The 109,486-nt window shown below is 69.7% G+C and carries 117 protein-coding genes and 2 tRNA genes (2 of these 119 only partly in view); 84 read left to right on the top strand and 35 right to left on the bottom strand.

Going from position 1 to position 109,486, the window contains the following annotated elements; translation table 11 throughout:
• The 7 genes from fmt to I8E28_RS01375 all read left to right on the top strand — a co-directional run.
• Window positions 1-517, top strand: the 3' portion of a protein-coding gene (gene fmt, locus I8E28_RS01405) for a methionyl-tRNA formyltransferase (protein WP_200786066.1). Its footprint begins 443 nt before the window's first position; 517 of the gene's 960 nt are visible here — the last part of the coding sequence; its start codon lies beyond the left edge, outside the window; it ends in the stop codon at window positions 515-517.
• Window positions 517-1,251, top strand: a complete 735-nt coding sequence (locus I8E28_RS01400; RefSeq protein ID WP_200786065.1) for an AzlC family ABC transporter permease — start codon at window positions 517-519, stop codon at window positions 1,249-1,251. Before fmt ends, I8E28_RS01400 begins: the two co-directional genes overlap by 1 nt.
• The gene (locus I8E28_RS01395) at window positions 1,248-1,586 is read left to right on the top strand and encodes an AzlD domain-containing protein (RefSeq protein WP_200786064.1); all 339 of its coding nucleotides are present in this window, start codon (window positions 1,248-1,250) and stop codon (window positions 1,584-1,586) included. Before I8E28_RS01400 ends, I8E28_RS01395 begins: the two co-directional genes overlap by 4 nt.
• Before the next feature lie 76 nt (window positions 1,587-1,662).
• On the top strand, window positions 1,663-2,856 hold the full coding sequence (locus tag I8E28_RS01390; RefSeq protein ID WP_200786063.1) for a phosphoglycerate kinase: 1,194 nt from the start codon (window positions 1,663-1,665) through the stop codon (window positions 2,854-2,856).
• Between the two features lie 63 nt (window positions 2,857-2,919).
• A complete protein-coding gene (gene pyk, locus I8E28_RS01385; RefSeq protein ID WP_200786062.1) occupies window positions 2,920-4,353 on the top strand; it encodes a pyruvate kinase in 1,434 nt (477 codons plus the stop codon).
• Window positions 4,354-4,489: 136 nt separating this feature from the next.
• Window positions 4,490-5,554 (top strand): class II fructose-bisphosphate aldolase, encoded by a 1,065-nt coding sequence (gene fba / locus I8E28_RS01380; protein ID WP_200786061.1) that lies wholly within the window; start codon window positions 4,490-4,492, stop codon window positions 5,552-5,554.
• A gap of 70 nt (window positions 5,555-5,624) precedes the next feature.
• Complete coding sequence (locus I8E28_RS01375) at window positions 5,625-6,533, top strand: phosphoribosylaminoimidazolesuccinocarboxamide synthase (RefSeq protein WP_200786060.1); 909 nt, start codon at window positions 5,625-5,627, stop codon at window positions 6,531-6,533.
• Between the two features lie 50 nt (window positions 6,534-6,583).
• Here I8E28_RS01375 and trxA read toward each other — a convergent pair whose 3' ends face one another.
• A complete protein-coding gene (gene trxA / locus I8E28_RS01370; protein WP_200786059.1) occupies window positions 6,584-7,477 on the bottom strand; it encodes a thioredoxin in 894 nt (297 codons plus the stop codon).
• A gap of 46 nt (window positions 7,478-7,523) precedes the next feature.
• Here trxA and purE point away from each other — a divergent pair, with 46 nt between their 5' ends.
• From purE to I8E28_RS01350, 4 genes are all read left to right on the top strand, one after another.
• Window positions 7,524-8,018 carry a 5-(carboxyamino)imidazole ribonucleotide mutase gene (purE, locus tag I8E28_RS01365; protein ID WP_200786058.1) on the top strand — a complete coding sequence of 165 codons (495 nt, stop codon included), beginning with the start codon at window positions 7,524-7,526 and terminating at the stop codon, window positions 8,016-8,018.
• Window positions 8,015-9,172, top strand: coding sequence for a 5-(carboxyamino)imidazole ribonucleotide synthase (locus I8E28_RS01360; protein WP_200786057.1), 1,158 nt, complete (start codon window positions 8,015-8,017; stop codon window positions 9,170-9,172). The genes purE and I8E28_RS01360 overlap by 4 nt, the downstream gene beginning before the upstream one ends.
• A gap of 4 nt (window positions 9,173-9,176) precedes the next feature.
• The gene (locus tag I8E28_RS01355; RefSeq protein WP_200786056.1) at window positions 9,177-10,175 is read left to right on the top strand and encodes an L-threonylcarbamoyladenylate synthase; all 999 of its coding nucleotides are present in this window, start codon (window positions 9,177-9,179) and stop codon (window positions 10,173-10,175) included.
• A 66-nt stretch (window positions 10,176-10,241) separates the two neighbouring features.
• Window positions 10,242-11,195: an SGNH/GDSL hydrolase family protein gene (locus I8E28_RS01350; protein WP_239027161.1), complete on the top strand. Its 954-nt coding sequence runs from the start codon at window positions 10,242-10,244 to the stop codon at window positions 11,193-11,195.
• A gap of 51 nt (window positions 11,196-11,246) precedes the next feature.
• Here the strand turns inward: I8E28_RS01350 and I8E28_RS01345 are convergent, their stop codons facing one another.
• A complete protein-coding gene (locus tag I8E28_RS01345; RefSeq protein ID WP_200786055.1) occupies window positions 11,247-11,510 on the bottom strand; it encodes a SemiSWEET transporter in 264 nt (87 codons plus the stop codon).
• Window positions 11,507-12,889: a D-alanyl-D-alanine carboxypeptidase/D-alanyl-D-alanine endopeptidase gene (dacB, locus tag I8E28_RS01340; protein WP_200786054.1), complete on the bottom strand. Its 1,383-nt coding sequence runs from the start codon at window positions 12,887-12,889 to the stop codon at window positions 11,507-11,509. The genes I8E28_RS01345 and dacB overlap by 4 nt, the downstream gene beginning before the upstream one ends.
• Before the next feature lie 49 nt (window positions 12,890-12,938).
• Between dacB and tsaB the strand changes: the two genes are divergently transcribed.
• The 3 genes from tsaB to I8E28_RS01325 are packed head-to-tail and all read left to right on the top strand — an operon-like array spanning window position 12,939 to window position 14,877.
• A complete protein-coding gene (gene tsaB, locus I8E28_RS01335) occupies window positions 12,939-13,643 on the top strand; it encodes a tRNA (adenosine(37)-N6)-threonylcarbamoyltransferase complex dimerization subunit type 1 TsaB (protein ID WP_200786053.1) in 705 nt (234 codons plus the stop codon).
• A complete protein-coding gene (gene rimI, locus I8E28_RS01330; RefSeq protein WP_200786052.1) occupies window positions 13,640-14,107 on the top strand; it encodes a ribosomal protein S18-alanine N-acetyltransferase in 468 nt (155 codons plus the stop codon). Before tsaB ends, rimI begins: the two co-directional genes overlap by 4 nt.
• Window positions 14,020-14,877 (top strand): uracil-DNA glycosylase, encoded by an 858-nt coding sequence (locus I8E28_RS01325; RefSeq protein ID WP_420850231.1) that lies wholly within the window; start codon window positions 14,020-14,022, stop codon window positions 14,875-14,877. The genes rimI and I8E28_RS01325 overlap by 88 nt, the downstream gene beginning before the upstream one ends.
• On the opposite strand, the gene I8E28_RS01320 is transcribed toward I8E28_RS01325, so the two are convergent.
• A complete protein-coding gene (locus I8E28_RS01320; RefSeq protein WP_200786051.1) occupies window positions 14,853-15,806 on the bottom strand; it encodes a GlcNAc-transferase family protein in 954 nt (317 codons plus the stop codon). The two genes, I8E28_RS01325 and I8E28_RS01320, sit on opposite strands and share 25 nt — an antisense overlap.
• A 249-nt stretch (window positions 15,807-16,055) precedes the next feature.
• Here I8E28_RS01320 and I8E28_RS01315 point away from each other — a divergent pair, with 249 nt between their 5' ends.
• Complete coding sequence (locus I8E28_RS01315; protein ID WP_200786050.1) at window positions 16,056-21,284, top strand: two-partner secretion domain-containing protein; 5,229 nt, start codon at window positions 16,056-16,058, stop codon at window positions 21,282-21,284.
• A 63-nt stretch (window positions 21,285-21,347) separates the two neighbouring features.
• Here I8E28_RS01315 and I8E28_RS01310 read toward each other — a convergent pair whose 3' ends face one another.
• From I8E28_RS01310 to purU, 3 genes are all read right to left on the bottom strand, one after another.
• Window positions 21,348-22,841, bottom strand: coding sequence for an FAD-linked oxidase C-terminal domain-containing protein (locus tag I8E28_RS01310; RefSeq protein WP_200786049.1), 1,494 nt, complete (start codon window positions 22,839-22,841; stop codon window positions 21,348-21,350).
• A gap of 66 nt (window positions 22,842-22,907) precedes the next feature.
• Window positions 22,908-23,774 carry a LysR substrate-binding domain-containing protein gene (locus tag I8E28_RS01305; RefSeq protein ID WP_200786048.1) on the bottom strand — a complete coding sequence of 289 codons (867 nt, stop codon included), beginning with the start codon at window positions 23,772-23,774 and terminating at the stop codon, window positions 22,908-22,910.
• Window positions 23,775-23,786: 12 nt separating this feature from the next.
• Entirely contained in the window at window positions 23,787-24,641 is an 855-nt protein-coding gene (gene purU, locus I8E28_RS01300; RefSeq protein ID WP_200786047.1) for a formyltetrahydrofolate deformylase, read from the bottom strand.
• 89 nt (window positions 24,642-24,730) lie between these two features.
• Between purU and I8E28_RS01295 the strand changes: the two genes are divergently transcribed.
• The 3 genes from I8E28_RS01295 to I8E28_RS01285 all read left to right on the top strand — a co-directional run bounded on the left by I8E28_RS01295 (window position 24,731) and on the right by I8E28_RS01285 (window position 27,885).
• Window positions 24,731-25,429 carry a DUF4197 domain-containing protein gene (locus I8E28_RS01295; RefSeq protein ID WP_200786046.1) on the top strand — a complete coding sequence of 233 codons (699 nt, stop codon included), beginning with the start codon at window positions 24,731-24,733 and terminating at the stop codon, window positions 25,427-25,429.
• Window positions 25,430-25,498: 69 nt separating this feature from the next.
• Window positions 25,499-26,833, top strand: coding sequence for an omega-aminotransferase AptA (gene aptA / locus I8E28_RS01290; RefSeq protein ID WP_200786045.1), 1,335 nt, complete (start codon window positions 25,499-25,501; stop codon window positions 26,831-26,833).
• Window positions 26,830-27,885 (top strand): AbrB family transcriptional regulator, encoded by a 1,056-nt coding sequence (locus I8E28_RS01285; RefSeq protein WP_200790174.1) that lies wholly within the window; start codon window positions 26,830-26,832, stop codon window positions 27,883-27,885. Before aptA ends, I8E28_RS01285 begins: the two co-directional genes overlap by 4 nt.
• 19 nt (window positions 27,886-27,904) lie before the next feature.
• Here I8E28_RS01285 and I8E28_RS01280 read toward each other — a convergent pair whose 3' ends face one another.
• The 3 genes from I8E28_RS01280 to I8E28_RS01270 all read right to left on the bottom strand — a co-directional run bounded on the left by I8E28_RS01280 (window position 27,905) and on the right by I8E28_RS01270 (window position 29,973).
• Window positions 27,905-28,177 carry a BTH_I0359 family protein gene (locus tag I8E28_RS01280; protein WP_200786044.1) on the bottom strand — a complete coding sequence of 91 codons (273 nt, stop codon included), beginning with the start codon at window positions 28,175-28,177 and terminating at the stop codon, window positions 27,905-27,907.
• A 102-nt stretch (window positions 28,178-28,279) separates the two neighbouring features.
• Window positions 28,280-29,200, bottom strand: a complete 921-nt coding sequence (locus I8E28_RS01275) for a DUF3108 domain-containing protein (RefSeq protein ID WP_200786043.1) — start codon at window positions 29,198-29,200, stop codon at window positions 28,280-28,282.
• Window positions 29,197-29,973, bottom strand: coding sequence for an IclR family transcriptional regulator (locus I8E28_RS01270; protein ID WP_200786042.1), 777 nt, complete (start codon window positions 29,971-29,973; stop codon window positions 29,197-29,199). The genes I8E28_RS01275 and I8E28_RS01270 overlap by 4 nt, the downstream gene beginning before the upstream one ends.
• 97 nt (window positions 29,974-30,070) lie before the next feature.
• Between I8E28_RS01270 and I8E28_RS01265 the strand changes: the two genes are divergently transcribed.
• Both I8E28_RS01265 and I8E28_RS01260 read left to right on the top strand, forming a co-directional pair.
• Window positions 30,071-31,084, top strand: a complete 1,014-nt coding sequence (locus tag I8E28_RS01265) for a fumarylacetoacetate hydrolase family protein (RefSeq protein WP_200786041.1) — start codon at window positions 30,071-30,073, stop codon at window positions 31,082-31,084.
• A gap of 58 nt (window positions 31,085-31,142) precedes the next feature.
• Window positions 31,143-31,418 (top strand): hypothetical protein, encoded by a 276-nt coding sequence (locus tag I8E28_RS01260; protein WP_200786040.1) that lies wholly within the window; start codon window positions 31,143-31,145, stop codon window positions 31,416-31,418.
• Window positions 31,419-31,431: 13 nt separating this feature from the next.
• Here the strand turns inward: I8E28_RS01260 and otsA are convergent, their stop codons facing one another.
• Genes otsA through otsB form a run of 3 tightly spaced genes read right to left on the bottom strand, consistent with a single transcriptional unit; the run spans window position 31,432 to window position 35,394 of the window.
• Window positions 31,432-32,841, bottom strand: coding sequence for an alpha,alpha-trehalose-phosphate synthase (UDP-forming) (gene otsA, locus I8E28_RS01255; RefSeq protein ID WP_200786039.1), 1,410 nt, complete (start codon window positions 32,839-32,841; stop codon window positions 31,432-31,434).
• Between the two features lie 10 nt (window positions 32,842-32,851).
• The gene (locus tag I8E28_RS01250) at window positions 32,852-34,648 is read right to left on the bottom strand and encodes a glycoside hydrolase family 15 protein (protein WP_200786038.1); all 1,797 of its coding nucleotides are present in this window, start codon (window positions 34,646-34,648) and stop codon (window positions 32,852-32,854) included.
• Window positions 34,645-35,394, bottom strand: coding sequence for a trehalose-phosphatase (otsB, locus tag I8E28_RS01245; protein WP_200786037.1), 750 nt, complete (start codon window positions 35,392-35,394; stop codon window positions 34,645-34,647). The genes I8E28_RS01250 and otsB overlap by 4 nt, the downstream gene beginning before the upstream one ends.
• Window positions 35,395-35,521: 127 nt before the next feature.
• On the opposite strand from otsB, the gene I8E28_RS01240 reads away from it, so the two are divergent.
• From I8E28_RS01240 to I8E28_RS01225, 4 genes are read left to right on the top strand one after another with little or no spacing between them, the layout of a single operon-like run.
• Window positions 35,522-36,349 (top strand): enoyl-CoA hydratase/isomerase family protein, encoded by an 828-nt coding sequence (locus I8E28_RS01240; RefSeq protein ID WP_200786036.1) that lies wholly within the window; start codon window positions 35,522-35,524, stop codon window positions 36,347-36,349.
• A gap of 34 nt (window positions 36,350-36,383) precedes the next feature.
• Window positions 36,384-36,878, top strand: coding sequence for a copper chaperone PCu(A)C (locus I8E28_RS01235; RefSeq protein ID WP_200786035.1), 495 nt, complete (start codon window positions 36,384-36,386; stop codon window positions 36,876-36,878).
• Window positions 36,879-36,934: 56 nt separating this feature from the next.
• The gene (locus I8E28_RS01230) at window positions 36,935-37,600 is read left to right on the top strand and encodes a PhaM family polyhydroxyalkanoate granule multifunctional regulatory protein (protein WP_200786034.1); all 666 of its coding nucleotides are present in this window, start codon (window positions 36,935-36,937) and stop codon (window positions 37,598-37,600) included.
• 10 nt (window positions 37,601-37,610) lie between these two features.
• Window positions 37,611-38,894: an FIST N-terminal domain-containing protein gene (locus tag I8E28_RS01225; protein ID WP_200786033.1), complete on the top strand. Its 1,284-nt coding sequence runs from the start codon at window positions 37,611-37,613 to the stop codon at window positions 38,892-38,894.
• On the opposite strand, the gene I8E28_RS01220 is transcribed toward I8E28_RS01225, so the two are convergent.
• Window positions 38,857-39,606, bottom strand: a complete 750-nt coding sequence (locus tag I8E28_RS01220) for a helix-turn-helix domain-containing protein (RefSeq protein WP_200786032.1) — start codon at window positions 39,604-39,606, stop codon at window positions 38,857-38,859. The two genes, I8E28_RS01225 and I8E28_RS01220, sit on opposite strands and share 38 nt — an antisense overlap.
• 112 nt (window positions 39,607-39,718) lie before the next feature.
• On the opposite strand from I8E28_RS01220, the gene I8E28_RS01215 reads away from it, so the two are divergent.
• The 5 genes from I8E28_RS01215 to I8E28_RS01195 all read left to right on the top strand — a co-directional run bounded on the left by I8E28_RS01215 (window position 39,719) and on the right by I8E28_RS01195 (window position 44,927).
• A complete protein-coding gene (locus I8E28_RS01215) occupies window positions 39,719-40,501 on the top strand; it encodes a hypothetical protein (protein WP_239027160.1) in 783 nt (260 codons plus the stop codon).
• A 13-nt stretch (window positions 40,502-40,514) separates the two neighbouring features.
• Window positions 40,515-42,449, top strand: coding sequence for an MFS transporter (locus tag I8E28_RS01210; protein ID WP_200786031.1), 1,935 nt, complete (start codon window positions 40,515-40,517; stop codon window positions 42,447-42,449).
• 128 nt (window positions 42,450-42,577) lie between these two features.
• Complete coding sequence (locus tag I8E28_RS01205) at window positions 42,578-43,024, top strand: hypothetical protein (protein WP_200786030.1); 447 nt, start codon at window positions 42,578-42,580, stop codon at window positions 43,022-43,024.
• Window position 43,025: 1 nt separating this feature from the next.
• Window positions 43,026-43,838 (top strand): DUF2145 domain-containing protein, encoded by an 813-nt coding sequence (locus tag I8E28_RS01200; protein ID WP_420850197.1) that lies wholly within the window; start codon window positions 43,026-43,028, stop codon window positions 43,836-43,838.
• 18 nt (window positions 43,839-43,856) lie between these two features.
• Entirely contained in the window at window positions 43,857-44,927 is a 1,071-nt protein-coding gene (locus tag I8E28_RS01195; protein WP_200786029.1) for a serine endopeptidase, read from the top strand.
• On the opposite strand, the gene I8E28_RS01190 is transcribed toward I8E28_RS01195, so the two are convergent.
• The 3 genes from I8E28_RS01190 to queA are packed head-to-tail and all read right to left on the bottom strand — an operon-like array spanning window position 44,928 to window position 47,638.
• Window positions 44,928-45,422: a hypothetical protein gene (locus tag I8E28_RS01190; RefSeq protein ID WP_200786028.1), complete on the bottom strand. Its 495-nt coding sequence runs from the start codon at window positions 45,420-45,422 to the stop codon at window positions 44,928-44,930.
• A 25-nt stretch (window positions 45,423-45,447) separates the two neighbouring features.
• The gene (gene tgt, locus I8E28_RS01185; protein ID WP_200786027.1) at window positions 45,448-46,608 is read right to left on the bottom strand and encodes a tRNA guanosine(34) transglycosylase Tgt; all 1,161 of its coding nucleotides are present in this window, start codon (window positions 46,606-46,608) and stop codon (window positions 45,448-45,450) included.
• A gap of 1 nt (window position 46,609) precedes the next feature.
• Window positions 46,610-47,638, bottom strand: coding sequence for a tRNA preQ1(34) S-adenosylmethionine ribosyltransferase-isomerase QueA (gene queA / locus I8E28_RS01180; protein ID WP_200786026.1), 1,029 nt, complete (start codon window positions 47,636-47,638; stop codon window positions 46,610-46,612).
• 56 nt (window positions 47,639-47,694) lie between these two features.
• Here queA and recG point away from each other — a divergent pair, with 56 nt between their 5' ends.
• From recG to ubiA, 4 genes are read left to right on the top strand one after another with little or no spacing between them, the layout of a single operon-like run.
• The gene (gene recG / locus I8E28_RS01175) at window positions 47,695-49,848 is read left to right on the top strand and encodes an ATP-dependent DNA helicase RecG (protein ID WP_200786025.1); all 2,154 of its coding nucleotides are present in this window, start codon (window positions 47,695-47,697) and stop codon (window positions 49,846-49,848) included.
• Between the two features lie 6 nt (window positions 49,849-49,854).
• Window positions 49,855-50,808 carry a LysR substrate-binding domain-containing protein gene (locus I8E28_RS01170; protein ID WP_200786024.1) on the top strand — a complete coding sequence of 318 codons (954 nt, stop codon included), beginning with the start codon at window positions 49,855-49,857 and terminating at the stop codon, window positions 50,806-50,808.
• A gap of 34 nt (window positions 50,809-50,842) precedes the next feature.
• Entirely contained in the window at window positions 50,843-51,766 is a 924-nt protein-coding gene (locus I8E28_RS01165) for a Dyp-type peroxidase (protein WP_200786023.1), read from the top strand.
• A 3-nt stretch (window positions 51,767-51,769) separates the two neighbouring features.
• Complete coding sequence (gene ubiA / locus I8E28_RS01160; protein ID WP_200786022.1) at window positions 51,770-52,627, top strand: 4-hydroxybenzoate octaprenyltransferase; 858 nt, start codon at window positions 51,770-51,772, stop codon at window positions 52,625-52,627.
• Here the strand turns inward: ubiA and proC are convergent.
• Entirely contained in the window at window positions 52,620-53,450 is an 831-nt protein-coding gene (gene proC / locus I8E28_RS01155; RefSeq protein WP_200786021.1) for a pyrroline-5-carboxylate reductase, read from the bottom strand. The two genes, ubiA and proC, sit on opposite strands and share 8 nt — an antisense overlap.
• A gap of 34 nt (window positions 53,451-53,484) precedes the next feature.
• The gene (locus tag I8E28_RS01150; protein ID WP_200786020.1) at window positions 53,485-54,522 is read right to left on the bottom strand and encodes a LacI family DNA-binding transcriptional regulator; all 1,038 of its coding nucleotides are present in this window, start codon (window positions 54,520-54,522) and stop codon (window positions 53,485-53,487) included.
• 194 nt (window positions 54,523-54,716) lie between these two features.
• Between I8E28_RS01150 and I8E28_RS01145 the strand changes: the two genes are divergently transcribed.
• From I8E28_RS01145 to I8E28_RS01025, 25 genes are all read left to right on the top strand, one after another.
• A complete protein-coding gene (locus I8E28_RS01145) occupies window positions 54,717-56,132 on the top strand; it encodes an ABC transporter substrate-binding protein (RefSeq protein ID WP_200786019.1) in 1,416 nt (471 codons plus the stop codon).
• A gap of 7 nt (window positions 56,133-56,139) precedes the next feature.
• Window positions 56,140-57,036 carry a carbohydrate ABC transporter permease gene (locus tag I8E28_RS01140; RefSeq protein ID WP_200786018.1) on the top strand — a complete coding sequence of 299 codons (897 nt, stop codon included), beginning with the start codon at window positions 56,140-56,142 and terminating at the stop codon, window positions 57,034-57,036.
• A complete protein-coding gene (locus I8E28_RS01135; protein ID WP_200786017.1) occupies window positions 57,033-57,872 on the top strand; it encodes a carbohydrate ABC transporter permease in 840 nt (279 codons plus the stop codon). Before I8E28_RS01140 ends, I8E28_RS01135 begins: the two co-directional genes overlap by 4 nt.
• Window positions 57,869-58,924: an ABC transporter ATP-binding protein gene (locus I8E28_RS01130; protein ID WP_239027159.1), complete on the top strand. Its 1,056-nt coding sequence runs from the start codon at window positions 57,869-57,871 to the stop codon at window positions 58,922-58,924. Before I8E28_RS01135 ends, I8E28_RS01130 begins: the two co-directional genes overlap by 4 nt.
• A 29-nt stretch (window positions 58,925-58,953) precedes the next feature.
• A complete protein-coding gene (locus tag I8E28_RS01125; protein WP_200786016.1) occupies window positions 58,954-60,570 on the top strand; it encodes an arylsulfatase in 1,617 nt (538 codons plus the stop codon).
• A complete protein-coding gene (locus tag I8E28_RS01120; RefSeq protein WP_200786015.1) occupies window positions 60,567-61,535 on the top strand; it encodes an SUMF1/EgtB/PvdO family nonheme iron enzyme in 969 nt (322 codons plus the stop codon). Before I8E28_RS01125 ends, I8E28_RS01120 begins: the two co-directional genes overlap by 4 nt.
• Window positions 61,532-63,103, top strand: coding sequence for a glycerol-3-phosphate dehydrogenase/oxidase (locus tag I8E28_RS01115; protein ID WP_200786014.1), 1,572 nt, complete (start codon window positions 61,532-61,534; stop codon window positions 63,101-63,103). Before I8E28_RS01120 ends, I8E28_RS01115 begins: the two co-directional genes overlap by 4 nt.
• Before the next feature lie 203 nt (window positions 63,104-63,306).
• A complete protein-coding gene (gene rplN, locus I8E28_RS01110) occupies window positions 63,307-63,675 on the top strand; it encodes a 50S ribosomal protein L14 (protein ID WP_013902964.1) in 369 nt (122 codons plus the stop codon).
• 10 nt (window positions 63,676-63,685) lie between these two features.
• A complete protein-coding gene (rplX, locus tag I8E28_RS01105; RefSeq protein ID WP_200786013.1) occupies window positions 63,686-64,003 on the top strand; it encodes a 50S ribosomal protein L24 in 318 nt (105 codons plus the stop codon).
• Between the two features lie 2 nt (window positions 64,004-64,005).
• Window positions 64,006-64,551: a 50S ribosomal protein L5 gene (rplE, locus tag I8E28_RS01100; protein ID WP_200786012.1), complete on the top strand. Its 546-nt coding sequence runs from the start codon at window positions 64,006-64,008 to the stop codon at window positions 64,549-64,551.
• A 9-nt stretch (window positions 64,552-64,560) separates the two neighbouring features.
• The gene (gene rpsN / locus I8E28_RS01095) at window positions 64,561-64,866 is read left to right on the top strand and encodes a 30S ribosomal protein S14 (RefSeq protein ID WP_200786011.1); all 306 of its coding nucleotides are present in this window, start codon (window positions 64,561-64,563) and stop codon (window positions 64,864-64,866) included.
• 18 nt (window positions 64,867-64,884) lie between these two features.
• Window positions 64,885-65,280 carry a 30S ribosomal protein S8 gene (rpsH, locus tag I8E28_RS01090; protein ID WP_200786010.1) on the top strand — a complete coding sequence of 132 codons (396 nt, stop codon included), beginning with the start codon at window positions 64,885-64,887 and terminating at the stop codon, window positions 65,278-65,280.
• 17 nt (window positions 65,281-65,297) lie between these two features.
• Window positions 65,298-65,831 carry a 50S ribosomal protein L6 gene (gene rplF / locus I8E28_RS01085; protein ID WP_200786009.1) on the top strand — a complete coding sequence of 178 codons (534 nt, stop codon included), beginning with the start codon at window positions 65,298-65,300 and terminating at the stop codon, window positions 65,829-65,831.
• A gap of 10 nt (window positions 65,832-65,841) precedes the next feature.
• Window positions 65,842-66,207: a 50S ribosomal protein L18 gene (gene rplR / locus I8E28_RS01080; protein WP_200786008.1), complete on the top strand. Its 366-nt coding sequence runs from the start codon at window positions 65,842-65,844 to the stop codon at window positions 66,205-66,207.
• Between the two features lie 12 nt (window positions 66,208-66,219).
• Window positions 66,220-66,741 carry a 30S ribosomal protein S5 gene (rpsE, locus tag I8E28_RS01075; protein ID WP_200786007.1) on the top strand — a complete coding sequence of 174 codons (522 nt, stop codon included), beginning with the start codon at window positions 66,220-66,222 and terminating at the stop codon, window positions 66,739-66,741.
• Between the two features lie 13 nt (window positions 66,742-66,754).
• Window positions 66,755-66,943 carry a 50S ribosomal protein L30 gene (gene rpmD / locus I8E28_RS01070; protein WP_200786006.1) on the top strand — a complete coding sequence of 63 codons (189 nt, stop codon included), beginning with the start codon at window positions 66,755-66,757 and terminating at the stop codon, window positions 66,941-66,943.
• On the top strand, window positions 66,944-67,375 hold the full coding sequence (gene rplO, locus I8E28_RS01065) for a 50S ribosomal protein L15 (protein ID WP_200786005.1): 432 nt from the start codon (window positions 66,944-66,946) through the stop codon (window positions 67,373-67,375).
• A 27-nt stretch (window positions 67,376-67,402) separates the two neighbouring features.
• Window positions 67,403-68,722 (top strand): preprotein translocase subunit SecY, encoded by a 1,320-nt coding sequence (gene secY, locus I8E28_RS01060; RefSeq protein ID WP_200786004.1) that lies wholly within the window; start codon window positions 67,403-67,405, stop codon window positions 68,720-68,722.
• 25 nt (window positions 68,723-68,747) lie between these two features.
• Complete coding sequence (gene rpmJ / locus I8E28_RS01055; protein WP_027101758.1) at window positions 68,748-68,861, top strand: 50S ribosomal protein L36; 114 nt, start codon at window positions 68,748-68,750, stop codon at window positions 68,859-68,861.
• 22 nt (window positions 68,862-68,883) lie between these two features.
• A complete protein-coding gene (rpsM, locus tag I8E28_RS01050) occupies window positions 68,884-69,249 on the top strand; it encodes a 30S ribosomal protein S13 (protein ID WP_200786003.1) in 366 nt (121 codons plus the stop codon).
• A 19-nt stretch (window positions 69,250-69,268) separates the two neighbouring features.
• Complete coding sequence (gene rpsK, locus I8E28_RS01045; RefSeq protein WP_200786002.1) at window positions 69,269-69,673, top strand: 30S ribosomal protein S11; 405 nt, start codon at window positions 69,269-69,271, stop codon at window positions 69,671-69,673.
• 122 nt (window positions 69,674-69,795) lie between these two features.
• Window positions 69,796-70,419 (top strand): 30S ribosomal protein S4, encoded by a 624-nt coding sequence (gene rpsD / locus I8E28_RS01040; protein ID WP_200786001.1) that lies wholly within the window; start codon window positions 69,796-69,798, stop codon window positions 70,417-70,419.
• 126 nt (window positions 70,420-70,545) lie between these two features.
• Window positions 70,546-71,535: a DNA-directed RNA polymerase subunit alpha gene (locus I8E28_RS01035; protein WP_135250188.1), complete on the top strand. Its 990-nt coding sequence runs from the start codon at window positions 70,546-70,548 to the stop codon at window positions 71,533-71,535.
• A gap of 83 nt (window positions 71,536-71,618) precedes the next feature.
• A complete protein-coding gene (rplQ, locus tag I8E28_RS01030) occupies window positions 71,619-72,020 on the top strand; it encodes a 50S ribosomal protein L17 (protein ID WP_200786000.1) in 402 nt (133 codons plus the stop codon).
• 21 nt (window positions 72,021-72,041) lie between these two features.
• Window positions 72,042-72,118, top strand: a tRNA-Met gene (locus I8E28_RS01025).
• A 49-nt stretch (window positions 72,119-72,167) separates the two neighbouring features.
• Here I8E28_RS01025 and I8E28_RS01020 read toward each other — a convergent pair.
• Entirely contained in the window at window positions 72,168-72,578 is a 411-nt protein-coding gene (locus I8E28_RS01020) for a DUF3110 domain-containing protein (protein ID WP_200785999.1), read from the bottom strand.
• A gap of 255 nt (window positions 72,579-72,833) precedes the next feature.
• Between I8E28_RS01020 and I8E28_RS01015 the strand changes: the two genes are divergently transcribed.
• Genes I8E28_RS01015 through I8E28_RS00995 form a run of 5 tightly spaced genes read left to right on the top strand, consistent with a single transcriptional unit; the run spans window position 72,834 to window position 77,848 of the window.
• Window positions 72,834-74,186, top strand: coding sequence for a c-type cytochrome (locus I8E28_RS01015; RefSeq protein WP_200785998.1), 1,353 nt, complete (start codon window positions 72,834-72,836; stop codon window positions 74,184-74,186).
• Between the two features lie 15 nt (window positions 74,187-74,201).
• Window positions 74,202-76,013, top strand: coding sequence for a cytochrome c oxidase subunit I (locus I8E28_RS01010; RefSeq protein ID WP_200785997.1), 1,812 nt, complete (start codon window positions 74,202-74,204; stop codon window positions 76,011-76,013).
• A complete protein-coding gene (locus I8E28_RS01005; protein ID WP_338050701.1) occupies window positions 76,010-76,711 on the top strand; it encodes a cytochrome c oxidase subunit 3 in 702 nt (233 codons plus the stop codon). The genes I8E28_RS01010 and I8E28_RS01005 overlap by 4 nt, the downstream gene beginning before the upstream one ends.
• Window positions 76,712-76,722: 11 nt before the next feature.
• On the top strand, window positions 76,723-77,442 hold the full coding sequence (locus I8E28_RS01000) for a heme-copper oxidase subunit III family protein (RefSeq protein ID WP_200785996.1): 720 nt from the start codon (window positions 76,723-76,725) through the stop codon (window positions 77,440-77,442).
• 13 nt (window positions 77,443-77,455) lie between these two features.
• Window positions 77,456-77,848 carry a cytochrome C oxidase subunit IV family protein gene (locus I8E28_RS00995; RefSeq protein WP_200785995.1) on the top strand — a complete coding sequence of 131 codons (393 nt, stop codon included), beginning with the start codon at window positions 77,456-77,458 and terminating at the stop codon, window positions 77,846-77,848.
• 5 nt (window positions 77,849-77,853) lie between these two features.
• Here I8E28_RS00995 and I8E28_RS00990 read toward each other — a convergent pair whose 3' ends face one another.
• From I8E28_RS00990 to I8E28_RS00965, 6 genes are all read right to left on the bottom strand, one after another.
• Window positions 77,854-79,062: a serine hydrolase domain-containing protein gene (locus tag I8E28_RS00990; RefSeq protein ID WP_200785994.1), complete on the bottom strand. Its 1,209-nt coding sequence runs from the start codon at window positions 79,060-79,062 to the stop codon at window positions 77,854-77,856.
• Window positions 79,063-79,106: 44 nt separating this feature from the next.
• Window positions 79,107-79,616 carry a hypothetical protein gene (locus I8E28_RS00985; RefSeq protein WP_200785993.1) on the bottom strand — a complete coding sequence of 170 codons (510 nt, stop codon included), beginning with the start codon at window positions 79,614-79,616 and terminating at the stop codon, window positions 79,107-79,109.
• A gap of 4 nt (window positions 79,617-79,620) precedes the next feature.
• The gene (locus I8E28_RS00980; RefSeq protein WP_200785992.1) at window positions 79,621-80,208 is read right to left on the bottom strand and encodes a HupE/UreJ family protein; all 588 of its coding nucleotides are present in this window, start codon (window positions 80,206-80,208) and stop codon (window positions 79,621-79,623) included.
• Window positions 80,205-81,020 carry a DUF4198 domain-containing protein gene (locus tag I8E28_RS00975; RefSeq protein ID WP_200785991.1) on the bottom strand — a complete coding sequence of 272 codons (816 nt, stop codon included), beginning with the start codon at window positions 81,018-81,020 and terminating at the stop codon, window positions 80,205-80,207. Before I8E28_RS00975 ends, I8E28_RS00980 begins: the two co-directional genes overlap by 4 nt.
• 31 nt (window positions 81,021-81,051) lie before the next feature.
• Window positions 81,052-83,142: a TonB-dependent receptor gene (locus I8E28_RS00970; protein ID WP_200785990.1), complete on the bottom strand. Its 2,091-nt coding sequence runs from the start codon at window positions 83,140-83,142 to the stop codon at window positions 81,052-81,054.
• A gap of 41 nt (window positions 83,143-83,183) precedes the next feature.
• A tRNA-Arg gene (locus I8E28_RS00965) sits at window positions 83,184-83,259 on the bottom strand.
• 120 nt (window positions 83,260-83,379) lie between these two features.
• Here I8E28_RS00965 and I8E28_RS00960 point away from each other — a divergent pair.
• Complete coding sequence (locus tag I8E28_RS00960) at window positions 83,380-84,300, top strand: c-type cytochrome (RefSeq protein WP_200785989.1); 921 nt, start codon at window positions 83,380-83,382, stop codon at window positions 84,298-84,300.
• Between the two features lie 31 nt (window positions 84,301-84,331).
• Here the strand turns inward: I8E28_RS00960 and I8E28_RS00955 are convergent, their stop codons facing one another.
• Complete coding sequence (locus tag I8E28_RS00955) at window positions 84,332-84,862, bottom strand: DUF2946 family protein (RefSeq protein ID WP_200785988.1); 531 nt, start codon at window positions 84,860-84,862, stop codon at window positions 84,332-84,334.
• A gap of 29 nt (window positions 84,863-84,891) precedes the next feature.
• Window positions 84,892-85,650, bottom strand: a complete 759-nt coding sequence (locus tag I8E28_RS00950) for a sulfite exporter TauE/SafE family protein (protein ID WP_200785987.1) — start codon at window positions 85,648-85,650, stop codon at window positions 84,892-84,894.
• Window positions 85,651-85,979: 329 nt separating this feature from the next.
• Here I8E28_RS00950 and I8E28_RS00945 point away from each other — a divergent pair, with 329 nt between their 5' ends.
• Together I8E28_RS00945 and I8E28_RS00940 are read left to right on the top strand one after the other, a co-directional pair.
• Entirely contained in the window at window positions 85,980-87,032 is a 1,053-nt protein-coding gene (locus tag I8E28_RS00945; protein WP_200785986.1) for a hypothetical protein, read from the top strand.
• Window positions 87,032-87,814 (top strand): hypothetical protein, encoded by a 783-nt coding sequence (locus I8E28_RS00940; RefSeq protein ID WP_200785985.1) that lies wholly within the window; start codon window positions 87,032-87,034, stop codon window positions 87,812-87,814. Before I8E28_RS00945 ends, I8E28_RS00940 begins: the two co-directional genes overlap by 1 nt.
• Here the strand turns inward: I8E28_RS00940 and I8E28_RS00935 are convergent.
• Window positions 87,798-89,438 carry a GMC family oxidoreductase N-terminal domain-containing protein gene (locus tag I8E28_RS00935; RefSeq protein WP_200785984.1) on the bottom strand — a complete coding sequence of 547 codons (1,641 nt, stop codon included), beginning with the start codon at window positions 89,436-89,438 and terminating at the stop codon, window positions 87,798-87,800. The two genes, I8E28_RS00940 and I8E28_RS00935, sit on opposite strands and share 17 nt — an antisense overlap.
• 142 nt (window positions 89,439-89,580) lie before the next feature.
• Here I8E28_RS00935 and I8E28_RS00930 point away from each other — a divergent pair, with 142 nt between their 5' ends.
• The 5 genes from I8E28_RS00930 to I8E28_RS00910 are packed head-to-tail and all read left to right on the top strand — an operon-like array spanning window position 89,581 to window position 93,768.
• Complete coding sequence (locus I8E28_RS00930) at window positions 89,581-90,705, top strand: MlaE family ABC transporter permease (protein ID WP_200785983.1); 1,125 nt, start codon at window positions 89,581-89,583, stop codon at window positions 90,703-90,705.
• Window positions 90,705-91,529 carry an ABC transporter ATP-binding protein gene (locus I8E28_RS00925; RefSeq protein ID WP_200785982.1) on the top strand — a complete coding sequence of 275 codons (825 nt, stop codon included), beginning with the start codon at window positions 90,705-90,707 and terminating at the stop codon, window positions 91,527-91,529. Before I8E28_RS00930 ends, I8E28_RS00925 begins: the two co-directional genes overlap by 1 nt.
• A gap of 12 nt (window positions 91,530-91,541) precedes the next feature.
• Window positions 91,542-92,519: an MlaD family protein gene (locus I8E28_RS00920; RefSeq protein WP_200785981.1), complete on the top strand. Its 978-nt coding sequence runs from the start codon at window positions 91,542-91,544 to the stop codon at window positions 92,517-92,519.
• Window positions 92,516-93,160 (top strand): ABC-type transport auxiliary lipoprotein family protein, encoded by a 645-nt coding sequence (locus I8E28_RS00915; protein ID WP_200785980.1) that lies wholly within the window; start codon window positions 92,516-92,518, stop codon window positions 93,158-93,160. Before I8E28_RS00920 ends, I8E28_RS00915 begins: the two co-directional genes overlap by 4 nt.
• The gene (locus I8E28_RS00910) at window positions 93,157-93,768 is read left to right on the top strand and encodes a cyclic nucleotide-binding domain-containing protein (RefSeq protein WP_338050699.1); all 612 of its coding nucleotides are present in this window, start codon (window positions 93,157-93,159) and stop codon (window positions 93,766-93,768) included. The genes I8E28_RS00915 and I8E28_RS00910 overlap by 4 nt, the downstream gene beginning before the upstream one ends.
• 3 nt (window positions 93,769-93,771) lie before the next feature.
• Here I8E28_RS00910 and I8E28_RS00905 read toward each other — a convergent pair whose 3' ends face one another.
• Both I8E28_RS00905 and I8E28_RS00900 read right to left on the bottom strand, forming a co-directional pair.
• Window positions 93,772-94,227, bottom strand: a complete 456-nt coding sequence (locus tag I8E28_RS00905; protein WP_200785979.1) for a MaoC family dehydratase — start codon at window positions 94,225-94,227, stop codon at window positions 93,772-93,774.
• Window positions 94,227-94,970 (bottom strand): SDR family oxidoreductase, encoded by a 744-nt coding sequence (locus I8E28_RS00900; RefSeq protein ID WP_200785978.1) that lies wholly within the window; start codon window positions 94,968-94,970, stop codon window positions 94,227-94,229. The genes I8E28_RS00905 and I8E28_RS00900 overlap by 1 nt, the downstream gene beginning before the upstream one ends.
• Window positions 94,971-95,031: 61 nt before the next feature.
• On the opposite strand from I8E28_RS00900, the gene I8E28_RS00895 reads away from it, so the two are divergent.
• Genes I8E28_RS00895 through I8E28_RS00885 form a run of 3 tightly spaced genes read left to right on the top strand, consistent with a single transcriptional unit; the run spans window position 95,032 to window position 97,258 of the window.
• Window positions 95,032-95,718, top strand: coding sequence for a dienelactone hydrolase family protein (locus tag I8E28_RS00895; RefSeq protein WP_200785977.1), 687 nt, complete (start codon window positions 95,032-95,034; stop codon window positions 95,716-95,718).
• Window positions 95,718-96,611 carry an amidohydrolase family protein gene (locus tag I8E28_RS00890; protein WP_200785976.1) on the top strand — a complete coding sequence of 298 codons (894 nt, stop codon included), beginning with the start codon at window positions 95,718-95,720 and terminating at the stop codon, window positions 96,609-96,611. Before I8E28_RS00895 ends, I8E28_RS00890 begins: the two co-directional genes overlap by 1 nt.
• Window positions 96,608-97,258 (top strand): glutathione S-transferase family protein, encoded by a 651-nt coding sequence (locus I8E28_RS00885; protein WP_200785975.1) that lies wholly within the window; start codon window positions 96,608-96,610, stop codon window positions 97,256-97,258. The genes I8E28_RS00890 and I8E28_RS00885 overlap by 4 nt, the downstream gene beginning before the upstream one ends.
• Here the strand turns inward: I8E28_RS00885 and I8E28_RS00880 are convergent.
• Genes I8E28_RS00880 through hemB form a run of 3 tightly spaced genes read right to left on the bottom strand, consistent with a single transcriptional unit; the run spans window position 97,240 to window position 100,100 of the window.
• Window positions 97,240-97,944, bottom strand: a complete 705-nt coding sequence (locus I8E28_RS00880) for a DUF72 domain-containing protein (RefSeq protein ID WP_207793993.1) — start codon at window positions 97,942-97,944, stop codon at window positions 97,240-97,242. The two genes, I8E28_RS00885 and I8E28_RS00880, sit on opposite strands and share 19 nt — an antisense overlap.
• 43 nt (window positions 97,945-97,987) lie before the next feature.
• The gene (locus I8E28_RS00875; protein WP_200785973.1) at window positions 97,988-99,091 is read right to left on the bottom strand and encodes a magnesium transporter CorA family protein; all 1,104 of its coding nucleotides are present in this window, start codon (window positions 99,089-99,091) and stop codon (window positions 97,988-97,990) included.
• Between the two features lie 7 nt (window positions 99,092-99,098).
• The gene (gene hemB / locus I8E28_RS00870) at window positions 99,099-100,100 is read right to left on the bottom strand and encodes a porphobilinogen synthase (protein WP_200785972.1); all 1,002 of its coding nucleotides are present in this window, start codon (window positions 100,098-100,100) and stop codon (window positions 99,099-99,101) included.
• Between the two features lie 240 nt (window positions 100,101-100,340).
• Between hemB and I8E28_RS00865 the strand changes: the two genes are divergently transcribed.
• The 10 genes from I8E28_RS00865 to rpsJ all read left to right on the top strand — a co-directional run bounded on the left by I8E28_RS00865 (window position 100,341) and on the right by rpsJ (window position 109,056).
• Window positions 100,341-100,763 (top strand): CopD family protein, encoded by a 423-nt coding sequence (locus I8E28_RS00865; RefSeq protein WP_200785971.1) that lies wholly within the window; start codon window positions 100,341-100,343, stop codon window positions 100,761-100,763.
• Window positions 100,764-100,766: 3 nt separating this feature from the next.
• Entirely contained in the window at window positions 100,767-101,897 is a 1,131-nt protein-coding gene (locus I8E28_RS00860) for a VanZ family protein (protein WP_200785970.1), read from the top strand.
• Complete coding sequence (locus tag I8E28_RS00855) at window positions 101,894-102,238, top strand: (2Fe-2S) ferredoxin domain-containing protein (RefSeq protein WP_200785969.1); 345 nt, start codon at window positions 101,894-101,896, stop codon at window positions 102,236-102,238. The genes I8E28_RS00860 and I8E28_RS00855 overlap by 4 nt, the downstream gene beginning before the upstream one ends.
• A gap of 5 nt (window positions 102,239-102,243) precedes the next feature.
• Entirely contained in the window at window positions 102,244-102,867 is a 624-nt protein-coding gene (locus I8E28_RS00850; RefSeq protein WP_200785968.1) for an alpha/beta hydrolase, read from the top strand.
• Window positions 102,868-102,881: 14 nt separating this feature from the next.
• Window positions 102,882-104,039, top strand: coding sequence for a D-alanyl-D-alanine carboxypeptidase family protein (locus I8E28_RS00845; protein WP_200785967.1), 1,158 nt, complete (start codon window positions 102,882-102,884; stop codon window positions 104,037-104,039).
• 198 nt (window positions 104,040-104,237) lie between these two features.
• Window positions 104,238-104,615: a 30S ribosomal protein S12 gene (rpsL, locus tag I8E28_RS00840; protein WP_145895503.1), complete on the top strand. Its 378-nt coding sequence runs from the start codon at window positions 104,238-104,240 to the stop codon at window positions 104,613-104,615.
• Between the two features lie 141 nt (window positions 104,616-104,756).
• Window positions 104,757-105,230: a 30S ribosomal protein S7 gene (gene rpsG / locus I8E28_RS00835; RefSeq protein ID WP_200785966.1), complete on the top strand. Its 474-nt coding sequence runs from the start codon at window positions 104,757-104,759 to the stop codon at window positions 105,228-105,230.
• A 68-nt stretch (window positions 105,231-105,298) separates the two neighbouring features.
• Window positions 105,299-107,401 carry an elongation factor G gene (fusA, locus tag I8E28_RS00830; RefSeq protein ID WP_200785965.1) on the top strand — a complete coding sequence of 701 codons (2,103 nt, stop codon included), beginning with the start codon at window positions 105,299-105,301 and terminating at the stop codon, window positions 107,399-107,401.
• Window positions 107,402-107,548: 147 nt separating this feature from the next.
• Window positions 107,549-108,739, top strand: a complete 1,191-nt coding sequence (gene tuf / locus I8E28_RS00825; protein WP_200785964.1) for an elongation factor Tu — start codon at window positions 107,549-107,551, stop codon at window positions 108,737-108,739.
• A 5-nt stretch (window positions 108,740-108,744) separates the two neighbouring features.
• Window positions 108,745-109,056: a 30S ribosomal protein S10 gene (gene rpsJ / locus I8E28_RS00820; protein WP_145895499.1), complete on the top strand. Its 312-nt coding sequence runs from the start codon at window positions 108,745-108,747 to the stop codon at window positions 109,054-109,056.
• Window positions 109,057-109,121: 65 nt separating this feature from the next.
• Here rpsJ and I8E28_RS00815 read toward each other — a convergent pair whose 3' ends face one another.
• Window positions 109,122-109,486, bottom strand: the final stretch of a protein-coding gene (locus I8E28_RS00815; RefSeq protein WP_200785963.1) for a M3 family metallopeptidase. It continues 1,675 nt past the right edge of the window; only the last 365 of its 2,040 coding nucleotides appear in the window; its start codon lies beyond the right edge, outside the window; its stop codon occupies window positions 109,122-109,124.

Raw genomic sequence — 109,486 nt, 5'->3', positions numbered from 1 at the left:
CGGCCTGGACACCGGCGACATGCTGCTCGTCGAGCCGATGGCGATCCGCGACGACGACACGACGGCGTCGCTGCACGACCGGCTCGCCGACCTCGGCGGACGCCTGGTCGTCGAAGCGCTGGAGATGGCCGCATGCGGTGGCCTCACGCGCACGCCCCAACCGGCCGACGGCATCACGTACGCACACAAGATCGAGAAAGCGGAAGCCGCCATCGACTGGTCGAAGCCGGCGCGCGTGATCGAGCGACGCGTGCGCGCCTTCGATCCCTTCCCCGGTGCGTCCACCGCCCTGGGCGGCGACACCGTCAAGCTGTGGCGCGCGCAGGTCCTGCCCGCGTTGGCCGGCGCGGCGCCCGGAACCTTGCTCGCTGTCGGACCGGACGGCATCGACGTGGCGACCGGCGACGGCGTGCTGCGCGTGCTGGACGTGCAGCGCCCGGGCGGCAAGCGGCTGGCCGTTGCCGACGCGCTGCGCGGCTGGCCGCTGCAGGCCGGCCAGCGCTTCGGCGCCGCCTGATGTTCGTCCTCGCCTCCGTCCGCCGGCTGCCCGAGTTCCGCGAGGGACTGCGCAGCAGCGCGCCGATCGCGCCCGGCATCGCCGCGTGGGGCTTGATGACCGGCGTCGCGATGGTCAAGTCAGGCATGAGCGTCATCGAAGCGGTCGCGATGACGCTGTTCGTCTACGCCGGCAGTTCGCAACTGGCGGCAATCCCCCTGATCGTCGCCGGCGCGCCGGCGTGGGTGGTGTGGGCGACCGGCTTCTGCGTCAACCTGCGCTTCGTCGTCTTCAGCCTGCACCTGCGCGAGTACCTGATCCACATGCCGCGCTGGCGGCGCCTCACCAACGGCTACCTCACCGCCGACATGAGCTATGCGCTGTTCACCGCGCGGTACGCGCACCCCGCCACCGACGCTGCCGGCCGCGCGGCGCAGGAATCGTTCCTCGCCGGCAATTACTGCATGACGTGGTGCGCGTGGATGGGTGCCAGCCTGCTCGGCATCGCGGTGGGCAATGCGATTCCGGAAGGCTGGGGACTGGGCTTCGCCGGCGTGCTGTGTCTCGTGGGCATCGTGTGCTCGCTGGCGGCGACCCGCTTGCGCGTGGTCGCGGCGGTGGTCGCTGGCCTGGTTGCCGTGGCGGCACACGCGATGCCGCTGAAGTTGAACGTGGTGCTGGCCATCGGCGTCGCGGTGCTCGCCTGCCTGTGGCTCGAGCGCGGCGGACCGGCCGGCAAGGAGCAGGCGGCATGAGCGGCGCCACCGACTGGTGGACGCTGGGCGTGATCGCCGGGCTGGCGGGCGTCACCGTGCTCACGCGCTGCTTCTTCTTCATCCTCGACCGGCCGTGGGCCTTGCCGGCCTGGGCCTCGCGCGCACTGCAGTACGCCCCCGTGGCGGCGCTGGCGGGCGTCGTCATTCCCGAAGTCGTGCTCACGCAGGGCGCGCTCACGGTGCCGTGGACCGACGCGCGCTGCTACGGCGCGCTGGTTGGGGCGCTGCTGTACTTCCTGCGCCGCTCGGTGCTGCTGACGATGGCCGGCGGCATGGCGGTCTACCTGCCCCTGCACCTCCTCCTCGGCTGGTAGCGCTGTCGGGCCAGCAGGTCCTGTCGCGTTGGTCGCGCTGCCTACAATCGCGGTCCTCTTTCGAGCTGACACCGCCATGAACGTCCTGCGCTTTTCCGACCTGTGCGACCAGGGCCGCGCCCGCGGCCAACGCGTGTTCATCCGTGCCGACCTGAACGTGCCGCAGGACGACCAGGGCCGCATCACCGAGGACACCCGCATCCGCGCCTCCGTGCCCTGCATCCGCATGGCGCTGGACGCCGGCGCGGCCGTGATGGTGACGTCGCACCTGGGCCGGCCCACCGAGGGCGAGTTCAAGCCCGAGGACTCGCTCGCGCCGGTGGCGCAGCGGCTGTCCGAACTGCTCGGCCGCGAGGTGCCGCTGAAGTCGAACTGGGTCGACGGCGTCGACGTGCAGCCCGGCCAGGTCGTGCTGCTGGAGAACTGCCGCCTGAACAAGGGCGAGAAGAAGAACGACCCCGAGCTCGCGAAGAAGATGGCCGCGCTGTGCGACATCTTCGTGCACGACGCGTTCGGCACCGCGCACCGTGCCGAAGCTTCCACCTACGGCATCGCGCAGTACGCCAAGGTCGCTTGCGCCGGCCCGCTGCTGGCCGCCGAAATCGATGCCATCACCAAGGCGCTGGCGCACCCCAAGCGCCCGCTGGTGGCGATCGTCGCCGGCTCCAAGGTGTCGACCAAGCTCACGATCCTGCAATCGCTGGCGAAGAACGTCGACCAGCTGATCGTCGGCGGCGGCATCGCCAACACGTTCATGCTGGCGGCCGGCCTGAAGATCGGCAAGTCGCTGGCCGAGGCCGACCTGGTTGGCGAAGCGCGCGCGGTGATCGAGGCGATGAAGGCGCGCGGCGCCGATGTGCCGATCCCGACCGACGTGGTGACGGCCAAGACCTTCGCGGCCGATGCGCCGGCCACCGTCAAGCGCGCCGACGACGTCGCCGAGGACGACCTGATCCTGGACATCGGTCCGGATACAGCGCAACGCCTGGCCACCCAGCTCAAGGCTGCCGGCACCATCGTCTGGAACGGCCCGGTCGGCGTGTTCGAGTTCGACGCGTTCGCCAAGGGCACCGAAACCATCGCGCGTGCCATCGCCGACTCGTCCGCCTTCAGCATCGCCGGCGGCGGCGACACGCTGGCGGCCATCGCCAAGTACGGCATCGAGAAGGACGTCGGCTACATCTCCACCGGCGGCGGTGCCTTCCTCGAAGTGCTCGAAGGCAAGACCCTGCCCGCGTTCGAGATCCTGCAGCAACGCGCCAAGGCCTGAGAGCCCCGACGCGCTGCGCGGCATGTGAGAATGCCAGCGCATCCACGAGACAGGACTTTGCCCATGGCCCGCCGCGCCACCAAGATCGTTGCCACGCTCGGCCCCGCGTCGAGCGACCCGAAGACGCTGGAACAGATGATCCGCGCCGGCGTGAACGTCGTGCGCCTGAACTTCAGCCACGGCACCGCGCAGGACCACATCGACCGCGCGCGGCTCGTGCGCGAAACCGCGCAGGCCGCCGGCCGCGAGGTGGCCATCATGGCCGACCTGCAAGGCCCCAAGATCCGCGTCGGCAAGTTCGCCGAAGGCAAGGTGCAGCTCGATCCCGGTGCGAAGTTCGTGCTCGATGCATCGCGCGCCGAACCGGGCGACGTGCATGGCGTGGGCCTGGATTACAAGGAGTTGCCGCGCGACGTGCGCCCGGGCGACGTCCTGCTGCTCAACGACGGCCTGATCGTGCTGACCGTCGACGAAGTGCGCGGTGAGCAGGTCCACACCACCGTCAAGCTGGGTGGCGTGCTGTCCAACAACAAGGGCATCAACAAGCAGGGCGGCGGCCTCACGGCGCCCGCGCTGACCGCCAAGGACATGGAGGACATCCGCACGGCGATGGCCTTCAAGGCCGACTACGTGGCGGTGAGCTTCCCGAAGACGGCCACCGACATGGAGATGGCGCGCCAGCTGTGCAACGTGGCGGGGGCCGACTACCGCCACAAGCCGGGGCTGATCGCCAAGATCGAACGCGCCGAGGCGATCCCGAACCTCGAGGCCATCCTGCGCGCCAGCGACGGCATCATGGTCGCGCGCGGCGACCTGGCGGTGGAAGTCGGCAACGCCGCGGTGCCGGCGCTGCAGAAGAAGATGATCCGGCTCGCGCGCGAGTGCGACAAGGTGGTGATCACGGCCACCCAGATGATGGAGTCGATGATCACCAACCCGGTGCCCACGCGCGCCGAGGTCAGCGACGTCGCCAACGCCGTGCTCGACGGCACCGACGCCGTGATGACCAGCGCCGAGACGGCCGCCGGCAAGTACCCGGTCGAGACCGTGATCGAGATGGCCAACATCTGCGCCGAGGCGGAGATGGCCGAGGACGTCGCGCTCGACGCCGACTTCAAGGGCATGAACTTCCAGCGCATCGACCAGTCGATCGCGATGGGCGCGCTGTTCACGGCCTACCACCTCGGCTGCAAGGCGATCGTGGCGCTGACAGATTCCGGCTCGACCGCGCTGTGGATGAGCCGCCACCGCATCCACATCCCGATCTATGCGTTGACGCCGCGCGTGGAGACGCAGCGCAAGATGGCCCTGTACCGCAACGTGCGCCCGCTGCTGATGGACCAGAGCGCGGACCGCGACACGGCGCTCAGCGACGCTGAGGCGCACCTCAAGCGCCGCGGCATCGTGACGTCGGGCGACATCTACGCCATCACCTGCGGCGAACCGATGGGCGCGCCGGGCGGCACCAACATGCTCAAGATCTGCCGGGTGGCCTGAACGGGCCAACCCGACCGCGCGCCCACGGCCGCGCTACGCCCCACGGGCGTGGACCCCACCGCTAGAATTCCTGCAAAGCGCCGCGCCGCCCGACGGGCCGCGGCGCACCGCTTTCCAACCATTGCAGGACTGCACCATGCCCATTGTTTCCATGCGCGAACTGCTGGACCACGCCGCCGCCAACGGCTACGGGATCCCGGCCTTCAACGTCAACAACCTCGAGCAGGTGCAGGCCGTGATGGAAGCGGCCAAGGAGACCGGTTCGCCGGTGATCCTGCAGGCCAGCGCCGGCGCACGCAAGTACGCGGGCGAGCCCTTCGTCAAGCACCTGATCCAGGCCGCGCTCGAGGCCTATCCCTCCATCCCGCTGGTGATGCACCAGGACCATGGCCAGAGCCCCGACGTGTGTGCCGGCGCCATCAAGCTGGGCTTCTCGTCGGTGATGATGGACGGCTCGCTGGAAGCCGATGGCAAGACCATCGCCAGCTACGACTACAACGTCGACGTCACGCGCAAGGTCGTCGACATGGCGCACCAGCTGGGCGTCACCGTCGAAGGCGAGCTGGGCTGCCTCGGGTCGCTGGAGACCATGCGTGGCGACAAGGAAGACGGCCACGGCACCGACTCCACGATGACGCGCGAGCAGCTGCTGACCGATCCCGAGCAGGCCGCCGACTTCGTCAAGAAGACGCAGCTGGACGCGCTGGCCATCGCCATCGGCACCAGCCACGGCGCGTACAAGTTCTCGCGCAAGCCCACCGGCGACATCCTGGCGATCGACCGCATCAAGGAAATCCACCGCCGCATCCCGAACACGCACCTGGTGATGCACGGCTCCTCGTCGGTACCGCAGGACCTGCTGGCCATCATCAACCAGTACGGCGGCAAGATGAAGGAAACCTACGGCGTGCCCGTCGAGGAGATCCAGGAAGCGATCAAGCACGGCGTGCGGAAGATCAACATCGACACCGACATCCGCCTGGCGATGACGGGCGCGGTGCGCAAGTTCCTCGCCGAGAACCCGGACAAGTTCGACATGCGCGAGTGGATGAAGCCGGCGCGCGAAGCCGCCAAGCAGGTCTGCAAGCAGCGCTACATCGAGTTCGGCTGCGAAGGCCAGGCCGGCAAGATCAAGGGCGACACGCTGCAGGTCGTGGCGCAGAAGTACGCCAAGGGCGAGCTGGCCCAGACCGTCAACTGACGCCACCACCCCGATTGCGATAATCAACGGCCCGCACGTCGCGGGCCGTTTTCTTTTCGAGGCGCCGCCCATGACCTCCGCCCTGCACACCTCGTCGATCACTTCGCTGCCGCTGCTGGCGCGCGGCAAGGTGCGTGACAACTACGCCGTCGGCAACGACCGCATCCTGATGGTCGCCAGCGACCGCCTCTCGGCGTTCGACGTGATCATGGGCGAGCCCATTCCGGGCAAGGGCGAGCTGCTCACGCAGATGGCGCTGTTCTGGTTCGGCAAGCTGGGCCACCTGTGCCCCAACCACCTGACCGGCGAAGTGCCCGAGAGCGTCGTCGACTCGGCCGAGGTGCAGCAGGTGGTCGGCCGCTCGATGCTCGTGCAGCGGCTCAAGCCGCTGCCGATCGAGGCCGTCGTGCGCGGCTACCTCGCGGGCAGCGGCTGGAAGGAGTACCAGGACACGCAGTCCGTGTGCGGCGTGCCGCTGCCTGCGGGGCTGAAGAACGCCAGCCGCCTGCCGCAGCCGATCTACACGCCCGCGGCCAAGGCCGAGATGGGCGAGCACGACGAGAACATCACCTACGAGAAGACGGTGGAGATGGTCGGCCCGGACCTCGCCGCGAAGATCCGCGACACCAGCATCGCGATCTACGCCGAGGCCGCGAAGATCGCGCTGGCCAAGGGCATGATCATCGCGGACACCAAGTTCGAGTTCGGCCTCGACCCGCAGGGGCGACTGGTGTTGATGGACGAGGTGCTGACGCCCGATTCGTCGCGCTACTGGCCCGTCGAAGGCTACGACGCGGCTTTCGCGCGCGGCGACAACCCGCCCAGCTACGACAAGCAGTTCGTGCGCGACTGGCTGGAGCAGGTGCGCATCGACGGCAAGCCCTGGGACAAGAAGCCGCCGGCGCCGAAGCTGCCGCAGGACGTCATCGAGAAAACCGCGGGCAAGTACCGCGAGGCGCTGGAACGGTTGACGACCTGAGGTCTGGATCCCGGCGTTCGCCGGGACGACCTGCTTCTTGCGTCCGCAGGTCAGCTCAGCACGACGCTGGACAACCGCCGGCGGTACGTCGCCACGGTCGGGTCATCCGGCGGGATCTGGCCATCGGCCACCTTCGGCTTGGCCGGCTCGATGACTTCGAGGATGGCGATGTAGGCCTTGCGCGCGGCGTCCTCGTTCCAGGACTTGTCGCGCATCAGGATCTCCAGCAGTTCGTCCATCGCGTCGGTCCAGCGGCGCTGCGCTGCGAGCACGCGCGCGCGACCGAAGCGGGCTTCGAAGTCCCGCTTGTTCGCGCCGATCTTCGAATCGAAGCCGGCGATCACCTGCGCCGCGGGGCCTTGCGACGCCGCGAAGTCGTTGGCCTCGATCACGCGCTGCAACGCGTCCAGCTTGCGCGAAACGCCGGCCTTGGACGCCACCGGCGCGAACGCCGTCTTCGCATCGTCGGCCCGGCCCGCCAGCAGCAGCGCCTTGACGTACTCGAAGCGCGCGTCGTCGTCCGAGGGGTCCGTGGCCACCGCGTGCTGCAGTTTTTCCAGCTGCGCGCCCGCGTCCTGCGGCTCCTCCTCGACCGGCAGTTCCTCTTCTTCGAGAGCTGCTTCTGGCAGGTGCTTGTCGAGGAACTGGCGGATCTGGCCTTCCGGCAGCGCGCCCATGAAGCCGTCCACCGGCTGGCCGTTCACCAGCAGGATGACCGTGGGGATGCTGCGGATGCCGAACGCGGCGGCCAGCTGCTGCTCCTGGTCCGAATCGATCTTCACCAGCTTGAAGCGCCCGGCGTAGTCGGCCTCGAGCTTCTCCAGGATCGGGCCGATCACCTTGCAGGGGCCGCACCACGTGGCCCAGAAATCCACCAGCACGGGCTGGGTCATGGAAGCGGCGATGACTTCGGCTTCGAAGTTCTCCAGCGTGACGTCGATCATGGGTGTGGGGCTCGTAACCTTAAAATTCGTTCTTTAGGAGCAGCGCATGCCCCCGGTCCAGGTCGGCGTGGTGATGGGATCCAGCAGCGACTGGACCACCATGCAGCACGCAGTGCAGATTCTCCAGGAATTCGGCATCCCGCATGAGGCGCGGGTCGTGTCGGCGCACCGCATGCCGGACGAGATGTTCGCCTACGCGCAGGAGGCCGCGGGCCGCGGCCTGCAGGCCATCATTGCCGGCGCGGGCGGGGCTGCACACCTGCCGGGCATGCTTGCCGCCAAGACCACCGTCCCGGTGCTGGGCGTGCCGGTGCCCAGCCGCCACCTGATGGGTGTCGACTCCCTGCACAGCATCGTGCAGATGCCCAAGGGCATCCCGGTCGCGACGTTCGCCATCGGCGAAGCAGGCGCCGCGAATGCCGCGTTGTTCGCGGTCGCGATGCTGGCCGGCGCCAGCCCCGAGTTGCGCGCCAGGCTCGACGCCTTCCGCGCCCGCCAGACTGACGCGGCGCGCACGATGACCGTGCCGCCCAGCGCATGAGCGGCCCCCTGCTTCCCGGCGCGACGCTGGGCGTGATGGGCGGTGGCCAGCTCGGCCGCATGTTCGTGCATGCCGCACAGGCGCTCGGCTATTCGACGGCTGTTCTAGACGCGGATGCGGACAGCCCGGCCGGCCGCGTCAGCCACCACCACGTGCGCACCGGCTACCTCGACGAGACCGGCTTGCGCGACCTCGCGCAAGCGGCGCAAGCGATCACCACCGAGTTCGAGAACGTGCCCGCGCAGGCGTTGCGCACGCTCGCCGCGCAACGCCCCGTGCATCCGTCCGCCGACGCGGTGGCGGTGGCGCAGGACCGCACGCAGGAGAAAGCGCACTTCACGCGCTGCGGCGTGCCCGTCGCGCCGCATGCGGTCATCGAAACGCCCGAGCAACTCGCCGCGGTCCGCGCCGACCTGCTGCCCGGCATCCTGAAGACCGCGCGGCTCGGCTACGACGGCAAGGGCCAGGCCCGCGTCGACTCGCCGCAGGCGCTCGCCGCCGCCTGGGATCGCATGCAGCGCGTGCCCTGCGTGCTCGAGAAGTTGCTGCCGCTGGCGTTCGAATGCTCGGTGGTTGTCGCGCGCGGCGTCGACGGAGCAATGGTCAACCTGCCGGTGCAGCGCAACCTGCACCGCGACGGCATCCTGGCCGTCACCGAAGTCGGCGCCGGCGTGGTCCCCGACGACGTCGCCCAACGCGCGGTCGAAGCGACGCGTGCGGTGGCGCAGGGCATCGGCTACGTCGGCGTGCTCTGCGTCGAATTCTTCGTGCTGCACGACGGCGCGCTGGTGGTCAACGAGATGGCCCCGCGCCCGCACAACAGCGGGCACTGGAGCATCGACGGCGCCGACGTGTCGCAATTCGAGCTGCAGGTGCGCACGCTCGCGGGGCTGCCGCTGGTGCAGCCGCGCCAGCACAGCGCCGCTGTGATGCTGAACCTGCTGGGCGACCTGTGGTTCACGCATGGCAGCGAACGCGAGCCCGCCTGGGCCGACGTGCTCGCGCTGCCGGGCGCCCACCTGCACCTGTACGGCAAGGCCGAAGCGCGCCCCGGCCGCAAGATGGGCCACCTCACCTGCACCGCCGCGCACCTGGCCGATGCGCGCGCGACCGCCCGTCGCGCGTGCGAGGTGCTGGGCCTCGAAGGGTTCTGAGTCCGTGCTGCGCGATGCCCGTGATCCCGCCGCGATCGAAGCCGCCGTGCAGGCGCTGCAGGCCGGCGAGCTGGTCGCGTTCCCGACCGAAACGGTGTACGGCCTGGGCGCCGACGCGGGCAACGGCGATGCGGTGGCCGGCATCTTCCGCGCCAAGGGCCGGCCGGCGGACCATCCGCTGATCGTGCACGTGGCCGATGCGGCCGCGGCCGGCGTGTTCGCCAGCAGCATTCCCGATTTCGCGCGGCGGCTGATCGACGCTTTCTGGCCCGGCCCGCTGACGCTGATCCTGCCGCGCCGCGGCGGCATCGCGGACGTCGCGGCCGGCGGGCAGGACACCATCGGCGTGCGTTGCCCTGCGCATCCCGCGGCGCAGGCCCTGCTGCGCGCGTGCGCCACGGCGCAACCGCCCGTGCACGGCATCGCCGGGCCGAGCGCGAACAAGTTCGGCCGCGTCAGCCCGACCACCGCGGCCCACGTGCAGTCCGAATTCGGCCCCGGGCTGCTGGTGCTCGATGGCGGGCCGTGCCAGGTCGGCATCGAATCGGCCATCGTCGACTGCACGCGCGGCCGCCCGGTCCTGCTGCGTCCCGGCATGCTGGACGTTGCCCGCATCGAAGCCGCGGCCGGCCAGGCGCTCGCGCGGCCCGAGGACGTCGACCGCGCCGCGCCGCGTGCGTCGGGCACGCTGGAGGCGCACTACGCGCCGCGCGCGCGGCTGCGGCTGATGGAAGCCGGCGCGCTGCAGACCGCGCTCGACGTGCTCGGGGCCGAAGCCCGAAACATCGCGGTGTGGTCGCGCGCCATCCTTCGCACGCCGGCCGCGGGCGTCGTGCGCCGCCGCATGCCGGACGACGCCGCCGAAGCGGCGCGCCTGCTCTTCGCCGTGCTGCGCGAGTTCGACGACCAGGGCGTGCAGTTGATCTGGATCGAGACGCCGCCGGCCGACGCGGCCTGGGACGGCGTGCGCGACCGCCTGCAACGCGCTGCGGCAGCGGGCTGACCGCGCTTCGTGGGCCGTTGACGAGCTCTCGTTACACTAGCCGTCGCTTTTCCGGAGAACCTCCCCATGCGTTTCCAACGGTTGCGCCGCGTCCTGCTGGCGGCCACCTGCCTGGCTTCCCTGCTGTCCGCCTGCGGCGGCGGCAGCGAGACCGTGTCCAAGTTCATCCCCGGCCGCCTGGTCACCTTCGGTGACGCCTTCAGCGACATCGGGCAGCGCGGCGGCAGGCAGTACACGGCGAACGTCAGCCCGGTCAACTGGACCCAGAACGTGGCCCTGGCGTACGGCCTGCCCCTGGCGGCCAGCAGCGCGGGCGGCACCTCGTACGCGATCGGCAGCGCCCGGGTCGTCGCGACGCCCGACGCCCAGGGCAACGCGTCCACGCCGACCATCGCGATGCAGGTCGACGCCTTCCTGGCCGCCGGCGGCCCGCAGGCGCCCGACGCGATCCTGGTCCAGGGTGGCATCGCCGACCTGATCGCCGAGGCACAGCTCGAGTTGAACGGCCAGCAGGACAGCGCGACCACGACCGCCAACGTGGCGGCCGCCGGTGCGGCCCTCGGGCAACAGGTGCGACGCCTGGTCAACGCCGGCGCCAAGCACGTCATGGTGCTGGGCGCCTACAACCTCGGCCGCACGCCGTGGGCCACCGCGCGCGGTGCCAACGCGCGCCTGGAGGCCCTGACCACCCGCTTCAACGATTCGCTGCTGGTGTCCATCGTGGATCTCGGCTCGCACGTGCTGTACAGCGACATCGCGCTCCTGTTCAACCTGGTGACGGCCAATCCGCTCCTCTACGGCTACGAAAACGTCGTGACGCCGCTGTGCACCTCGGTCGACCCCGGCCCGGGCATCGGCATCGGGCCCAACCAGGTGAATTCGGCGTTGTGCACGGCCTCGACGCTGAACCCGGCCCTGGTGCCGGGCTCGACGCTGTATGCAGACCCCGTCTACTTCACGCCGCCCGCGCACGCCACGCTGGGCGAAATGGTCGCGAACCAGCTGCGCAACCGGTTCTGACGCCGTAGCGCAGGACGAGAGGAAGGGCCCGGCGACGGGCCCTTCGCCGTTTCAGCGCCCGCCGTACCGCAGCTTCATCGCCAGGATCGACAGCGCGAGCGCCAGCGTGATGCCGTTGGCCAGCACGATCGGCCAGGCGCGCAGCAGCAGGCCGTACGCCAGCCACAGCGCCACGCCGATGGCGAACACGGAATACATGCCCAGCGAGACGCCGCGCACGTCGCGCGAGCGGAACGTGAGCCAGGCCTGCGGCACGAAGCTGCAGGTGGTGAGGAACGCGGCCAGGTAGCCGACCCAGTCGACCGCGATCGTCATGGCGCCTTCGCCGCCCAGGTGAGCAGCGCATCGACCACCGGGCGCATGCCGGCCGCGTTCGGGTGGTTGGCGATCGCCACCAGCACCTGGCGGCGGCCGTCGGGCCCGCGCACGTAGCCGGCCACGCCCCAGACGTCGCGCAGGCTGCCGGTCTTCAGGTGCGCGGAGGCAAGCGCCTGCGAGCGGCGCATCGTGCCGTCCGCGCCGGCAATGGGCAGCGAGGCGATGAATTCCGGCATCACCGCGCTCGACCAGCCGTACTGCAGCAGCCGGACCAGCTGCTGCGCGGTGACGCGCTCGTCGCGCGACAGGCCCGAGCCGTTGTCGATGGCCGGTGGCTCGCCGCCGATGCGCTCGCGCCACCAGGTGCGCAGCACCTCGCGCGCGGCCTCGCGCGTGCCGCTGCCGCGCAACTGCAGGCCCAGCGTGAGGAACAGCTGCTGCGCCATCACGTTGTTGCTGAACTTGTTGATGTCCCGCACCACCTCGCCCAGCGGCGGCGACGCCGAGGTGGCCAGGACGACGGCGCCCTCCGGGACGGCGCCGTCACGCACGGTGCCGCCGATGCGGCCACCTGCGTCGGCCCAGGCGCCCGCGATGACGCGCGTCGCGTACGTGCGCGGGTCGGGAAAGGCGAGCGGCCAGGTGCGCTCGCCGCAGGCGGCGGCATAGGCGCCGGCGAAGCGCGGATGCTGCGGGTCGCTGAAGTCGGGGCGCAGGGCGGCGCGCCAATCGCCGCAGTCCCCGGCGGAGAGCGTGACGAACGTCGGCCACTGCACGCCCGCCAGCGGCGGCTCGGCGATCACCCGCGCGGTGCCATCGGCCTGCGGGACGAACCCCAGCAGCACCGATTTGTAGTTCAGCAGCAGGCCGTCGGGCGCGGCGTTGTACGGCCGCAGCGGCTCGTTGTCGAACGCGCCCGGGTCGGCCGCCGGCACGTCGAACGCCGAGTGGTCCAGCACGATGTCGCCGGCGACGTGCTCGATGCCCAGCGCGCGCACGCGCCGCAGCAGCAGCCACAGCCGTTCCTGCACGAGCTTGGGATCGCCCTGCCCCTTGAGGTACAGGTTCCCCTGCAGCGTGCCGGCCTGCACGGGACCATCGGCGAGCACCGCCGTCGACCAGGTGTACGCGGGGCCGAGCGCGTCCAGCCCCGCGAGCGTGGTCGCCAGCTTGGCGATGGACGCCGGATTGACGACGGCGGTCGGCCGGTGGCTGAGGCGCGGCGGCTTGGCGGGATCGACGTCGGTGACCACGATCGTCACGGCGTCGCGCGGCAGCCGCGCCGCGGCCAGGGCCGCGTCGATCTCGGGCGGGAGGGGCTGCGCCGCGACGGCCGTGGCCAGCCAGGTCACGAACAACGTCAGCAGGACACGCATGCCGCCGATTATCGGGGTCCGATAATCCGTCCTCCTTCCAGCCCTCCCCTTGAAGCTCCTCGCCTTCGACACCAGCACCGATGCCCTGAGCATCGCGGTGGCTGCTCCCGGCCTGCTCGCCCCGCTGGACCACCGCGGAGCCGGCGGCGCGCAAGCCTCCACGACCCTGCTGCCCGCGGTGCTGGACCTGCTCGGCCGCGCGGGGCTGGTGCTCGCGGAACTGGATGCGATCGCCTTCGGCTGCGGCCCGGGATCGTTCACCGGGCTGCGCACCGCGTGCTCCGCGGCGCAGGGGCTCGCGTTGGGCGCCGGTGTGCCGGTGCTTCCCGTCGAGACGCTGATGCTGGTGGCCGAGCAGGCGCGGGAGCAACGCGGCGCGGCCGACGTCCTCGCGCTGCTGGATGCGCGGATGAACGAGGTCTATGCGGCGCGCTACCGCCACGACGGGCAGCGCTGGCATCGCGAGGGCGGCATCGTGCTGGCCGCGCCCGAGGCGATCACGGCGCCGGCTGGCGTGCTGCAGGCCGGCAACGCCTTCGCGGCCTACGGCGATCGCCTTCCCGCGGGCGATCGCATCGACGTCATCCCGTCCGCCCTCGCCCTGGTGCGCCTGGCGCCGGCGCTGCTTGCGGCCGGCGAGGCGGTGGCCGCGGACGACGCGCTGCCGCTGTACGTGCGCGACAAGGTCGCGCAGACCACGGCCGAGCGCGAGGCGGCGCGCGCCGCGGCGGCCCAAGCCACAATGCGTCCATGAGTGCAGTCCTGCGCGTCGACGAAGCCGGCTTCGAGCCCATGGCCGAAGGCCGCATCGAGGAAGTGCTGCGCATCGAGCGCAGCGCCTACGAGCACCCGTGGACCGCCGGCAACTTCGCCGATTCGCTGCGTTCCGGCTACCAGGCGCAACTGCTGTGCGCGGGGGGCGAGGTGCTGGGCTACTTCGTCGCCATGAAGGGCGTCGACGAAGTGCACCTGCTCAACATCACGGTCGCGCCCGCGCACCAGCGCCAGGGCTGGGGCCGCCTGATGCTGGAGGCGCTGGCGACCTGGTCGCGCGGCCAGGGCGCCGAGTGGCTGTGGCTGGAAGTGCGCATCGCCAACGTGGGCGCGCAGCGCATGTACGAACAGGCGGGATTCCGCCGCGTGGGCGAACGCAAGGGCTACTACCCGGGCCATGGCGGCCTGCGCGAGGACGCCATCGTGATGAGCCTGAAGCTGTGAGCCTGGACCTCGACGACCGCCGCGTGGCGATGCTGCGCGAAATGGGGCTGCGCTTGCTGCCGCCGATCGCGCCCATTGCGCCCATTGCGCCCGCAATCGCACTCGCTGAAGTGCGCCCGCCTGCGCCGGAGCCGGCGCCGGTCGTTGCACGTGCCCCGCTCGCGCCGATCGCCGACGTTCGGCCTGCGCTCGACCTCGACTGGGACGCGCTGCAGGGCGCCGTCGCCGGTTGTCGCGCATGCGGCCTCTGCGAGACGCGGCACACCACCGTCTTCGGCGTCGGCCCGCAGCGCGCCGACTGGATGGTGATCGGCGAGGCACCCGGAGAGAACGAAGACCTGCAGGGCGAGCCCTTCGTCGGCCAGGCCGGCAAGCTGCTGGACAACATGCTGCGCGCGATCGGGCTGGACCGCCGCAGCAACGTGTACATCGCGAACGTGCTCAAGTGCCGCCCACCGGGCAACCGCAATCCGGAGCCGCAGGAGGTCGCCCAATGCGAGCCCTTCCTGCGCCGCCAGGTGGAACTGGTGCAGCCGCGCATCATCCTGGCGATGGGCCGCTTCGCCGTGCAGAGCCTGCTGCAGTCGCAGGAGCCGGTGGGCAAGCTGCGCGGCCGGGTGCACAGCTACCAGGGCGTGCCCCTTGTCGTCACGTACCACCCGGCGTACCTGCTGCGCAACCTGGCGGACAAGGCCAAGGCCTGGTCCGACCTGTGCCTGGCGCTCGAGGTGGCCGAGCGCGGCGTTCAGGCGCCGGCGAGCGGCTTGTAGGCGCGCGGCGCGATCGTGCGCGCCGCATAGTCGATGCCGCTGAAGGCGGCGTAGTCCTGCATCGTGCGGACCGTGCCCAGCCCGTAGGCGCCCAGCGGCTTGCCCGCCACCAGGTCGGCCAGCCGTTTGCGCGAGCGCTGCTCGAGGTCCCACCACACCTGCGGGCGCTGGCGGTCATGCGCCTGGTCCCAGTGCAGCGGGCGCTCCGGCCCGCCGGAGCTGCCGTCGTTGTACAGGTGGCAGATCGGCAGCTCGGCCATGTGGAAGATGTCCCAGCCGTGCGTGAACAGCCGCGCGGCCAGCGCCTGCTCCTCGCCGTGGAAGTACAGCGCCGGGTCGTACGGAAACTCCAGCGCGAACCGGCCCGGCGCGAACAGGCAGCCGGCGCCCAGGTGGAAGCCGGGCACGGGCTCGTCGCGGTTCACCGGATGGGCCTCGAACGACAGCACCGGGTGCTCGGGATCGAAGGGCATCCCCGGCTTGACCACGTGCGCCAGGATGCGGCCGGTCACGGGGCGGCGCACCGGCTCGCCGTTCTCGAAGGCGAAGGCGCTCGGGTACGACGAGATCACGGCGCCGGGCCGGCCGGCCTGCAGCGCCGTGGCCTGCGCGACCAGGCGCTCGTCCCAGCCCTCGTCGAAGTCCATGTGCGAATCCAGCTGCAGGAACCAGTCCTCGCCGTCGTACAGCGTCATGGCCAGGGCGCGCGCCCAGCAGGGGCCGCGCGAGAACACCGGGTCGATGCGCTGGTAGGTGATCCGCGTCGGCGCCAGCGTGGCCGCGATGTCGGCCGCGCTGGGACCACTGGGGCTCTGGTCGATCACGCCCAGGTGCAGGTCCTGCGGGCGGGCGGCGGTGTCGTGGGCCCGGGCCAGGGTGAACGGCAGGACAGGGTCGCAGTACGACGCGATGCTGATGAAGATGGACATGGAGGGGTGGGAAGGCGCGATCGTGAACTTTGCCGCATTCCGCGCCGGCACTCGAAGGACGGCATCCTGCCTCGTGCAGAAGAGCCTTGGTGTCGCTGTAACGGTATGCTACCGTGGCCTTACTGTCGAGCACGCTCCGCGTGCCGGCTGCAGCCCGGTGCCGTCCGCCGACCCTGCGCCCCCCGAACCCGCCGACCAGATCGAGAGCCCGCCATGTCCCGTCGAACGCCTGCCCGTCGCCTTTCGCCCGTGCCCGCTCCGGCCCCGGCCGCCGCCGGCCACCGGCCGCTGCTGCTGGCCCTGGCGCTCGCCGCCGGCTTCGCGCCGATGGCCGCGCAGGCGCAGGCCGCCGGAGGCAGCGCGGTGGTGGGCGGGATGGCGGTCACGCAACAGGGCAGCGTGCAGACGATCACGACCACCAACGGCAAGGGCGGCTTCTCGGCGATCAACTGGCAGAGCTTCTCGGTGCCCGGCGGCACCACCACCTTCTTCGCGCAGCCCGACGCGGCCAGCCTCTCGATCAACCGCGTCACCGGCGCCAACCCCAGCGCGATCTACGGCACGCTGGGCTCCAACGGCCGGCTGGTGCTGGTCAACCCGGCCGGCATCACCGTCGGTGCCGGCGCGGTGGTCGACACCGCCGGCTTCACGGCGTCGACGCTCCGCATGGCCGATGCCGATCTGGCCGCGGGACGCCTGCGGTTCGAGGGCGGCGCAGGCGGCCTGCTGCGCGTGGACGGCAAGGTCATCGCGCACAGCGGCGACGTGGTGCTGATCGGCCAGGACGTGCAGACCGGCCCGTCGGCGCTGGTGCAGACGCCGCAAGGCGCCACCGTGCTGGCCGCGGGGCAGAAGGTCGAAGTCACCGGCCGCGGGCTGGAGGGCATCGTGTTCGAGGTGCAGGCGCCGACCGACCAGGCGGTGAACCTGGGCACGCTGCAGGGCGACGCGGTCGGCGTGTTCGCCGGCACGCTGCGCCACAGCGGCCTGATCCAGGCCCAGGCCGTGACGACCGAAGGCGGCCGCGTGGTGCTCAAGGCTGCCGGCACGGCGATCGCCGACGGCGCCATCCGCGCCCAGGGTGCGGCGGGCCAGGGGGGCCAGGCCGACGTGCTCGGCGCCAAGGTCGGCGTGCTCGCGGGCGCGACGATCGACACGTCCAACACTGCCGGCGGCGGCCAGATCCGCGTCGGCGGCGACTACCAGGGCAAGAACGCCAGCGTGCAGAACGCGCAGGTCACCTACGTGGACCAGGCCGCGACGCTGCGCGCGAACGCCACGGAGGCGGGCAACGGCGGCAAGGTGATCGTGTGGGCCGACGACACCACGCGCATGCACGGCACGATCCAGGCCAACGCCGGCGCGAACGGCGGCGACGGCGGCTTCGTCGAGACGTCAGGCAAGCGGTACCTGGACGTGCGCGGTGCCAGTGTGCAGGCCTCGGCGGCGCGCGGCGCGGCCGGCACCTGGCTGCTCGATCCGGACGACCTGCGCATCATCGCGGCGCCGGCCCCGTCGGCGGCGCCGGCGCCGGCCGAGAACTACTCCGGTGATGGCTACTTCAGCACCGCGGACGACGGCAGCACGTCCGTGGTCTGGGACAGCACCATCAACGCGGCCCTCAATGCCGGCGGCAGCACCAACGTCCTGGTGCAGACGAGCGGCGCCAGCACCGGGTCGGCCACGCTTGGCGACATCTACCTCGAGGGCGCGACGATCTACCGTGACGCGGCCGGCAGCGGCACCCTCACGCTCAGCGCATGGAACGACATCGTGGTGCGCAACGGCACCACCACGTTCGAAACCCGCATCCCGCCCGTGCCGTCGCCGACGCCCACGCTGCCGCCGCCCCCGCCCTCGCTGCTGGTGTCCTTCCAGGCCGGCCAACGCGGCACGGGCGAGACGCGCGTCGAAAGCGGCGGGACGCTGCTGGCGCGGTCGCTCGATCCGGCGGGCAGCGTCGCCCTCGAATCGGTGCGGGCGTTCACCAACGCAGGCAACCTCGTGCTGGGGGCGGGCTCGTCCCTGGTGGTGACCGACACGCTGACCAACAGCGGCACGCTGTCGGCGTCCGGCGCATCGCTCGCGGCCTCCAACTTCAGCCAGACCGGCGGCAGTACCGGCTTCGGGGCCGGCAGCGATTTCCGGGCCGTCGATGGCTTCTCGCTCGGCGGCGGCACCTTCGGCTTCAACGGCCGCAACCTCGAACTGCGGCAGTCGTCCACCGGCGACCTCGTGCTGGGCAGCGGCGCCGCCATCTCGGCCACCGACTCGGTGCTCCTGTCGGCGAGCGATGGCGACGTCGTGATCGGCCGCGCGTTGTCCTCCGGCGGCGCGATGGCCGTCAACGGGCGCACGCTGTCGATCGGTGGCGCGCTGCAGGCCGACCAGATGGCGCTGATCTCCTACGGCGACGACGGGTCGGGCGTGGGCATGAGCCAGACCGCTGCGATCACCGCCAGGGAACTGATGGTCTCGTCCAGCTATGGCATGGCCAACCTCACCCACGTCGGCAACAGCGTGCAGGCACTGGCCGCCTCGGCGCCGGTGCTGACCTTCACCAACAAGGCCGACCTGCTGACCATCAAGGCGATGGACAACTGGCTGGCGGATGGGTTCCTGCCGGGCCTCCAGGGCGAGATCCACGTCACGAACAACGCCGCCAGCGCGGCCGCGGGTTCGGGCAGCGTGCGGGTCGACGCGGAAGCGTCGGTCTGGGTCGATGCGCTGAGCATCCATGCCGCCGGCAACATCGACGCGCAGGCTGCCATCCGCACGTTCGGCAAGTACCAGTCCAGCCCGGTGAACCTGGGCTCGGTGGACCTGACCGCGGGCGGCACGATCAACTACACGGAGATCAGCACCTACGGCGGGGCGATCGGCAGCATGGGTGCCCACGGCGGCGACCTGTTGCTGTCGGCCGGTACCGGTGTCTTCGGCGGCTACCTGGACGCGTCCGGCGTTGCACCCGATTCCAGCGTCCCGCGCAACGGCGGCAACATCATGGTCACCACGGCGACCGGCGACGTGTCCATCGATTCGATCAGGTCGATGGGCGGCTACTACGGCGGCAGCGGGGGCACCGTCAGCCTCGCGTCCGGCAGCGGCAACTTGAACGTCGGCTGGGTGGACGTCAGCGGGGGCTACAGCCCGGACGGTGTCGGCGGCGCCGGCGGCAAGGTGGTGGCCGCAGGCGCGGCCGGCATCGACATGGGCAGCATCTCCGCGCAAGGCGGCAGCGGCATGCAAGGCAGTGGCGTCGGCGCGGTCGTCAGCCTGTCCTCGTCGGGCGGCAACGTGGTCGTCCGGGATGGCATCGATGCCACGGGCGGCTCCGGCTACGCCGGCAACGGCGGCCACGGCGGCGCCGTCACGGTCACGGCCGGCGGCGGCGTGCAGTTGGGAACGATCTGGCTCGATGGCGGCTATGGCAGCGCCGCCGGGGGCAACGCAGGTTCGCTGAGCGTGACGGCGGCGGGCGACGTGGTCCTGACCTCCGGCGAGAGCCCCGCACTTGTCGCGGCGGCGACGTCGTTCTACGGGACCGCGGTGTCGGCCAGCGGCGGCGACAGCAGCATGGCCTCGGGCGGCGGCGGCGGCAGCGTGCTGCTGCGATCGACCGGCGGCAACGTGTCGGTGCAGGGCTGGATCGACGCCTATGGCAGTGACAGCGGCGCCGGCATGGCCGGCAACGGCGGCTCGGTGCAAGTTTCGGCCGCGGGCAACGTGGCGGTCGGGTCGATCGACGCTTCCGGCGGCTATGCCGACGCGGGCAACGGTGGCAACGGCGGCAACGTGACGCTGACGTCCGGAGGCACCCTGTCGGTCTCCGACATCTATGCCTCCGGTGGCGACGGCGGCTCGGGCCCGGCCGCGGGCGGCCAGGGTGGCAAGGGCGGCTCGATCTCGCTGACGGCGGGGACGGGCGACCTGCACCTGGACGGCTTGTCCATCATCGCGAACGGCGGCTGGGGCGGCGCCCACGCCAGCGTCGGCGGCACCGGTGGCGCCGGCGGATCGATCACGCTCCGCGCGAACGGTGGCGGCGTCTTCGCCAGCGCCGAGGGGGGCGACCCCGACACCGAGACGTTCGTCTACGGCACGTACATCGACAGCGAAGGCGGATCCGGCGGCCAGACGTACGGTACCGCGGCGGGCGACCGCGGCGGCGCCGGCGGTGCGGGCGGCACCATCCAGGTCCAGGCGAGTGGCCCCTCGCAGCTCCTGGGCTCCTTCAGCGCGAGCGGCGGCAGCGGCGGATTCTCCGACGGGGGTGGCAGTGCGGTCGGCGGCACGGGTGGCGCGGGCGGGATGGTCAGCATCTCGACGACGTCACCGGCCGCCACGGTGCTGCTCGGCGGCGACGTCATCGTCCTCGGCGGCGTGGGCGGCGAAGCCGGGACCTACGACGAGGTGATTGGCTGGATCCCCGATCCTTCGCGAACCGGTGTCCAGGGCACCAGCGGCACCTTCTTCAGCAACGTCGCGGGCGGTCTCTTCGTCGGCCCCAGCCTCGATGTCCCGACGACCGAGCCGACGCCGTCGTACGCCGCTTCATCGCTGTCCGTCGTCGGCAACTGGACCAACTCGGGCACCGTGGTCCTGCAGCCGGGCGCGTGGGTCCGCAACGTGGGCACCATGACGAACAACGGCGTGCTGCATCTCGGCGGCGGGTCGTTGCTGAGCGTGGGCACGTACGACGAGATGGAGGACGTGTTCACGCCGGGGCTCGGCAGCCTGGTCAACAGATCGGCCGGCGTGGTGCAGGGCACCGGCATGCTGCAGGCCAACGTGGCCAACGCCGGCGTGCTGTCCCCCGGCGATGCGGCCGGCCAGCCCGGCGCGCTGACGATCCTCGGCGACCTCGTGCTGCAATCGGGCGGCAAGCTGGTCCTCGACGTGGCGCCCAACACGCCACCGGTGCCGGGCACCACCCACGACCAGCTCGTGGTCACCGGTGCGTTGACGCTGGGAGGCGGCGTGCAGGTCAACGCGATCCCCGCCGTGGCGTCGCCGCCGCCGGCGGTCGACGGCGGCAGCCAGATGGCGCTGGCCACCGTGCCGGATCCGTACGTGATGGTCGCCGCGGGCTCCGTCACGGCCGGAAGCGAGTTCGAGGCAGCCACGGCACCGCCGGAGCTGGTGCCCTCGCTGGTCCTCAGCGATGGTGGCGTGTTCCGTCCGCTGATCATCGCGGCGGCGCCGCCCCCACCCACGCCCGCGCCGACGGCCGCCCCGACGCCGGCACCCACCCCGGCGCCTGCGCCGGCACCGGTCAGCGGTGGCACGTTGACGGACCGCATCGTGGAACTGCTCGGCGAAGGCGCGTCGGCCTCGGTGGTGCAGCAGGCGCTCACCGAGTCCAACAACGTCACCGAGTTCGTCGAAGTGCTGCTCAAGTCCTCCGACGACGACGCGGACAAGCCCAAGGGGCAGCCCGACATCGTGCAGACCGACACGTCCTGCAAGCCGTCCTGAGCGGCGCGCGACGCCCAACGAAGAAGCCGCCCTCGGGCGGCTTCTTTCATGGTGGTCCGCGGCTCAGAACCGCGGCAGGTCCGGGTGCGGCAGGCGGTTGCCGCGCACCAGCAGCTTGCCGTACTCGGCGCAGCGCTGCAGCGTCGGGATCACCTTGCCGGGGTTGAGCAGGCCCCTGGCGTCGAACGCGCGCTTGATGCCCAGCATCTGCTCGCGCTCCTCCGGCGCGAACTGCACGCACATGGAGTTGAGCTTCTCGACGCCCACGCCGTGCTCGCCCGTGACGGTGCCGCCCATGGCGACGCTGGTCTCCAGGATGTCGGCGCCGAACAGCTCGCAGCGATGCAGCTGGTCGGGGTCGTTCGCATCGAACAGGATCAGCGGATGCAGGTTGCCGTCGCCGGCGTGGAACACGTTGGCGCAACGCAGGCCGTACTTCTTCTCCATGTCCTGGATCGCCAGCAGGATGTCCGCCAGCCGCTTGCGCGGGATCGTCGAGTCCATGCACATGTAGTCGGGGCTGATGCGGCCGGACGCGGGAAACGCGTTCTTGCGCCCGCTCCAGAAGCGCAGGCGCTCGGCCTCGTCGCGGCTGACCGCGATGGCGGTCGCGCCGGCGCCGCGCAGCACCTCGCTCATGCGGCCGATCTCTTCCTCGACTTCCTCGGGCGTGCCGTCGCTCTCGCACAGCAGGATGGCTTCGGCCTGCAGGTCGTAGCCCGCGTGCACGAAGTCCTCGACCGCGGCCGTCATCGGCTTGTCCATCATCTCCAGGCCCGCGGGGATGATGCCGGCCGCGATCACGGCGGCGACCGCGTCGCCCGCTTTGCGCAGGTCGTCGAAGCTGGCCATGATGCAGCGCGCCAGCTGCGGCTTGGGCACCAGCTTCACGGTGACTTCGGTCGTGACGGCGAGCATGCCTTCGCTGCCCACCAGCACGCCCATCAGGTCGAAGCCGCTGGTGTCCAGCGCGTCGCTGCCGAAAGTGACCGGTTCGCCGTCGGCGGTGAAGCCGCGCACCTTCAGCACGTTGTGCAGCGTGAGCCCGTACTTCAGGCAGTGCACGCCGCCGGAGTTCTCGGCGACGTTGCCGCCGATGGTGCAGGCGATCTGGCTCGAGGGATCGGGCGCGTAGTACAGGCCGTACGCGGCGGCGGCCTCGCTGATCGCGAGATTGCGTACGCCGCATTCGACGACGGCGGTGCGGCTGGCCGGGTCGATCGACTTGATGCGGTTGAACTTCGCCAGCGACAGCGTGACGCCCTCGCGATGCGGCATCGCACCGCCGGACAGCCCGGTGCCGGCGCCGCGCGCGACCACCGGCACGCCCAGCGCGTGACAGGCGCGCAGCACGCCCTGCACCTGCGCTTCGGTCTCGGGCAGCGCCACCGCCATCGGCCGCTGCCGGTAGGCGGTCAGGCCGTCGCATTCGTAGGGACGCGTTTCCTCGTCATGCCACAGCAAGGCGTGGTTCGGCAGCACCTTCCGCAGCGCGGGCAGCACGCGCTCCAGTTGCGCGGCTTGCGACGCGACGGCGGGATCGAGGGGAGCGTTCATGGGGCGATCGTCGCGCACCCGGGCCGGGCGCGGATGAAGATTATTCAATGCGGGCGCGCCATCCGCTCACGCGACGCTGGCGCGCAGCCAGTCGGCGAACGCGGCGCATTCCCAGCGCTCCATGGTGCCGGTGCGCCAGCACAGGTAGTGCGCGTGCGGGCTGGGCACGCTGCGCGGCGACACGCGCACCAGCGCGCCCGACTCCAGCCAGGGCTGCCCGAGCTTGAGCCGCACCAGCGCGATGCCCAGGCCCAGCGCGGCCGCGTCGCACATCAGGCCGATGTCGTTGAACGACGAGCCTTCCGCCGGCTCGCCGGCGTCCTGCCCGTGCGCGAGGAACCAGGTGCGCCACGGTTCGAGCGGGCTCTTCAGCAAGCGCGCCTGCACCAGGTCGTCCAGCGTGTCGAACGGTCCGTGCTCGCGCAGGAAGCCGGGCGAACACAGGGGCGTGACCTCGTCGGTGAGAAGGCACAGGTGTTCGACGTCCGCATAGCGGCCGGTGCCGAAGCGGATCGTCAGGTCGGCGTCTTCGGCCACCACGTCCAGCAGCGGGATCGAGACCTGCAGCGTGAGATCGATCTCCGGATACGCATCGAAGAAGCTGCGCAGGCGCGGCATCAGGATCGAGCGCGCGAACGTCGGCGTGACCGCGACGCGCAGCTTGCGCTTGCCGGTGCCGCCGTCCCTGCCCGGAAAGCGCTCCAGGCTCGCCAGCCCTTCGCGCACGTGCGCCAGGTATTCGCTGCCGTCGGTGGTCAGCGAGAAGTCGGAGCGGCCGAACAGCTTGGTGCCCAGGATCTGCTCGAGCTGCCGCACGCGGTGGCTCACCGCACTGGGCGTGACGCACAGTTCCTCGGCCGCCTGCGTCACCGAGCGCAGACGGGCCAGGGCCTCGAAGGTGAGCAGGCACTGGATCGGCGGGATGCGGGCCATGGCCGCGGCGCGTCAGCGGAAGATGACGGTGCGGTGCCCGTTCAGCAGCACGCGGTGCTCGCTGTGCCACTTCACGGCGCGCGCGAGCACCTGGCTCTCGGTGTCGCGGCCGACTGCAGTCAGGTGCTCGACGGTGTGCGCGTGGTCCACGCGCGCGACGTCCTGCTCGATGATCGGGCCCTCGTCGAGGTCGGCCGTCACGTAGTGCGCCGTCGCGCCGATCAGCTTCACGCCGCGGTCGTGCGCCTGGTAGTACGGCTTGGCTCCCTTGAAGCTGGGCAGGAAGCTGTGGTGGATGTTGATCGCGCGGCCCGACAGCTTGCGGCACAGGTCGTCCGACAGGATTTGCATGTAGCGTGCCAGCACGACGAGTTCGGCGCGCTCCGACTCGATGATCTCGAACTGCCGCGCCTCGACCTTGGCCTTGGCCTTGGTGTCGGCGGTGACCGGCGTGTGGTGGAACGGCACGTTGTAGCTGGCCGCGAGCTGGTAGAAGTCGCGGTGGTTCGACACGATCGCCGCGATGTCCACCGGCAGCAGGCCGCTCTTCCAGCGGAACAGCAGGTCGTTCAGGCAGTGGCCTTCGCGGCTGACGAAGATCACGGTGCGCATCGGCTTGGACGACGCGTGCAGCTTCCACTGCATGCCGTAGGGCTCGGCGAACTGCGCCAAGTGCGCACGCAGGTCCTCGCCGGTCAGCGCGCCGCAGGCGAAGCGCACGCGCATGAAGAACAGGCCCGTGCCGTGGTCGTTGTACTGCGCCGCCTCCTCGATGTTGCCGCCGCGCTCCAGCAGGAAGCCCGAGACGGCGTGCACGATGCCCGGCTTGTCCGGGCAGGAAAGGGTGAGGATGTAGGCGTCGGACATGGGATGGCCATTGTCGCAGGGGGCGCTCCCGATTGCTGGGCTCGGGCGGGAAGGGCATCATGCGTTGTCCCCCATTCGATGCCGCCGCCATGCAACGCCGCTCCTTCGCCATCGCGCTGGCCACCACGCCGGTCCTCGTGCTGCCGCCAGCTTTCGTCCACGCGCAGGCGCTGGCTTCGCTCACCGACGCCGACGCGACCAAGGGCCTGAAGACCGCGCTGGAGCTCGGCGCCACCACCGCGGTCAAGCTGCTGGGCAAACAGGACGGCTTCTGGGCCAACCCCAAGGTGCGCATCCCGCTGCCCGACGCGTTGCAGCAGGCGTCCAAGCTGCTCAAGGCGATGGGCAGGAAGCAGCAGGTCCAGGACCTCGAGCTCGCGATCAACCGCGCCGCCGAGAACGCGGTGCCGCTGGCGAAGAACCTGCTCGTCAACGCGGTGAAGACGATGAGCGTGACCGACGCCAAGAACATCCTGACCGGCGGCGAGACCTCGGTGACCACCTTCTTCGCCGACCGGACGCGCTCGCCGCTCACGACGCAGTTCCTGCCGGTGGTGAAGCAGGCGACCTCGAAGGTCGGGCTTGCCGCCAAGTACGACCAGCTCGCGGGCCAGGCCGCGGGCATCGGCCTGCTCAGGAAGGAAGACGCGAGCATCGACCAGTACGTCACGCGCAAGGCGCTGGACGGCCTCTACCTGGTGATCGGCGACGAGGAGAAGAAGATCCGCCGCGACCCGGTGGGCACCGGCAGCGCCATCCTGGAGAAGGTGTTCGGCGCCATCCGCTGAAGAACCCCCCGCACGCACGTGGCGCCGGCAACGGCGCCACAATGTCCCGATCCGCATCCAGGAGCTGACATGGCCTACAACGACTTCAACATGGAGAACCAGTGGCTGCCGTTCACGCCGAACCGCGCCTTCCGCAAGGAACCGCGCGTGTTCGTGAAGGCCGACGGCATGGAGTTCACGACGCACGACGGCCGCAAGGTCATCGACGGCATCTCCAGCCTGTGGTGCGTGGGTGCGGGCCACAACCGCAAGCCGATCAACGACGCGATCAAGGAGCAGCTGGACACGCTGGACTACGCCACCGCGTTCCAGATCTCCAACGACAAGGCGTTCAAGGCCGCCGAGATGATCGCGGCGATGGCGCCCGGCGACCTGGACAAGGTGCTGTTCTGCAACTCGGGCAGCGAAGCCGCGGACACCTCGATGAAGGTGGCGCTCGCGTACCACCGCGCCCGTGGCGAAGGGCACCGCAACCTGTTCATCGGCCGCGAGAAGGGCTACCACGGCGTCGGCTTCGGCGGCATGAGCGTGGGCGGCATTCCCGCCAACCGCAAGGTGTTCGGCACCTCGCTGCTGCCGCGCGTGGACCACATGCGGTTCATCCACGACCCGGTGAACCATGCGTACATCCACAACGAGGAACCGGTGTGGAAGGAGGATCCGCTGCTCGAGCTGGAGCAGCGCATCCTGCCGCTGCACGACCCGAGCAACGTGGCGGCGATCATCGTGGAGCCGATCGCGGGCTCGGCCGGCTGGTACATCCCGCCCAAGGGCTACCTGAAGCGCCTGCGCGAGATCTGCGACAAGCACGGCATCCTGCTGATCTTCGACGAGGTCATCACCGGCTTCGGCCGCATGGGCACCAACTTCGCCGCCGACTACTTCGGCGTCGTGCCCGACATGCTGAACTTCGCCAAGTGCGTCACCAATGGCGTGATCCCGCTGGGCGGCGTCATCTGCAGCCAGAAGATCTATGACGCGATGATGAAGACCGACGCGCCCGAGCACGTCGTCGAGTTCTTCCACGGCTACACCTATTCCGGCCACCCGGTCGCGTGCGCCGCCGCGGTCGCGACGCTGAACCTGTTCCAGCAGGAGGCGCTGTTCCAGCGCGCCGGCGAGATGGGCAAGGTGCTGGGCGACGCGTTCCATTCGACGTTCAAGGGCTTGCCCAACGTCATCGGCATCCGCAGCCTGGGGCATGCGGCCGCGGTGGAACTGGCGCCGATCGCCGGTGCTCCCGGCAAACGCGCGTACGAAATCTTCCTCGAGTGCTTCCGCAACGGCTCGCTGGTCCGTCCCGCCGGTGACGTGCTGGTGATCGCGCCGCCGTACATCGTCGAGAAGTCGCACATCGACACGCTGGTCAACACGCTCGCGGACGCGATCCGCAAGCACGCCTGACCCCATCGCTTCCGGTCCGCACGGCCGGCACGCTCGCGCTGGCGTTCGGCGCGTCCGTGCTGTGCCTGTGGCTGCGCACGCCGCTGCCGTGGGTGCTCGGGCCGCTGGTGGCCACCGCGGTTGTCTCGGTGCTCGGCGCGCCCACCGCCAGCTGGACACCGCTCCGCAATGCGGGGCAGTGGGTGATCGGGGCCGTGCTCGGGCTCTACTTCACGCCGCAAGTGACGGCGCTGGTCGGCCGCCTGTGGTGGGCGGTGCTGCTGAGCATCGCGTGGAGCCTGGTGCTCGGCTGGCTGTTCGGCCGCTGGCTCGGGCACGCCGTGCGGGGGCGGCTCGAAGGCACGCCGCAGCAGCAACGCGCAACCAGCTACTTCGCCGGCGCCATCGGCGGAGCCTCGGAGATGACGCTGCTGGCGGAACGCGCAGGCGCGCGGACCGACCTCGTCGCTGCAGCGCACAGCCTGCGGCTGCTGATCGTGACGATCACCATCCCCGTCGCGCTGGCCTGGAGCGGCCTGCATGGGCTCGACCCGACGCAACCGGGCGCACGCGTGGTCGATCCGGGCGGCCTGGCGCTGCTCGCGCTGGCCACGGGTGCGGGCTGCTGGTTACTCGCGCGGACCGGCCGCGCCAATCCCTGGTTCATCGGCGCCCTGCTGGTCGCGATGGGACTGACGATGGCGGACGTCACGTTGTCGGCGGTTCCGCAGTCGCTGACCAATGCGGCGCAGCTGGTCATCGGCGTGTCGCTGGGCGTGCGCTTCCGGCGCGAGTTCGTGCACACGGCACCGCTGTGGCTGCTGGCCGTCGCGGCCGGCACGGTCGTGATGCTGGTGGTGTGCGCGCTGTTCGGCGCCGGCCTGGGCTGGCTGGCGGGGCTGCATCCCGCGACGATGGTGCTGGGCACCTCGCCCGGCGGCATCGCCGAGATGGCCATCACGGCGAAGGTGCTCCAACTGGGAGTGCCGGTGGTGACCGCGTTCCAGGTCTGCCGGCTGGTGGCGGTGCTGGTCCTGCTGGAGCCGCTGCACCGCCACGGCTGGCTGCGGTGACCCGCAGCAGCCGGGCTCGTCAGTGCATGACGAGCGGGTTCTGTGCGAGCTCGGCGTAGCCGTCGAGCGTTTCCTCGACCTCTTCCTGCGTGGGCGTGTTCAGTTGCCAGGCGTTGATCTGGCGCTGGAAGGCCTCGGCCCAGCTGCCGTCGAGGTACACCTCCTTGTTGGTGCGCTTGTCGACGATCTCGAAGCCGTGGCGCGGGAACCCGGGCGTGGGCTCACCTTCGGGGGGCTCGTTCGCCAGCATGTGCACGACGACGAACGCGTCGGAGTCATAGAGCATTTGCATGGTGTGGTCCTTGCCGGGTCAGATATCAACGCTTGCCGCGGTTTCAAGACGACCGCACTGGGCACTGATCTCCATGGCCCACAGGGTAGGCCACCCCCTTGCTCAGCCTTTGTCGGTTCCCGACCATTGCAAGTCCAGCCAATCCCCGTTGGGGGGTGTCAGACGCAGGCGCACCGGGCCGTAGTCGGGTGCAAGCCACACTTCCATGCGCAGGTCGTACTCGCGGGCCGGGGAGCGGGTGAGCTTGAGTGCACGCACCGGCCCGGCCGGCAGGTCGATGGCTTCCCAGCGCTCGACGACGAAGCGCCACGGCTCGGCGACCCGCGTGCCCGCCACCTGCACGTCGATCGCCGCGCCGGGCGCCATGCGCGAAGGCTCGGCGCGCGCGAGCGCGAGCAGTTGCAGCAGCACGCTGACGCGATCCTGCGCGCCCGCCAGCAGCGCGACCGGTGGCTGGTTGGCGCTGAACAGCACCTGCCCCGCGTCGCGCTCGAAGTGCGTCGCCTGCTCGCCGCGTTGACGATCGGAGAACCGCCGCGGCCGCAGTCCTTCGCCGTCGGCGAACTCGCCGGTGCTGCGCTGTTCGCGCCGCGGCAGGCCGGCCACGTCGATGCCGAGCACCGCGTCGTACGTGCCGCCCACGGGCTTCCAGTCGAGGGATGCCGTGCCTTCGAGCAGAACACCGCGATGCAGGGTCAGAGCGACGTAGCGCCAGCGTGCCGCTGCCGGTGCGGTGAGCATCGAAGGCGCGATGACGAGTTCCGGCTGCGTGGCCGCCGTGCGTGGCGTGCCTGGCTGCGCAACGGTGGGCCGGCGCGCCGGCGGCGGGGGAGTCAGCGGCACCGGATCGGCTGTCGCCATCGGCGGCAGCGCGAGCTGCACGCGGACCATCGGCGCCGGTGGCTCGACGTGCGACCACGACAGCGGCGGTGGCGCCACGCGCAGCAGCAACAGGTGCGCGGCCAGCACCGCGAGTGCCAGCACGGCCAGCGGCCGCACGGGCGCCTCGCGATGCGGGTTCATCCGCGCCAGCCCAGGTCGCTGGACAGCTTCGCGGCCGCGTCGCGAAGCGGCTTGTGCACCGGCCCGTCCCAGGCCGGGTCGAAGGTGCCGTGCGGACCCAGGGCGACCAGGCCCACGGCCATGTGGCCGTCGGCGTCGAACACAGGCAGGCAGAAGGCGACGATGCCGGGCAGCAGCACGTCGACCACACGTGCCGCCCCGCGCGCACGGACCTCATCGAGCAACGCGCGCACGGCGGTCATCGAGGTGGGCACGTCCTTGCGCGCTTGCCGCTGCGCACGTGCGATTTCGTCGCGCAGCAGTGGTGCGATCGCCTCGCGCGACGCGTACGCGGCAAAGCACCGGCCGGTCGCCGACGACAGCAGCGGCATCACGTCCCCGAGCCGCAGGTTCACCGTCACCGCCGACGGCGACTCTTCCCAGTGCACGATGGTCGGCCCGTGGTTGCCCCACACGGCGAGCGCCACCGTGTGGCCGATGCGCTCGACCAGTTGCGAGGCGCGCTCGCGCGCGAGGCGCACGGCGTCCAGGCGCGACAGCGACGCGAGCCCGAGCTTGAGCGCGGCGGGCCCGAGGTCGTAGCGCGTGCTGGCCGGGTCCTGCACCACGAGCTGCAGGCGCTGGAAGCTCACGAGATAGCGGTGCGCCTTGGCGGCGCTCATGCCGGCGGCGGCGGCGAGGTCGCGCAACATCAGCGGACCTGCGGCCTGGCCGAGCGCGTCGAGCAGCGCGAACCCCACCTCGACGGACTGGATGCCGGCGCGTTCCTTCATCGCGCGGGGCCGGTAGAATTTCGGTTAGGTAAATTCATTTCACCATGCGTAATGCGGCGCGACTCTAGCGCACGCGGCGCGGCGAAGGCAAACCCCGATGAAGCTGGCAACGTACAAGGATGGATCGCGCGACGGTCAACTGGTGGTGGTCTCGCGTGACCTGGCCTCGGCCCATTATGCGACCGGCATCGCGGCCAGGCTCCAGCAGGCGCTGGACGACTGGGGCTTCATGTCCCCCCAGTTGCAGGACCTCTACGACACCTTGAACAACGGCAAGGCGCGGCATGCGTTCCCCTTCGAGCCGCAGCGCTGCATGGCGCCGCTGCCGCGCGCGTACCAGTGGGCCGACGGCTCGGCGTACATCAACCACGTGGAGCTGGTGCGCCGGGCGCGCAACGCCGAAGTGCCCGAGACCTACTACACCGACCCGCTGATGTACCAGGGCGGCAGCGACGACTTCCTCGGCCCCTGCGACGACGTGATCGTGGGCAGCGAAGAGTGGGGGATCGACTTCGAGGCCGAGCTCGCGGTGGTCACCGGCGACGTGCCGATGGGCGCCGGCCCCGAGCAGGCGCTCGAAGGCATCCGGCTGCTGATGCTGGCCAACGACGTGAGCCTGCGCAACCTGATCCCGGCCGAACTGGCCAAGGGGTTCGGCTTCTTCCAGAGCAAGCCCGCGACCGCGTTCGGCCCGGTGGCGGTGACGCCCGACGAACTGGGCGACGCGTGGCAGGGCGGGCGCGTGCACCTGACGGTCACGTCGACGTGGAACGGCCGCAAGGTCGGCATGTGCGATGCCGGTCCCGACATGACCTTCCACTTCGGCCAGCTGATCGCGCACATCTGCAAGACGCGCAACGCGCGCGCCGGCAGCATCGTCGGCTCGGGCACCATCAGCAACAAGGGCGTCGAGAAGGACGGCCGCATGGACTGGCCCAAGGGCTACAGCTGCATCGCCGAGAAGCGCGCCATCGAAACCATCCAGGACGGCAAGCCGTCGACGGCCTTCATGAAGTTCGGCGACACCATCCGCATCGAGATGAAGGGCAAGGACGGCCAGTCGGTGTTCGGCGCCATCGAGCAGAAGATCAGCCCGTTGCACGCCGGGTGAGTCGCGGGCGCCACGGCGCCTCTTTCCGGCCCGCCAGCCCAGCCGTAAGATGGCCGGCATGCACCGCATCACCGGTCCGTACCGCGGGTACTTCGTGGCGGCCTACACCGTGAAGGCCAAGGGCGGCTTCGTCGGCTACGGCAAGGCCTGCGTGACGCGCCCCAGCGCCGCCTGGCGCGTGAAGGGCGCCGCCGGGGTGGCGAGCAGCCTCTATCCGAACGAGTTGCAGGCCCTGGTAGCGGCGGAGCACAAGGTGCGGCTCGAGATCGACCAGCTGCCTCCCAGCTGGGAGCCGTTCACCGCCCCCGACCAGCTGGTCGACTCGACCCGCTAGCCTTGCGTGCGGCTCACAGCCGCAGCCAGGGCGTCCCGCTCTCTTCCGCTTCGGCCTGCCCGAGCAGGTGCAGGTAGCTGTCGCACCACCAGTGCACGTCGGCCTTGCGGATGGTCGCCAGCAAGGCCTGGTGGCGCTGCTGGCGCTCTTCGAGCGGCATCTCCAGCGCGACGTGGATCGCTTCGGCGGTTCCGGCCGTGTCGTACGGATTGACCAGCAGCGCTTCCTTCAGTTGCTCCGCCGCGCCGGCGAAGCGCGAGAGGACCAGCACGCCGGGGTCGTCCGGGTCCTGCGCGGCGATGTATTCCTTCGCGACCAGGTTCATGCCGTCGCGCAGCGGCGTGACCAGCGCGACGCGGCTCGCGCGGTACAGGCCCGGCAAGCGGGCCCGCGCGACGGTGCGGTGCATGTAGCGCACGGGCATCCAGTCCAGCTCGCCGTAGTTGCCGTTGATCGAGCCGCACAGGCTCTCGAGCTCGTGCAGGATGTCCGTGTAGGCGCTGACGTCCTCGCGGCTGGGCGACGCGATCTGGATCAGCGTCGCGCTCTTGCGCGACTCGGGGTACTTGGCCAGCAGCTCGCGGAATGCGCGCAGCCGCTGCGGCAAGCCCTTGGAGTAGTCGAGCCGGTCCACGCCCACCAGCAGCTTGCGGCGCGAATACTCGCGCCGCATGCGCTCGAACATGTCCATCGACTCGGCACCGGCGGCGAGCGACTCGAATTCCTTGACGTCGATGCCGATCGGGAACGCGCCGGCCTGCAGCGTGCGGTTGAAGACGCGCCAGCGCCCCTCGCCCAGGTCCTGCGCGTGCGCTTCGTCCTGGATGTAGCGGGTGAAGTTGTCCAGGTCGGCCCGGCTCTGGAACCCGACCAGGTCGTACGAGCAGAGGCCCTTCATCAGCCAGTCGTGGCCGGGGATGGCCGCGAAGATCAGCGGCGGCGGCAGCGGGATGTGCAGGAAGAAGCCGATGCGCTGCTGGCAGCCCAGCGCCCGCAGTTCCGCCGCGAGCGGAATCAGGTGGTAGTCCTGCACCCAGACGATGTCGTCGGGGCGCAGCAACTCCATCAGCTTGCGCGCGAAGGTCTGGTTAACGCGCCGGTAGCCTTCGATGTAGCCGGCGTCGAAATCGGCCAGGTCCAGCCGGTAGTGCAGCACCGGCCACAGCACGCCGTTGGAATAGCCGACGTAGTACGCCTCGTAGTCCTCGCGCGTGAGGTCCATGGTGGCCAGCGTCACCGGACCGGCCTGCTGCTTGTGCACCGGCAGGTCGGTGCCCACGGGCTCGTCGACCAGCTTGCCGCTCCAGCCGAACCACAGGCCGCCGCTGTTGTTCAGGACCTCGCCGAGCGCCACCGCCAGCCCGCCGGCCGCGGTCTTGCGCGGATCGGCGATGCGGTTGGAGACGACGACCAGTCGCGACACGCGGGGCTCCTCAGATCACCGTGTCCCACGGCGCCGACAGGCGCACGGCGGCGTTGATCAGGCCCACCATCGAGTACGTCTGCGGGAAGTTGCCCCACATCTCGCCGGTGGTCTCGTGCGTGTCCTCGGACAGCAGCCCCAGCGGGTTGCGGCACTTGAGCATCACCTCGAAGATCTCGCGCGCCTGCTGCTTGCGCCCGATGCGCGCCAGCGCGTCGATGCGCCAGAAGGTGCAGATGTTGAACGCGACCTCCGGCTTGCCGAAGTCGTCGGCCGCTTCATAACGGCGCATGTACGGGCCGTTGCACAGCGACTTTTCCAGCGCGTCCACGGTCTTGACGAAGCGCGGGTCCTTCGGGTCGATCATGTTGACCTCGGCCATCAGCAGCGCGCTGGCGTCCAGGTCGCGGCCGCCGAAACTCTCCGCGAACGCCTGCCGTTCCTCGCTCCACGATTCCTTCAGGATGCGCTCGCGGATCTCGGTGGCGCGCTCGGCCCAGTACGCGGACCGGTCCTTCAGCGCCAGCGTCGCCGCGATCTTGGCCAGCCGGTCGCAGGCCGCCCACGACATCAGCGCCGACGACGTGTGGATGCGCGAGCGGGTGCGCAGCTCCCACATGCCGGCGTCGGGCTGCGTGTAGACCTTGTAGGCCTGCTCGCCGACCGCCTCGAGCGATGCGAACTCGGTGCGACCCGCGCGCTTGAGCAGGCGGTGGTCGTGGAACGCCTGCGCCGCGCCCAGGATGATGTTGCCGTACACGTCGTGCTGGAAGTGCTCGGCGGCCTGGTTGCCCACGCGCACCGGCCCCATGCCGCGGTAGCCGGGCAGGTGCTCAAGGATGCTCTCGGGCAGGGTCTCCTCCTGGCCGACGCCGTACAGCGGCTGGATATGGCCGCCGCGCGACCGCACGACGACGTTGTTCAGCCAGCGCAGGTACTCCTCCATCGTCGCGACTTCGGAGATGCTGTTCAGCGCGCGCACGACGAAGAACGCGTCCCGCAGCCAGCAGTAGCGGTAGTCCCAGTTCCGGCCGCTGTGGGCGGACTCGGGAACGCTGGTCGTCATCGCGGCGACGATGGCGCCCGTGTCCTCGAACAGCGACATCTTCAGCGTGATCGCCGCGCGGATCACCGCGTCCTGCCACTCCAGCGGCAGCGCGAGCGCGCGCGACCAGTTGCGCCAGTAGTTGGCCGTGTCCTGTTCGAAGCTGCGCGCCGTGTCCTCGATGCCGCCGGTTAGCGTCTCGTCCGGGCCCATGATGAAGTTGAGCGGCCGGTCGACGACGAAGAAGGTCTCGGACAGGATGTAGTCGATCGGCGCGTCGGTGTTGACGCGGATCGTCTGCGCGGCCCCGACGTAGCGGATGTGCGTGCTGCCGCGGGTGACGCGCGGCTCGTCGCGGCCCCAGTCGAAGCGCGGCCGCAGCACCACGCGCATGCGCGGCGTGCCGCCCAGCACCTTCACGCGCCGGATCAGCGTCAGCGGGCGGAAGGTGCGGCCACGGCTCCAGAAGCGCGGCGCGAAGTCGGTGATCTCGATGCCCTGCCCCTGCCGGTCGTACAGGCGGGTGTGCAGGATCGCGGTGTTCGGCTCGTAGTGGTGCTCGCTGCGCGCGAAGTCCTCCAGCTCGAAGGCCCACAGCGCGCCCTTCTCGGTCGGGTCGAGCAGCGAGTTGAACACCGGGTCGCCGTCGAAGCGCGGCAGGCAGCACCAGATGATGCTGCCGCGTTCGTCGACGAGCGCGCTGTAGGCGCAATTGCCGATCACGCCCAGGTTGAGGTTGGGGACGGAGGTGTTGGCTTTCATTGTTCCGCAGGGGTGGCGGCGACCTTGGTGGCGACCGCGCGTTCGAATTCGAGGCGCAGCGCGCCGGGATCGGCCAGCCGTTGCCAGGCCGCCGACGGGCCTTCGCCCACCTTGACGCCCAGGCCGCCCAGGCGTTGCACGGCCTCGAAGCCGGCTTCGTCGGTCACGTCGTCGCCGACGAACACCGGCGTGCGGCCGGCAAAGGGTGGCTCGCGCAGGAAGGCTTCGATGGCGGCGCCCTTGCTGGCGCCGCACGGTTTCGCTTCGACGACCATCTTGCCGCGCAGCAGCGCCAGGCCTTCCGAGCGGTCGACCGCAGCGGCCATGGCGTCGATGCACTCGCGCTCCAGCTCGGGCGCCCGCCGGTAGTGCAGGGCGACGGACGTGCCCTTCTCCTCGACGAGCAGGCGGGCGTCGCGCGCCCGCAGCGCGAGCGCAGCGCGCGTGACTTCCTCCAGCGACGCGGGCTCCACGCGGTCGAGCGCGCCGGACGCGTCGCGCCGCTCGGCGCCGTGCACGCCGGCCACCGGCAACTGCAAGGGAGCGAGGTAGGTGTCGAGCTCGCGGATCGACCGGCCGCTGACCACCGCGACGGCACCGCCCAGGTACGTCTGCAGCGCGGAGAGCGTCGGTACCAGGCTGCAGGGGACGACGATCGCGCCTGGCTCGGGAGCGATGTCCACCAGCGTGCCGTCGAAGTCCAGGAACAGCGCGCAGGCCGGACTCAGGATCTCCACGAAATTCATGGGGCGTGACGCTAACACCGTCTCAGCTCCACAGCAGCGCCCGGCGGGCATGAGGGGTCGTAGGAGGCGTCCTACTGTCGGGGAAGTGCCACCGCCGCCGGGGACAATCGCGCCAAGGAGACGACCCATGGACTATTCCCGCTACCGCACGCTCGCCATCACCCGGCGCGGCCCCGACGACAGCGTGCTGGACATCCAGATGCGCGCCGCCAACGGCAAGCTGCCCACGGCCGGCCACGACGGCCACCGCGAGCTGGCGGAGATCTGGCGCGACGTCGCCGCCGACCCCGGCGTGCGTTGCGCGGTGCTGCGGGGCGAAGGCATGGGCTTTTCGGGTGGCGGTGACCTGTCGCTGGTGCAGGACATGGCGCAGGACTTCGCGGTGCGCACCCGCGTGTGGCAGGAGGCGCGGGACCTGGTCTACAACGTGATCAACTGCGACAAGCCGATCGTCAGCGCGCTGCACGGGCCGGCGGTCGGCGCCGGCCTGGTGGCGGGCCTGCTGGCCGACATACCGATCGCGGCCAGGGACGCGCGCATCGTCGACGGCCACACGCGCCTGGGCGTCGCGGCCGGCGACCACGCCGCGATCGTGTGGCCGCTGCTGTGCGGCATGGCCAAGGCCAAGTACCACCTCCTGCTCTGCGAACCGGTCAGCGGCGAGGAAGCCGAGCGCATCGGGCTGGTGGCGCTCGCGGTCGACGGCGACCAGCTGCTGCCCAAGGCCTACGAGATCGCCGATCGTCTGGCGCAAGGCAGCCAGACCGCGATCCGCTGGACCAAGTACTCCCTGAACAACTGGCTGCGGCAGGCGGGTCCTGCGTTCGACACCTCGCTCGCGCTGGAATTCATGGGCTTCGCGGGGCCGGACGTGCGCGAGGGCGTGGCCTCGCTGCGCGAACGCCGCGCCCCGCAATTCCCCGCCGACGACGCGGCGGCAGGCCGGCACGGATAATCGGCGCATCGCGGCATCAGCCGCCGAGCCTGCCATGTCCCCCCTGCTTCCCCGCGCCGCCGCAGCGCTGCTGCTGGCCGCCGCCTCCACCATCGCCGCCGCGCAAACGACTCCCGTGTCCGTCGACGGCGCCTGGGCGCGCGCGAGCGTGCCGGGCCAGCGCTCCAGCGGCGTGTTCATGACGATCACGAGCAGTGAGCCGCTCCGGCTGGTCGGCGTCGCGTCGCCGGTGGCGCGCGTGGCCGAGGTGCACGAGATGAAGATGGAAGGCGACGTCATGCGCATGCGCGCGCTGGACGCGCTGGACATCCCGGCGAAGCGGCCGGTGCAGCTCAAGCCCGGTGGCTACCACGTCATGCTGCAGGAGCTGAAGGCGCCGCTGCAGCCCGACACCTCGATCCCGGTGACGCTCACGTTCAAGACCGCCAAGGGCGAGCAGCGCCAGCTCGCGCTGCAGGTGCCGGTCTCGGCCGCGGCGCCGAAGGGCGTCAACGCGGCCGCGTCGGCCGGTTCGCACTCCAGGCACTGACGCGCCCCGGGCCCGCGCAGGCCTGCTAAGCTGGTTCCATCACCCGGAGGCAGCGCATGAGCGACCCATCCACCGCCGGCTTCGGCAAGTTCGTTCCCGGCTTCGATTTCCTGCAGAACATCGCCAAGGGGGCGTCGCAGGCGATCCCGCAGCTGCCCAACCTGTCGAACTGGGTCGCGCCCACGCTCAACGTCGAGGAACTCGAAAAGCGCATCGAGGAACTGAAGGCGGTGCACTTCTGGCTGGACCAGAACTCGAAGGCGCTGGCCGCCACCGTCCAGGCGCTCGAGGTGCAGAAGATGACCCTCGCGACGCTCCAGGGCATGAACTTCAACATGGGCGACGTCGCCAACGCGCTCAAGCTCAAGGCCGCCGACACGATGGCCGGCGGCGTGCAGAAGGCGGCGCAGGCGGCTTCGGACGTGGCCGGTGCGGCGAAGAAGGCGACCGGCAAGGGCGGCAAGGCCGCCGCGCCGATGGTCGATCCGCTGCAATGGTGGGGCGCGCTCACACAGCAGTTCCAGCAGATCGCGACCGACGCCATGAAGGACGTCGCGCGCACCACCGCCGTCGATACGGCGAAGCACATGGCCACCGGCGCCGCGCGAGAAGCGATGAAGGGCGCCGGCAACGCGGCCAAGGCCGCGACCAAGCGATCGAGCGCCAAGCCGGCGCGCAAGGCACCGGCCAAGCGCGGCGCGGCCCGCAAGACGGGCCGCTGAAGGATTCCCCGTGAAGTTGTTCCCGTTCGCGCACGCGACGCACCCGGACTGGTCGATGGCGGCCGGCCTGGTGCTGGCGCAGCTGCGCGCCCAGATGGCGCTGCGCGACTACGCCGCCAATCCCACGCTGGGCCTGTTGTACATCACCGACCACTACGCGGTCCACGCGCAGGACATCCTCGAGCACGTCAGCGCCGAGCTGCCGGAGATCACCGACTGGTCCGGCACCGTCGGCGTCGGCATCGCGTCCAACAACGTCGAGTACTTCGACGAGCCGGCGCTGGCGGTCATGCTCTGCGCCGTGCCACCGCACCAGTACCGCGTGTTCTCCGGTGTCGCGCCGCTGGGCGTGGGCGAAGGCATGGGGTTCCAGCCGCACACGGCGCTGGTGCATGCGGATCCGACGACGCCCGACGTCGGCGAGCTGGTCGACGAACTCGCATCGCGCACCGCCACCGGCTACCTGTTCGGCGGCCTGGCCGCCAGCCGCGCCGACACCGTGCAGTTCGCCATCAGCGGCAACGGCAACATCAAGGGCCACGGCAAGGCCAGCGGCGTGTTCCGCGGCGGCCTGTCCGGCGTGGCGTTCGGCGAGGACGTCCCGGTGGTGTCGCGCGTGACGCAGGGCTGCCAGCCGCTGGGCGAGCAGCGCACGGTGACGAAGGCCGAAGGCAACGTGCTGCTGGAGATCGACGGCCGCCCCGCGCTGGACGTGCTGCTGGAGGACGCCGGCATCTCGCTGGACAAGCCCAAGGAGGCGATGCAGCTGCTGCGCGCCACGCTGGTCGGCCTCACCGCGCCCGGCGCCGAGGCGGTGGTCGAACGCGCGCGCATCTTCGGCAGCGACGTCGTCGTGCGCCACATCATCGGGCTGGACCCCGCGCGGCATGGCGTCGCGGTGGCGTCGCAGGTGCAGGAAGGCACGCGCATGGCTTTCTGCCGCCGCAATGCGCAGGCGGCCAAGGCCGACCTGGTGCGCATCTGCGCGGAGATCCGCGAGGAACTCGAACCCGAGGAGCTCGAGGTGCACGTCGCCAGCGCGCTGGCCGCGCCCGAGGCGCAGGCCGGCCCCCATGTGGCACGCGGCATCGCCGGCGCGATCTACGTCAGCTGCGCCGGCCGCGGCGGCCCGCACTTCGGCAGCCCGAGCGCGGAACTGCAGATCGTGCGTCGCGCGCTGGGTGACGTGCCGCTGGTGGGCTTCTTCGCCGGTGGCGAGATCGCGCGCCACCACGTGTACGGCTACACCGGCGTGCTCACCGTGTTCCTGGAGTCCCCCGCCGCAGGCGGGTGAAGGCCTCGAACTCCCACTCGCGCATCGCCAGCAGCAGCGTGTAGCCCTCGCGCGCCGTCTCGGGCAGCTTCTGGTCGGCCTGGTGCTGCTGTGCGAAGTCCTGCGCCAGCCGCTGCAGCCGGTCCACGAACGACGGCGCGATCGCCTTGCTGACCGAACCGTGCACCAGCAGCAGGCTTTCGGCGCCGCGGTCGAAGCCGCCCGCGAAGTAGTCGTGCACGACCTGGTCGCGGAAGTAGTTCATCACCGGGCCGTGCGGCCGCCAGCGGAACGTCTTCGCCAGCTTGAGCCGGTAGCGGTTCATGGGCCGCAGCTCGATGATCCCGATGCGATCCAGCTGCGCGAAGTACTTGATGCACTCCGCTTCGCTCAACCGGTAGGTCGCCGTGACCTGCTCCAGCGTCCACAGGCTCAGGACGCTGATCGCGACCAGCAGCAGCTTCTTGTCGGCGACCACCGCGCGCTCCTGGTCCTGCGTCAGCTCGGTCATGAGCGGCTGCGCATCGGCGACGCGCCGCGCGAGCTCGGCGAAATCGAGCTTGAGCGCGCGGCAGATCGCGTCCACGCGCGACAGCGGCATGTCGCCCTTCGCCAGCATGCGCTTGACGCTCGACTCCGCCATGCCCAGGCGCTTGGCGAGCAGCGCGTAGGTGAGCCCGGCGGCCTTGAGTTCCTTCTTGAGGGCGAGGACGAGATCGGCGCTGGTGCTCATGCCGGTATCGTCATCCGATACTCATGGGGCCGTCAAGGGCGTCGGTGGCTGAATTTTCGAGACTGCGCGGGAGCGCCTGCGCAGACTGGCGTCCTCTTCGCAGGAGGATTCCATGCCGATCGACCGTCCCATGCCGCGCGAGTGGCGCCTGCTGCTGGCGGTGCTCGCCCTCGCGGCGCTGGCCCTTGCCGGCCCCAGCGTCGCGCAGGTGGCGCAGTACCACCAGTTCGCCGACCAGGGCCTCTGGCACGGCGTGCCGCATCCGGGCGATGTGCTGTCGAACCTCGCGTTCGCCGCCGTCGGCCTGTCGTGCGGCCTGGCGCTGCTGCGTGCGTGGGGAGTGCTCGCGAGCGCCGAGCGCGCATTGCTGGCGCTCACCGCTTGCGGGCTGGTCACGACCTGCCTTGCTTCCGGCTGGTACCACCTGGCACCGGACGACGTGCGCGTGGCCGTCGACCGCGCCGGGATGGTGCTCGCCTTCGCCGGCGTGCTCGGCCTGGCGGGGTGCCGCGTGAGCAGCCGCGCGGGCCTGGCGCTCGCGACGCTCATCATCTTCACGGGGCCGGCGGCGATCGCGTCCTGGCTTGCTACGGGGGACTTGTGGCCGTGGGCCGTCGTGCAAGGCGGCGGTGCGGTGTTGCTGCTCGCCTTGGCCGCCACGCAGCATCCCGCGGCATTGCCAGTGCGCTGGGCCTGGGTGGTGGCGGCGTACGCGCTCGCCAAGCTGTTCGAAGTGGCCGACCACGAGGTGTGGACGCTGACCGGCGGCCTCGTGTCGGGCCATTCGCTCAAGCACCTCGTCGCCGCCTGGGCGGTGCTGCCCGTGACTTTCGCCGTCGCGCGCCTCGTGCCCGCACGGCAGAATGCCGCCAAGCTGCCGGCCCGTGCAGCGTGAGGAGGGGACCGACATGACCACCATCGCTGCTTCCGGGGCCGCCGACGCCGGCGCGCCCGCGCACCCGAACCAGTTCGCGCTGCTGGGCCAGCGCCGCTTCGCGCCGTTCTTCTGGACCCAGTTCGCCGGCGCGGGCAACGACAACCTGTTCAAGTTCGCGTTCACCGTGATGGTGACCTACCAGCTGCAGGTGGCCTGGTTGCCGCCGGCGATGGCCGGCCTGGTGATCGGCGCGCTGTTCATCCTGCCCTTCCTGCTGTTCTCGGCCACCAGCGGCCAGCTCGCGGACAAGTACGACAAGCGGGCGCTGATCCGGATGGTGAAGTGGCTCGAGGTCGGGATCATGGTGTTGGCCGCCTTCGGCTTCTTCGCCGCGAACGTCGTGGTGCTGCTCGCGTGCACCTTCCTCATGGGCCTGCACTCGACGCTGTTCGGTCCGGTGAAGTTCGCCTACCTGCCGCAGCACCTGGACGAGCGCGAGCTCACGGGCGGCAACGGCATGGTGGAGATGGGCACCTTCGTCGCCATCCTGCTGGGCAACGTCGCGGGCGGGCTGCTGATCGCGATGCCGGACGTCGGCGCGCACTGGGTCGGCGCGTCGTGCATCGCGGTCGCGTTGCTCGGGAGGCTGACCGCGCAGTTCATCCCGGCGTCGCCGTCGACCGACCCGCAGCTGCAGATCAACTGGAACCCGTTCACGGAGACGTGGCGCAACCTGAAGCTCGCGCGCGAGAACGTGGTGGTGTTCCGGTCGCTGCTGGGCATCAGCTGGATGTGGTTCTTCGGCGCCGTGTTCCTCAGCCAGTTTCCCAGCTTCGCCAAGGAGGTGCTGCACGGCAACGAGCAGGTCGCGTCGCTGCTGCTCGTGGTGTTCTCGGTGGGCATCGGCACCGGCTCGCTGCTGTGCGAGGTGCTGTCGCGCCGCCACGTGGAAATCGGCCTGGTGCCGCTGGGCGCCATCGGCATGACGGTGTTCGCGGTCGACCTGTACTTCGCCTCGCGCGGCCTGCCGCCCACGGGCGTGCAGACCTTGGGCGCATTCGCCGCGCAGCCCGCGCACTGGCGCGTGATGGCGGACCTGGCGCTGCTGTCGCTGTTCGCCGGCCTGTACAGCGTGCCGATGTACGCGCTGATCCAGCTGCGCTCGCAGCCGACGCACCGCGCGCGGATCATCGCGGCCAACAACATCCTCAACGCGCTGTTCATGATCGCCAGCTCGGTGCTGGCGGGCCTGCTGCTCAAGGCCGGCTGCGACGTGCCGCAGATCTTCCTGCTCACCGGCATTGCCAACGCGGTGGTGGCGCTGTACATCTTCCTGCTCGTGCCCGAGTACCTGCTGCGCTTCGTGGCCTGGGTGCTGTCGCACGTGGTCTACCGCTTCCGCATCCGTGGCGAGCAGCACATCCCGCTGGAGGGTCCTGCGCTGCTGGCGTGCAACCACGTGAGCTTCGTCGACGCGGTGCTGCTGATGGCGGCCAGCCCGCGGCCGATCGTGTTCGTGATGGACCACCGCATCTTCCGCACCCCGGTCCTCGGCTGGTTGTTCCGCCTGGCCAAGGCCATCCCGGTGGCACCGCAGAAGGACGACCCGGCGGTGTACGAAGCCGCGTTCGAGCGCGCTGCGCAGGTGCTGCGTGACGGCGACCTGCTGCTGATCTTCCCGGAGGGCGCCATCACGCGCGACGGGGAGTTGCAGGAGTTCAAGGGCGGCATCGCCAAGATCCTCGAGCGCGCGAGCGCCGACGGCATCGACCCGCCGGTGGTGCCGATGGCGCTGACCAACCTGTGGGGCTCGTTCTTCAGCCGCGTCGAGGGACGCGCGATGGCCAAGCCGTTCCGGCGCGGCTTCTGGAGCCGCGTGGGGCTCGAGGTGGGCGAACCGATGCCCGCAAACGCCGCGCAACCGGCGGCATTGCGCGAGCGGGTCGCGGCGCTGCTGGCCCGCTGAATATCGCCATCCGATACCGGCGAGTGCGCCGCTGGCCACTCGGCATCCTTTCCTGCTGCTTGTCGCCCCGCCGCGGGCAGAGTGCGACCCCGCCGGTGCCCGAGCCGCGCCGGCTTCAAGGAGACCACGTGAACCGAACCCGTTTGCTGTCCACCCTGGCCTTGGCCGCCGCGCTGGCCTGCACGTCCGCCCCGGCGCTCGCCGACCCGGCATCCAACGCGTCCACCGCTGCCAGCGCGATCTCGCTGCTGCCGGTGGCTTCCGTCGTGCTCGGCACCAGCGTCGCCGTCGAAGGCGCCAAGGCCGTGCAACCCTCGCTGGCGGCCGCCGGCCGCTTCGTCGTGCGCGGCGTGGAAGCCAGCGGGCGCGGAACGGTGCTGGTGCTGGAAGGCGTGTCGGACGGTGCGCGCGCGAGCGTGCACGTGGCCGGCCACGTCTCCGTCGCCGTCGGCAGCGCGGTGACCACCGCGGCGCTTGCCTCGGGCACGGTGCTGTCGGTGGCCGGCCAGGCGATCGCGTTCATCCCGAACGAGGTCGGCCGCACGCTTCTCTACAACCAGGTCGTGGTGCGCTGACGTGAAGACGCTGCGAAGCCTCCTCGTGGCCGTCGCCATCGCGGCGACGGTGGTGCCTGCGGCGTACGCCGGCCGCTCGTGCGAAGAGCGCCCGCTCGGCGTCGAGCAGATCCGCCTGGGCCTCGACATGGCGATGCGCGTGCGGCAGGAACTGGAAGCGGCCTACGCGCGCGACGGCACCGAAGTCGTGGTGCTCGCGCGTGCCGGCCAGGACCTGTCCAGGTACGGCCTGCGCTATTCGCACCTGGGCCTGGCCTACCGCGACGCCGCGGCCGGCGAGGGCGTGTGGCGCGTCGCGCACAAGCTCAATGCCTGCGGCACCGCCGAAGCAGCGGTCTACCGCCAGGGGCTGGGCGAGTTCTTCCTCGACGACCTGTGGCGCCAGCAAGCCGCGTGGAGCGTGCTGGACGCGGCGCTGCAGAAGCGCCTGCTGCCGGTGCTGCGCAGCGACGAGGCGCTCGCGCGGCTGCACACCCGCGCGTACAGCATCGTGAGCTACCCATGGGCGACGCGCTACCAGCAGTCGAACCAGTGGGCGATCGAGACGATGGCGCTGGCGCAGGACTTCCCGGTCGCGACGCGCATGCAGGCGCAGGCGTGGCTGCAGCTGCGCGGCTACGAGCCGACGGTCCTGCAGCTCGGCCCGCTCACGCGGCTGGGCGGCCGGATCTCGGCCGCGAACGTCGCGTTCGACGACCACCCGAACGAGAAGCGGTTCTCGGACCGCATCGAGACGGTGACGGCGGATTCGGTGTTCGCGTGGCTGGAACGCTCGCGGCTGGGTGCGCGGCCGGTGACCGTGGGACTCGACTGAAACGAAAAGGAGACGGCGATGGGCAAGGGAATGCGACTGTCGGAGCGCTGGTTCCGGCGCGGGCTGTGGCTGGTGGCCCTGGTGTTCGCCGGCTTCCTGGTCGGGCTGGGCAATGCGCTCGTGGGCGACCTGCCGAAGGTGGAGCGCACGCAGGTGCTGGACGACTTCCTCGACCGCCCGCGGGCGGAGCAGCTGCGGGCCCAGGTGCGCACCTCGCAGCGTGCGCAGCAGGACGCGCAGTCCGCGCTCGAGCAATCGCGGCTGCAGCTGCAGGTCGCGCGCAACGACGTGGGCGCCGCGCGCGAGACCTTCGGCCACTGGCTGGCCACGCGCCGCGCGACCCAGCAGGCCGCTCAGGATCCGGAACTGGTCGAGCGCACGCGGCAACTCGACGCGCTGCGGCAGGCCGAGCGGCAGGCGCAAGGGGCGGTCGAGCGCCAGGAGCAACTGCAGCTCGATGCGCGGCAGGCGTCGACGCGGGCGCAGCGCGAGTTGGCACAACTGGAAGAGGAGGCGCGCAAGGCGTGGGCCGCCGAGCAGCGCCGGGTCGAACTGCGAGTGTTCCTCTACCGCCTCGCGCTGACGCTGCCGCCGCTGGCGGTCGCCGGGTGGCTGTTCCGGCGCCACCGCAACGGGACCTGGTGGCCGTTCGCGTGGGGCTTCATCCTCTTCGCGCTGTTCACGTTCTTCGTCGAACTGGTGCCCTACCTTCCCAGCTACGGCGGCTACGTGCGCTACGCCGTCGGCATCGCCGTCACCGTGTTCGCCGGGCGGCAGGCGATCCGCGCCTACGAGCGGTACCGCGACCGCATGCGCGAGGCCGAATCGCGGCCGGAGGAGGAACGGCGCGAGGAGGTGCCGTACGACACGGCACTGGCGCGGATGGCCAAGGGCGCGTGCCCGGGTTGCGAGCGCGCAGTCGACCTCCAGGCGCCGGGGCAGGACTTCTGCCCGCACTGCGGCATCGGGCTGTTCGACCGCTGCGGGCACTGCGCGACGCGCAAGAACGCATTCGCGCGCTACTGCGTGGCGTGCGGCACCGCCGCACGCGGCGAGCCCGTGCCGCCGGCGATCGCCGCGCCGGCTTGATCAGCGCCGCGCCGCGGACCAGCGGCGCTGGAGCCGCCGGCGCAGCACGCGGCCCTGCCGCCATGGCCACGACGCGCGCACGGGCGCGAGCAGCGCCTCCTTCCAGCGCACCCAGCCGTCGTGCAGGCGCGCGAACCACGCGAGTCGCAGCAGCGCCGGGCGGGTGAGCGTGTACAGGCGGGCGACGATCGCCGTGCCGGCCAGCTTGGCGCCGATGATCACGGCCGTGCCCAGCGCCACGTGGCCGGCTGCGATCAAGCCGACCGCGGCCAGCTTGACCGGCAGCAGTAGCAAGGTGGGGACGGCGAAGATCGCGAGTGCGGCGTAGGGCGGCAGGCGTTCGATGCGTTCGCCCAGCCAGCGCAGGTGCAGCCGCAGCGCGAGCCGTCCCAGGGCCCGCTGCAGCGGGTCCCAGCCCCACTCCTCGAACAGGACCAGCAGCGCCAGCGGCCACGCCAGCAAGCGGCCGAGCATCCTGAGCAGCACACGCGCCATCGCGGCGCATCCTACCGGGCGCGGGTCAGACGCCGCGGGCGCGGTCCTGCCGGAACTGCGCGGCGAAGGCGGCGAAGCGGCCCGCTTCGAGCGCATCGCGGATCTCCTGCATCAGGTGCAGGTAGTAGTGCAGGTTGTGGATCGTCGCCAGCATCGGCGCGAGCATCTCGCCGCAGCGCTCCAGGTGGTGCAGGTAGGCGCGCGAGAAGCCGCCGGTCACCGTGCCGTCGGCAGCCGTGTGGCCCTTGCACGTGTAGCAACTGCAGCTCTCGTCCAGCGGCCGGTGGTCGGTCTTGTGCCGCGCGTTGCGGATCTTCAGGTCGCCGAAGCGCGTGAACAGGTGGCCATTGCGCGCGTTGCGCGTCGGCATGACGCAGTCGAACATGTCGACGCCCTGGCCGACGCCTTCGACCAGGTCCTCGGGCGTGCCCACGCCCATCAGGTAGCGCGGCTTGTGCGCGGGCAGCCGGTGCGGGGTGTGCGCCATGATGCGCAGCATGTCCTCCTTGGGCTCGCCGACGCTGACGCCACCGACGGCGTAGCCGGGGAAGTCCATGTCGACCAGCGCAGCGAGCGACGCTTCGCGCAGGTGCTCGAACATGCCGCCCTGCACGATGCCGAACAGCGCGTTGCGGTTCTGCAGCCGCGTGAATTCCGCTTGGCAGCGTTTCGCCCAGCGCAGGCTCAGTTCCATCGAGAACTTCGCCTCCGCTTCGGTCGTGAGGTGGCCCTTGGTCTCGTACGGCGTGCACTCGTCGAACTGCATGACGATGTCGCTGTCCAGGAGGGTCTGCACCTGCATCGACACCTCGGGCGTGAGGAACAGCTTGTCGCCGTTGACCGGCGACGCGAACTTCACGCCTTCCTCGCTGATCTTGCGCATCTCGCCCAGGCTCCAGACCTGGAAGCCGCCGGAGTCGGTGAGGATGGGACGGTCCCAGCGTTCGAACCGGTGCAGGCCGCCGAACGACTGGATCACGTCGAGGCCCGGACGCATCCACAGGTGGAAGGTGTTGCCCAGGATGATCTGGGCGTTCATCTCCTCCAGCGAGCGCGGCGTCACGCCTTTGACGGTGCCGTAGGTGCCCACGGGCATGAAGATCGGCGTCTGCACGACCCCGTGGTTCAGCGCCAGGCGGCCGCGGCGCGCGTGGCCTTCGGTGGCGAGGATCTCGAAGTTCAGCATGTCAGGTCCTGCGTTCCAGCAGCATGGAATCGCCGTAGGAGAAGAAGCGGTAGCGGTGCTGCACGGCGTGGCGGTACAGCGCCATGACGTGCGCATGGCCGGCGAAGGCGCTCACCAGCATCATGAGCGTGGACTTGGGCAGGTGGAAGTTGGTCACCAGCAGGTCGACCACCTGGAAGCGGAAGCCCGGCGTGATGAAGATGTCGGTGTCGCCGCGCGCCCGCCCGCTGCGGGCCCAGCTCTCCAGCGTGCGCACGCTGGTCGTGCCGACCGCGACGACGCGGCCGCCGCGCGCGCGGCAACTGGCGATCGCGTCCTGCGTGGCGGCGGGCACGTCGTACCACTCGCTGTGCATGCGGTGCTGCGTGATGTCGTCCGTCTTCACCGGCTGGAAGGTGCCGGCGCCGACGTGCAGCGTGAGGCTGGCGCGCTCGATGCCGCGCGCCTCCAGCGCCGCCAGCACCTGCTCGTCGAAGTGCAGTGCCGCAGTCGGCGCCGCCACCGCGCCGGGGTGCCTGGCGAACACGGTCTGGTAGCGCTGCACGTCGTCGGCCGTGTCGGCGTGCTCGATGTAGGGCGGCAGCGGCACGTGGCCGTGGCGCTCCATCAGCGCGTACGGGTCGTCGCTGAAGGCGAAATGGAACAGCGCGCCGTCCTCGTCCGGCCAGCGCCCGAGCAGCGTCGCCGTGAAGCCGCCCTGCATCGCGAGCACGGTGCCCACGGGCGGCTTCTTGCTCACCTTCATGTGGGCGACCACCGCGTGGCCATGCAGCACGCGCTCGACCAGCAGTTCGAGCTTGCCCCCGGTGGGCTTCTCGCCGTACAGGCGCGCCTTGACCACCTGCGTGTCGTTGAACACCAGCAGGTCGCCGGGCTGCAGCAGCGCGGGCAGCTCGCGGAAGACGCGATCGACGGGCGCATCGGCGCGGCCATCGAGCAGGCGCGACGCACTGCGCTCCGGCGCCGGGTGCTGCGCGATCAGGTCGGGGGGGAGGGCGAAATCGAAATCCGCCAGCGTGAACGAAGGCATGCTGCTTGAGGACCGGACGGGTCCGTACCAAGTGTGGAGACGGGCAGAATTGTCCCATGCCCGCCGCCAAGGCCCCCGCCGCGCCGACGAAATCCCTGTCCGAGCCGCAGAAGGCCTTGCGCAAGCTGGGCCTGGTGCGCGACATCGACCTGGCGCTGCACCTGCCGCTTCGCTACGAGGACGAGACGCGCATCACGAAATTGCGCGACGCGCGCGGCGGCGAGACGGTGCAGGTCGAGGGCGTGGTCACCGACAACCACGTGGCGTTCCGGCCGCGGCGCCAGTTGGTGGTGACCATCGACGACGGCACCGACACCTGCCAGCTGCGCTTCTTCAACTTCTATCCGTCGCAGCAGAAGGCGCTGGCGGTCGGCACGCGCATCGTGGCCCGCGGCGAGGCGCGTGGCGGCCTGGTCGGCTGGCAGATGGTGCATCCGACGACGCGAGCCGCGGGCGCACCGTTGCCCGAGGCGCTGACGCCGGTCTATCCGACCGTCGCCGCGTTGCCGCAGGCGTACCTGCGCAAGGCGGTGCTGTCCGGCCTGTCGCGCGCCGACCTGTCGGAGACCTTGCCGCCGGGGTTCGCGCAGCGCCTCGGGCTGGATCCGCGCTGGACGCTCGAACGCACGTTGCACTTCCTGCATCACCCGCAGCCGGACACCGCACTCTCCGACCTGGAGGATCGCAGCCATCCGGCGTGGCAGCGGCTGAAGGCCGAGGAACTGCTCGCGCAGCAACTGTCGCAGCTGGAAAGCAAGCGCGAACGCGATCGCTTGCAGGCGCCGGCACTTCCCGCGCGGCCGGGCGGGTTGCACGAGCAACTGCTGAAGGCGCTGCCGTTCCAGCTCACCGCGGCGCAGCGGCGCGTCAGCGAGGAGATCGCCGCCGATCTCGCACGTGACGTGCCGATGCACCGGCTGCTGCAAGGCGACGTCGGCTCGGGCAAGACGGTGGTCGCGGCGCTTGCAGCGACGATCGCCATCGATGCCGGATGGCAGTGCGCGCTGATGGCGCCCACGGAAATCCTCGCCGAGCAGCACTTCCGCAAGCTGATCGGCTGGCTGGAGCCCTTGCTCGCGCCGCGTGGCCTCGGCGTGGCGTGGCTCACCGGCAGCCAGAAGAAGAAGGAGCGCGGCGAGATGCTGGCGCGCATCGCGAGCGGGCAGGCCGCGCTGGTGGTCGGCACGCACGCCGTGATCCAGGACCAGGTGCAGTTCCAGAAGCTCGCGCTGGCCATCATCGACGAGCAGCACCGCTTCGGCGTCGAACAGCGGCTGGCGCTGCGCTCGAAGATGACGGCCGGAGGGAGTCATCCCCCGGCGGAGCCTGCCCCCGCGAAGGCGGGGGGCGGGGATCCATCTACCTATGCAGGCCGCGAACCGCATCTCGTGATGATGTCCGCGACGCCCATCCCGCGCACGCTCGCCATGAGCTACTACGCGGACCTGGACGTCTCGACCATCGACGAACTGCCGCCGGGCCGCACGCCGATCGTCACCAAGCTGGTGGCCGACACGCGGCGCGACGAAGTGGTCGAGCGCATCCGCTCGCAGCTGGCGCAAGGCCGGCAGGTGTACTGGGTGTGTCCGCTGATCGAGGAGAGCGAGGCGCTGGACCTCACCAACGCCACCGCGACGCACGAACAGTTGTCAAAGGCGCTGCCCGGCGTGATGGTGGGGCTGCTGCATTCGCGCATGCCGGTGGCCGAGAAGAAGGCGGTGATGGACCTGTTCACCGGCGGGCAGATGGGCGTGCTGGTGTCCACCACCGTCATCGAGGTCGGCGTCGACGTGCCGAATGCGTCGCTGATGGTGATCGAGCACGCCGAGCGCTTCGGGCTGTCGCAGCTGCACCAGCTGCGCGGCCGCGTGGGCCGAGGTGCCGCCGCGTCGGCCTGCGTGCTGCTCTACGCGGCGGGCGAGAACGGCCGGCTCGGCGAGACGGCGCGCGCGCGCCTCAAGGCGATGGCGGAAACGGCCGATGGCTTCGAGATCGCGCGCCGCGACCTGGAGATCCGCGGCCCGGGCGAGTTCCTCGGCGCGCGGCAATCGGGCGCGCCACTGCTGCGCTTCGCCGACCTGGTCATGGACGTGCAGTTGCTACAGGCCGCGCGCACGCTCGCGCCGGAGATGCTGGACCGGCATCCGGAAGACGCCGAGCGCCACACGGCGCGATGGTTGGGTGGAAAATCCGACTACCTCAAGGCCTAGCGACCAGTGACCCTCACCGAGCTCAAGTACATCGTCGCCGTCGCGCGAGAAAAACATTTCGGCAAGGCCGCCGAAGCGTGCTTCGTCTCGCAGCCCACGCTGTCGGTGGCGATCAAGAAGCTCGAGGATGAGCTGGAACTGAAGCTCTTCGAGCGCAGCGCCAATGAGGTGAGTGTCACGCCGCTGGGCGAGGAGATCGTGCGGCAGGCCCAGAGCGTCCTGGAGCAGGCGGCTGCGATCAAGGAGATCGCCAAGCGCGGCAAGGACCCGCTGGCCGGTCCGCTGAAGCTGGGCGTGATCTACACGATCGGTCCGTACCTCTTGCCGGACCTCGTGCGGCAGGCGATTGCGCGCACGCCGCAGATGCCACTGATGCTGCAGGAGAACTTCACCGTCAAGCTGCTCGAGATGCTGCGCACCGGCGAGATCGACTGCGCCATCGTCGCCGAGCCTTTTCCCGATGCCGGCCTGGCCGTTGCGCCGCTGTACGACGAGCCGTTCCTGGCCGCCGTGCCCACTTCGCATCCGCTCGCCGCACGCAAGGTCGTCACGGCGCAGGAACTCAAGAGCGAGACCATGCTGCTCCTGGGCACGGGGCATTGCTTCCGCGACCACGTGCTGGAGGTCTGTCCCGAGTTCGCTCGCTTCTCCAGCGACGCCGAGGGCATCCGCAAGAGTTTCGAGGGCTCGTCGCTGGAGACCATCAAGCACATGGTGGCCGCCGGCATGGGCGTCACGCTGGTGCCGCGGCTGTCGGTGCCCAAGGACGCGCTCGAGCCCAAGCCGCGCCGCCGCAAGGACGATCCGGCGTTCGTGCGCTACATCCCGTTCGACGGCGACCCGCCGTCGCGGCGCGTGGTGCTGGCCTGGCGGCGCAGTTACACCCGCTACGAAGCCATTGCCGCGCTGCGCAACTCGATCTATGCGTGCGAGTTGCCCGGCGTCCATCGCCTGTCGTGACCGCGCATCCTTGCGCCACCAACCAGCTGTTTCCATGCAAGACCCGACCCACTACCAACCCGGCATCCTCGACGGCGTGCCGCGCGTCGCCCGCTACGTGCTCTTCACGCTGTCCGACACGTCGCAGTCCGTGCAGCAGCACAAGGACGCCTTGCAGCGCATCGCGCCGCTGGTCAACGGCGAGGACGTCGTCATCGGCCTTGCGCCGGCACTCGTCAAGGCGCTCGGCGGCGACATCCCCGGCCTGCACGATTTCCCCGACTTCTCGGGACAGGTGAAGGTGCCGGTGGGCACCACCGGCCACCTGTGGTGCTGGGCGCGTGGCGACGATCTCGGCGACCTGCTGCACATCACGCGCAAGCTGCAGAAGGCGCTGGCACCGGCGTTCACGCTGCGCCACGTAGTCGATGCGTTCCGCCACCGGCACAGCGACGAGTCGGGCCTCGGGCGTGACCTCACCGGCTTCGAGGACGGCACGGAGAACCCCAAGGGCGACGAAGCGCTCGAGGCCGCATTCGTGGACGGCCAGGGCGAGGGCCTCGACGGCGCCAGCTTCGTCGCCGTGCAGCAGTGGGTGCACGACCTCGATGCGTTCGACGAGATGCCCGAGAAGGACCAGGACCACGCCATCGGCCGACGCCTGCGTGACAACGAGGAGATCGAGGACGCGCCCGAATCGGCGCACGTCAAGCGCACCGCGCAGGAGAGCTTCGACCCCGAGGCCTTCGTGCTGCGCCGCTCGATGCCCTGGATGGCCAGCACGCAGGCCGGCCTGATGTTCGTGGCGTTCGGCAAGTCGTTCGATGCCTTCGAGGCGCAGATGCGCCGGATGGCGGGCCTGGACGACGGCATCGTCGACGGCGTGTTCAAGCTCTCGCGCCCGATCAACGGCGCGTACTTCTGGTGCCCGCCGATGCGCGGCGGCAAGCTGGACCTGCGCCGCCTGGGCTTCGACTGACGCATGCGCGGCCGCCTCGGGCTCTGGCTCGACCTCATTCGCTGGAACCGCCCTGCGGGCTGGCTGTTGCTGCTGTGGCCCACGCTCAGCGCGCTGTGGGTCGCGGCGCACGGCTTTCCCGGCTGGCACCTGCTGGCGGTGTTCACGCTGGGCACCGTGCTGATGCGCAGCGCCGGCTGCTGCGTCAACGACGTCGCCGATCGCGACTTCGACAAGCACGTCAAGCGGACGGCGCAGCGCCCCGTCACCGCGGGCAAGGTGTCGGTGCGCGAGGCGCTGCTGCTCGGCGCCGTGCTGGCGCTGGTCGCGTTCGGCCTGGTGCTGACGACCAACGCGGCAACCATCGCCTGGTCGTTCGCGGCGCTCGCCATCGCGCTGCTGTATCCGTACGCCAAGCGCGTGGTGTCGATGCCGCAGGCGGTCCTCGGCATCGCGTTCAGCTTCGGCATCCCGATGGCGTTCGCGGCCGTGCAGTCGCGCGTGCCGCTGCTCGCGTGGGTGCTGCTGCTGGGCAACCTGTTCTGGGTGCTTGCGTACGACACCGAGTACGCGATGGTCGATCGCGACGACGACCTGCGCATCGGCATCAAGACCTCGGCCATCACGCTGGGCCGCGCCGACGTCGCGGTCGTGATGGCGTGCTACGTGGCGTTCCTGCTCGTGTGGGTGGCCGCGCTGGCCGGGCGCGATCTCGGCTGGCCGTTCTACGCGGGCATCGCCGCCGCCGCCGCGCAAGCGGCGGTGCACTGGACCTGGATCCGCGACCGCGGCCGTGACGGCTGCTTCCGCGCGTTCCGCCTGAACCACTGGGTCGACTTCGCGGTGTTCGCCGGCATCGTCGCCGGCTACGCCCTCAAGTAGCGTCGCGGCCGAATTCGTCGCCGAGTTCGGCGGCGCGCCGGCAGGCCGCGTGCATCGCCTGCACGAAATGGTCCGCGACGCGCGACTCGTCCATGCTCGTGAGCGCCGCGTAGGTCGTGCCGCCCTTGGACGTCACGCGCTCTCGCAGCACCGCGGGCGGCTCCTGCGACGAACGCGCGAGCTCGGACGCGCCGCGGAAGGTGCCGATGGCGAGCGCTTGTGCCTGCTCCTCGGGCAAGCCCATCTCGACGCCGGCGCGCGTCATCGCCTCGATGAAATAGAAGACGTACGCCGGACCGGAACCGGACAGTGCGGTGACCGCATCGAGCTGCTGCTCCTGCGGGACCCACAACGTCGCGCCCGTGGGCGCCAGCACCTGCTGGACGACGTTGCGGTCCTCGGCCGAGACGGCGCTGCGCGCATACAGCGCCGTCATGCCCAGCCCGACGAGCGCCGGCGTGTTGGGCATGCTGCGCACGATGCGCTCGCTGCCCGTCCAGGCGGCGATGCTGTCCGAGCGGATGCCGGCCGCGACGCTCAGGTGCAGCGCGCGTGACGTGTGCGGTGCGGCCGCGCGGGCGGCATCGCGAAAGATCTGCGGCTTGACGGCCCACACGACGATCGCGGAGCGGGCCAGCGCCGCGCCGGCCGTCTCGTGGACGGTGACACCGAACTCGCGGGCCAGGCGTTCGCGCGCCGGCGCGCCCGGATCGACGACGTCGACCAGCTTCGGGTCCAGGCCTTCGCGCAGCAGGCCGCCCAGGATGGCGCTGGCCATGTTGCCGCCCCCGATGAAGGCGATGGGGGTGGCGGCGAAGGTCATGGCGATCGTGGCGGGTGGCGGCGGAAGCGCCAGTCTAGACGGGCGGCGGGGCCGTGCTGCCGCGGCACACCAGCTCCACCGGGTAGAGCTGGAACGCGTCCCACGTGGCGCCCTCGAGCCGCGCGACCAGTTGCTCGGCGGCGGCGCGCCCGAGTTGCGTCACCGGCGTCGCGACGCTCGTGAGGCCGGGCGTCTGCGTCGCGCCCAGGTCGGTGTTGTCGACGCCGGTGATCGACATGCGGCCGGGCACGTCGATGCCCGCCTTGCGGCAGGCCAGCATGGCGCCGACCGCGAACACGTCGTTGGTCGCGACGACCGCGGTCGGTGGTTCGGGCAGCTGCAGCAGGCTTTCCATCGCGGCCTGGGCCGCCGCCAGCGAGATGGGCGCGTGCGCGACGTGCGCGGGATCGAGCACGAGGCCGTGTTCCGCCAGTGCAAGGCGCAAGCCTTCGCCGCGCGCCCGTGCGCGATCGTTGCCCGCGACCGGCGCGCTGAGCAGGCCGATGCGCCGGTGCCCGAGCTCGATCAGGTGCCGCCCCGCCTGGTAGGTCGCGGCCTGGTTGTCGAAGCCGATGCTGGGATGCCGCTGCGCCGGGTCCACGCCCCAGGTCAGCACGTAAGGCCGGCCGTAGTCCTCGAGCAGGGTGAACAGGGCCTGCTCGTGGTCCAGGCCGACCAGCACGAAGGCGTCGACGCCGTGCTCGACCAACTGGCTGGCGATGCGCGTTTCGGCCGCGAGGTCGTAGTGGTGCTCGGCCAGCACGAGGGCGTAGCCCTGCTCGTCCAGCCGTTGGTGCAGCGCGCTCGTGGTGCGCGCGTACAGCGCGTAGTCGAACGAGGGCACGATGGCACCTACCATCTTGCTGCGGTGGCTGCGCAGGCTGCGCGCGGCGCCGTGCGGCACGTAGCGCAGCTTCGCCGACGCCTCCAGCACGCGGCGCCGCGTCTCCGGGTCGACCTGCTGCGAGTTGTTCAGGACGCGGGAGACGGTGGCCGTCGACACGCCAGCCAGTTGTGCGACGTCCTTGGCCCCCGACCGGGCCTTCTGCTTCGGACGCCCCGGCGCTGCCATCCACCACCTCCATGTAAACGTTTGCAGGACAGCCTGCCGCCGTCGAACTGTATCCCGCCCGCCCGCCGGTTTCCGAGGAGAAGTGACAGGGAAAGCCCTGACCAGGGGCGGGGTCGGTCGGACCCGCAGGGGCGTTAGACTGGCCGCCCATGTAATCGATTGCATGGTCCGCCACCCATCACAAGGAGACAGCGATGAAGAACGATTCCCGCGACCCGAACGCCGCGTCGCGCCGCAAGTTCATCGGCCAGGCGGCCGCGATCGGTGCGGCGGGCCTGGGCGCCGGCGGCTGGATGGGCGAGGCCCTGGCCCAGGGCGGCGCGACCGACCTGGCCCCGTACCAGCGCGCCAAGATCAACTGGAAGCAGGTCGAAGGCGAATCGATCTCCATCGCGGTGATCCCGGCCAGCTACTTCGACAACCTGCTCGGGCTGCTGCCGCAGTTCGAGGCGCTGACGGGCATCAAGGTGCGCGCCGAGAAGGTGCCGCCCGGCCAGATCCGCCAGAAGGCCATGCTCGACCTGTCGTCCAAGACGGGCACCTATGCGACGCACGCCGCGGACCCGATGTACTACCCGCTGTACGTCGCCAACAAGTGGGTCGAGCCGCTGGACAAGTACCTGAACGACGCCACGCTGACCGACCCGGCCTGGTTCAACTACAACGACATCCTCAAGGCCTGGCGCGAAGCCGATTCGGTCGACGGCAAGCCCTACGGCATCCCGTACGACGGCGAGGTCACGGTGCAGGTCTACCGCAAGGACCTGTACGACGCCAAGGGCCTCAAGCCCGCCGAGACGTACGACCAGCTGCTGTCGAACGCGAAGGCGCTGAACGATCCCAACAACCGCATGTACGGCCTGGCCCTGCGCGGCTTCGCCGGCGCCGGCCAGAACATGTACATCTACCCGTCGCTGTTCCGCGGCTTCGGTGGCGACTGGATGCACAACAAGACCGTGACCGTGAACAGCCCGGAAGCGGTCAAGGCGCTCGACTGGTACGTCAACGCGCTGGCGCAGTACGCGCCGCCCGCGGTGCGCAACTGGAACTGGCCGGACATCGCCGACGCGTTCTCGCAAGGCACGGTGGCCTGTTACATCGACGCGCACTCGTCGGCCGCGGTCATCACGAATCCGGAAAAGTCCAAGGTCGTCGGCAAGGTCGCCTACGCACGCTGGCCCAAGGGCCCGTCGGGCAAGCGCGTCACCTCGATCTGGAACTGGGGCTTCCCCATCAACGCGGCGCTGAGCGAGAAGCAGAAGAAGGCGACCTGGCTGTTCATCGCCTGGGCGGCATCGGCCGAGACGCAGGCGCGCACCTCGTGGAAGTTCGACGGCCCCGCCAAGCGCTCCGGCCTGAACCGCCTGTCGCTGTGGAAGGCGCCGGAGTTCGCCAATGCCATGAAGGGCGCCGGCGAGAACTTCATCCCGGCCGCGCTGGAATCGCTGGAGCAGGACACCGACGTCGAATGGCGCCCGCGCGTCCCGCAGTGGCCCGCCGTCGGCGAGACCATGGCCACCGCCATCCAGGCCGCGCTGGTCGGGCAGAAGAAGCCCAAGGAAGCGCTCGACGAGGCGCAGGCGCGCATCGCGCAGATCATGAAGGCCTGATCCCGGCATGACCTCTCCCGCGCTCGCCGCGGGAACGCTGGAGCGGCAGGAGCGGCGCTTTGCGCTCGCCCTGTTCGCGCCCGCGTTCCTGTTGCTGCTGCTGACCACCACGGTGCCGCTCGTGTACCTGGGGTGGAACAGCCTGCAGAAGCTCGACATGAGCATGCCGTGGCTGACCGGCTTCGCCGGCGCGGGCAACTACCTGAAGATGGGCGAGGACCCGCGGTTCTGGAATTCGCTCTGGCTCACCGTCATCTACACGGCATCCACGGTGGTGCTGCAGGTCGTCATCGGCCTGTCGCTCGCATTGTTGGTGCTGCAGATCCCGCGCGGGCAGGGCCTGCTGCGGGTGGCGGCCATCCTGCCGATCGTGCTCGCGCCGGTCGTCGTCGGCCTGTTCTGGCGCACCCTGGTGCTGTCGCCCGATGTGGGCCTGCTCGACGTCGTGACACGCGCGCTGGGCCTGGGCGGACACAACTGGCTGGGCGATCCGCAACTGGCGCTGGTGTCGGTGATCGCCATCCACACCTGGCAATGGACCCCGTTCGCGTTCCTCGTGCTGCTGGCGACGCTGTCGACGCTGCCGCCCGACGTCTATGAAGCGGCGCGGCTGGACCGTGCGAGCGCGTGGCAGCGGTTCCGCTTCATCACGCTGCCGTTGATCCGGCCCGCGGTGGTGATGGTGGTCATCCTGCGCACGATGACCGCGCTGTCGGCGTTCGCCGCGATTTTCGCTGCCACCGGCGGCGGTCCCGGCACTTCGACCGAGATCCTGAACCTGTACGCGTACCGCACGTCCTTCACCGAGCTGAACATCGGCTACGGCTCGGCGCTCGCGATGGTGCTGCTGGTGATGACGCTGGTCATCTCCTGGCTGCTGTTCCGCCGCCGGAGGTCGCCATGAACCGCAACCTGCCGCGCCGCGTGGTGCTCGCGGTGTTCGCCGGCCTGCTGGTGTCCGTGTGGGCGTTCCCGGTGCTGTGGGCGCTGCTGACGTCGTTCAAGACCGAACGCGACGTGCTCGCCTACCCGCCGCTGCTGGTGTTCGAGCCCACGCTCGCCAATTACGTCGACGTGCTGTCGGGACCGTCGTCGATCGTGCCCAACCTGTGGTCCAGCGCGGTGGTGAGCGTCAGCGCGACGCTGCTGACCATGCTGTTCGCGGTGCCGGCGGCCTATGCGCTCGCGCGGCTGCGCTATCCCGGCAAGCGCGCCAGCGGCTTCTACGTGCTGGCCACCCAGATGCTGCCGCCGGTGGGGCTGATCATCCCGTACTACCTCGCGCTGCAACGCGTCGGCGGGCTGGATTCGTACAGCGGCCTGGTCACGATCTACCTGACGTTCTCGCTGCCGTTCGCGATCTGGCTGATGGTCTCCTACTTCGAGGACATCCCCTACGAAATGGAGGAGGCCGCGCTGCTGGACCGCGCGGGCCGGTTGCGCGCGCTCTGGTACGTGATCCTGCCGCAGGTGCGCGGCGGCATCGCGGTGACCACCGTGTTCGTGTTCCTCAATGCGTGGAACGAGTTCCTGTTCGCCGTCGTGCTCGGCGGCAACCGCGTGCGGCCGGTGACGGTCGCGATGTTCAACTTCATCTCCGTCGAGCAGACCCAGTGGGCGCGCCTGGCGGCGGGAGCCATGGTTGCCATGGCACCGGTGATCCTGGTGGGCCTGCTTGCGCAGCGCCACATCGTCAAGGGCCTCACCGTGGGAGCAGTCAAGGGAGGCGGTCGCCGATGAGCAAGCTGGGAAGCGTTCGCCTGCAGGGCGTGGTCAAGAAGCATGGCGAGACGACCGTGCTGCATGGTGTCGATCTCGAGATCCGCGCCGGCGAGTTCTTCGTGCTGCTCGGCCCGTCCGGTTCGGGCAAGACGACGACGCTGCGCATCCTCGCGGGGCTGGAAACGGTCAGCGCCGGCACGGTGTCGATCGACGGGCAGGACGTCACCGGCGCCGAGCCGGGCGAGCGTGACGTCGCGATGGTGTTCCAGAGCTACGCGCTGTACCCGCACATGACGGTGGCCGAGAACATCGGTTTTCCGCTGCGCATGGTGGGCACGCCACGCGACACGATCGCGAAGGCGGTCGAGGACGCGGCAGGCCGCGTGAGCATCGGCCACCTGCTGGCGCGGCGGCCCGGGCAGCTGTCGGGCGGGCAGCAGCAGCGCGTGGCGCTGGCGCGCGCGATCGTGCGCCAGCCCAAGCTGTTCCTGCTCGACGAGCCGCTGTCCAACCTCGACGCCAAGCTGCGGTTGGAGACGCGTCTCGAGCTGAAGCAGTTGCAGCGCACGCTGGGCGTCACCACCGTCTACGTCACGCACGACCAGGAAGAGGCGATGACGCTGGCCGATCGCGTGGCGGTGTTCATGGACGGGCGCATCGTGCAGATCGCGACGCCGCGCGAGATCTTCAGCAAGCCGCGCCAGGTGTCCGTGGCCGGCTTCATCGGCACGCCGCCGATGAACCTGGTGCCGGCCCAGTGGCGCGGCGACCGCGTGCTGTTCGGTGGCGTCGAGCTGCCGGTCGGCGCGACCACCGAAGGCACGCGCGACATCACACTGGGCGTGCGCCCCGGCGACATGCGGTCGATCGCAGGCGGCATCCCGGCGCGGGTGGACTACGTCGAGGAACTGGGCGACTACAGCATCGTCGACCTGAAGGCCGGCGAGCAGCGCCTGAAGTGGAAGACCGACGGCCTGGCGCCCGCGCGCGAAAGCGAGGACGTGCGCCTGGGCTTCGAGCCGCAAGCCGCGCACCTGTTCGACCGCGCGAGCGGCGAACGCCTGAACTGAATCACCGTGTCGACGACGAAGGAGTCCCCATGACGAAGCGACCCAACATCCTGCTCATCCTGAACGACGACATGGGCTACTCGGACATCGGCTGCTACGGCGGTGAGATCGAGACGCCGAACCTGGACCGGCTGGCGACCAACGGCCTGCGGTTCTCGCAGTTCTACAACACGGCCCGTTGCAGCCCATCGCGCGCATCGCTGCTCACCGGCCTGCATCCGCACCAGACGGGCATCGGCATCCTCACGTACGACTCGGGGCCCGAGGGCTATGCGGGCAACCTGAACCAGCGCTGCGCGACGATCGCCGAGGTGCTCAAGCCCGCCGGCTACCGCAGCTACCTGAGCGGCAAGTGGCACGTGTCGAGCAACCTGACGCAGCCCACCGACTCGTGGCCGATGCAGCGCGGCTTCGACGACTTCTTCGGCACCATCATCGGCGCCGGCAGCTTCTACGACCCGAACACGCTCACGCGCCGCAACGAGAACGCCGAGCACGAGGCGCGCCAGCCGGGCTGGTTCTACACCGACGCCATCAGCGACGAGGCGGTGAAGTTCCTGCGCACGCACAAGGCCGAGCACGGCGACAAGCCGTTCTTCCAGTACGTCGCGTACACCGCGCCGCACTGGCCGCTGCACGCGCACCCGGAAGACATCGCCAAGTACAAGGGCCGCTTCGACGCCGGCTGGGACACGCTGCGTGAGCAGCGGCTGGAGCGCCTCGTGTCGTCCGGCATCCTGGACGCGCAATGGAAGCTCACCGGCCGCGACCCGAGCCAACCGGCATGGACCCAGGCGCAGGACAAGGCCTGGCTCGCCAACTGCATGGAGGTCTACGCGGCGCAGATCGACCGCATGGACCAGGGCATCGGCCGCATCCTCGATTCGCTGGAAGAGCTGGGGCAGCTGGAGGACACGCTGGTGATCTTCCTGTCCGATAACGGCGCGTGCGCCGAGGACATCCCGGAGAACGTCACGATCGACGAGCTGGTGAACAAGCTGATGATCGCCCGCTCGCACACGCGCGACGGCGCGGTCGTGCGCTTTGGCAACAACCCGGACATCGCCCCCGGTCCCGAGGACACGTACCAGAGCTATGGCCAGGCCTGGGCCAACCTGTCGAACACGCCGTTCCGCCTGTACAAGCACTGGATCCACGAAGGCGGCATCTCGACGCCGCTGATCTTCCACTGGCCCAAGGGCATCGCGCAGCGCGGCGAGGTGCGCCACACGCCGGGCTACCTGCCCGACATCATGGCCACCATCCTGGACGTCACGGGCACGCCGTATCCGCAGGCGCTGGACGGCCGCAGCATCCTGCCGCTGGAAGGCCACTCGCTGCGCCAGTCCTTCACGTCCGACGCCGGCGAGCGGCCGCCGATGTTCTGGGAACACGAAGGCAACGCGGCCGTGCGCATCGGCAAGTGGAAGCTGGTGCGCGAGTACCCCAAGGACTGGGAGCTGTACGACATGGAAGCGGACCGCACCGAGACGAATGATCTCGCGGCGAAGCATCCCGATCGCGTGGCCGACATGAAGAAGCAGTACGAGGCCTGGGCGCGGCGCTGCGGCGTGCTGGACCGCGAGAAGGTCGTGGCGCTCATGCGCAGCCAGGGCGTGACCAAGGCGTTCTGGGAAGACGAGTGAAAGGCTGCTGCGTTCCCGCAGCACAGGCCGGCAGTGCGCCGGCCGTGCCGGGGCGCGGCCAGGACCATCGCACCCGGATCGCGCACGACTGGGTGGCGATCCCCGGCGGTGAATTCCTCATGGGCACCGACGACGCCGATGGCTTCGCCGAGGATGGCGAAGGTCCTGTTCGTCCGGTGACGCTGTCGCCCTATTCGATGGCCGCGACTGCCGTGACGAACGCGCAGTTCCGCGACTTCGTCCGCGCGACCTCGTACATCAGCGAAGCCGAGCAGGCCGGCTTCTCCTTCGTCTTCTACCTGCAGTTGCCGCCGGAGCGCCGCGCCGGCATCCGGCAGATCTCGCGCGACCTGCCTTGGTGGGTGCCGGTCGAAGGCGCGTGCTGGCAACGCCCTTCGGGACCCGGCTCGTCGATCCACGAGCGGCTCGAGCACCCCGTGGTGCACGTGTCGTGGAACGACGCCGCCGCCTACTGTGCGTGGGCGGGCGTCCGGCTGCCCACGGAAGCCGAGTGGGAGTGCGCAGCCCGCGGCGGACTCGTGCAGAAGCGCTATCCGTGGGGCGACGAGCTCGCGCCTGATGGCACGCTGCCCTTGAACATCTGGCGCGGCCAGTTCCCATCGCAGCCCGAAGCGGGCTGGCAGCCCGACACGGTTCCCGTGCGTACGCACGCGCCCAACGGCTGGGGGCTGTTCAACATGGCGGGCAATGCGTGGGAGTGGTGCGCGGACTGGACCAGCCCCGATTACCACCGGACGACGGCGGCCGTCGATCCGCTGCAGTCGCACCCGACCGGGCGCCGGTCGATGCGTGGTGGCTCGTTCCTCTGCCACGAGTCGTACTGCAACCGCTACCGCGTCGCGGCGCGCGGTTCCAACACGCCGTCGAGCACCTCCAGCAACTGCGGTTTTCGGGTCGCGGTGCCGAGTGGTGCCACGCTGCTCGGCGACAATCGGGGCACATGAGTCGAACGGATCTGCTCGACGCGCTGGCCCGCCCCACGCAGTACGACATCGCAATCATTGGCGGCGGCGCCACGGGCCTGGGGGTCGCGCTCGACGCGGCCGCCCGCGGCTTCTCGGTCGTCCTGCTCGAATCCCACGATTTCGCCGGCGGCACCTCGTCGCGGGCGACCAAGCTGGTGCACGGCGGCGTGCGCTACCTGGCGCAAGGCAACGTCGCCCTCGTCCGCGAGGCGCTGCACGAGCGCCAGGTGCTGCTGCGCAATGCGCCGCATCTTGCGCAGCCGCTTCCTTTCATCATGCCCTCGTACAAGTTGTGGGAGACGCCGTTCTATGGCGCCGGCCTGAAGCTGTACGACGCCCTGGCGGGCAAGGCCGGCCTCGCGCCCACGCGGTTCCTGAGCCGGCGCGAGACGCTGCAGGCCTTGCCGGCCGTGCAGCCGCAGGGCCTCAAGGGCGGCGTCGAGTACTGGGACGGCCAGTTCGACGATGCACGGCTCGCGCTCGCCCTGGCCCGCACCGCCGCCGCGCGCGGCGCGCTGGTGGTCAATTACTGCGCCGCGACCGGGTTGCTGCACGAGAACGGGCGCGTCGCCGGCGTGCGGGCGGAAGACCGCGAGACCGGGCGGCAGTTCGAGGTGCGCGCCCGCTGCGTGGTCAATGCGGCCGGCGTCTGGGTCGACAGGTTGCGCGAGCTCGATGGCGAAGCCGTCGGCCGCAAGGTGCGCCCGATCGTGGCGCCCAGCCAGGGCGTGCACGTGGTGGTCGACCGCGAGTTCCTGCCCGGGCGCCACGCGCTGATGGTTCCCAAGACCGCCGACGGCCGGGTGCTGTTCGGCGTGCCGTGGTTGGGCAAGGTGATCCTGGGCACCACCGACACGCCGCGCCAGGACCTGGCGCGCGAGCCGCGGCCGTTCGGCGAGGAGCTGGACTTCATCCTCGGCGAAGCCGCCCGCTACCTGGTCAAGGCGCCGCGGCTGGAGGACGTCCGCAGCTGCTGGGTGGGCCTGCGCCCGCTGGTGCGGCCGGAGGACGACGAAGGCTCGCCCACCAAGGCGCTGAGCCGCGAGCACACGGTCCTGGTCAGCCGTTCCAAGCTGGTGACGGTAACCGGCGGCAAGTGGACGACGTACCGCGCGATGGCCGAGGACGTGCTGGACCGTTGCTTCGACGATGGCCTGCTGGAGCGGGCGCGCGGCGGAGTGACTGCCAACTTGAAGCTCGTCGGTGCGCCCGAGGGCGGCGAGCTCCATGCGATCAGCGAGGCGCCGGGCCCGCATCTGTATGGCAGCGAGTCCTCGACCGTCGCCAGCCTCCCGGGCGCGGGACGTGACCTCGGCGGCGGCCTGACCGAAGCCATGGTGCGCTTCGCCGCCCGTGAAGAGCAGGCCCGCACCGTCGAAGACGTGCTGGCCCGGCGCTCGCGGCTGCTGTTCCTGGACGCGGCCCTCGCCGGCCGCCTTGCTCCCGCCGTCGCGACCATCCTGCGCGAGGAGACGGGCCGCGACCCGCAGGAAGCGGCGTTCGCCCAGCTGGCCGCGAGTTACCTGCCGCAGCGCCAGCCGGCCTGAGAGGCCCCCCGAAAGTCCCCGGCCTCACGGGCCTGTTGACAGGACCTGTGCATAAGGTATGATCGCGGGCTCGCCTATTTTCAGGCGAGATTCTGCCCATTCGGAGGCGCGCCAGCGGTTGGTGCGCTGACGGCGGGCCCAAGACTGCCCTGCAGGCCGCACTCGACGCGAGAGGCCAGTGGGGACAAGTTGGGAATACACACATGATCCAGACTGAATCCCGGCTCGAAGTCGCCGACAACACGGGCGCGAAGTCCGTGCTTTGCATCAAGGTGCTCGGTGGCTCCAAGCGTCGCTACGCCAGCGTGGGCGACATCATCAAGGTGAGCATCAAGGAAGCCGCGCCGCGTGGCCGCGTGAAGAAGGGCGAGGTGTACAGCGCCGTCGTCGTTCGCACCGCCAAGGGCATCCGCCGCGGTGACGGCTCGCTCGTGAAGTTCGACGGCAATGCCGCCGTGCTGCTCAACAACAAGCTGGAGCCGATCGGCACCCGCATCTTCGGCCCGGTGACGCGCGAACTGCGCACCGAGAAGTTCATGAAGATCGTGTCGCTGGCCCCCGAGGTCCTGTAAGGAACACGCCATGAACAAGATCCGCAAGGGCGACGAAGTCATCGTCATCGCCGGCCGCGACAAGGGCAAGCGCGGCAAGGTCCTGCTGCGCAAGGACGACGACAAGCTCGTGGTCGAGGGCATCAACCTGGTGAAGAAGCACACCAAGCCCAACCCGATGAAGGGCACCACCGGCGGCATCGTGGAGAAGGCCATGCCGATCCACCAGTCCAACGTGGCGATCTTCAATGCCGCCACCGGCAAGGCCGACCGCGTCGGCGTCAAGGTCCAGGGCGAGAAGAACGTGCGCGTCTTCAAGTCGTCCGGCGAAGAAATCAAGGTGGCATGACCATGGCAACCGCACGCCTGCAACAGGTTTACCGCGACAAGGTCGCGCCCGAGCTGACCGAGAAGTTCGGCTACAAGTCGCCGATGGAAGTGCCTCGCATCACCAAGATCACGCTCAACATGGGCGTGAGCGAGGCGGTGGCGGACAAGAAGGTCATGGACAACGCCGTCGGCGACCTGACCAAGATCGCCGGCCAGAAGCCCGTCGTGACCAAGGCCAAGAAGGCCATCGCCGGCTTCAAGATCCGCGAAGGCCAGGCCATCGGCTGCATGGTCACGCTGCGCGGCCAGCGCATGTACGAATTCCTGGACCGCTTCGTCACCGTGGCCCTGCCGCGCGTGCGCGACTTCCGTGGCGTGTCGGGCCGGGCCTTCGACGGCCGCGGCAACTACAACATCGGGGTCAAGGAACAGATCATCTTCCCCGAGATCGAGTACGACAAGGTCGATGCGCTGCGCGGCCTGAACATCAGCATCACCACCACGGCCAAGTCCGACGACGAGTGCAAGGCGCTGCTCGCTGGCTTCCGTTTCCCGTTCAAGAACTGAGAGAGCATCGTGGCCAAAACTGCTTTGATCCAACGCGAACTCAAGCGTGACAAGCTGGTCGCCCAGTACGCGAAGAAGCACGCGGAACTGAAGGCGATCGCCGGCGATGCCAAGAAGAGCGACGAGGAGCGCGCCGCCGCCCGCCTGGCGCTGCAGAAGCTGCCGCGCAATTCGAACCCGACTCGCCAGCGCAATCGCTGCGAGATCACCGGTCGTCCGCGCGGCACGTTCCGCCAGTTCGGCCTCGCCCGCAACAAGATCCGTGAACTTGCTTTCGCCGGCGACATCCCCGGCGTGACCAAGGCCAGCTGGTAAGCGGGAAGGAGCACAGACATGAGCATGAGTGATCCCATCGCCGACCTGCTGACCCGCATCCGCAATGCGCAGATGGTGGCCAAGCCGACGGTGACCGTGCCCGCTTCCAACCTCAAGGTCGCGATCGCCCAGGTCCTGAAGGACGAGGGCTACATCGACGGCTTCGAGGTCAAGAAGGACGGCAACAAGAGCGAGCTCGAGATCTCGCTGAAGTACTACGCCGGCCGCCCCGTGATCGAGCGCATCGAGCGCGTCTCGCGTCCCGGCCTGCGCGTGTACAAGGGCCGCGATTCCATCCCGACCGTGATGAACGGCCTGGGCGTGGCGATCGTGACCACCCCGAAGGGCGTCATGACGGACCGCAAGGCACGCGCCACCGGCGTGGGCGGCGAAGTCCTCTGCTACGTCGCCTGACCAGGAAGGAACCAGACATGTCCCGAGTTGGAAAGATGCCTGTCTCCGTCCCGCAAGGCGTGGACGTGCAGGTCAAGGACGACCAGATCAGCGTCAAGGGCACCGGCGGCACGCTGTCGCTGGCCCGCAATGCGCTGGTCAATGTCGCGAACAAGGACGGCAAGCTGTCCTTCGAGCCGGCGAACGACAGCCGCGAAGCCAATGCGATGAGCGGCACCATGCGCCAGCTGGTGAACAACATGGTCGTCGGCGTGACCAAGGGCTTCGAGAAGCGCCTGACCCTGGTCGGCGTGGGCTTCAAGGCCGCCGTGCAGGGCAACAAGCTGAACCTCGCGATCGGCTTCTCGCACCCGGTGAACATCGAGATGCCGCAGGGCATCAAGTTCGAAACCCCGGCTCCCACCGAGATCGTGGTCAAGGGCGCAGACCGCCAGCGCGTCGGCCAGATGGCCGCCGAGATCCGCGCGGTCCGCCCACCCGAGCCCTACAAGGGCAAGGGCATCCGCTATGCGGACGAGAAGATCGTGATCAAGGAAACCAAGAAGAAATAAGGAGCGGACGATGTTGAACAAGAAAGAACAGCGTCTCCGTCGCGCCCGCCAGACCCGCGTTCGCATTGCGAACCTGGGCGTGGCCCGCCTGATGGTCAACCGCACCAACCTGCACATCTACGCCAGCGTCATCTCCGGCGACGGCTCCAAGGTGCTGGCCAGCGCGTCCACCGTGCAGCCCGACCTGCGCAAGGAACTGGGAGCGACCGGCAAGGGCGCGACCACCGACGCCGCCGCCCGCGTGGGCAAGCTGATCGCCGAGCGCGCCAAGGCTGCCGGCGTCGAGCAGGTCGCCTTCGACCGTTCCGGCTTCGCCTACCACGGCCGCGTCAAGGCGCTGGCCGAGGCTGCCCGCGAAGCGGGCCTGCAGTTCTAACGGGATACCAACATGGCACGAGTTCAAGCGAAGACGCAGGGTGACGGTCCGGAAGACGGCCTGAAGGAAAAGATGATCGCGGTCAACCGCGTCACCAAGGTGGTGAAGGGCGGCCGCATCCTCGGTTTCGCCGCGCTGACCGTGGTGGGCGACGGTGACGGCCGCGTCGGCATGGGCAAGGGCAAGTCCAAGGAAGTGCCCGCTGCCGTGCAGAAGGCGATGGAAGAAGCCCGTCGCAACATGACCAAGGTGTCCCTGAAGAACGGCACGATCCACCACAGCGTGATCGGCGAGCACGGCGCTGCGCACGTGATGATGGCCCCCGCCCCCAAGGGCACCGGCATCATCGCCGGCGGCCCGATGCGCGCGGTGTTCGAAGTCATGGGCATCACCGACATCGTGGCCAAGAGCCACGGTTCGACCAACCCCTACAACATGGTGCGCGCCACGTTCGACGCGCTGCGCAAGTCCACGACCCCCGCGGAAGTGGCTGCCAAGCGCGGCAAGTCGGTCGAGGACCTGTTCGCCGCCTGAGCGAGGTAACGACATGGCTACCCAACAGAACACGACCGTCAAGGTGCAGCTGGTGCGCAGCCCCATCGGCACCAAGGAATCGCATCGCGCCACCGTCCGCGGCCTGGGCCTGCGCAAGCTGAACTCCGTCAGCGAGCTGCAGGACACGCCGGCAGTGCGCGGGATGATCAACAAGATCAGCTACCTGGTGAAGGTGCTCTAAATGGAACTGAACAACCTGAAGCCCGCCGCCGGTTCGCGCAAGCCGCGCCGCCGCGTCGGCCGCGGCATCGGCTCCGGCCTGGGCAAGACCGCGGGTCGCGGCCACAAGGGCCAGAAGTCCCGCGCGGGCGGCTACCACAAGGTCGGCTTCGAAGGCGGCCAGATGCCGCTGCAGCGCCGCCTGCCCAAGCGCGGTTTCAAGTCGCAGAACCTGAAGTTCAACGGCGAAGTCACCCTGGCGCAGCTCGAGCAGCTGGGCCTGGGCGAGGTCGACCTGCTGGCGCTCAAGGGCGCCAAGCTGGTGGCCCAGATCGTCCAGAACGTGAAGGTCATCAAGTCCGGCGAGCTCAAGCGCGCCGTCAAGCTGACCGGCATCGGCGCGACCGCCGGCGCCAAGGCTGCCATCGAGGCGGCCGGCGGAAGCCTGGCTTGAAGCAACGCGTGACGCACAAGGACTGAAGTGGCCACGAACGCAGCACAACTCGCGAAGACCGGCAAGTTCGGCGACCTGCGTCGCCGGCTGCTCTTCCTGCTGCTCGCGCTGGTGGTCTACCGCGTCGGCGCCCACATCCCCGTGCCGGGCATCGACCCGACGCAGCTGCAGCAGCTGTTCAAGGGGCAGCAGGGCGGCATCCTGAGCCTGTTCAACATGTTCTCGGGCGGCGCGCTGTCCCGGTTCACGGTGTTCGCGCTGGGGATCATGCCCTACATCTCGGCCTCGATCATCATGCAGCTGCTCACCTACGTGGTTCCCACGTTCGAGCAGCTGAAGAAAGAGGGCGAGGCGGGCCGCCGGAAGATCACGCAGTACACCCGCTACGGCACGCTGGGCCTGGCGCTGTTCCAGTCGCTCGGCATCGCCGTGGCGCTGGAAGCGTCGGCCGGCCTGGTGCTGAACCCGGGTTTCGGCTTCCGCCTCACGACGGTGATGAGCCTGACGGCCGGCACCATGTTCCTGATGTGGCTGGGCGAGCAGATCACCGAGCGCGGGCTGGGCAACGGCATCTCGATCCTGATCTTCGCGGGCATCGCCGCCGGCATGCCGTCGGCGATCGGCGGGCTGCTGGAGCTGGTGCGCACGGGTGCCATGAGCATCATCGCGGCCATCTTCATCGTGCTGGTCGTCGGCGCGGTGACCTGGGGCGTGGTGTTCGTCGAACGCGGGCAGCGCAAGATCCTGGTCAACTACGCGCGGCGGCAGGTGGGCAACAAGGTGTACGGCGGCCAGTCGTCGCACCTGCCCCTGAAGCTGAACATGGCCGGCGTGATCCCGCCGATCTTCGCGTCGTCGATCATCCTGCTGCCGGCCACGGTGGTGAGCTGGTTCTCCACGGGCGACTCCATGCGCTGGCTGAGCGACATCGCCGGCACGCTGCGCCCGGGCGAGCCGATCTACACCCTGCTGTATGCGGGCGCGATCGTGTTCTTCTGCTTCTTCTACACGGCACTCGTGTTCAACAGCCGCGAGACCGCCGACAACCTGAAGAAGAGCGGTGCGTTCATCCCCGGGATCCGTCCCGGCGACCAGACCGCCCGCTACATCGACAAGATCCTGCTGCGACTGACGCTGGCCGGCGCGGTGTACATCACCTTCGTCTGCCTGCTGCCCGAGTTCCTCATCCTCAAGTACAACGTCCCGTTCTACTTCGGCGGCACGTCCCTGCTGATCATCGTCGTCGTGACGATGGATTTCATGGCCCAGGTGCAGAACTACCTGATGTCCCAGCAATACGAGTCGCTGCTGAAGAAGGCCAATTTCAAGACGTCCCTCGGGGGCTGAGCAAGAAGGTTTAGGAGAAAGACAAATGAGAGTTTCGGCTTCCGTCAAGAAGATCTGCCGCAACTGCAAGATCATCCGCCGCAAGAACGTCGTGCGCGTGATCTGCACCGACCCGCGCCACAAGCAGCGCCAGGGTTGAACAGGAACATAGGAAAGACACCATGGCACGTATCGCTGGTATCAACATTCCGCCGCACCAACACGCGGAGATCGGCCTGACCGCCATCTTCGGCATCGGCCGCACCCGTGCGCGCCAGATCTGCGAAGCCTGCGGCATCGCCTTCTCGAAGAAGATCAAGGACCTCTCCGACGTCGAGCTGGAGAAGGTGCGCGACGCCATCGGGCAGTTCACGATCGAAGGCGACCTGCGTCGCGAGACGACGATGAACATCAAGCGCCTGATGGACATCGGCTGCTACCGCGGCTTCCGCCACCGCCGCGGCCTGCCGATGCGCGGCCAGCGCACCCGCACCAACGCCCGCACCCGCAAGGGTCCGCGCAAGGCTGCGCAGGCGCTCAAGAAATAAACCGGGAAAGTAGAGAACCATGGCCAAGGCTCCCGTCAACAACGCCGCGCAGCGTGTGCGCAAGAAGGTCCGCAAGAACGTCGCAGACGGCATCTGCCACGTGCACGCGTCCTTCAACAACACGATCATCACCATCACCGACCGCCAGGGCAACGCGCTGGCCTGGGCGTCCTCGGGCGGCCAGGGCTTCAAGGGTTCCCGCAAATCGACCCCGTTCGCCGCGCAGGTCGCGTCGGAAGTGGCCGGCCGCGCCGCGATGGAACAGGGCATCAAGAACCTCGACGTCGAGATCAAGGGCCCCGGCCCGGGTCGCGAGTCGTCGGTGCGCGCGCTGGGCGCGCTGGGCATCCGCATCACGTCGATCAGCGACGTGACGCCGGTCCCGCACAACGGCTGCCGCCCGCAAAAGCGCCGCCGTATCTGAGGTGGACCAGGCGCGTTCCCTGGTGGAGCGCCCTGTCCCCGGGTTGAAGACCACCGCCGGCATCCACGGGTGCCGGCTCCCGCGGCAACAGGCCGCGGCAGTCATTTGAAGGAAGCAGAAAAGTGGCACGTTATCTCGGCCCGAAGGCCAAGCTCTCCCGCCGTGAAGGCACCGACCTGTTCCTGAAGAGCGCCCGCCGCTCGATCAGCGACAAGGCCAAGTTCGACAGCAAGCCCGGCCAGCACGGCCGCACCTCCGGCCAGCGCACCAGCGACTTCGGCCTGCAGCTGCGCGAGAAGCAGAAGGTCAAGCGCATGTACGGCGTGCTGGAAAAGCAGTTCCGTCGCTACTTCGAGGAAGCCAACCGCCGCAAGGGCAACTCCGGCGCCAACCTGCTGTTCCTGCTCGAGTCCCGCCTGGACAACGTCGTGTACCGCATGGGCTTCGGTTCCACCCGCGCCGAAGCGCGCCAGCTGGTGAGCCACAAGGCCATCACGGTGAACGGCAAGCCGGTGAACATCCCGTCGTACCTGGTCAAGGCCGGCGACGTGGTCGCCGTGCGCGAGAAGTCCAAGAAGCAGAACCGCGTCGTCGAGGCGCTGCAGCTGGCCCAGCAGGTCGGCATCCCGGCGTGGGTGGACGTCAACGCCGACAAGGCCGAAGGCACGTTCAAGAAGGTGCCGGACCGCGACGAATTCGGCTCGGACATCAACGAGTCGCTGATCGTCGAACTGTATTCGCGCTAAAGCGCACGCCGGGGCCGCGGGCCCCGGCCACAAAGAGTTTTCGTTCCCTGTTGCGGGGCACCGTGACCGGGCACTTCACCAGCCTTACCGGTGTAACGAGCCGGGGGTATTGAGAGGAAGTCCTGCATGCAAACCAACCTGCTGAAACCCAAGTCCATCAACGTCGAGCAGCTCGGCACGAACCGCGCGAAGGTCACCCTCGAGCCGTTCGAGCGCGGCTATGGCCACACGCTGGGCAACGCCCTGCGCCGGGTGCTGCTGTCGTCGATGGTCGGGTATGCGGCGACCGAGGTCACGATCGCGGGCGTGCTCCACGAGTACTCGTCGATCGACGGTGTCCAGGAAGACGTTGTCAGCATCCTGCTGAACCTCAAGGGCGTCGTTTTCAAGCTGCACAACCGCGACGAGGTCACCCTGTCGCTGCGCAAGGACGGCGAAGGCGTCGTCACCGCCGCCGACATCCAGACCCCGCATGACGTCGAGATCATCAATCCCGACCACGTGATCGCCCACCTGTCCCAGGGCGGCAAGATCGACATGCAGATCAAGGTCGAGAAGGGCCGCGGCTACGTGCCCGGCACGATGCGCCGCTACGCCGACGAGCCGACCAAGTCCATCGGACGCATCGTCCTCGACGCGTCGTTCTCGCCGGTCAAGCGCGTCAGCTACACGGTCGAGAGCGCCCGCGTCGAGCAGCGCACCGACCTGGACAAGCTGGTCGTCGAGATCGAGACCAACGGCGCGATCACCGCCGAGGACGCCGTGCGCGCCTCCGCCAAGATCCTCGTCGAGCAGCTCGCCGTGTTCGCGCAGCTGGAAGGCAGCGAACTGGCCGCCTTCGACCAGCCGGTGCAGCGTTCGAGCCAGCAGTTCGACCCGATCCTGCTGCGCCCGGTCGACGAGCTCGAGCTGACGGTGCGCTCGGCCAACTGCCTGAAGGCCGAGAACATCTACTACATCGGTGACCTGATCCAGCGCACCGAGAACGAGCTGCTGAAGACCCCGAACCTGGGCCGCAAGTCGCTCAACGAAATCAAGGAAGTCCTCGCCTCGCGTGGCCTCACGCTGGGCATGAAGCTCGAATCCTGGCCGCCCGCCGGCCTCGACAAGCGCTGACGCGGAGGGCGCAAGCCCTTCGACGATGAACCGCCCAGTACCTGGTACGGCTGGGCGAACCAGAACGGAAAGGAAACCACACCATGCGTCACGGTCACGGCCTTCGCAAACTCAATCGCACCAGCGAGCACCGCCTCGCGATGCTGCGCAACATGATGAATTCGCTGCTCCAGCACGAGGTGATCAAGACCACCGTGCCGAAGGCGAAGGAACTGCGCCGCGTCGTCGAGCCGATGATCACGCTGGGCAAGGAACCCACGCTCGCCAACAAGCGCCTGGCGTTCGACCGCCTGCGCGACCGCGAGATGGTCACCAAGCTGTTCAACGAACTGGGTCCCCGCTACAAGGCGCGCCCGGGCGGCTACACGCGCATCCTGAAGATGGGCTTCCGCGTCGGCGACAACGCGCCGATGGCGCTGGTCGAACTGGTCGACCGTCCCGAAATCGCCGAAGGCGATTCGGGGAACGATTCGGCCTCGGCTTAATCTATAATCAACACACACTGACGCGCGGTGGAGCAGCCTGGTAGCTCGTTGGGCTCATAACCCAAAGGTCGCAAGTTCAAATCTTGCCCGCGCAACCAACTTCAAAGGCCGGACGACTGTCCGGCCTTTTTCTTTGGGCGCGCCGCTTCAGTACACCAGGTCCTCGATGACGAGGAACCGGTAGCGCTGCCCGTATGAGCAGTGCGTGTCCTTCAGCAGGTCCACCACGTGCTGCGACGTGAGCTTCGCGTTCGCGTGGATGATCAGCGCGTGGTGCCCGGCGTGCGCGAGCTGGCGCAGGTGCAGCGCCGTGTCCGACTCGGTGCCGATGGAAGGCAGCAGCAGGTCGCTGCGCTCGTTGCAGAAATCCCGGATCTCGCGCTCGAACTCCTGCGGTGTCGCGCACGAGAGGTCGTCTTCCGACACGCCGTCCGCGACGAGGAGCCTGGATGCGAGTTCGCAGTCCTGCTCGGTCGGGAACATCAGGACGATGTGGCCCCGCGGGTAGAAGACGCCGCGCATGGTGGTCATGCCGGACGAGAGGCTGAAGTGCTTCATGCGGACCTCCGGTGCAAGCGCCGAAGCAGGCAGCATAGGCGCCGCGAACCGGACAAGCGAGACCAATCCTCCGTCATCAGTGCGCCGGCTCACACGCCGCAACTGCTGACTTTGCGTTGCCGGACCATCGGATGTAAAAGCCACTGACGCGCCATCGCGTGCAAGGGAGGCTCCAATGGCCAGGCTCCTGCGTTTGCGTCTTGCGGATCCGCCGGCGGCAGCCCGGCCGGAGGCGGTGGTTGCACCGGCCTAGCCATGGCGATCGCCATTGCCCTGATCGTGCTGGCGCTGGGCTCGGTGCTGTTCCATTTCCTGAGCCCCTGGTACTTCACCCCCATCGCGTCCAACTGGGCATCGATCGACACGACGATCGGCATCACGTTCTGGGTGACCGGCTTCGTGTTCGTGGCCGTCAACCTGTTCATGGCGTGGGCGGTCGTGCGCTACCGCCATCGTCGCGAAAACCGCGCCGAGTACCAGCCGGAGAACAAGAAGCTCGAGGGCTGGCTGCTCGTCGTGACGGCGGTCGGTGTCGCCGCTATGCTGGCGCCGGGCCTGCTCGTGTGGGCGCAGGTGATCGACGTGCCGCAGGATGCACAGGTGGTCGAGGTGGTGGCGCAGCAGTGGAACTGGAGCTATCGCCTGCCCGGCAAGGACGGCAAGCTGGGCACCACCCACGCGCGCTTCGTCACGGACGGCAACCCGTTCGGCCTCAACCCGGCCGATGCCGCGGCACGCGACGACGTGCTGGTGGCCAGTCCCGAGCTGCACCTGCCGCTGGGCAAGCCGGTCAAGCTGCTGCTGCGGTCCAAGGACGTCCTGCACGACTTCGGCGTCGCGGAGATGCGCGTGAAGATGGACCTGGTGCCGGGCCAGGTCACGTACGCATGGTTCACGCCCACGCGCACCGGCACGTTCGACGTGTTGTGCGAGGAGCTTTGCGGCGTCGGCCACTTCGCGATGCGCGGGCGCATCGTGGTGGACGAACCCGCCGCCTACGCCACGTGGCTGGAGGGGCAATCCACCTCCACGCAGCTGGCGCAGCGTGGGCACGGAGATGCGGCCGCGGGCAAGGTGCTGTTCGCCACCTGCGTGGCCTGCCACGGCGCCAATGGCGAAGGCAACCAGCTGCTGAACGCGCCGCGCCTCGGCGGTCAATCCGCGTGGTACCTGGAGCGGCAGCTGCACTTGTTCAAGGCGGGCGCGCGTGGCAAGGACGACAAGGACACCTACGGCAAGATGATGGCGCCGATGGCGGCCACGCTGCCGGACGATGCGGCGATCGCCAACGTCGCGGCCTACATCGCTTCCCTGCCGGAGACGCCACCGGCCACCACCATCAACGGCGACATCGACAGGGGCCGCCGCCTTTACGCCACGTGCGCCGCCTGCCACGGCGCGGATGCACGCGGAACGGCCGCCACGAACGCGCCGCGGCTGCAGGGCATGAGCGACTGGTACATGGCGCGCCAGTTGCGCAACTTCCGGGATGGCGTGCGCGGCAGCGATCCCGCGGACCACCACGGCGCCCAGATGCGCCTGGTGGCCGGCATGCTGCGCGACGACGCCGTGATCGGCGACACGCTGGCGTACCTCAACTCGCGCTGACATCGGGAGACCTGCATGACCAGCCATGTCGCGCACGACGAAACGGCCTACGCACCCCCGGCCGAAATCGGCGAAGTCGAGCTGTACCACGCGAAGACATTCGTCGGCAAATACATCTGGAGCCAGGACGCGAAGGTCATCGCGATCCAGTACGCGCTGACCGCGATGGCCATCGGGCTGGTGGCGCTGGTCTTTTCCTGGCTGATGCGGTTGCAGCTCGGATTCCCGGGCCGCCTCACCTGGATCGACCCGGCGACCTACCTGCAGCTGGTGAGCATGCACGGGATGATCATGGTGATCTACCTGCTCACGGCGCTGTTCCTGGGCGGGTTCGGCAACTACCTGATCCCGCTGATGGTGGGGGCACGCGACATGGTGTTTCCCTACGTCAACATGCTCAGCTACTGGATGTACCTGCTGGCCGTCGTGCTGCTGGTCGTCAGCATGCTCGTGCCCGGCGGGCCCAGCGGCGCCGGCTGGACCCTCTATCCGCCGCAGGCGATCCTCGAGGGCACGCCCGGCTCGCGCCTGGGCATCATCTTCCTGCTCGTCTCGCTGATCGTGTTCGTGATCGGCTTCACCATGGGCGGCCTCAACTACGTCGTCACGGTGCTGCAGGCACGCACGCGCGGCATGACGCTGATGCGCCTGCCGCTGACGGTGTGGGGCATCTTCATGGCCACCATCCTCGCGCTGCTGGCGTTCCCGGCGCTGTTCGTCAGCGCCGTGATGATGCTGCTGGACCAGACGCTGGGAACCAGCTTCTTCATGCCGGCGCTGGTGTCGCAGGGGCGGCAGCTGCAGTACTCCGGCGGCAGCCCGCTTCTGTTCCAGCACCTGTTCTGGTTCTTCGGCCACCCGGAGGTCTACATCGTGGCGCTGCCGGCGTTCGGCATCGTCTCGGACCTGATCGCCACCCACGCGCGCAAGAACATCTTCGGCTACCGCATGATGGTCTGGGCGATCCTGGTGATCGGCGGCCTGTCGTTTGTCGTCTGGGCGCACCACATGTACGTGAGCGGCATGAACCCGTACTTCGGCTTCTTCTTCGCCACCACGACGCTGCTCATCGCGGTGCCGACCGCCATCAAGGTCTACAACTGGGTGCTGACGCTGTGGCGCGGCAACATCCGCCTGACGGTGCCGATGCTGTTCGCCATCGCGTTCATCTTCACCTTCGTCAACGGCGGCCTCACGGGCCTGTTCCTCGGCAACGTGGTGGTCGACCTTCCGCTGTCCGACACGATGTTCGTCGTCGCGCACTTCCACATGGTCATGGGCATCGCGCCGGTGCTGGTGGTGTTCGGTGCCATCTACCACTGGTACCCCAAGGTGACCGGCCGCATGCTGGACGACCGCCTGGGCAAGCTGCACTTCTGGATCACCTTCGTGGGTACCTACGCGATCTTCTATCCCATGCACTACCTCGGGTTCATGGGCGTGCCGCGCCGCTACTACGCGCTGGGCACCACGAACTTCATCCCGCAGTCGGCGCACCTGCTCAACGAGTGGATCTCGATCGCGGCCTTCATCGTCGGCGCCGCGCAGATGGTGTTCCTCTACAACCTGGCGCGCAGCTACTTCCGCGGCCAGCCCGCCGGCGGCAACCCGTGGCAGGCGACGACGCTGGAGTGGCAGACCCCGCAGACGCCGCCTGCCCACGGCAACTTCGGCAAGGAGCTGCCGGCCGTCTACCGCTGGGCCTACGACTACGGCGTGCCGGGCCTGCAGACCGACTTCATTCCGCAGAACGTGCCGCCCGCCGACGTGCCCGCGGAAGCGTGGGTGCGGACGGGGCAGGCCGCAGCGAGGGGGGCCGCAGCGTGACCATCGGCCTGGTGTTCCTCACGCTGCTGATGGCCGCCATCGTCGGCTGGCTGTTCCGGCAGACCCTCCATGTGCAGCCTTGGCGGGCGGAGGCCGCCGGTGCGGGCCGACCGCCGGGCACCCCAACCACGCCGCCCGCCAAGACGGCACTGTGCGTGTTCCTCGCCGTGGCCAGTTCGCTGTTCGTGCTGTTCATCAGCGCCTACGCGATGCGGCTGGGCGTCGCCGACTGGAACCCGATGCCGCGGCCGCGGCTGCTGCTGCTGAACACCGCGCTGCTGGCCTTCGCCAGCCTGGCGATGGAGTGGTCGGTGCGCGCGGCACGTCGCGACGATGTCCCGGCGCTGCGCCATGGCCTGCTCGCCGGTGGAGCGCTGACGGTCGGATTCATCGCCGGCCAGCTGGCCGTGTGGCGGCAGCTCGATGCCGCGTCCTTCGTGGTGTCCAGCAGCGCCGCTGCCGCGTTCTTCTACCTGCTGACTGCGGCGCACGGCCTGCACGTGCTGGGCGGCCTGGTGGCGTGGGCGCGCGCGGTGCGGCGTGTGTGGCGCGGCGGCACGGACCCGGCCGCCGTGCGGCTGGGCGTCGAACTGTGCGCGACCTACTGGCATTACCTGCTCGCCGTCTGGATCGCGCTCTATGCGCTGCTCGTGTCCGAGGGACTCGGGCTGGCGATCTGCACGTCGGCGCCCTTGTGAGGAGCAGCAGCATGGCCATCAGCATCGATGCAGGACCGGTGGTCGCCAAGCCCGCCGAAGGCTGGCAGAGCGTCGTCGCCGACGTGTCCTCGGACCAGCGAGCCTTCAAGGGCGTGCCCTGGGGCAAGCCGATGATGTGGATCTTCCTGGTCAGCGACACCTTCATCTTCGGCAGCTTCCTGATCTCGTACATGACGGTGCGCGCGTCGACCACCGTGCCCTGGCCGTCCCCCAGCGAGGTCTTCGGGCTCGAGCTGTTCGGCCGGAACGTGCCCCTGCTGCTGATCGCGATCATGACGTTCGTCCTGATCAGCAGCAGCGGCACGATGGCGCTGGCGGTCAACTATGGCTACCGGCGCGACCGCAAGACGACGTTCGCGCTGTTGCTGGCCACTGCGGCGCTGGGTGCGACCTTCGTCGGCATGCAGGCGTTCGAATGGACCAAGCTGATCCTCGAAGGCGTGCGCCCCTGGGGCAACCCGTGGGGCGCGCCGCAGTTCGGGTCGACGTTCTTCATGATCACCGGCTTCCACGGCACGCACGTGACCATCGGCGTGATCTTCCTGCTGATCGTCGCGACGAAGGTCCGGCGCGGCGACCTCGATGCGCAGCGGCCGGGCTTCCTCACCGGCCGCCGCGGGAACTACGAAATCGTCGAGACCATGGGCCTGTACTGGCACTTCGTCGACCTGGTGTGGGTCTTCATCTTCGCGTTCTTCTACCTCTGGTAGCCGGGAGCAGGCCATGGACCATGCAGAGCATCCCCATGACGTGCACGGCGGCAGCCACCCGGTCGGGCAGCAGCATCCGCTGGGCATCTACTTCAAGATCTGGGGCCTGCTGTTCGTGCTCAGCGCGGCGTCCTACCTGGTGGACTACTTCGACGTGCAGGGGGTGCTGCGCTGGTTCCTGATCGTCGTGTTCATGCTGCTGAAGGCCGGGCTGATCGTGTCGGTCTTCATGCACATGGTCTGGGAGCGCTTGGCGCTGGTCTACGCCATCCTCGTGCCACCGCTGCTGCTGGTCACGCTGCTGGGCATCGGCGCGCTGGAGGCCGGCTACACGCACCTCGCGCGCGGCACCTTCTTCGCGCCGGCCGCGGAACCCGCGGTGGCGGCGCCGGCCCACGCCAAGTAGCGGCCCTACTTCGGGCTCGCCGCCGCCTCGTCGTCGACGGCCTTCTGCACCGCCCGGTAGAACGCCGTGCGGGCGGCGCCCGCCGTGCGGTCGGACGCGCCACCGGCCCAGTTCGCGTTCGACGCGACCACGAGCTGGCGCTTCGGGTCGATGAAGATGCCCTGGCCGAAGATCCCCTTGGCCTCGAAGCTGCCGTCGTCGTGCGTCCACCACTGGAAGCCGTAGCCGTCGCCGGGCTTGCCGATGTCGGCCTGCCTGGTGGTCGCCTGCTCGAGCCAGCGGTCCGGCACGATCGATTGCCCGTTCACTTTCGCGCCGCCGAGGACGAACAGGCCCACGCGCGCGTAGTCGCGGGTCGCGGCCTGGATGCAGCAGCCGCTGATCTCGCGGCCGGTGCGGCTGAGGATCCAGGTCGCGTCCTGCTGCATGCCGGCAGGTTTCCACACCTTCTCCGACAGGTACTGCGCCAGCGGCTTCCTGGTCGCCTCCGACAGCAGCACGCCCACCAGGTTCGTTTCACCCGTGCTGTAGTTCCAGCGCGTGCCCGCGGGCGCCGCGCGCGGCAGCTTGCGCAGGTAGCTCACGAGCTGGTCGACGCCTTCCTCGGGCTTGTGGTTGTTGAAGCGCGCGACGTCGGAATCCGGGTCCGAGTAGTTCTCGTTCCACTGCACGCCCGACGTCATCGACAGCAGCTGGCGGATGTTCACGTCGTCGTACGCCGAGCCTTTCATCTGCGGGATGTAGGTGCTGACCTTGTCGTCCAGGCTCTTGATGAATCCGTCGCGAATGGCGGCGCCCACCAGCGTCGACGTCAGCGATTTGGCCACCGAGAAGCTCGTCCAGCGGCCGTTCGCATCAAAACCCAGGCCGTAACGTTCGAGGCGCAGCTTGCCGCCGTGCACGATCAGCAGCGCCGCGCTGCGCTGGCCCTGCATGTAGGCGTCGACATCGACCGGCAGCGCCAGCGGCGCGCCGGCCGGCAGTGGCGATGCCGTGGGCCCCGCTTCGATCACGCGGTGCTTGGCGAGGAGGGGCAGCCGGTCCAGCGCGCGGAACGCGGCGTCGCGCTGGTCCTGGTTCCAGAACAGCAGGTCGCGATTGGTCGGCACCGTGGCGAGCAGGCCGCGCGTTTCCTTGTCGAGGCTGAACCAGCCTGCGGTGCCGGCGACGACGAGCGCGGCCAGCGCACCCAGCGCGATGCTCTTGGATTTCATGGCTCCTCCGAGTGGTTCGTGCGATTGGACACGAAAGATTCGCGTCAGAGCACCCCGCGCGCTCGCAGCGCCAGCAGCAGGATGCCGACCGCGGTGATCCATGCACCCGCCATGCGGCGCGCGATCGAGGCGCCGAGCTGCAAACGTGCGGGCCAGCGGATGCTTGCGCGCGCGAGCAGCAACGCGGCGCCTGGCACGAGCAGCAACGCGACGCTGCCTGCCGCTTCGGCGGGCGTCGCGGTCGGCACGCCTGCGGCCAGTGCGGCCGCAAAGCCACCGGGCACCAGCGCGAGCGGCGAAGCCGCGCGGAATTGCCCATTCGCGGCCACGAACACCCCGAGCACGCCCAGCACGCACGCCGCGATCGTGGCGGCGGGCCAGGTGTCCGGCGTCGCATAGCCGGACAGGAGCGACACGCCCAGCAGCGCGGCCATCGCGGCCGCCGCGCGGCGGGACGCGGGACGGCAAGCCAGGCACGCTGCCAGGATGGCGCCGAGCGCGAGCGGCGACTGCGCCGCGTACAGCGCTCCGTCGGCCAGGCCCGCGGCGTCCATGCGACTAGGCGCCCGCGATGCGGCTCACGAGCAGCCACGCGCCCGCGCACGCCACGAGGACGCCGAGTGTGCGCAGCACGCGGTCGCCATGCCGCCATGCACGCACCGCGCCGATCGCGATGCCGGTGCCGTGCAGCAGGCCGCTGGCCAGCACGAAGCCGCTCGCGTACGCGGCAGGCAGCGCGGCGCTCGGCAGCTCCTTGCCGTGTGCGTAGCCATGCAGGAAGCCGAAGAAGGCGACGACGGCGACGGCCAGCGGCAGCGACGCGCGCCACCACGCGGCGATCGCGCCGCCGAGCACCAGGACCGACAGCGCGACGCCGGGTTCGATCGCCGGCAGCGCGACGCCCGCCAGCGCCGTCACGGCGCCGATCACCATCAGCATCGGGAAGGCGACCGGCAGCAGCCACACGAGCGGCGCGCCGAGGATCGCGCCCCACATGCCGACCGCCACCATCGCCAGCAGGTGGTCGCCGCCGGTGAGCGGGTGCAGGAAGCCGCGCACGAAGCCGCCGCCGGTCGCGACGTCCGTGTGCGCCTGCGCGAGCAGCGGCCCCAGCAACGCCACCAATGCGATGTGGCGCGCCTTCATTGCACCTGCACCGTCAACGTGGCGAAGCGCGTGCGCCACACGTTGTCAGCACCCGGCAGGTCGAACGCGGTGCTGCGCAACAGCCATTCGCCGGGCGTGGGCAGTTGTACGCTGATGCGGCCCTGCGCGTCGGTCTGCGCCCAGATGCCGGCCGCGCCGCGCAGCGGCACGAGTTCGATCGCCAGGCCCGCGACCGGCTTGCCATTCGCGAGCGCCTGGAAGGCCACCGGTTGTGCGGCACGCAGCGGCTGCGATCCGACGGGAAGCAGTTCCAGCGGGTCACCGTGCGGCGTGCGAGCGCGCGCCAGGTCCTGCACGGCCGCGCCGGGCACGAGTGCCTCGATGCGCACGTACTTGCGGTAGACCTCGTTCCAGCCGATGCCCGCTTTCGCCTGCCGGGCCCACGCATCGCGCACGGCCTGCGGCGCGCGCACGTCCTCGACATACGCCTGCACGAGGTCGGGCGCGAGCGTGAGTTCCACCGGCAGCAGTTCCAGCCAGCAGCCGACCGCCTTCGCGTCGCCGATGCGCGAGCGCATCTCCAGCGCCAGCGGCAATTCGCTGCGCGGCGACAAGCCATGCTGTTGGCCGGCTTCGTCGACGCAGCCGGATCGCGCCACGCGTGCGCTGGAGATCACGCCGTCGGATTTCGGATAGCGCCCGCCGGATCCGAGGTGCAGCGCCAGCAAGCCCGCGCCCGGCTGCTGCGGCGCGACCTGCAGCCAGGTGTCGTGCGCCTGGACTGCGGACGAAGCCAGCAAGGCCGCGAGGGCCGCGACACGGGCGAGGAGGGGAAGGCGCGTGATCGGCACGGGCGCAAGCATAGCGACCGCCGCGGCGCGATCAGAACCGGGCGGTGACCGCCAGCCGCAGCGTGCGCGGCTCGACCGGGTGGAAGTGCAGGTCCTCCACGCCTTCCAGCGGCTCGCCGGCCAGGCGCGACGCGTAGAAGTACTCGATGTCGCTGGCCCTGCGGTTGAACAGGTTGAACACGTCAGCGGTGAGTTGAACGCGCGGCGTGGCCTGGTAGCCGATGCGCAGGTAGGCCAGCGTCGTGGACGAGGAGCGGCGCGAGTCGTCTTCCAGCAGCGGGCGTGGGCCGAAGTAGCGCAGTTGCAGGTGGCCCGACCACGGCCCGTAGCCCGTGACGGTGGCGCCGATCGAGGCGACCTTCTCCGGCGCTCCGGGCACGCGGTCGCCGGCCGGGTCGGCTTGCGTGAAGCGCGCGCGGGACCACGCGAAGTCGGCGTCCAGCATCAGCCACGGCGCGACGCGCCAGTGGTTGTTCCATTCGATGCCGCTGCGTCGGCTGGCACGGCTGGGCTCGGTGTCGCCCGCGTCGCCGGAGAACACGAGCTCGGAGCCGAGGCGCAACTGCCAGAGCGCGAGCGAGCTTTGCAGTCCCTCGATGGCTTCGGTGCGCACGCCGACTTCCGAACCCCTCGTCCGCACCAGCGGCGTCACCGGCGTCACCGGCGTGGGCTCGCGCGGCGCCAGCGTCGCGACCGTGCCGCGCGCATCGTTGCTGTGGAAGCCGTAGCCCGAGTTGACGAAGAACTCGGTGCGCGACCACGGTCCCAGCACGAGGGACAGCTTGGGCGACGTGATCGATGCGCTGCGTGCGCCGCTGTTGCCGGCGATGCTGCTGGCCACGTCGAAGTCGAACCGGTCGTGCCGCACGCCCGCGATGGAGCGCAGCCAAGGCAGCCACTGCGTGTCGTTCGAGGCCCAGGCGCCGATGCTGCTTTCGCGCACGCGGCTCTCCTGCACCGTCGCGACGCGTTGCCGAGCTTCGGTATGGAACAGGCCGACGGGATCGAGCCGGTCCTGCCGCACTTGCACGCCGACGCCGGTGAATCCTTCGCGGCCCGCCAGGTGCGTGTGCCAGCGACCGCTGGCCGAGCCGCCGACGATGCGTCGGCGCTCGGCTTGCGCGAACTGGTCGCCCTGGAGGCCCGACGCATTCGCGGCCGCATCGTCGGCCGGGTGGTCGAGCAGGTAGGTGAAGTTCGAGAACAGGTCGAGCCGCGAGCGGACGGCGTACGCGTTGGCCTGCAGCCAGCCGCCTTCGTCCAGGGTGCGCTGCCAGGCCCAGGACAGGCTCGCGCGCGAGCTCTTGCCGCCATCGCTGGGGTCGACAACGCCGAAGCGGTCGATCGTTCCCGCTTCGACGGCGCGCAGCGGGATCTGGTCGGTGGCGTTCCAGCGCGCGTCGTAGGCCATGCCGGTGAGCGACCAGCGCGTCGCACCCTCGGCCTGGCTGAATCGCAGCACCGCGTTATGGCGGCGGAAGCGCTCGGGCACCGTCCACGGCCCGTCGTTCGAAGCCGCTTCGCCCGCGTACAGCAGCGTGCCGGTGGACAGCGCCGTGCTGCCGGCCACCAGCCCACGGCGGTAGCCACGCTGCCCCGCCGCCAGTTGCGCCAGCGGGCCGGCCAGGCTGTCGACCAGGCGGATGTGCGCGGCACCGGCCGACGAGAAGTCGCCCTCGGACGCGTAGTACGGACCCTTCTGGTAAGCGATGCGCTCGACCAGTTCGGGCAGCAGGAAGTTCAGGTCCGTGTAGCCCTGGCCATGCGCGTGGCTCACCATGTTCACCGGCACGCCGTCCACCCAGGTGGCGAAGTCGGTGCCGTGATCGAGGTTGAAACCGCGCAGGAAGTACTGGTTGGCCTTGCCGTCGCCGGAGTGCTGCGTGACGATCAGCCCGGGGACGAACTCGAGGATCTCCGCGGGACGCAGCGTCGGGCGGTTCTGCAGCAGCGTGGAGGTGGCGACGCCCTGGCTGGCCGCGTCGGAGGTGCCGACCGCGTTCTGGTACGTGCCTTGGACGGTGACGGGGGCGAGGCCGGTGCCCGATTGGGCTTGCGCGGCGGCCGCGCAGGCCAGCGCGAGCAAGGCGATGCAGTCACGGCGTGCGGGCAAGCGGGACATTCACCCTGGATGGCGCTCGTCGCGAGGACGGGGAAACCGAGTGGTGCGGCTGGCGGGGATCGAACCCACGACCCTTGGCTTCGGAGGCCAATACTCTATCCACTGAGCTACAGCCGCACGGTGGAGGCTCGATTATCGCCCATCGCCGCAGCCGCGGCGGGTGCGCGACGGCCGCGTTGGTGTCGCCCTCTATAATCGAAGGTTGTTCTGACTTCGCCCGCGCAACCCGAGGACGCCATGAGCGACAACTTGCACGAAGAATCCCACACCGGCCCGATCAAGACGCCCAAGCAGCTGCTGGCGACCGTGTTCTTCGCGTTCGTGGTGCCCGTCGCCATCATCATGGGCCTGGTGGCCTACGTGTCGTCCGAGTTCAAGCCGGCCGGCTCGACGGAGACCGAATCCTTCACCCTCGGCGGCGTGACGGCGCAGGACATCGAGCGCGGCACCACCGACCGCATCCGCAAGGTCGGCACCGTCGAGATCCGCGACGCCAACCGCCCGCTGCAGTCCGGCGAGAACGTCTTCAAGGCGCAGTGCACCACCTGCCACACGGCGGGCGTGGCTGGCGCGCCGAAGTTCGGCGATGCCGCAGCCTGGGCCGCGCGCATCAAGACCGGCTTCGAGGCGCTGGTGAACAGCGCGCTCAAGGGCAAGGGCGCCATGCCCCCGCAAGGCGGCGGCGACTTCAACGACACCGAGATCGCCCGCGCGGTCGCCTACATGGCCAACGCCGGCGGTGCCAAGTTCCAGGAACCGGCCGCACCGGCGGCAGGCGCCCAACAGGCCGCGGCCTCGGCTCCGGCTGCCTCCGCACCTGCTGCAACGGCCGCTGCATCCGCGCCCGCTGCTCCCGCGCAACCCGCGGCGCAGACCGTTGCTGCCGCCCCCGCCGCCGCGCCGGCTCCCGCTGCCGCTGCCGGCAACGGCGAAGCCGTCTACAAGCAGTTCTGCGTGGCGTGCCACGCCGCCGGCGTGGCCAACGCGCCCAAGTTCGGCGACAAGGCCGCGTGGGCGCCGCGTGTCGCGCAAGGCATGCCTGCCCTGTACAACTCGGCCCTCAAGGGCAAGGGCGCGATGCCTCCCAAGGGCGGCAGCCCGGCGCCCGATGCGGACATCCAGGCCGCGGTCGACTACATGGTGCACGCGGCGAAGTAATCGCGGCTCCCGCCTTCCAACGAAAAGCCGGTCAATGACCGGCTTTTTGCTGGGCGGGGCTGGGCACGTACCCGAAGCGCGCCGGCAGGTCGCGGGCCAGCACGTCCTGCGGCTGCCAGGTGCCCTGCTCCACCAGGTCCGACGCCACGTGCATGTCCTGCGTGTGGACCAGGCCGAGCGCGCGTGGCGTCTCCACGTAGAGGCGGCCCGCTTCGTCCAGGTAGGCGGCCTTCGCGGCCAGCGTTTCTCCCGTGTGCGCCGTCAGCACGCCGGCTGCATCCACGCGCAGCACCAGCGGCGCCGCTTCCAGTTCGACGTAGACGCGTTGCGGGCCGTTCTGGAAATACCAGCAGCCGTCGTCGTCGCGCTCGTAGTTGCGCTGGATGAAGTCGACCAGCTTCTCGTGCCGCAGCAGCGAGCCGCGCGATTGCGGGAACGGGCCGGCGGCCTGGGCACGGTCGTCGCGCATGAACCATTGCCCGCGCGCGTCCAGGCCGAGCCAGCCGAAGCAGTGCGGCACGTTCGGCCACTTGGCCATCGCCTGGCGCACGATGTCGTCCATCGGCCCATGATAGGCCGCCGCACCGGTCGTCAGCGCAGGAACGCGTCGTACCCCGTCTTGCAGATGAGTGCGGTGACCACCACCAGGAACATGCTGCGCACGAAGCCGGCACCGTGACGCAGCGCCAGGCGCGTGCCCAGCAGGCTGCCGGCCACGTTGGCCACCGCGAGGGCCAGCCCGTAGTGCCACCACACGTGGCCCTTGAAGGCGAACAGCGCAAGCGCGGCGAGGTTGCTGGCCGTGTTGACGAGCTTGGCCGAGGCCGACGCGTGCAGGAAGTCGTAGCCCAGCAGGCGCACGAACAGGAACACGAGGAAGCTGCCCATGCCGGGGCCGAAGAAGCCGTCGTAGAAGCCGAGCACCAGGCCGATGGCCGCGCCGACCAGGGCTTCCGCGCGCCCTTCGAAGTGCGGCGCGTGGTCGCGGCCCAGGTGCTTGCGGGCCAGCGTGTACGCGAGCACGGCGACGAGCACCAGCGGCAGCAGCTTGCGCAGGAAATCGGGCGACACGGAGGTCACGGTCCAGGCCCCGATGAAGCTGCCGGCCATCGCGGCGATCGCGGCGGGCAGCAGCGCGCCCCAGCGCAGGTCGACGCGGCGGCTGAATTGCGCCGTTGCGATCGCCGTGCCCCACACCGACGCGCTCTTGTTGATGCCCAGCAGCGTGGCAGGGTGCGTGGCGGGCAGGGTCGCGAACAGCGCCGGCACGAGCACGAGGCCCCCGCCCCCCACGATCGCGTCCACGAAACCGGCCAGCAGCGACGCGGCCGCGATCAACACCAGATCCATCCCGGAATTGTCCCATCGCGCTCGCTGCGCCCCGGGCAACAAAAAGGCGCCGGGGGTGCCGGCGCCTGGGGAATGCATCGCAACGATGCCGAAGCGGCGATCGTTCGTGTTGTTGTTGTCTTGTCTCCTCGGTCCCCTCGCTGGCGCGGACCGGGTCCGCTGCGAGTGGCGCGACTCTAGGGCGGTGGGCGGCGGGCGGCATCGGGGCTTTCCCGGGCCGCTGTGGCATGCCAACACCACGCGTGCGGAGCGTGTAGGCGGTCGCGACTGCTGGGCTACAGTCTGTACGGGCCCCGCGGGGCCCATCGTTCAACGAGGGAGGAGACAAGATGAAGAATGCCCACTGGATTGCGCCGGCGCTGCTGGCCGTCGGACTCGCCGGCTGCGGCGGAGGTGGCGGGGGCGGCGATGGTGGAGCGACCGCGGGCGGCGGCGGGACGGTGTCCGCGCCCGCACCCGCGCCCGCGGTCGTGATCACGCAGGCCAACGCGCCCACCGTGGGCGCCCACGGCCTCGACGCCGCGCAGGACGACAGTTCGACCAACACGGCGGGCATCCTCACGGGTGTCCAGGTCCAGGGCGGCGCCGACGTCGGCCCGCTGGCGCTGGCCGCGATCGCCCGGCGCATGGGCGGCAAGGTGACGGCACTCCCCCTGGCGAGCGGCGTGCAAGTCGACGAGACCCAGCCCTGCCAGAACGGCGGCAGCGTCCGCATCGTCGGCACGGTCGCCAGCAACAGCGCCCTGGGCGCCGGCGACGACCTGACCATCACGGCGACGAACTGCGCGGAGCCTGTCAATGGCGTGATGACGACCCTGAACGGGCAGATGCGCTTCGAGATCACCGCCGGCTCGATGCCGGGCTCGGGCGTGCCGCCCTTCCACGTCGTCCTGCGCGTGACCACGACGGCCCTGTCGGTGCAGACCAGCACCGACCTGGCCACCAGCGACGGCGACATGACGATCGACCTCACCATGACGTCGTCCACCGCGCAGACGCTGGTCGTCTCCGGCACTTCGCTGAGCAGCAGCGCCACCATCAACGGTGTGCAGCGCCGGCGCACCCTCGCCAACTACTCGCAGCGTGTCGTGCTCAATGGCAGCACCGTCACCGGCGCCGTCTCCGGCACGGTCACGACCGACAGCACGCGCCTCGGCCCGGCCGGTGGGACGTTCACGCTGAGCACGCCCCAGGACCTGCGCTGGAGCACCACCAGCGACGCGCCGGTCGCGGGGCAGCTGAAGGTGACGGGCGCCGGCAATTCCGCGGTCCGGCTCACGTTCGGCGCTTCCAGCGTGACGGTGGAGACCGACGCCAACGGCGACGGCACCTACGAGGGATCGACGACCGCGACGGTCGCGCAACTGCAGGGCCTGCTCTGATGCGGCGCGCGGCGGCTGCGTTGCTGCTCGTCGCGGCCACCGCGGCGTCCGCGCAGGACAGCCTCGTGGTCGGCGTGTCGGTCGGCGCCATGCACCGGCAGCTGCGCGAACGCGCGGCCGGCGCGACGCTCCTCACCGAACGCGGGACGGTCGCCACGGCCGGCGTGCAGGCGACGCGCACCTGGGCGGGTGGCGCGGCCTGGCAGGGCGAAGCCCGGATCGCCGGCGGCCGCCTCGACTACGACGGCCAGACCCAGGGCGGTGCGCCGCTCGCGGCGCGGTCGGGTCACCTGGACTGGACGGCCGACGTCCGCTGGCGTCCGCTCGCGCCCGCGGCCTGGGGCGAGGCCTGGCTGACCGCAGGGACGCTGCGGAACCGGCGTGACATCAGCAGCACGCCGCAGGCGAGCGGCTTGCGCGAGACGTCCCACTCGCTGCTCCTGGGCATGCGCTGGGGATCGCCGATGCTCGCCGGCCCGGCGGGCTGGCAGTTGCAGGGCCTGGCCGACGTGCGGGGCAGCGTGTGGCACCGGCTCGACGTCGACTTCCACGGGCTGCTCGACACGGCACGGCTGCGCGGCGCGCGCCAGGTCGATGCCGGCCTGCGCCTCGTGGGCACGCGCGTGTATTCGCCGTGGTCGTGGGAGCTGTCGTGGCGCCGGCTCGCCCAGCCGCAGAGCGAAGTGACGCCGCTTTATCGCAACGGGGCCGTCTTCGGCACCGTGCGCCAGCCCGCGCTGCGCGTCGAGGACCTGGGCTTCGCGCTCAGCCGGCGCTTCTAGCCGCGTCGCGCACGATCCACTCGGCGGCCTTCTCGGCCAGCATCAGCGTGGGTGAGTTCGTGTTGCCGCTGGTGATCGTCGGCATCGCGCCGGCGTCGACCACGCGCAGGCCGTCGACCCCGCGCACCCGCAGGCGCGAGTCCAGCACCGCCATCGGGTCGTCGTCGCGGCCCATCCTGGTCGTGCCCACGGGATGGAAGATCGTCGTTGCGATGTCGCCAGCCAGCCGTGCCAGTTCCTCGTCGGTCTGGTACTGCACGCCCGGACGCCACTCCTCGGGACGGTACTTCTGCAGCGCGGGCTGCTGCACGATGCGCCGTGTCAGGCGCAGCGAGTCGGCGGCCACCTGGCGGTCTTCCGGCGTGGCGAGGTAGTTCGGCGCGATGGCCGGCGGCTCGTCGAACCGCGGGCTGCGGATGCGCACCGAGCCGCGGCTGGTCGGGTTGAGGTTGCACACGCTGGCGGTGAACGCCGGGAACGAGTGCAGCGGCTCGCCGAACGCGTCCAGGCTGAGGGGCTGCACGTGGTACTCCACGTTCGGCCACGGCTGGTCGGGCGTGCTGCGAGTGAACGCCCCGAGTTGCGACGGCGCCATGCTCATCGGGCCGCTGCGCGTGAGCAGGTACTGCAGCCCGATGCGCGCCTTGCCCACCCAGCTGTTGGCCAGCGTGTTGAGCGTCTCCACGCCTTGCACCTTGAACACGGCCCGGATCTGCAGGTGGTCCTGCAGGTTCTCGCCGACGCCCGGCAATTCGTGCCGCACGGGGATGCCGTGCCGCTGCAGCAACTCGCCCGGGCCGATGCCGGACAGCTGCAGCAACTGCGGCGAGCCGATGCTGCCCGCGCACAGGATCACTTCGCGCTCGGCCTCGACCTGCACAACCGCGCTGCCGGTCCACACGCGCGCGCCGGTGCAGCGCAGCGCGCCGTCGCCTTCTCGATCGACCACCAGCGACTGCACGTGCGCGTTGGTCCACATCTCGAAGTTGGCGCGCCCGTAGCATGTGGGCCGCAGGAAGGCCTTGGCGGTGTTCCAGCGCCAGCCGCTGCGCTGGTTGACCTCGAAGTAGCCGACGCCTTCGTTGCTGCCACGGTTGAAATCGTCCGTGGCCGGCACGCCGGCCTCCTGCGCCGCCTGGGCGAACGCGTCGAGGATGTCCCAGCGCAGGCGCTGGCGTTCGACGCGCCACTCGCCGCCGGCGCCATGCAGGTCGTCGGCGCCCTTGTGGTGGTCTTCGTGCTTGCGGAAGTACGGCAGGCACTGGTCCCAGCGCCAGGCCGGGTCGCCGGTCAGCGCGGCCCACTGGTCGTAGTCGCGCGCCTGGCCGCGCATGTAGATCATCCCGTTGATGCTGGAGCTGCCGCCCAGCGTCTTGCCGCGCGGGTAGCGCAGCGCGCGGCCGTTGAGGCCGGCATCGGGTTCGGTCTTGAACAGCCAGTCGGTGCGCGGATTGCCGATGCAATACAGGTAGCCGACCGGGATGTGGATCCAGTGGTAGTCGTCCTTGTGACCAGCCTCCAGCAACAGGACGCGGACCTTCGGGTCGGCCGAGAGGCGGTTGGCGAGCAGGCAGCCCGCCGTGCCCGCGCCGATGATCACGTAGTCGAAGGTGGTGTCGCTCACCCGACGAGCTTACTTGGAAGCGGCCTGCATGGCTCCAACGCACCTCGGCCGCGGGGGGCTTGGGCCAGGGCGGGATACCCCGGATGGGGCATCGCCGCAAGGACAACTCTGCAGGTAGCATCGCGCATCCGACCGCACCCGCATGCAGGACCCCTCCCCGCCCCGCGTCGAAGTCGCACCCGAAGAAGGCGGTGCCGCCCGAGCCCGCTTGCAGGGCGCATGGACCGCCGGGCAGTTCGCCGAACCTGGCCTCCTCGCCGACGTGCATGCGCAACTGGCCGGGGCGCAAGGCGCGGCCGCGTGGGACCTGCGCTCGGTCGCGCAGCTGGACCACGTGGGCGCGCAATTGCTGTGGGACCACTGGGGGCGCCGCCGCCCCCAGACGCTGGACCTGCTGCCGGGCCAGCGCGCGGTGCTCGAGCGGGTCGAGCAGTTCACCAACGATGCGCCGGCGCGGCAGCCTGTCGGCTGGCGCCAGCGTTACCTGCAGTTCGGCGAGGCGGTCCTGCAGCGCGTCGCCGCGGTCAAGGACTTCGTGCGCCTGGCCGGCCAGCTGGCGCTGGACACGTTCCGCCTCGCCAAGGCGCCGCACTACGGACCGTGGCGCGACCTGTCCGGGCACCTGTACCACATCGGGGCGACCGCGCTGCCGATCACCGCGCTGGTGGGCTTCCTGATCGGGGTCGTGCTGGCCTATCTCACGGCCAAGCAGTTGCGGCAGTTCGGCGCCGACGCGTTCATCGTGAACATCCTGGGCGTGGCCTTGATCCGCGAGCTGGGGCCGATGCTGGCGGCGATCCTGGTCGCGGGCCGCTCCGGCTCGTCCATCACGGCGCAGATCGGCGTCATGCGCGTCACCGACGAACTCGATGCCATGAGCGTGATGGGCATCTCGCACACCTTCCGCCTCGTGCTGCCGCGCGCCCTCGCGCTCGCGATCGCGATGCCGCTGATCAGCATCTGGACGACGCTGTGCGCGCTGGCCGGCGGCATGCTGGCGTCCGACATCTCGCTGGACATCACGCCGACCTTCTTCATGAACGCGCTGCCGGCCGCGGTGCAGATCGGCAACCTGGTGCTGGCCACCAGCAAGTCGGTCGTGTTCGGGCTGCTCATCGCCCTCATCGGCTGCCACTACGGCCTGGCGGTGCTGCCGAACACGCAAAGCCTGGGCGAGGGCACGACCGCCTCGGTCGTCACCTCGATCACCGTGGTGATCCTGGTCGATGCGCTGTTCGCCATCGCGTTCCAGGAGGTGGGGTTCTGATGGAGCCGCGCGTGCAGGACCCGCAGCAGCCGAAGGCGGCGACGCCGATGGTGGAGATCCGCGGCCTGCGCACGCAGTTCGAATTGCCCGGCCGCACGTTCACGGTGCACGACAACCTGGACCTCACGGTGCGCCGCGGCGAGGTGATGTCGCTGGTGGGCGGCTCCGGCACCGGCAAGACCGTGCTGCTGCGCCAGATCCTCGGCCTCGAGCAACCGGCCGCCGGCGAGATCCGCGTGTTGGGTCAGCCGCGCGGTTCGCTCGGCGAGCGTGCCGCCGCCAGCCGCGTGGGCATGCTGTTCCAGCACGGGGCGCTGTTCTCCGCGTTCAGCGTGCTGGAGAACATCGCGTTCCCCTTGCGTGAGTTGCGCACGCTGCCCACGTCGCTGATCCACGAGGCGGCGATGGTGAAGCTGCAGATGGTGGGACTGCAACCCGATGACGGCGCCAAGATGCCGTCGGACCTGTCGGGCGGCATGATCAAGCGCGTGGCCCTCGCGCGCGCGCTGATCATGGATCCGCCGCTGCTGCTGCTGGACGAGCCCACCGCGGGCCTGGACCCGGACAGCTCGGACGGCTTCGTCACGCTGCTGCGCTCGCTGCACCGCGACCTGGCGCTCACCGTGATCATGGTGACCCACGACCTGGACACGCTGTTCGAGCTGTCCACGCGCATCGCGGTGCTGGCCGAGAAGCGCGTCATCGTGAACGCGCCGCCCAAGGACGTGATCGCGTTCCAGCATCCCTTCATCCATGATTTCTTCCTCGGGCAACGCGGCCAGCGCGCCATGGAGCTGCTGCGCGAGTACCCGTTCGCCGTCTAGGAGCCACCCCGCATGGAAAACAAGGCCCACGCCCTCGCCGCCGGAATCTTCGTGGTGGCGCTCACGGTGATGCTGCTGGTGCTCGGTGCCTGGCTCACGCGGGATTCCGGCCCGCGCGACGCCTACGAGATCTCGACCCGCGAGTCGGTCACCGGCCTGCAGGAGCAGGCGCCCGTGCGCTACCGCGGCGTCGACGTCGGCAAGGTCACGCGCATCGGCTTCGACCCGAAGAACCAGGGCAACGTGCTGATCCGGCTGGAGATCGGCAATGGTGCGCCGGTCAGCACGGACACGTTCGCGACGCTCTCGTTCCAGGGCGTGACGGGCCTGGCCTTCGTGCAGCTGGACGACAGCGGCAAGCCGGCACCGCTGCTGCAGCCGAACAACGACGCGCCACCCCGCATCCCGCTGCGTCCGGGCCTGCTGGCCAAGCTCACGGAGAAGGGCGAGAAGATCCTGGACCAGGTCGAAGAGATCACCACGCGCGTCAACGGCCTGCTGGACGACAAGGGCGGCAAGGGCTTGCCGACGGCGGTGGCCAACGTGTCGCAGGCCGCCGCCGACCTGAGCACCCTGAGCCGCAACGTCGACCAGACGCTCGCCGCGCAATTCGGCCCGCGCAAGGTCGACATTCCGTCGCTGGTCAAGCGCACCGACACCGCGCTCGCCTCGCTGCGCGACACCTCCGAGGAAACGCGCTCGACGATCCACGAGATCGGCGTCACCGCGCGCCGCCTGAACGAGAAGGACGGCCCGATCGATCGCCTGTCCGAAGGCACGCAGGCGCTGTCGCACGCGGCCGACTCGTTCAACGCCGCCACGCTGCCGCGCATCAACCGCGTCACCGAAGACACCACGCGCGCGGTGCGCCAGCTGAGCCGGACCGTCAACAACATCAACGACAACCCGCAGTCCCTCATCTTCGGCAGCGGCCGCATCGAGCCGGGACCGGGCGAGGAGGGCTTCGTGTCGCCTGGAGGGAAGAAATGATCCGCCTGCACCGACTCGCCTGGGTCGCGCTCGCCTTGCTGCTGGGCGGCTGCGCCGGCTTCGTCGACAAGCCGCAACGGCCCGTGCTGTTCGACATGGGCCCGCTGCCCCCGCTGGTGGCGCCTGCCGCGAAGCCGGAGCCGCGCGTGGCCGTCGTCGTGCCGGACATCGAGGCGTCGGGGGCTCTGGACAGCTCCGCGATCCTGTACCGGCTCGGCTACTCGGACGACCACCAGCTGCGCGCGTACTCGCAATCGCGCTGGACCGCGCCGCCGCCGCAACTGGTGCGCCAGCGCCTGCGCCAGCAACTCGGGCGCGAGCGGCCGGTGCTCAGCGCCGATGAAAGTGCCGCGCTGGGCCGCGAGGGGCTCAGTGCCATCTACATCCTGCGGCTGGAGCTGGAGGAGTTCGCGCAGGTGTTCGACTCGGAAGCGCGCAGCCGCGGCGTGATCCGCCTGCGCGCCACGCTGCTGGCCAACACCACGGGCGGCGAGCAGCTGGTGGGCCAGCGCAGCATCGCCGTGGAAGGCGAGTCACCGACGCCGGATGCGTCAGGCGGCGTGCGCGCGATGACCGCCGCCACCGATGCCGCCGCCGCGGACATCAGCCTGTGGCTGCGCCAGGTGCGGGAGACCAAGTGAAGCCGGACGCCGCCGACCGGACCGATGCCGCCGCGCGGCTCGTCACGTCGGTGGCGCCGCGCCGCCCGGTGCGCGAGGAACTGGAGGCCGCGGGGCTCGAGGTGCTCGGCCCGTGCATCCGCCTCGCGCAGCGCCGCGACCTGCTGATGGAGTCGGCCCTGCTGCAGGACTTCACGGCCGACGAGGTCGACGCCCTGGGCAGCGTGATGCTGCACGTGCGCGCCAGGCCGGGCCAGTTGCTGATCCGCGAGGACGACAAGAGCGACTGGATGATGCTGCTGCTGTCCGGCACGGTGGACGTCGGCAAGCGCCCGGTGGGTGCGACGTCGCAGGCACCGGTCCAGTCCGAAGCCGCGCGGCTGGCCGTGCTGCGCGCCGGCGCCGTGCTGGGCGAGATGTCGATGCTGGATGGCGAGCCGCGGTTCGCGAGTTGCTGGGCGCTGGGCGACGTCGAGGCCGCGGTGCTCACGCGCGAGGGCGTCGCGCGCCTGATCGCGGAGCAGCCGGGCGTGGGCGCCAAGCTGTTGGTGAAGATCACGCAGTTGCTGGCCCAGCGCCTGCGCAACACCAGCCACCAGCTGATGCGCCACCTCAAGGGCGAGCGCTGACCCTCATCCCGGCTCGCGGCGCCGGAACATGCCGTAGCCTTCCATCAGCAGCACCTGCTCGCCGTTCTGGTTGAACATCTCCCACACGGAACGCACAAGGCCGATGTCGGGCTTGCTGCGCAGCGGCCGCGACTCGAGGATGCGGTGGCGCAGGGTGAGCACGTCGCCGGGGAACACCGGCTTCATCCACGACAGCTTCTCCAGCCCGGGCGAGCCCATGCTCGACGAGTTGCGCAGGAAGTTGTCGACCGTCAGCCGCATCGCCATCGCGCAGGTGTGCCAGCCGCTCGCGCACAAGCCGCCGAAGACGGACTCGCGGCCGGCCTGTTCGTCGACGTGGAACGGCTGCGGGTCGAATTGGGTGGCGAAGGCCTTGATCTCCTCCGCCGTCGGCGACACCGTGCCCAGGTCGAGCACGGTGCCGGGCTTCAGGTCCTCCCAGTACAGGCGCGACTCCATCAGCGGCCCCCCGACACGTCCAGCAGGCTCATGGTGGTGTAGCTCGCCTGCGGCGACAGCAGCCAGACGATGGCGTGTGCGACCTCCTCCGCGGTGCCGCCACGCTGCATCGGGACCTGGTGCTTCAGGCGTTCGACGCGGTCCGGGATGCCGCCCGACGCGTGGATGTCGGTCTCGATCAGGCCGGGGCGCACCGCGTTCACGCGGATGCCTTCGCCCGCGACTTCCTTGGCCAGCCCCATCGTGAACACGTCGATGGCGCCCTTGGCGGACGCGTAGTCGACGTACTGGCCCGCCGCGCCCAGGCGCGCCGCGGCGCTGGAGACGTTGACGATGGAGCCACCCGCGCCGCCGTGCTTCGTGCTCATGCGCCGCACGGCTTCGCGCGCGCAGACGATCGAGCCGAGCACGTTGATGTCGAACATGCGGCGCAGCCGCGCGACCGACATCTCGTCCACGCGTGCCGCGACGTCGACGACGCCGGCGTTGTTCACCAGCGCGCCCAGCGTGCCGAAGCGGTCCACCTCTTCGTACATCGCCAGCACCTGCTGCTCGTCGGCGACGTCGGCCTGCACCGCGATCGCCTGCCCGCCGCGCGACTCGATCGCGTGCACCACCTCATCGGCGGCATCGCGGCGCGCCGCGTAGTTGACCGCCACCTTCCAGCCTTCCGCCGCGGCGGCCAGCGCCGTCGCCGCCCCGATGCCCCGGCTGCCGCCGGTGACCAGCACCACATTGCCCATCGAGCCTCCTGGTTCGTTTTGCCGGGATTAGGATACGCGCCCACACACGAAGGAGACCACCATGGGTGCATTCGTCGACCTGCAAGCCGCCGACGGCTTCCGCTTCCCCGCCTACGTGGCGCAGCCCACCGGCGCCGCGAAGGGCGCCGTCGTGGTGCTGCAGGAGATCTTCGGGGTCAACTCGCACATCCGGTCCGTCGCCGACGGCTATGCGGCGCAGGGCTTCCTTGCGGTCGCGCCGTCGACCTTCCACCGCGTGAAGCAGGGCGTGGAACTGGGCTACAGCCAGGACGACATGCAGGCGGGCTTCGCGTTGAAGACGGCCGTGGAGGCGCTGCCCGCGCCCGGCGTGATGCAGGACATCCAGGCCGCGATCACGCACGCGAAGCAGGGCGGCAAGGTCGGCATCGTCGGCTACTGCTGGGGCGGGCTGCTGTCCTGGCGCTCGGCCTGCACGCTCGACGGCCTGTCGGCCGCGGTCTGCTACTACGGCGGCGGCATGACGACGCCGGACGAATCGGCGCGCCAGCCGAAGGTGCCGGTGCTCGCGCACTTCGGCGACCAGGACCACTGGATCCCGCTGGACAGCGTCGAGGCGTTCAGGAAGGCGCACCCGGACGTGGAGGTCCACGTCTACAAGGCCAACCACGGCTTCAACTGCGACCAGCGCGGCTCGTACGACGAACCGTCGGCCAAGGTAGCGCGCGAGCGCTCGCTGGCGTTCTTCGGCAAGCATCTGGCCGCGTGATGCGCGCCCTGCGGCAGGGACTGGCCGCGCTGCTGGCGACGCTGACGTGCGGCGTCGCCCTGGCGGCTCCCTACGTGGGGCCGCTGTTCGATGCCCACCTGCACTACAACGTGGAGGCCTGGGATGGCCGCAGCGGCCCGGTGCCGCCGCAGGAGGCCGCGGCCAGGTTCCAGCGCAACGGCGTGCGCGCGATCCTGTCCAATTCGCGGCCGAACGACGGCACGCACACGCTGGCCGGCTCGCCCCAGGTGCGCGCCGCCGGCGTCACCGTCGTGCCCTTCGTGCGGCTGTACCGCAACCGCGCCGACTACGACAACTGGTACCGCGACGAGAGCATCCACCGCATGGTGCTCGACGAGCTCGCCCGCGGGTCGGCCGCCGGCCCATTCCGCGGCATCGGCGAGTTCCACCTGTACGACAGCGCGAACGCCAACGGCCCGGTCGCACGGCAATTGATGCGACTCGCCGAGGAGCGCCAGCTGGTGGTGCTGGCGCACGTCGACGACACCGCCATCGACCTCCTGATGGCGAACACGCCTTCACGCGGCCAGAAGGCGCGGTTGATCTGGGCGCACACCGGCATCGGCGGCGCGCCGGTGGCGCGCGTCGACCAGCTGTTCGCCAAGTACCCGCTGCTGATGGGCGAGCTGTCGTACCGGCCGGGCCTGACCTGCGAAGGCGGCAAGCTGTGCGCGCCGTGGCGCGAGTTGCTCCTGAAGTACCCAGGACGCTTCGTGATCGGCTCGGACACCTGGGTCAACCAGCGCTGGGACAGCTACGACGACCTGATGGCCGGCTACCGCGCGTGGCTCGGTGACCTGCCGGCCGACGTCGCACGCCGCATCGCGTGGGGCAACGCGGCAACCCTCTTCGGACTGCCGGAACCGAAATGATCCAGCTGCACCACTACCCCAGCACCGCGGCCATGGTGCCGCACATCCTGCTGGAGGACATCGGCGTGCCGTACGAGCGCGTGTTCGTCGACCGCATGGCCAACGCGCACAAGGCGGCGGACTACCTGCGCCTCAACCCGAACGGCCTGCTGCCGGTGCTGGTCGACGGCGATCTCGTGCTGTACGAGACCGCGGCGATCGCGCTGCACCTGTGCGACACGCAGCCGCAGGCGAAGCTCGTGCCCGCGCTGGGCACGAACGATCGCGCGCAGTTCTACAAGTGGCTCATGTGGCTGACCAACACGCTGCAGGCGGCTCTGATCGTGTACTTCTACCCGGACCGCTGGGTCGATGCGGGCAATGCGGAAGGCGCGGCGGAGGTGAAGCGGCACGCGCACGAAAAGGTGGTCGGCCTGCTCGGGCAACTGGAGGAGCAGCTGGCCTCGCACGCCGGTCCGTGGTTCCTCGGCGAGCAGTACACCGCGCTCGATGCCTACGTCTTCACGCTGTGCCGCTGGACCCGCAACTTCCCGAGCGGCAAGGCGCGTGAGCTGCCGCGGCTCGGCCCCTACCTGCAGCGCATGCTCGAGCGGCCTGCCGTGCAGCGCGTGCTCGCCAACGAGCAGCTTCAGCCGCCCTTCGTCTGAACGAGCAACCGCTGCAGTTGCAGCGCGTCGCCGGCGGCCGCGCCGCTGGCCGTGTTGTCGAAGATGCACCAGACCTCGCTGCCCGTCGCGGCCTGCTGTGCGATGCGCTGCGCCAGTGCCTCCAACTGCGCCTGGGGATACGACGAGTAGTACATGCGCGGCGTGCCGTGCAGGCGCAGGTAGGTGAGGCCGTGCCAGCCGCCCGGCTGGCCCCCTTCGGGATGGCGCACGGGATCGGCCAGCACACGGGCAATGCGCATGTCGCGCAGCAGGGCGTCGGCCTCGGCACCGAACCAGGTCGCGTGGCGTGGTTCGGCGGCCACCTGCAACTCCCATCGCGACCGCAAGCCGCTGAAGAACGCACGGGCGACATCCGCATCGAAGGCGAAGCTGGGCGGCATCTGCACGAGCAGGCAGGCCAACGATGCGCCCAACCCGTTCGCCTGCGCCAGGAACTCGTCGAGCAGCGCGCCGCAGTCGAGCAGGCGCCTTTCGTGCGTGATCGTCTTGGGCAGCTTCGCCGAGAAGGCGAAACCGGGCGGCACCGAGGCGGCCCAGCGTTGCCAGGTGGACGCGCGGTGCGGCCGGTGGAACGAGCTGTTGATCTCGCTGCAGGGGAACACCTGCGCGTAGCGGGCCAGGTGCGAGTCGCCGGCCGGCAACTGGGGCGCGACGTCGGCTGGCAACGTCCAGCCCGCACAGCCGATGCGAACCGCCCCCTGCACGCGATCAGCGCGAACTGCGCTCCAGGTAGTGCTTGCGCCAGAACACCAGCCCCAGCGACAGCGCGATGACCACCATGCCGCCCACTGCCACCCAGAAGCCGATCGGGTCGCGCAGCAGCGGCATGCTGGCGAAGTTCATCCCGAAGATGCCGGTGATCAGGTTCAGCGGGAGGAAGATCGCCGTGAGCGCCGTCAGCGTGCGCATGATGTTGTTGGTGCGGTTGCTCTGTGCCGAGAAGTGGATCTGCACCACGCTCTCGGCGCCCTCCTCCATGCGCCGCACCTGGTGCACCACGCGCTGGATGTGCTCGACGACGTCGCGCGCGCGGGCCACGAGGCCGTCGCGCTCGGCCTGCGACAGGTTCGGCGGCGGCGTCTCGCGCGCCGTGTCCAGCCACTCCTGCATCGCGTCGTTCTGCTCCTCGCACAGGTCCTCGAGCAGGTGCAGTTCGCGCCGCGCCACCATCAACCCGCCCCAGCCGCGGAAGTCGGAGCCGGGACGCAGCAGTTCCTGCTGCCACTGGTCCAGCTCCGTGCTCAGCTGCTTGCGCAGTTCCAGGTAGCCGTCGACCATCACGTTGACCATGCGCAGCATCAGGTCCGCGGGATTGGCCGGCAGGCGGCTGCGGTTGGCGGCGACCCCTTCGCCCTGCACGACGTCCGACAGGTAGCGGCTGATGAACGAGCGGGCCGTCAGGCACGCGGCCGGGTGCACCGAGACCAGCAAGCGGTCGCAGACGACGAACGACACGGCGCGCGTGCGGATCCGGTAGAAGCTGGCCAGCGCCGGCACTGCGCGCACGGCGGTGCCGTTCGCCTCCAGCTCGCGATCCACTTCGTCCGGTGTGGCAAGGCGCCGGAAGATCACCAGGTCGTAGACCGATGTGAAGTCGTAGTGCGACGGGTGGGTCGCGTTCTCCAGGTCCTTGACGTGCAGGTCCAGCAGCGCCGAGCCGCCCAGCCGGTGCGCGGCGGCCTGCAGCGTGGGCAGCGCCTCGCGCAGGTTCTCGCGGTCGAGGAAGATCCAGACGAAGCCGTCCGCCGGAGGGCGGGCCGGCACGCTTTCCAGGAAGCGCAGCGAGCCGCCGGTGAACTCGACGATCTGCATGCGCCGCTCAGGCCCGCAGCTTGCGCGCCGCCTCGAGCGCGAAGTAGGTGAGCACGCCGTCGGCGCCGGCGCGCTTGAACGCGAGCAGGCTTTCCATCATCGCCAGGTCGCCATCGAGCCAGCCGTTCTGCGCCGCGGCGCGCAGCATCGCGTATTCCCCCGACACCTGGTACGCGAAGGTGGGCACGCGGAATTCGTCCTTCACGCGGCGCACGACGTCCAGGTAGGGCATGCCGGGCTTGACCATCACCATGTCGGCGCCCTCGGCGATGTCCATCGCGACCTCGCGCAGCGCCTCGTCGCTGTTGCCCGGGTCCATCTGGTAGACCTTCTTGTTCGCCTTGCCCAGGTTCGACGCCGAGCCGACGGCGTCGCGGAACGGGCCGTAGAACGCGCTCGCGTACTTCGCGCTATACGCCATGATCCGCGTGTGGATCGAGCCGCGCTGCTCCAGCGCCTGGCGGATGGCGCCGATGCGGCCGTCCATCATGTCGCTCGGCGCCACGATGTCCACGCCGGCCTCGGCCTGCACCAGCGCCTGCTTGACCAGCACTTCGACGGTCTCGTCGTTGAGGATGTAGCCGGTGGGATCGAGCAGGCCGTCCTGGCCGTGGCTGGTGAACGGGTCGAGCGCCACGTCGGTCATCACGCCCAGTTGCGGGAACCGCTCCTTCAGGCCGCGCACGACCCTCGGCACGAGGCCATCGGGATTCCACGCTTCGCGGCCGTCGTCGGTCTTGAGCTTCGGGTCGAGCACAGGGAACAGCGCCATCACCGGGATGCCGAGCGCGACGCATTCCTCGGCGACGGGCAGCAGCAGGTCGAGGCTCAGGCGTTCGACGCCCGGCATCGACGTCACCGTCTCGCGGCGTTTGTGCCCGTCCAGCACGAACACCGGGTAGATGAGGTCGTGCGCGGTGAGCGCGTTCTCGCGCACCAGGTTGCGGGTGAAGTCGTCGCGGCGCAGGCGGCGCGGACGGCCATGGGGATACGAAGCGTGCAGGACCATCCGAAAATTGTGCCCCATCGCCATGGGGGGGCCGCCGATGGGCGGTGCGGCTGCGCCTTGTAAGCGCAGGAGGGCTTTGCTAAATTAGCCCCCGGGCGGCTTGCCGCTCCCCGCTTTTCCTCCCTGAGCGGGTGCCTTGATGTGTGACAGCAAAAAGGCTTTCGGACCCCGGCTCAGGCCGGGGTTTTTTTATGGCCGCGCCAGCCCGTCGCGGGCCCACCCCTTCCGTACACTCGGCCCATGCTCTGGGTCAAAGCGCTGCACATCGTGTTCGTCGCGAGCTGGTTCGCCGGCCTGTTCTACCTGCCGAGGATCTACGTGAACCTCGCGATGGTCGAGCCCGGATCGCTGGCCGAGCGCGAACGGCTGCTGCTGATGGCCCGCAAGCTGCTGCGCTTCACGACGCTGCTCGCCGTGCCCGCGCTGGGCTTGGGCCTCTGGCTGTGGCTCGGCTATGGCATCGGGCGTGGAACCGGCTGGATGCACGCCAAGCTCGGCGTCGTGCTGCTGGTGGTCGGGTACCACCACGCGTGCGTGCTCCTGCTGCGCAAATTCGAGCGTGGCGCCAACACGCGCAACCACCGCTGGTACCGCTGGTTCAACGAGGCACCGGTGCTGCTGCTGCTCGCCGCCGTGGTGCTGGTGGTCGTCAAGCCGTTCTGAGGCATGGAAGGCCGCAAGACATCCGCCTGGCCGCTGGCGCAGGCGTATGCAGTCCTGATCGTCTACGCGAGCCTGTACCCGTTCAGTGGCTGGCGCGACCAGGGCATCGCGCCCTGGGCCTTCCTCGCCAGCCCCTGGCCCAAGTACTGGACGGCGTTCGACCTGCTGGCCAATGTCGCCGGCTACGCCCCGCTCGGGGTGCTGCTGGCCCTGGCCGTGTTGCGGCGCGCTTCGGCGGCGTCGGGTGGCGGCATCGGCCGCGCGGTCGGCCTGGCCACGCTCGCCGCGGCGGTGCTCGCGCTGGCGATGGAGGGCATCCAGAGCTACCTGCCCGAACGCGTGCCGTCCAACCTGGATGCCGCGCTGAACACCCTGGGCGCTGCGCTCGGGGCCTGCGTGGCGGGCGCGCTCGAGCGCTGGGGCGCGGTGGACCACTGGAGCCGGTTCCGCGTCCGCTGGTTCGTCGACGAGGCCCGTGGCGCGCTCGTCCTGCTGGCGTTGTGGCCGTTCGCCCTGCTGTTCCCCGCCGCCGTGCCGCTGGGGCTGGGCCAGGTGCTGGAGCGGCTCGAGGCGGCGCTCGGCGAGTGGCTGGCCGACACGCCGTTCCTCGGCTGGCTGCCCGTGCGCGACGTCGAACTGCAGCCGCTGGTCCCCAGCGCGGAGCTCGCGTGCGTCGCGCTCGGGGTGCTGGCGCCCTGCCTGCTGGCGCACTCCGTGATGCGGTCTGTCGGTCGGCGGGCGACGGCGACGCTCGTGCTGGTGCTGGTCGGCGTCGGCGTGACCGCGCTGTCCGCTGCACTGAGCTGGGGGCCTTCCCATGCCTGGGCATGGCTCAGCCTGCCGGTGCGCGTCGGGCTCGTCGCCGGCCTGGTCCTGGCGCTCTTGCTGCTGGCGCTGCCACGTCGTGGCAGCGCCGCCGTGCTGCTGCTGGCGCTGGCGCTGCACCTGAGCCTGTTGAACCAGGCCCCGACGAGCGCTTACTTCGCGCACACGTTGCAGGCGTGGGAGCAGGGGCGCTTCATCCGCTTCCACGGGCTCGCGCAGTGGCTGGGGTGGCTCTGGCCTTACGCGGTGCTGGTCTACGTGCTCGTGCGCCTGTCCACGCGCGAGCCCGCTCCTAGAATCCCCCAATGAGCGATGCATCCCGCCCCTCGTACTACGAGCGGCACATCTTCTTCTGCACCAACAAGCGCACCAACGGCGAGAACTGCTGCGCCGACCACAACGCGCAGGAAGGCTTCGACCGCTGCAAGGCGCAGGTCAAGGCACAGGGGCTGGCCGGTCCCGGCAAGGTCCGCGTCAACAAGGCCGGCTGCCTGGACCGCTGCTCGGCCGGCCCGGTGTGCGTGGTGTACCCCGAGGCCGTCTGGTACACGTACGTGGACGCGCAGGACATCGACGAGATCGTCGAGTCGCACCTGAAGCAGGGGCGCGTCGTCGATCGCCTGCTCACGCCGCCGCACCTGGGGCGCTGAGCACCATGAATACCTTCACCCGCCGCCTGCAGGTGCCCGGCGCCGCCGGTGCGCTCGAAGTGCTGCGCGACGACCCGGACGGCCCCACGCAGGGCGTCGCCTTCCTGGCGCATCCGCACCCGCTGTTCGGCGGCACGATGGACAACAAGGTCGTGCAGACGATGGCGCGCGCTTTCGTGCAGGGCGGCTGGTCGTCGGTGCGGTTCAACTTCCGTGGCGTCGGCGGCAGCGCCGGCGTGCACGACGAGGGCCGTGGCGAGGCCGACGACATGCGCCTGCTGGTCGCGCACTTCGCGCCCGAGGGCCCGATCGCGCTGGGGGGCTTCTCGTTCGGCGCGTTCGTCGCCAGCCAGGTGCTGGCGTCCGTGTGGGACACGCGCGAGGTGCGCAAGATCGTCCTCGTGGGCACGGCCGCCTCGCGGTTCTCCGTGTCGGCCATCCCGCTGGAGGCGCACGACCGCACCCTGGTGGTCCACGGTGAGGAAGATGACACGGTGCCGTTGCAATCCGTCCTGGACTGGGCGCGTCCGCAGGCCCTTCCCGTCAGCGTCGTGCCCGGTGGCGGGCACTTCTTTCACGGACAATTGCCGCTCCTGAAGTCCCTGGTGGCACGCCACCTCCGTTCCTGAATCCCACGACCACGATGACCCGATTCGCCAAGGCGCTGTTCGCGCCCTTGCTGGCCCTTTTCTGCCTGGCCGCCGCGGCCCAGGTTCCGCAACCCCCCGAGATCGCCGCCCGCAGCTACCTGCTGATGGACGTCAGCGCCAACCAGGTGCTGGCCGGGCGCGACGTCGACAACCCGGTCGAACCTGCGTCGCTCACCAAGCTGATGACGCAGTACCTGGTGTTCGACGCCTTGCGCGCCAAGAAGGTGTCGCTGCAGCAGACGCTGCCCGTGAGCGTGCGCGCCTGGAAGATGCCCGGCTCGCGCATGTTCATCGACCCGAAGATGCAGGTGCCGGTCGACGACCTGATCAAGGGGATGATCGTGCAGTCGGGCAACGACGCGACCGTGGCCCTGGCGGAAGGCGTCGGCGGCTCGGTCGAGCACTTCGTCGAGCTCATGAACCAGCAGGCGAAGGCGCTGGGCATGAAGAACACCTCGTACAAGAACCCCGAGGGCCTGACGACGCCGGGGCACACCACCACGGCGCGCGACCTGAGCATCCTGGCCACGCGGCTGATGCAGGACTTCCCGGAGTACCTGCACTACTACGCGATCAAGAAGTACCGCTACCAGGGCACGCCGACGGCCAACGACACCAACCGCAACCTGCTGCTGTTCCGCGATCCGACGGTGGACGGCCTGAAGACCGGCCACACCGACGCCGCCGGCTACTGCCTGATCGCCACCGCCAAGCGCGACTTCCCGAACCTGCAGGGCCGCCGCCTGCTGTCGATCGTGCTGGGCACCGGCAGCGAGGAAGCGCGCGCCAACGAATCGCAGAAGCTGCTGAACTGGGGCTTCACCGCCTTCGAGGGCATCAAGCTGTTCGACGCCAACCAGGCGGTCGCGACGCCCGAGATCTGGAAGGGCACGTCCAACACGGCCAAGCTGGGCCGTCCGCAGCCGGTCGTCGTCGCCGTGCCGGCGGGCACTGCCGCGCAACTGAAGACCGCGGTCGCGCGGCCCGACCCGCTGGTCGCTCCGCTGGCCAAGGGCCAGCCGGTCGGCTCGCTGAAGGTGCTGGCCGGCGACAAGGTCGTCGCCGAAGTGCCGCTCGTGGCGCTGGAGGCGGTGGACCAGGCCGGCGTGCTTGGTCGGGCCTGGGACGCGGTGCGACTCTGGGTCAAGTGACGCGCCAGTCGGGCGCCGGCGGCTGAGCCGGCGCTCACGTCACCTGCCGGGCTTCGGCCCGGCGACAGCCCGCCTGCTTGAGGGAAACACCGCCTCGGGATATACTGGCGGGCTTTCCCGCTGTTGGGGCGGGGATGCCATGCGCGCTCGGTGAGGCCGGGCGCCAATTTTTTCGACGCTTAGGGACATCTTTTTTCAATGCCAACCATCAACCAACTCGTGCGTCACGGGCGGGAGGTCGAGAAGACCAAATCCAAGTCGCCCGCGATGCAGAACAGCCCGCAGCGCCGTGGCGTGTGCACCCGCGTGTACACCACGACGCCGAAGAAGCCGAACTCGGCGCTTCGCAAGGTCGCCAAGGTGCGCCTGACCAACGGTTTCGAGGTCATCTCGTACATCGGCGGTGAAGGCCACAACCTGCAGGAGCACTCGGTGGTGCTCGTGCGCGGCGGCCGCGTGAAGGACCTGCCGGGCGTGCGCTACCACATCGTCCGCGGCTCCCTCGACCTGCAGGGCGTCAAGGATCGCAAGCAGTCCCGCTCCAAGTACGGCGCCAAGCGCCCGAAGAAGGCCTAAAGAGTTTTTCGTTTGTCGGTGCTTCACTCGCTCGGCAGGCGAATCGAAGCGTAGTGACCCGGTTGTCGGGTCGAGTAAGCGGAAGGCCCGGATGGCCCTCCAGGTCCCCAGAGGACCAGCTGAAGCAAGAAAGGAACAGAAATGCCACGTCGTCGCGAAGTCCCCAAGCGTGAAATCCTGCCGGATCCCAAGTTCGGCAATGTCGAGCTCGCCAAGTTCATGAACGTCATCATGCAAGGCGGCAAGAAGGCGGTGGCCGAGCGCATCGTCTACGGTGCCATCGACCACATCGAGAAGAAGAACCCTGGCCGCGACCCGGTCGAGGCGTTCACCATGGCCATCAACAACGTCAAGCCGATGGTCGAGGTGAAGTCCCGCCGCGTCGGTGGCGCCAACTACCAGGTGCCGGTGGAAGTGCGCCCGGTGCGCCGCCTGGCGCTGTCGATGCGCTGGATCAAGGAAGCCGCCAAGAAGCGCGGCGAGAAGTCCATGGCCCTGCGCCTGGCCAACGAGATCATGGAAGCCACGGAAGGCCGTGGCGGCGCCATGAAGAAGCGCGACGAAGTGCACCGCATGGCCGAGGCGAACAAGGCCTTCAGCCACTTCCGCTTCTAAAGACCGTCCCCATCTGTGGAACGGGCCCGCCGAGAGCGGGCCCTTTCCCTTTTCAACGAAAGATCATCATGGCCCGCAAAACGCCCATCGAGCGCTATCGCAACATCGGGATCTCGGCGCACATCGACGCCGGCAAGACCACGACGACCGAGCGCATCCTGTTCTACACCGGCGTGAACCACAAGATCGGTGAAGTGCACGATGGCGCCGCCACCATGGACTGGATGGAGCAGGAGCAGGAGCGCGGCATCACGATCACGTCGGCGGCCACCACCTGCTTCTGGAAGGGCATGGACATGTCCTTCCCCGAGCACCGCATCAACATCATCGACACCCCCGGCCACGTGGACTTCACCATCGAGGTGGAGCGTTCCATGCGCGTGCTGGACGGCGCCTGCATGGTGTACTGCGCCGTGGGCGGCGTGCAGCCGCAGTCCGAGACGGTCTGGCGCCAGGCCAACAAGTACAAGGTGCCGCGCCTCGCGTTCGTCAACAAGATGGACCGCACCGGCGCGAACTTCTTCAAGGTCTACGACCAGATGAAGCTGCGCCTGAAGGCCAACCCCGTGCCCATCGTCATCCCGATCGGTGCCGAGGACAACTTCACGGGCGTGGTCGACCTGCGCAAGATGAAGGCCATCATCTGGGACGAGGCGTCCCAGGGCATGAAGTTCACCTTCGAGGAGATCCCGGCCGAGCTGGTGGAAACCGCCAAGGAATGGCGCGAGAAGATGGTCGAGGCGGCCGCCGAGGCCAACGAAGCCCTGATGAACAAGTACCTGGAAGAAGGTGACCTCTCCGAAGAGGAGATCACCCTCGGCCTGCGCACGCGCACCATCGCCGGCGAAATCCAGCCGATGCTGTGCGGCACCGCGTTCAAGAACAAGGGTGTGCAGCGCATGCTGGACGCCGTCATCGAGCTGATGCCTTCGCCGATCGACATCCCGCCGGTCAAGGGCATGGATGAAGACGAGAAGGAAACCAGCCGCAAGGCCGACGACAACGAGAAGTTCTCGGCGCTGGCGTTCAAGCTGATGACCGACCCGTTCGTGGGCCAGCTGACCTTCGTGCGCGTCTATTCGGGCGTGCTCACCAAGGGCGACAGCGTCTACAACCCGATCCGCGGCAAGAAGGAGCGCATCGGCCGGATCGTGCAGATGCATGCGAACAACCGCCAGGAAGTGGACGAGATCCGCGCCGGCGACATCGCCGCCTGCGTGGGTTTGAAGGACGTCACCACGGGCGAGACCCTGTGCGACCCGGACTCCATCGTGACGCTGGAGCGCATGGTGTTCCCCGAGCCGGTGATCCGCCAGGCCGTCGAACCCAAGACCAAGGCCGACCAGGAAAAGATGGGCGTGGCCCTGCAGCGCCTGGCCGCGGAGGACCCGTCGTTCCGCGTGAACACGGACGAGGAATCGGGCCAGACCATCATCGGTGGCATGGGCGAGCTGCACCTGGAAATCATCGTCGACCGCATGAAGCGCGAGTTCGGCGTCGAGGCCAACGTGGGCAAGCCGCAGGTCGCCTACCGTGAGACGGTGCGCTCGAAGGTCACCGACGTCGAAGGCAAGTTCGTGCGCCAGTCGGGCGGCAAGGGCCAGTACGGCCACGTCGTCTTCACGCTGGAGCCGCAGGAAGCCGGCAAGGGCTTCGAGTTCGTCGACGCGATCAAGGGCGGCGTGGTGCCGCGCGAGTTCATCCCGGCCGTGGAAAAGGGCGTGATCGAGGCGCTGAACACGGGCGTGCTGGCCGGCTACCCGGTCGTGGACGTCAAGGTCACGCTGACCTTCGGTTCGTACCACGACGTGGACTCGTCGGAGCAGGCGTTCAAGATGGCCGCCATCTTCGGCTTCAAGGAAGCCGCGCGGAAGGCCAACCCGGTGATCCTCGAGCCGATGATGGCCGTGGAAGTCGAGACGCCGGAGGATTACGCCGGCAACGTGATGGGCGACCTGTCGTCCCGTCGCGGCATGGTGCAGGGCATGGACGACATGGTCGGCGGCGGCAAGGCGATCAAGGCCGAGGTCCCGCTGTCCGAGATGTTCGGCTACTCGACCACGCTGCGATCGATGTCGCAGGGCCGCGCCACGTACACGATGGAGTTCAAGCACTACGCCGAAGCTCCGCGCAACGTGGCCGAGGCCATCGTCGCCGCGCGCGCGAAATAAGTCGAAGGACAGGGCGGCGCCAGTCGCCCTGTTGTCCTCCGTTGTGTCTGCGACCGCACACCCCGCGCTGCCCGTGGCGAGGGACCCAGTGATGCGGTGCAGACGTTAAACCCCCCACGGGCGTTGCTCTTTATCGGAGATTTCCCAATGGCAAAAGGTAAGTTCGAGCGGACCAAGCCGCACGTCAACGTCGGCACCATCGGCCACGTGGACCACGGCAAGACGACCCTGACGGCGGCGATCGCCACCGTGCTGGCGGCCAAGTTCGGCGGTGAAGCCAAGGCCTACGACCAGATCGACGCGGCTCCCGAAGAAAAGGCGCGCGGCATCACGATCAACACGGCGCACGTCGAGTACGAGACGGCCAACCGCCATTACGCGCACGTCGACTGCCCCGGCCACGCCGACTACGTGAAGAACATGATCACCGGTGCCGCCCAGATGGACGGCGCGATCCTGGTCTGCTCCGCCGCCGACGGCCCGATGCCCCAGACGCGCGAGCACATCCTGCTGGCCCGCCAGGTGGGCGTGCCCTACATCATCGTGTTCCTGAACAAGTGCGACATGGTCGATGACGCCGAGCTGCTGGAACTGGTCGAAATGGAAGTGCGCGAGCTGCTGTCCAAGTACGACTTCCCCGGCGACGACACCCCGATCATCAAGGGTTCGGCCAAGCTGGCGCTGGAAGGCGACAAGGGCGACCTCGGCGAGCAGGCCATCATGCGCCTGGCCGATGCGCTGGACAGCTACATCCCCACCCCGCAGCGTGCCGTCGAAGGCGCGTTCCTGATGCCGGTGGAAGACGTGTTCTCCATCTCCGGCCGCGGTACCGTGGTGACCGGCCGTGTCGAGCGCGGCGTGGTCAAGGTCGGCGAGGAAATCGAGATCGTCGGCCTGGCGCCCACGATCAAGACCACCTGCACGGGCGTGGAGATGTTCCGCAAGCTGCTGGACCAGGGCCAAGCGGGCGACAACGTCGGCATCCTGCTGCGCGGCACCAAGCGCGAGGAAGTCCAGCGCGGCCAGGTGCTGTGCAAGCCCGGTTCCGTGAAGCCGCACACGCACTTCACCGCCGAGATCTATGTCCTGTCCAAGGACGAAGGCGGCCGCCACACGCCGTTCTTCAACAACTATCGTCCGCAGTTCTACTTCCGCACGACGGACGTGACCGGCGCGATCGAGCTGCCCAAGGACAAGGAAATGGTGATGCCGGGTGACAACGTGACGATCACCGTCAAGCTGATCGCCCCGATCGCCATGGAAGAAGGCCTGCGCTTCGCCATCCGCGAGGGTGGCAAGACGGTGGGCGCCGGCGTCGTCGCCAAGATCATGGAGTGATGGCCATGGCACAGCAGAAGATCCGCATCCGCCTGAAGGCGTTCGACTACAAGCTGATTGACCAGTCCGCCGCCGAGATCGTCGACACCGCCAAGCGCACCGGCGCCATCGTCAAGGGCCCGGTGCCCCTGCCGACGCGCATGAAGCGCTTCGACATCCTGCGCTCGCCGCACGTGAACAAGAGCTCGCGCGACCAGTTCGAGATCCGCACGCACCAGCGCCTGATGGACATCGTCGACCCGACCGACAAGACCGTCGACGCGCTGATGAAGCTGGACCTGCCGGCTGGCGTGGACGTCGAGATCAAGCTGCAGTAACCGCTCGCAGCCCCCGCGAAAAAGCCGCCCTCGGGCGGCTTTTTCCTTGCGTGCGGGAAAAGGGATTACTGCTCGCTGTTCAACCAGGCTTCGTACGCCTTGAAGCTGTACGGCCGGCCGAGGAAGTCCTTCACCAGGTCCGCGGCCGGCTTGCTGCCACCGGGCTCCAGCACCGACTTGCGGTAGCGGCTGGCGATGCCCGTGTCCATGATGTCGCCCTTCGCCGCGAACTCGCTGAACATGTCCTTGGCGATCACCAGCGACCACATGTACGTGTAGTAGACGGCGGAGTAGCCGTCGAGGTGGCCGAAGGCCGCCTGGAAGTGGTTGCCGGGCACCGGCTCGTACGGCGTGTACTTGCGCTGCAGCTCCTGCATCACGGCGGTGGTGTCCAGGCCGTCCGGGTCGCGCCGGTGGTACTCCAGGCTCA

This window comes from Ramlibacter algicola (assembly GCF_016641735.1).
Lineage (GTDB): Bacteria > Pseudomonadota > Gammaproteobacteria > Burkholderiales > Burkholderiaceae_C > Ramlibacter > Ramlibacter algicola.
This window is presented reverse-complemented; position numbering and strand designations above follow the sequence as displayed.

Coding starts and splice junctions, on each gene's coding strand:
- I8E28_RS01145 (WP_200786019.1), top strand. CDS start 54,717: ATGAAGAACGATTCCCGCGACCCGAACGCCGCGTCGCGCCGCAAGTTC.
- I8E28_RS01010 (WP_200785997.1), top strand. CDS start 74,202: ATGACCAGCCATGTCGCGCACGACGAAACGGCCTACGCACCCCCGGCC.
- I8E28_RS01150 (WP_200786020.1), bottom strand. CDS start 54,522: ATGGCAGCGCCGGGGCGTCCGAAGCAGAAGGCCCGGTCGGGGGCCAAG.
- I8E28_RS01310 (WP_200786049.1), bottom strand. CDS start 22,841: ATGAACGCTCCCCTCGATCCCGCCGTCGCGTCGCAAGCCGCGCAACTG.
- I8E28_RS01220 (WP_200786032.1), bottom strand. CDS start 39,606: ATGAGCACCAGCGCCGATCTCGTCCTCGCCCTCAAGAAGGAACTCAAG.
- I8E28_RS01375 (WP_200786060.1), top strand. CDS start 5,625: ATGACCTCCGCCCTGCACACCTCGTCGATCACTTCGCTGCCGCTGCTG.
- rpmD (WP_200786006.1), top strand. CDS start 66,755: ATGGCTACCCAACAGAACACGACCGTCAAGGTGCAGCTGGTGCGCAGC.
- rpmJ (WP_027101758.1), top strand. CDS start 68,748: ATGAGAGTTTCGGCTTCCGTCAAGAAGATCTGCCGCAACTGCAAGATC.
- rplE (WP_200786012.1), top strand. CDS start 64,006: ATGGCAACCGCACGCCTGCAACAGGTTTACCGCGACAAGGTCGCGCCC.
- I8E28_RS01350 (WP_239027161.1), top strand. CDS start 10,242: ATGCGTTTCCAACGGTTGCGCCGCGTCCTGCTGGCGGCCACCTGCCTG.
- I8E28_RS00990 (WP_200785994.1), bottom strand. CDS start 79,062: ATGAAATCCAAGAGCATCGCGCTGGGTGCGCTGGCCGCGCTCGTCGTC.
- I8E28_RS01165 (WP_200786023.1), top strand. CDS start 50,843: ATGCAAGACCCGACCCACTACCAACCCGGCATCCTCGACGGCGTGCCG.
- tuf (WP_200785964.1), top strand. CDS start 107,549: ATGGCAAAAGGTAAGTTCGAGCGGACCAAGCCGCACGTCAACGTCGGC.
- I8E28_RS01240 (WP_200786036.1), top strand. CDS start 35,522: ATGGACTATTCCCGCTACCGCACGCTCGCCATCACCCGGCGCGGCCCC.
- rimI (WP_200786052.1), top strand. CDS start 13,640: ATGAGTGCAGTCCTGCGCGTCGACGAAGCCGGCTTCGAGCCCATGGCC.
- I8E28_RS01130 (WP_239027159.1), top strand. CDS start 57,869: ATGAGCAAGCTGGGAAGCGTTCGCCTGCAGGGCGTGGTCAAGAAGCAT.
- I8E28_RS00940 (WP_200785985.1), top strand. CDS start 87,032: ATGCGGCGCGCGGCGGCTGCGTTGCTGCTCGTCGCGGCCACCGCGGCG.
- I8E28_RS01190 (WP_200786028.1), bottom strand. CDS start 45,422: ATGGCGCGTGTGCTGCTCAGGATGCTCGGCCGCTTGCTGGCGTGGCCG.
- I8E28_RS01395 (WP_200786064.1), top strand. CDS start 1,248: ATGAGCGGCGCCACCGACTGGTGGACGCTGGGCGTGATCGCCGGGCTG.
- rplN (WP_013902964.1), top strand. CDS start 63,307: ATGATCCAGACTGAATCCCGGCTCGAAGTCGCCGACAACACGGGCGCG.
- fusA (WP_200785965.1), top strand. CDS start 105,299: ATGGCCCGCAAAACGCCCATCGAGCGCTATCGCAACATCGGGATCTCG.
- I8E28_RS00860 (WP_200785970.1), top strand. CDS start 100,767: ATGGAAGGCCGCAAGACATCCGCCTGGCCGCTGGCGCAGGCGTATGCA.
- rpsG (WP_200785966.1), top strand. CDS start 104,757: ATGCCACGTCGTCGCGAAGTCCCCAAGCGTGAAATCCTGCCGGATCCC.
- I8E28_RS01020 (WP_200785999.1), bottom strand. CDS start 72,578: ATGAAGCACTTCAGCCTCTCGTCCGGCATGACCACCATGCGCGGCGTC.
- I8E28_RS01250 (WP_200786038.1), bottom strand. CDS start 34,648: ATGAAAGCCAACACCTCCGTCCCCAACCTCAACCTGGGCGTGATCGGC.
- I8E28_RS01390 (WP_200786063.1), top strand. CDS start 1,663: ATGAACGTCCTGCGCTTTTCCGACCTGTGCGACCAGGGCCGCGCCCGC.
- I8E28_RS00980 (WP_200785992.1), bottom strand. CDS start 80,208: ATGAAGGCGCGCCACATCGCATTGGTGGCGTTGCTGGGGCCGCTGCTC.
- I8E28_RS01305 (WP_200786048.1), bottom strand. CDS start 23,774: ATGGCCCGCATCCCGCCGATCCAGTGCCTGCTCACCTTCGAGGCCCTG.
- proC (WP_200786021.1), bottom strand. CDS start 53,450: ATGACCTTCGCCGCCACCCCCATCGCCTTCATCGGGGGCGGCAACATG.
- I8E28_RS01400 (WP_200786065.1), top strand. CDS start 517: ATGTTCGTCCTCGCCTCCGTCCGCCGGCTGCCCGAGTTCCGCGAGGGA.
- I8E28_RS01125 (WP_200786016.1), top strand. CDS start 58,954: ATGACGAAGCGACCCAACATCCTGCTCATCCTGAACGACGACATGGGC.
- purE (WP_200786058.1), top strand. CDS start 7,524: ATGCCCCCGGTCCAGGTCGGCGTGGTGATGGGATCCAGCAGCGACTGG.
- ubiA (WP_200786022.1), top strand. CDS start 51,770: ATGCGCGGCCGCCTCGGGCTCTGGCTCGACCTCATTCGCTGGAACCGC.
- I8E28_RS01360 (WP_200786057.1), top strand. CDS start 8,015: ATGAGCGGCCCCCTGCTTCCCGGCGCGACGCTGGGCGTGATGGGCGGT.
- I8E28_RS00915 (WP_200785980.1), top strand. CDS start 92,516: ATGATCCGCCTGCACCGACTCGCCTGGGTCGCGCTCGCCTTGCTGCTG.
- I8E28_RS00895 (WP_200785977.1), top strand. CDS start 95,032: ATGGGTGCATTCGTCGACCTGCAAGCCGCCGACGGCTTCCGCTTCCCC.
- hemB (WP_200785972.1), bottom strand. CDS start 100,100: ATGGTCCTGCACGCTTCGTATCCCCATGGCCGTCCGCGCCGCCTGCGC.
- I8E28_RS00930 (WP_200785983.1), top strand. CDS start 89,581: ATGCAGGACCCCTCCCCGCCCCGCGTCGAAGTCGCACCCGAAGAAGGC.
- aptA (WP_200786045.1), top strand. CDS start 25,499: ATGGCCTACAACGACTTCAACATGGAGAACCAGTGGCTGCCGTTCACG.
- trxA (WP_200786059.1), bottom strand. CDS start 7,477: ATGATCGACGTCACGCTGGAGAACTTCGAAGCCGAAGTCATCGCCGCT.
- I8E28_RS00905 (WP_200785979.1), bottom strand. CDS start 94,227: ATGGAGTCGCGCCTGTACTGGGAGGACCTGAAGCCCGGCACCGTGCTC.
- I8E28_RS00970 (WP_200785990.1), bottom strand. CDS start 83,142: ATGTCCCGCTTGCCCGCACGCCGTGACTGCATCGCCTTGCTCGCGCTG.
- I8E28_RS01230 (WP_200786034.1), top strand. CDS start 36,935: ATGAGCGACCCATCCACCGCCGGCTTCGGCAAGTTCGTTCCCGGCTTC.
- I8E28_RS00960 (WP_200785989.1), top strand. CDS start 83,380: ATGAGCGACAACTTGCACGAAGAATCCCACACCGGCCCGATCAAGACG.
- I8E28_RS01320 (WP_200786051.1), bottom strand. CDS start 15,806: ATGTCCATCTTCATCAGCATCGCGTCGTACTGCGACCCTGTCCTGCCG.
- I8E28_RS00885 (WP_200785975.1), top strand. CDS start 96,608: ATGATCCAGCTGCACCACTACCCCAGCACCGCGGCCATGGTGCCGCAC.
- rpsJ (WP_145895499.1), top strand. CDS start 108,745: ATGGCACAGCAGAAGATCCGCATCCGCCTGAAGGCGTTCGACTACAAG.
- I8E28_RS00875 (WP_200785973.1), bottom strand. CDS start 99,091: ATGCAGATCGTCGAGTTCACCGGCGGCTCGCTGCGCTTCCTGGAAAGC.
- otsB (WP_200786037.1), bottom strand. CDS start 35,394: ATGAATTTCGTGGAGATCCTGAGTCCGGCCTGCGCGCTGTTCCTGGAC.
- I8E28_RS01345 (WP_200786055.1), bottom strand. CDS start 11,510: ATGACGATCGCGGTCGACTGGGTCGGCTACCTGGCCGCGTTCCTCACC.
- I8E28_RS01270 (WP_200786042.1), bottom strand. CDS start 29,973: ATGAAGGAACGCGCCGGCATCCAGTCCGTCGAGGTGGGGTTCGCGCTG.
- rpsH (WP_200786010.1), top strand. CDS start 64,885: ATGAGCATGAGTGATCCCATCGCCGACCTGCTGACCCGCATCCGCAAT.
- I8E28_RS00985 (WP_200785993.1), bottom strand. CDS start 79,616: ATGGACGCCGCGGGCCTGGCCGACGGAGCGCTGTACGCGGCGCAGTCG.
- recG (WP_200786025.1), top strand. CDS start 47,695: ATGCCCGCCGCCAAGGCCCCCGCCGCGCCGACGAAATCCCTGTCCGAG.
- I8E28_RS00890 (WP_200785976.1), top strand. CDS start 95,718: ATGCGCGCCCTGCGGCAGGGACTGGCCGCGCTGCTGGCGACGCTGACG.
- I8E28_RS01295 (WP_200786046.1), top strand. CDS start 24,731: ATGCAACGCCGCTCCTTCGCCATCGCGCTGGCCACCACGCCGGTCCTC.
- rpsE (WP_200786007.1), top strand. CDS start 66,220: ATGGCACGAGTTCAAGCGAAGACGCAGGGTGACGGTCCGGAAGACGGC.
- pyk (WP_200786062.1), top strand. CDS start 2,920: ATGGCCCGCCGCGCCACCAAGATCGTTGCCACGCTCGGCCCCGCGTCG.
- I8E28_RS01235 (WP_200786035.1), top strand. CDS start 36,384: ATGTCCCCCCTGCTTCCCCGCGCCGCCGCAGCGCTGCTGCTGGCCGCC.
- rplX (WP_200786013.1), top strand. CDS start 63,686: ATGAACAAGATCCGCAAGGGCGACGAAGTCATCGTCATCGCCGGCCGC.
- queA (WP_200786026.1), bottom strand. CDS start 47,638: ATGCCTTCGTTCACGCTGGCGGATTTCGATTTCGCCCTCCCCCCCGAC.
- I8E28_RS01210 (WP_200786031.1), top strand. CDS start 40,515: ATGACCACCATCGCTGCTTCCGGGGCCGCCGACGCCGGCGCGCCCGCG.
- rpsK (WP_200786002.1), top strand. CDS start 69,269: ATGGCCAAGGCTCCCGTCAACAACGCCGCGCAGCGTGTGCGCAAGAAG.
- purU (WP_200786047.1), bottom strand. CDS start 24,641: ATGTCCGACGCCTACATCCTCACCCTTTCCTGCCCGGACAAGCCGGGC.
- I8E28_RS00945 (WP_200785986.1), top strand. CDS start 85,980: ATGAAGAATGCCCACTGGATTGCGCCGGCGCTGCTGGCCGTCGGACTC.
- dacB (WP_200786054.1), bottom strand. CDS start 12,889: ATGCGTGTCCTGCTGACGTTGTTCGTGACCTGGCTGGCCACGGCCGTC.
- I8E28_RS01140 (WP_200786018.1), top strand. CDS start 56,140: ATGACCTCTCCCGCGCTCGCCGCGGGAACGCTGGAGCGGCAGGAGCGG.
- I8E28_RS00865 (WP_200785971.1), top strand. CDS start 100,341: ATGCTCTGGGTCAAAGCGCTGCACATCGTGTTCGTCGCGAGCTGGTTC.
- rplQ (WP_200786000.1), top strand. CDS start 71,619: ATGCGTCACGGTCACGGCCTTCGCAAACTCAATCGCACCAGCGAGCAC.
- rplR (WP_200786008.1), top strand. CDS start 65,842: ATGTTGAACAAGAAAGAACAGCGTCTCCGTCGCGCCCGCCAGACCCGC.
- fba (WP_200786061.1), top strand. CDS start 4,490: ATGCCCATTGTTTCCATGCGCGAACTGCTGGACCACGCCGCCGCCAAC.
- I8E28_RS01275 (WP_200786043.1), bottom strand. CDS start 29,200: ATGAACCCGCATCGCGAGGCGCCCGTGCGGCCGCTGGCCGTGCTGGCA.
- I8E28_RS00925 (WP_200785982.1), top strand. CDS start 90,705: ATGGAGCCGCGCGTGCAGGACCCGCAGCAGCCGAAGGCGGCGACGCCG.
- rpsM (WP_200786003.1), top strand. CDS start 68,884: ATGGCACGTATCGCTGGTATCAACATTCCGCCGCACCAACACGCGGAG.
- I8E28_RS00950 (WP_200785987.1), bottom strand. CDS start 85,650: ATGGATCTGGTGTTGATCGCGGCCGCGTCGCTGCTGGCCGGTTTCGTG.
- I8E28_RS01195 (WP_200786029.1), top strand. CDS start 43,857: ATGGGCAAGGGAATGCGACTGTCGGAGCGCTGGTTCCGGCGCGGGCTG.
- rplO (WP_200786005.1), top strand. CDS start 66,944: ATGGAACTGAACAACCTGAAGCCCGCCGCCGGTTCGCGCAAGCCGCGC.
- I8E28_RS01280 (WP_200786044.1), bottom strand. CDS start 28,177: ATGCAAATGCTCTATGACTCCGACGCGTTCGTCGTCGTGCACATGCTG.
- I8E28_RS01015 (WP_200785998.1), top strand. CDS start 72,834: ATGGCGATCGCCATTGCCCTGATCGTGCTGGCGCTGGGCTCGGTGCTG.
- I8E28_RS01260 (WP_200786040.1), top strand. CDS start 31,143: ATGCACCGCATCACCGGTCCGTACCGCGGGTACTTCGTGGCGGCCTAC.
- I8E28_RS00900 (WP_200785978.1), bottom strand. CDS start 94,970: ATGGGCAATGTGGTGCTGGTCACCGGCGGCAGCCGGGGCATCGGGGCG.
- rplF (WP_200786009.1), top strand. CDS start 65,298: ATGTCCCGAGTTGGAAAGATGCCTGTCTCCGTCCCGCAAGGCGTGGAC.
- I8E28_RS01115 (WP_200786014.1), top strand. CDS start 61,532: ATGAGTCGAACGGATCTGCTCGACGCGCTGGCCCGCCCCACGCAGTAC.
- I8E28_RS00845 (WP_200785967.1), top strand. CDS start 102,882: ATGACCCGATTCGCCAAGGCGCTGTTCGCGCCCTTGCTGGCCCTTTTC.
- rpsL (WP_145895503.1), top strand. CDS start 104,238: ATGCCAACCATCAACCAACTCGTGCGTCACGGGCGGGAGGTCGAGAAG.
- tgt (WP_200786027.1), bottom strand. CDS start 46,608: ATGCTGAACTTCGAGATCCTCGCCACCGAAGGCCACGCGCGCCGCGGC.
- I8E28_RS00850 (WP_200785968.1), top strand. CDS start 102,244: ATGAATACCTTCACCCGCCGCCTGCAGGTGCCCGGCGCCGCCGGTGCG.
- I8E28_RS00920 (WP_200785981.1), top strand. CDS start 91,542: ATGGAAAACAAGGCCCACGCCCTCGCCGCCGGAATCTTCGTGGTGGCG.
- I8E28_RS01215 (WP_239027160.1), top strand. CDS start 39,719: ATGCCGATCGACCGTCCCATGCCGCGCGAGTGGCGCCTGCTGCTGGCG.
- I8E28_RS00955 (WP_200785988.1), bottom strand. CDS start 84,862: ATGGACGACATCGTGCGCCAGGCGATGGCCAAGTGGCCGAACGTGCCG.
- I8E28_RS01000 (WP_200785996.1), top strand. CDS start 76,723: ATGGCCATCAGCATCGATGCAGGACCGGTGGTCGCCAAGCCCGCCGAA.
- I8E28_RS00855 (WP_200785969.1), top strand. CDS start 101,894: ATGAGCGATGCATCCCGCCCCTCGTACTACGAGCGGCACATCTTCTTC.
- I8E28_RS01265 (WP_200786041.1), top strand. CDS start 30,071: ATGAAGCTGGCAACGTACAAGGATGGATCGCGCGACGGTCAACTGGTG.
- I8E28_RS01135 (WP_200786017.1), top strand. CDS start 57,033: ATGAACCGCAACCTGCCGCGCCGCGTGGTGCTCGCGGTGTTCGCCGGC.
- I8E28_RS00995 (WP_200785995.1), top strand. CDS start 77,456: ATGGACCATGCAGAGCATCCCCATGACGTGCACGGCGGCAGCCACCCG.
- I8E28_RS01035 (WP_135250188.1), top strand. CDS start 70,546: ATGCAAACCAACCTGCTGAAACCCAAGTCCATCAACGTCGAGCAGCTC.